This window comes from Pseudobutyrivibrio ruminis HUN009, assembly GCF_000703005.1.
GTDB classification, from domain to species: domain Bacteria; phylum Bacillota; class Clostridia; order Lachnospirales; family Lachnospiraceae; genus Pseudobutyrivibrio; species Pseudobutyrivibrio ruminis_A.
On the sequence record NZ_JNLH01000002.1, the window covers coordinates 1 to 102,538 of the forward strand.

The 102,538-nt window shown below is 35.3% G+C and carries 120 protein-coding genes; 72 read left to right on the top strand and 48 right to left on the bottom strand.

What is annotated here, in order from left to right:
• The 12 genes from BO15_RS0112295 to BO15_RS0112350 all read left to right on the top strand — a co-directional run.
• The coding region (locus BO15_RS0112295; protein ID WP_033154895.1) for a hypothetical protein at window positions 1–488 on the top strand (488 nt) is incomplete at its 5' end.
• Complete coding sequence (locus tag BO15_RS0112300; RefSeq protein WP_033154896.1) at window positions 470–1,732, top strand: DNA methyltransferase; 1,263 nt, start codon at window positions 470–472, stop codon at window positions 1,730–1,732. The genes BO15_RS0112295 and BO15_RS0112300, both read left to right, overlap by 19 nt.
• A gap of 11 nt (window positions 1,733–1,743) precedes the next feature.
• Window positions 1,744–2,493, top strand: coding sequence for a hypothetical protein (locus tag BO15_RS0112305; protein WP_033154897.1), 750 nt, complete (start codon window positions 1,744–1,746; stop codon window positions 2,491–2,493).
• Between the two features lie 11 nt (window positions 2,494–2,504).
• Window positions 2,505–3,539, top strand: a complete 1,035-nt coding sequence (locus BO15_RS0112310; protein ID WP_052169953.1) for an McrB family protein — start codon at window positions 2,505–2,507, stop codon at window positions 3,537–3,539.
• A gap of 4 nt (window positions 3,540–3,543) precedes the next feature.
• Window positions 3,544–4,947: an McrC family protein gene (locus tag BO15_RS0112315; RefSeq protein WP_033154898.1), complete on the top strand. Its 1,404-nt coding sequence runs from the start codon at window positions 3,544–3,546 to the stop codon at window positions 4,945–4,947.
• Entirely contained in the window at window positions 4,923–6,674 is a 1,752-nt protein-coding gene (locus BO15_RS0112320) for an AlwI family type II restriction endonuclease (protein ID WP_033154899.1), read from the top strand. The genes BO15_RS0112315 and BO15_RS0112320 overlap by 25 nt, the downstream gene beginning before the upstream one ends.
• A gap of 323 nt (window positions 6,675–6,997) precedes the next feature.
• On the top strand, window positions 6,998–7,690 hold the full coding sequence (locus tag BO15_RS0112325) for a hypothetical protein (protein ID WP_033154900.1): 693 nt from the start codon (window positions 6,998–7,000) through the stop codon (window positions 7,688–7,690).
• Window positions 7,687–8,406, top strand: a complete 720-nt coding sequence (locus BO15_RS13360) for a hypothetical protein (RefSeq protein ID WP_052169954.1) — start codon at window positions 7,687–7,689, stop codon at window positions 8,404–8,406. Before BO15_RS0112325 ends, BO15_RS13360 begins: the two co-directional genes overlap by 4 nt.
• Window positions 8,407–8,502: 96 nt before the next feature.
• The gene (locus BO15_RS0112335) at window positions 8,503–8,943 is read left to right on the top strand and encodes a GNAT family N-acetyltransferase (RefSeq protein WP_033154901.1); all 441 of its coding nucleotides are present in this window, start codon (window positions 8,503–8,505) and stop codon (window positions 8,941–8,943) included.
• 9 nt (window positions 8,944–8,952) lie between these two features.
• On the top strand, window positions 8,953–9,168 hold the full coding sequence (locus tag BO15_RS0112340) for a hypothetical protein (RefSeq protein ID WP_033154902.1): 216 nt from the start codon (window positions 8,953–8,955) through the stop codon (window positions 9,166–9,168).
• Between the two features lie 14 nt (window positions 9,169–9,182).
• Window positions 9,183–9,551 carry a zinc ribbon domain-containing protein gene (locus BO15_RS0112345; RefSeq protein WP_033154903.1) on the top strand — a complete coding sequence of 123 codons (369 nt, stop codon included), beginning with the start codon at window positions 9,183–9,185 and terminating at the stop codon, window positions 9,549–9,551.
• 1 nt (window position 9,552) lies between these two features.
• Window positions 9,553–10,038 carry a GNAT family N-acetyltransferase gene (locus tag BO15_RS0112350; protein ID WP_033154904.1) on the top strand — a complete coding sequence of 162 codons (486 nt, stop codon included), beginning with the start codon at window positions 9,553–9,555 and terminating at the stop codon, window positions 10,036–10,038.
• Between the two features lie 127 nt (window positions 10,039–10,165).
• On the opposite strand, the gene BO15_RS13365 is transcribed toward BO15_RS0112350, so the two are convergent.
• Window positions 10,166–10,975, bottom strand: a complete 810-nt coding sequence (locus BO15_RS13365; RefSeq protein WP_052169955.1) for a PIN domain-containing protein — start codon at window positions 10,973–10,975, stop codon at window positions 10,166–10,168.
• A 208-nt stretch (window positions 10,976–11,183) separates the two neighbouring features.
• Between BO15_RS13365 and BO15_RS0112360 the strand changes: the two genes are divergently transcribed.
• The 12 genes from BO15_RS0112360 to BO15_RS0112415 all read left to right on the top strand — a co-directional run bounded on the left by BO15_RS0112360 (window position 11,184) and on the right by BO15_RS0112415 (window position 19,908).
• On the top strand, window positions 11,184–11,486 hold the full coding sequence (locus BO15_RS0112360; protein ID WP_052169956.1) for a Dabb family protein: 303 nt from the start codon (window positions 11,184–11,186) through the stop codon (window positions 11,484–11,486).
• 26 nt (window positions 11,487–11,512) lie between these two features.
• Complete coding sequence (locus tag BO15_RS0112365; protein ID WP_033154905.1) at window positions 11,513–11,725, top strand: hypothetical protein; 213 nt, start codon at window positions 11,513–11,515, stop codon at window positions 11,723–11,725.
• A gap of 7 nt (window positions 11,726–11,732) precedes the next feature.
• Window positions 11,733–12,128 (top strand): DUF4186 domain-containing protein, encoded by a 396-nt coding sequence (locus BO15_RS0112370; protein ID WP_033154906.1) that lies wholly within the window; start codon window positions 11,733–11,735, stop codon window positions 12,126–12,128.
• On the top strand, window positions 12,097–12,372 hold the full coding sequence (locus BO15_RS0112375) for an HNH endonuclease (protein WP_052169957.1): 276 nt from the start codon (window positions 12,097–12,099) through the stop codon (window positions 12,370–12,372). Before BO15_RS0112370 ends, BO15_RS0112375 begins: the two co-directional genes overlap by 32 nt.
• Before the next feature lie 264 nt (window positions 12,373–12,636).
• The gene (locus BO15_RS0112380) at window positions 12,637–13,482 is read left to right on the top strand and encodes a hypothetical protein (protein WP_033154907.1); all 846 of its coding nucleotides are present in this window, start codon (window positions 12,637–12,639) and stop codon (window positions 13,480–13,482) included.
• An 11-nt stretch (window positions 13,483–13,493) separates the two neighbouring features.
• Window positions 13,494–14,015 (top strand): cold-shock protein, encoded by a 522-nt coding sequence (locus BO15_RS0112385; protein ID WP_033154908.1) that lies wholly within the window; start codon window positions 13,494–13,496, stop codon window positions 14,013–14,015.
• Window positions 14,016–14,052: 37 nt separating this feature from the next.
• The gene (locus tag BO15_RS13370) at window positions 14,053–15,360 is read left to right on the top strand and encodes an HNH endonuclease (RefSeq protein ID WP_052169958.1); all 1,308 of its coding nucleotides are present in this window, start codon (window positions 14,053–14,055) and stop codon (window positions 15,358–15,360) included.
• A gap of 99 nt (window positions 15,361–15,459) precedes the next feature.
• On the top strand, window positions 15,460–16,650 hold the full coding sequence (locus BO15_RS0112395; RefSeq protein WP_033154909.1) for an ATP-binding protein: 1,191 nt from the start codon (window positions 15,460–15,462) through the stop codon (window positions 16,648–16,650).
• A gap of 70 nt (window positions 16,651–16,720) precedes the next feature.
• A complete protein-coding gene (locus tag BO15_RS0112400) occupies window positions 16,721–17,332 on the top strand; it encodes a hypothetical protein (protein ID WP_033154910.1) in 612 nt (203 codons plus the stop codon).
• 65 nt (window positions 17,333–17,397) lie between these two features.
• Window positions 17,398–17,958 (top strand): flavodoxin family protein, encoded by a 561-nt coding sequence (locus tag BO15_RS0112405; RefSeq protein WP_033154911.1) that lies wholly within the window; start codon window positions 17,398–17,400, stop codon window positions 17,956–17,958.
• Window positions 17,951–18,475, top strand: a complete 525-nt coding sequence (locus tag BO15_RS13920; protein WP_033154912.1) for a VanZ family protein — start codon at window positions 17,951–17,953, stop codon at window positions 18,473–18,475. Before BO15_RS0112405 ends, BO15_RS13920 begins: the two co-directional genes overlap by 8 nt.
• A 401-nt stretch (window positions 18,476–18,876) precedes the next feature.
• Window positions 18,877–19,908 (top strand): tyrosine-type recombinase/integrase, encoded by a 1,032-nt coding sequence (locus BO15_RS0112415; protein ID WP_081828725.1) that lies wholly within the window; start codon window positions 18,877–18,879, stop codon window positions 19,906–19,908.
• A gap of 50 nt (window positions 19,909–19,958) precedes the next feature.
• On the opposite strand, the gene BO15_RS0112420 is transcribed toward BO15_RS0112415, so the two are convergent.
• The 9 genes from BO15_RS0112420 to BO15_RS0112460 form a co-directional block, all read right to left on the bottom strand.
• Window positions 19,959–20,969 carry a hypothetical protein gene (locus BO15_RS0112420; RefSeq protein WP_033154914.1) on the bottom strand — a complete coding sequence of 337 codons (1,011 nt, stop codon included), beginning with the start codon at window positions 20,967–20,969 and terminating at the stop codon, window positions 19,959–19,961.
• A gap of 15 nt (window positions 20,970–20,984) precedes the next feature.
• Entirely contained in the window at window positions 20,985–21,275 is a 291-nt protein-coding gene (locus BO15_RS0112425) for a hypothetical protein (protein WP_033154915.1), read from the bottom strand.
• Entirely contained in the window at window positions 21,272–21,949 is a 678-nt protein-coding gene (locus BO15_RS0112430) for a DUF6782 family putative metallopeptidase (RefSeq protein ID WP_033154916.1), read from the bottom strand. The genes BO15_RS0112425 and BO15_RS0112430 overlap by 4 nt, the downstream gene beginning before the upstream one ends.
• A 9-nt stretch (window positions 21,950–21,958) precedes the next feature.
• Entirely contained in the window at window positions 21,959–22,333 is a 375-nt protein-coding gene (locus BO15_RS0112435) for a DUF6985 domain-containing protein (protein WP_033154917.1), read from the bottom strand.
• On the bottom strand, window positions 22,326–23,036 hold the full coding sequence (locus BO15_RS0112440; RefSeq protein ID WP_033154918.1) for an HNH endonuclease: 711 nt from the start codon (window positions 23,034–23,036) through the stop codon (window positions 22,326–22,328). Before BO15_RS0112440 ends, BO15_RS0112435 begins: the two co-directional genes overlap by 8 nt.
• Complete coding sequence (locus tag BO15_RS0112445) at window positions 23,036–26,662, bottom strand: helicase HerA domain-containing protein (protein ID WP_033154919.1); 3,627 nt, start codon at window positions 26,660–26,662, stop codon at window positions 23,036–23,038. The genes BO15_RS0112440 and BO15_RS0112445 overlap by 1 nt, the downstream gene beginning before the upstream one ends.
• Before the next feature lie 20 nt (window positions 26,663–26,682).
• Window positions 26,683–29,253, bottom strand: a complete 2,571-nt coding sequence (locus BO15_RS13375; RefSeq protein ID WP_052169959.1) for a dynamin family protein — start codon at window positions 29,251–29,253, stop codon at window positions 26,683–26,685.
• The gene (locus tag BO15_RS0112455; RefSeq protein ID WP_033154920.1) at window positions 29,254–29,460 is read right to left on the bottom strand and encodes a transposase; all 207 of its coding nucleotides are present in this window, start codon (window positions 29,458–29,460) and stop codon (window positions 29,254–29,256) included.
• Window positions 29,461–29,591: 131 nt separating this feature from the next.
• A complete protein-coding gene (locus BO15_RS0112460) occupies window positions 29,592–29,807 on the bottom strand; it encodes a hypothetical protein (protein WP_033154921.1) in 216 nt (71 codons plus the stop codon).
• Between the two features lie 567 nt (window positions 29,808–30,374).
• Between BO15_RS0112460 and BO15_RS0112465 the strand changes: the two genes are divergently transcribed.
• The 5 genes from BO15_RS0112465 to BO15_RS0112485 are packed head-to-tail and all read left to right on the top strand — an operon-like array spanning window position 30,375 to window position 33,437.
• Window positions 30,375–31,790, top strand: a complete 1,416-nt coding sequence (locus BO15_RS0112465) for a hypothetical protein (protein WP_033154922.1) — start codon at window positions 30,375–30,377, stop codon at window positions 31,788–31,790.
• A gap of 38 nt (window positions 31,791–31,828) precedes the next feature.
• Entirely contained in the window at window positions 31,829–32,056 is a 228-nt protein-coding gene (locus BO15_RS0112470; protein ID WP_033154923.1) for a hypothetical protein, read from the top strand.
• Between the two features lie 10 nt (window positions 32,057–32,066).
• The gene (locus BO15_RS13380) at window positions 32,067–32,687 is read left to right on the top strand and encodes an SOS response-associated peptidase (RefSeq protein ID WP_052169960.1); all 621 of its coding nucleotides are present in this window, start codon (window positions 32,067–32,069) and stop codon (window positions 32,685–32,687) included.
• Between the two features lie 34 nt (window positions 32,688–32,721).
• The gene (locus BO15_RS13725; protein ID WP_033154924.1) at window positions 32,722–33,009 is read left to right on the top strand and encodes a hypothetical protein; all 288 of its coding nucleotides are present in this window, start codon (window positions 32,722–32,724) and stop codon (window positions 33,007–33,009) included.
• A gap of 20 nt (window positions 33,010–33,029) precedes the next feature.
• A complete protein-coding gene (locus BO15_RS0112485) occupies window positions 33,030–33,437 on the top strand; it encodes a hypothetical protein (RefSeq protein WP_033154925.1) in 408 nt (135 codons plus the stop codon).
• 55 nt (window positions 33,438–33,492) lie between these two features.
• Here BO15_RS0112485 and BO15_RS0112490 read toward each other — a convergent pair whose 3' ends face one another.
• The 16 genes from BO15_RS0112490 to BO15_RS0112565 form a co-directional block, all read right to left on the bottom strand.
• Window positions 33,493–33,822 carry a rhodanese-like domain-containing protein gene (locus BO15_RS0112490; protein WP_033154926.1) on the bottom strand — a complete coding sequence of 110 codons (330 nt, stop codon included), beginning with the start codon at window positions 33,820–33,822 and terminating at the stop codon, window positions 33,493–33,495.
• A 16-nt stretch (window positions 33,823–33,838) separates the two neighbouring features.
• Window positions 33,839–34,162, bottom strand: coding sequence for a thioredoxin family protein (locus tag BO15_RS0112495; protein ID WP_033154927.1), 324 nt, complete (start codon window positions 34,160–34,162; stop codon window positions 33,839–33,841).
• A 2-nt stretch (window positions 34,163–34,164) separates the two neighbouring features.
• The gene (locus BO15_RS0112500) at window positions 34,165–34,374 is read right to left on the bottom strand and encodes a hypothetical protein (protein ID WP_033154928.1); all 210 of its coding nucleotides are present in this window, start codon (window positions 34,372–34,374) and stop codon (window positions 34,165–34,167) included.
• Window positions 34,375–34,398: 24 nt separating this feature from the next.
• Window positions 34,399–34,989 (bottom strand): HD domain-containing protein, encoded by a 591-nt coding sequence (locus tag BO15_RS0112505; protein WP_033154929.1) that lies wholly within the window; start codon window positions 34,987–34,989, stop codon window positions 34,399–34,401.
• Between the two features lie 4 nt (window positions 34,990–34,993).
• On the bottom strand, window positions 34,994–35,992 hold the full coding sequence (locus tag BO15_RS0112510) for a helix-turn-helix transcriptional regulator (protein ID WP_033154930.1): 999 nt from the start codon (window positions 35,990–35,992) through the stop codon (window positions 34,994–34,996).
• 72 nt (window positions 35,993–36,064) lie between these two features.
• Window positions 36,065–36,844, bottom strand: coding sequence for a class I SAM-dependent methyltransferase (locus BO15_RS0112515; protein WP_033154931.1), 780 nt, complete (start codon window positions 36,842–36,844; stop codon window positions 36,065–36,067).
• Between the two features lie 52 nt (window positions 36,845–36,896).
• Window positions 36,897–37,493 carry an L-2-amino-thiazoline-4-carboxylic acid hydrolase gene (locus BO15_RS0112520; RefSeq protein ID WP_033154932.1) on the bottom strand — a complete coding sequence of 199 codons (597 nt, stop codon included), beginning with the start codon at window positions 37,491–37,493 and terminating at the stop codon, window positions 36,897–36,899.
• Between the two features lie 2 nt (window positions 37,494–37,495).
• Window positions 37,496–38,002, bottom strand: coding sequence for a hypothetical protein (locus tag BO15_RS0112525; RefSeq protein ID WP_033154933.1), 507 nt, complete (start codon window positions 38,000–38,002; stop codon window positions 37,496–37,498).
• Window positions 38,003–38,107: 105 nt separating this feature from the next.
• Window positions 38,108–39,082 (bottom strand): alpha/beta hydrolase, encoded by a 975-nt coding sequence (locus BO15_RS0112530; protein ID WP_167541234.1) that lies wholly within the window; start codon window positions 39,080–39,082, stop codon window positions 38,108–38,110.
• The gene (locus BO15_RS0112535; protein WP_033154934.1) at window positions 39,079–39,576 is read right to left on the bottom strand and encodes a hypothetical protein; all 498 of its coding nucleotides are present in this window, start codon (window positions 39,574–39,576) and stop codon (window positions 39,079–39,081) included. The genes BO15_RS0112530 and BO15_RS0112535 overlap by 4 nt, the downstream gene beginning before the upstream one ends.
• Before the next feature lie 3 nt (window positions 39,577–39,579).
• A complete protein-coding gene (locus tag BO15_RS0112540; protein WP_033154991.1) occupies window positions 39,580–40,344 on the bottom strand; it encodes an alpha/beta fold hydrolase in 765 nt (254 codons plus the stop codon).
• The gene (locus BO15_RS0112545) at window positions 40,331–41,359 is read right to left on the bottom strand and encodes a ketopantoate reductase family protein (RefSeq protein ID WP_081828729.1); all 1,029 of its coding nucleotides are present in this window, start codon (window positions 41,357–41,359) and stop codon (window positions 40,331–40,333) included. Before BO15_RS0112545 ends, BO15_RS0112540 begins: the two co-directional genes overlap by 14 nt.
• 1 nt (window position 41,360) lies before the next feature.
• Window positions 41,361–42,260: a methyltransferase family protein gene (locus BO15_RS13540; RefSeq protein ID WP_081828731.1), complete on the bottom strand. Its 900-nt coding sequence runs from the start codon at window positions 42,258–42,260 to the stop codon at window positions 41,361–41,363.
• Complete coding sequence (locus BO15_RS0112555; protein WP_026497934.1) at window positions 42,254–42,859, bottom strand: L-2-amino-thiazoline-4-carboxylic acid hydrolase; 606 nt, start codon at window positions 42,857–42,859, stop codon at window positions 42,254–42,256. The genes BO15_RS13540 and BO15_RS0112555 overlap by 7 nt, the downstream gene beginning before the upstream one ends.
• Window positions 42,860–42,875: 16 nt before the next feature.
• Window positions 42,876–43,517 carry an L-2-amino-thiazoline-4-carboxylic acid hydrolase gene (locus BO15_RS0112560; protein WP_330372048.1) on the bottom strand — a complete coding sequence of 214 codons (642 nt, stop codon included), beginning with the start codon at window positions 43,515–43,517 and terminating at the stop codon, window positions 42,876–42,878.
• A gap of 433 nt (window positions 43,518–43,950) precedes the next feature.
• A complete protein-coding gene (locus BO15_RS0112565; RefSeq protein ID WP_033154935.1) occupies window positions 43,951–44,784 on the bottom strand; it encodes a DUF5688 family protein in 834 nt (277 codons plus the stop codon).
• A 767-nt stretch (window positions 44,785–45,551) separates the two neighbouring features.
• On the opposite strand from BO15_RS0112565, the gene BO15_RS0112570 reads away from it, so the two are divergent.
• From BO15_RS0112570 to BO15_RS0112580, 3 genes are all read left to right on the top strand, one after another.
• The gene (locus BO15_RS0112570; RefSeq protein WP_033154936.1) at window positions 45,552–46,130 is read left to right on the top strand and encodes a hypothetical protein; all 579 of its coding nucleotides are present in this window, start codon (window positions 45,552–45,554) and stop codon (window positions 46,128–46,130) included.
• A gap of 182 nt (window positions 46,131–46,312) precedes the next feature.
• Window positions 46,313–46,654: a hypothetical protein gene (locus tag BO15_RS0112575; protein ID WP_033154937.1), complete on the top strand. Its 342-nt coding sequence runs from the start codon at window positions 46,313–46,315 to the stop codon at window positions 46,652–46,654.
• Between the two features lie 80 nt (window positions 46,655–46,734).
• Window positions 46,735–48,375, top strand: coding sequence for a hypothetical protein (locus BO15_RS0112580; RefSeq protein ID WP_033154938.1), 1,641 nt, complete (start codon window positions 46,735–46,737; stop codon window positions 48,373–48,375).
• A 64-nt stretch (window positions 48,376–48,439) separates the two neighbouring features.
• Here the strand turns inward: BO15_RS0112580 and BO15_RS0112585 are convergent, their stop codons facing one another.
• The 9 genes from BO15_RS0112585 to BO15_RS0112630 form a co-directional block, all read right to left on the bottom strand.
• Window positions 48,440–48,634, bottom strand: coding sequence for a hypothetical protein (locus tag BO15_RS0112585; RefSeq protein WP_033154939.1), 195 nt, complete (start codon window positions 48,632–48,634; stop codon window positions 48,440–48,442).
• A 27-nt stretch (window positions 48,635–48,661) separates the two neighbouring features.
• Complete coding sequence (locus tag BO15_RS13385) at window positions 48,662–49,462, bottom strand: GIY-YIG nuclease family protein (protein ID WP_052169962.1); 801 nt, start codon at window positions 49,460–49,462, stop codon at window positions 48,662–48,664.
• Window positions 49,462–50,232 (bottom strand): AAA family ATPase, encoded by a 771-nt coding sequence (locus BO15_RS0112600; RefSeq protein WP_330372049.1) that lies wholly within the window; start codon window positions 50,230–50,232, stop codon window positions 49,462–49,464. Before BO15_RS0112600 ends, BO15_RS13385 begins: the two co-directional genes overlap by 1 nt.
• Window positions 50,233–50,427: 195 nt before the next feature.
• On the bottom strand, window positions 50,428–50,739 hold the full coding sequence (locus tag BO15_RS0112605; RefSeq protein WP_033154941.1) for a hypothetical protein: 312 nt from the start codon (window positions 50,737–50,739) through the stop codon (window positions 50,428–50,430).
• A gap of 111 nt (window positions 50,740–50,850) precedes the next feature.
• The gene (locus BO15_RS0112610) at window positions 50,851–51,270 is read right to left on the bottom strand and encodes a DUF6508 domain-containing protein (RefSeq protein ID WP_033154942.1); all 420 of its coding nucleotides are present in this window, start codon (window positions 51,268–51,270) and stop codon (window positions 50,851–50,853) included.
• Window positions 51,271–51,276: 6 nt separating this feature from the next.
• Entirely contained in the window at window positions 51,277–52,227 is a 951-nt protein-coding gene (locus BO15_RS0112615) for an ADP-ribosylglycohydrolase family protein (protein ID WP_099047371.1), read from the bottom strand.
• Window positions 52,220–53,104, bottom strand: coding sequence for an ATP-grasp domain-containing protein (locus tag BO15_RS0112620; RefSeq protein ID WP_052169963.1), 885 nt, complete (start codon window positions 53,102–53,104; stop codon window positions 52,220–52,222). Before BO15_RS0112620 ends, BO15_RS0112615 begins: the two co-directional genes overlap by 8 nt.
• Window position 53,105: 1 nt before the next feature.
• Window positions 53,106–53,870 carry a hypothetical protein gene (locus BO15_RS13795; RefSeq protein WP_052169964.1) on the bottom strand — a complete coding sequence of 255 codons (765 nt, stop codon included), beginning with the start codon at window positions 53,868–53,870 and terminating at the stop codon, window positions 53,106–53,108.
• A gap of 14 nt (window positions 53,871–53,884) precedes the next feature.
• Window positions 53,885–54,262: a hypothetical protein gene (locus BO15_RS0112630; RefSeq protein ID WP_033154944.1), complete on the bottom strand. Its 378-nt coding sequence runs from the start codon at window positions 54,260–54,262 to the stop codon at window positions 53,885–53,887.
• A 160-nt stretch (window positions 54,263–54,422) separates the two neighbouring features.
• On the opposite strand from BO15_RS0112630, the gene BO15_RS0112635 reads away from it, so the two are divergent.
• A complete protein-coding gene (locus BO15_RS0112635; RefSeq protein WP_033154945.1) occupies window positions 54,423–54,905 on the top strand; it encodes a GNAT family N-acetyltransferase in 483 nt (160 codons plus the stop codon).
• Complete coding sequence (locus BO15_RS0112640; protein ID WP_033154946.1) at window positions 54,878–55,480, top strand: SGNH/GDSL hydrolase family protein; 603 nt, start codon at window positions 54,878–54,880, stop codon at window positions 55,478–55,480. The genes BO15_RS0112635 and BO15_RS0112640 overlap by 28 nt, the downstream gene beginning before the upstream one ends.
• Window positions 55,481–56,108: 628 nt before the next feature.
• On the opposite strand, the gene BO15_RS0112645 is transcribed toward BO15_RS0112640, so the two are convergent.
• Window positions 56,109–56,777 carry a helix-turn-helix domain-containing protein gene (locus tag BO15_RS0112645; protein WP_033154947.1) on the bottom strand — a complete coding sequence of 223 codons (669 nt, stop codon included), beginning with the start codon at window positions 56,775–56,777 and terminating at the stop codon, window positions 56,109–56,111.
• 206 nt (window positions 56,778–56,983) lie between these two features.
• Here BO15_RS0112645 and BO15_RS0112650 point away from each other — a divergent pair, with 206 nt between their 5' ends.
• On the top strand, window positions 56,984–57,406 hold the full coding sequence (locus tag BO15_RS0112650) for a hypothetical protein (RefSeq protein WP_033154948.1): 423 nt from the start codon (window positions 56,984–56,986) through the stop codon (window positions 57,404–57,406).
• Between the two features lie 29 nt (window positions 57,407–57,435).
• Here the strand turns inward: BO15_RS0112650 and BO15_RS0112655 are convergent, their stop codons facing one another.
• From BO15_RS0112655 to BO15_RS0112710, 12 genes are all read right to left on the bottom strand, one after another.
• The gene (locus tag BO15_RS0112655; protein WP_033154949.1) at window positions 57,436–58,530 is read right to left on the bottom strand and encodes a hypothetical protein; all 1,095 of its coding nucleotides are present in this window, start codon (window positions 58,528–58,530) and stop codon (window positions 57,436–57,438) included.
• Window positions 58,531–58,688: 158 nt separating this feature from the next.
• Window positions 58,689–59,072: a signal peptidase I gene (locus tag BO15_RS0112660; RefSeq protein ID WP_081828733.1), complete on the bottom strand. Its 384-nt coding sequence runs from the start codon at window positions 59,070–59,072 to the stop codon at window positions 58,689–58,691.
• Between the two features lie 5 nt (window positions 59,073–59,077).
• Window positions 59,078–61,942, bottom strand: a complete 2,865-nt coding sequence (locus BO15_RS0112665; RefSeq protein ID WP_033154951.1) for a C40 family peptidase — start codon at window positions 61,940–61,942, stop codon at window positions 59,078–59,080.
• A gap of 2 nt (window positions 61,943–61,944) precedes the next feature.
• Window positions 61,945–64,179 (bottom strand): hypothetical protein, encoded by a 2,235-nt coding sequence (locus BO15_RS0112670; RefSeq protein WP_033154952.1) that lies wholly within the window; start codon window positions 64,177–64,179, stop codon window positions 61,945–61,947.
• A 32-nt stretch (window positions 64,180–64,211) separates the two neighbouring features.
• Window positions 64,212–64,517 carry a single-stranded DNA-binding protein gene (locus BO15_RS0112675; protein WP_052169965.1) on the bottom strand — a complete coding sequence of 102 codons (306 nt, stop codon included), beginning with the start codon at window positions 64,515–64,517 and terminating at the stop codon, window positions 64,212–64,214.
• A gap of 124 nt (window positions 64,518–64,641) precedes the next feature.
• A complete protein-coding gene (locus tag BO15_RS0112680) occupies window positions 64,642–66,084 on the bottom strand; it encodes a replication initiation protein (RefSeq protein WP_033154953.1) in 1,443 nt (480 codons plus the stop codon).
• 247 nt (window positions 66,085–66,331) lie between these two features.
• Window positions 66,332–66,661 (bottom strand): hypothetical protein, encoded by a 330-nt coding sequence (locus BO15_RS0112685; RefSeq protein ID WP_033154954.1) that lies wholly within the window; start codon window positions 66,659–66,661, stop codon window positions 66,332–66,334.
• 163 nt (window positions 66,662–66,824) lie between these two features.
• The gene (locus BO15_RS0112690) at window positions 66,825–67,412 is read right to left on the bottom strand and encodes a hypothetical protein (RefSeq protein WP_033154955.1); all 588 of its coding nucleotides are present in this window, start codon (window positions 67,410–67,412) and stop codon (window positions 66,825–66,827) included.
• A 13-nt stretch (window positions 67,413–67,425) separates the two neighbouring features.
• Window positions 67,426–68,220, bottom strand: a complete 795-nt coding sequence (locus BO15_RS0112695; RefSeq protein WP_033154956.1) for a ParA family protein — start codon at window positions 68,218–68,220, stop codon at window positions 67,426–67,428.
• Window positions 68,221–68,944: 724 nt separating this feature from the next.
• Window positions 68,945–71,230: a relaxase/mobilization nuclease domain-containing protein gene (locus tag BO15_RS0112700; protein ID WP_033154957.1), complete on the bottom strand. Its 2,286-nt coding sequence runs from the start codon at window positions 71,228–71,230 to the stop codon at window positions 68,945–68,947.
• Window positions 71,231–71,232: 2 nt separating this feature from the next.
• Window positions 71,233–71,673 carry a hypothetical protein gene (locus BO15_RS0112705; protein WP_167541235.1) on the bottom strand — a complete coding sequence of 147 codons (441 nt, stop codon included), beginning with the start codon at window positions 71,671–71,673 and terminating at the stop codon, window positions 71,233–71,235.
• A 536-nt stretch (window positions 71,674–72,209) separates the two neighbouring features.
• Entirely contained in the window at window positions 72,210–72,686 is a 477-nt protein-coding gene (locus BO15_RS0112710) for a hypothetical protein (protein ID WP_033154959.1), read from the bottom strand.
• A gap of 163 nt (window positions 72,687–72,849) precedes the next feature.
• Between BO15_RS0112710 and BO15_RS0112715 the strand changes: the two genes are divergently transcribed.
• The 37 genes from BO15_RS0112715 to BO15_RS13730 all read left to right on the top strand — a co-directional run.
• The gene (locus tag BO15_RS0112715) at window positions 72,850–73,698 is read left to right on the top strand and encodes a toprim domain-containing protein (RefSeq protein ID WP_033154960.1); all 849 of its coding nucleotides are present in this window, start codon (window positions 72,850–72,852) and stop codon (window positions 73,696–73,698) included.
• 6 nt (window positions 73,699–73,704) lie between these two features.
• Window positions 73,705–74,187 carry a hypothetical protein gene (locus tag BO15_RS0112720; RefSeq protein ID WP_033154961.1) on the top strand — a complete coding sequence of 161 codons (483 nt, stop codon included), beginning with the start codon at window positions 73,705–73,707 and terminating at the stop codon, window positions 74,185–74,187.
• The gene (locus BO15_RS0112725; protein ID WP_033154962.1) at window positions 74,188–78,444 is read left to right on the top strand and encodes a BspA family leucine-rich repeat surface protein; all 4,257 of its coding nucleotides are present in this window, start codon (window positions 74,188–74,190) and stop codon (window positions 78,442–78,444) included.
• 40 nt (window positions 78,445–78,484) lie between these two features.
• On the top strand, window positions 78,485–78,973 hold the full coding sequence (locus tag BO15_RS0112730; protein WP_033154963.1) for a TM2 domain-containing protein: 489 nt from the start codon (window positions 78,485–78,487) through the stop codon (window positions 78,971–78,973).
• A gap of 13 nt (window positions 78,974–78,986) precedes the next feature.
• The gene (locus BO15_RS0112735) at window positions 78,987–80,744 is read left to right on the top strand and encodes a hypothetical protein (protein ID WP_033154964.1); all 1,758 of its coding nucleotides are present in this window, start codon (window positions 78,987–78,989) and stop codon (window positions 80,742–80,744) included.
• The gene (locus BO15_RS0112740; RefSeq protein ID WP_033154965.1) at window positions 80,707–81,987 is read left to right on the top strand and encodes a hypothetical protein; all 1,281 of its coding nucleotides are present in this window, start codon (window positions 80,707–80,709) and stop codon (window positions 81,985–81,987) included. Before BO15_RS0112735 ends, BO15_RS0112740 begins: the two co-directional genes overlap by 38 nt.
• Window positions 81,984–84,443 carry a VirD4-like conjugal transfer protein, CD1115 family gene (locus BO15_RS13395; RefSeq protein WP_052169966.1) on the top strand — a complete coding sequence of 820 codons (2,460 nt, stop codon included), beginning with the start codon at window positions 81,984–81,986 and terminating at the stop codon, window positions 84,441–84,443. Before BO15_RS0112740 ends, BO15_RS13395 begins: the two co-directional genes overlap by 4 nt.
• 8 nt (window positions 84,444–84,451) lie before the next feature.
• A complete protein-coding gene (locus tag BO15_RS0112750) occupies window positions 84,452–84,835 on the top strand; it encodes a hypothetical protein (protein WP_033154966.1) in 384 nt (127 codons plus the stop codon).
• A 132-nt stretch (window positions 84,836–84,967) separates the two neighbouring features.
• On the top strand, window positions 84,968–85,309 hold the full coding sequence (locus BO15_RS0112755; RefSeq protein ID WP_033154967.1) for an HTH domain-containing protein: 342 nt from the start codon (window positions 84,968–84,970) through the stop codon (window positions 85,307–85,309).
• Between the two features lie 46 nt (window positions 85,310–85,355).
• On the top strand, window positions 85,356–85,577 hold the full coding sequence (locus BO15_RS0112760) for a hypothetical protein (protein WP_033154968.1): 222 nt from the start codon (window positions 85,356–85,358) through the stop codon (window positions 85,575–85,577).
• A gap of 136 nt (window positions 85,578–85,713) precedes the next feature.
• Window positions 85,714–86,694 carry a ParM/StbA family protein gene (locus tag BO15_RS0112765; protein WP_033154969.1) on the top strand — a complete coding sequence of 327 codons (981 nt, stop codon included), beginning with the start codon at window positions 85,714–85,716 and terminating at the stop codon, window positions 86,692–86,694.
• A gap of 7 nt (window positions 86,695–86,701) precedes the next feature.
• Window positions 86,702–86,998 (top strand): hypothetical protein, encoded by a 297-nt coding sequence (locus BO15_RS0112770; RefSeq protein ID WP_033154970.1) that lies wholly within the window; start codon window positions 86,702–86,704, stop codon window positions 86,996–86,998.
• On the top strand, window positions 86,999–88,042 hold the full coding sequence (locus tag BO15_RS0112775; RefSeq protein ID WP_033154971.1) for a hypothetical protein: 1,044 nt from the start codon (window positions 86,999–87,001) through the stop codon (window positions 88,040–88,042).
• A 9-nt stretch (window positions 88,043–88,051) separates the two neighbouring features.
• Window positions 88,052–88,468: a PrgI family protein gene (locus tag BO15_RS0112780; protein ID WP_033154972.1), complete on the top strand. Its 417-nt coding sequence runs from the start codon at window positions 88,052–88,054 to the stop codon at window positions 88,466–88,468.
• Window positions 88,465–90,903: a VirB4-like conjugal transfer ATPase, CD1110 family gene (locus BO15_RS0112785; protein ID WP_033154973.1), complete on the top strand. Its 2,439-nt coding sequence runs from the start codon at window positions 88,465–88,467 to the stop codon at window positions 90,901–90,903. Before BO15_RS0112780 ends, BO15_RS0112785 begins: the two co-directional genes overlap by 4 nt.
• An 11-nt stretch (window positions 90,904–90,914) precedes the next feature.
• Complete coding sequence (locus tag BO15_RS0112790) at window positions 90,915–91,403, top strand: hypothetical protein (RefSeq protein WP_033154974.1); 489 nt, start codon at window positions 90,915–90,917, stop codon at window positions 91,401–91,403.
• Window positions 91,393–91,806 (top strand): hypothetical protein, encoded by a 414-nt coding sequence (locus BO15_RS0112795; protein WP_033154975.1) that lies wholly within the window; start codon window positions 91,393–91,395, stop codon window positions 91,804–91,806. The genes BO15_RS0112790 and BO15_RS0112795 overlap by 11 nt, the downstream gene beginning before the upstream one ends.
• On the top strand, window positions 91,787–92,716 hold the full coding sequence (locus tag BO15_RS0112800) for a hypothetical protein (protein WP_033154976.1): 930 nt from the start codon (window positions 91,787–91,789) through the stop codon (window positions 92,714–92,716). Before BO15_RS0112795 ends, BO15_RS0112800 begins: the two co-directional genes overlap by 20 nt.
• A 140-nt stretch (window positions 92,717–92,856) precedes the next feature.
• A complete protein-coding gene (locus BO15_RS0112805) occupies window positions 92,857–93,363 on the top strand; it encodes a hypothetical protein (protein ID WP_033154977.1) in 507 nt (168 codons plus the stop codon).
• A 2-nt stretch (window positions 93,364–93,365) separates the two neighbouring features.
• Entirely contained in the window at window positions 93,366–93,653 is a 288-nt protein-coding gene (locus BO15_RS0112810) for a hypothetical protein (protein ID WP_033154978.1), read from the top strand.
• A 104-nt stretch (window positions 93,654–93,757) separates the two neighbouring features.
• The gene (locus tag BO15_RS0112815) at window positions 93,758–95,011 is read left to right on the top strand and encodes an EAL domain-containing protein (protein WP_052169967.1); all 1,254 of its coding nucleotides are present in this window, start codon (window positions 93,758–93,760) and stop codon (window positions 95,009–95,011) included.
• Between the two features lie 344 nt (window positions 95,012–95,355).
• Window positions 95,356–95,496, top strand: a complete 141-nt coding sequence (locus BO15_RS13665) for a hypothetical protein (protein ID WP_157752348.1) — start codon at window positions 95,356–95,358, stop codon at window positions 95,494–95,496.
• Complete coding sequence (locus BO15_RS0112820) at window positions 95,489–96,466, top strand: hypothetical protein (protein WP_033154979.1); 978 nt, start codon at window positions 95,489–95,491, stop codon at window positions 96,464–96,466. The genes BO15_RS13665 and BO15_RS0112820 overlap by 8 nt, the downstream gene beginning before the upstream one ends.
• A gap of 1 nt (window position 96,467) precedes the next feature.
• The gene (locus BO15_RS0112825) at window positions 96,468–96,704 is read left to right on the top strand and encodes a hypothetical protein (protein ID WP_033154980.1); all 237 of its coding nucleotides are present in this window, start codon (window positions 96,468–96,470) and stop codon (window positions 96,702–96,704) included.
• Between the two features lie 92 nt (window positions 96,705–96,796).
• Window positions 96,797–97,063 carry a DUF4177 domain-containing protein gene (locus BO15_RS0112830; protein ID WP_052169968.1) on the top strand — a complete coding sequence of 89 codons (267 nt, stop codon included), beginning with the start codon at window positions 96,797–96,799 and terminating at the stop codon, window positions 97,061–97,063.
• A 150-nt stretch (window positions 97,064–97,213) separates the two neighbouring features.
• On the top strand, window positions 97,214–97,336 hold the full coding sequence (locus BO15_RS13870) for a hypothetical protein (RefSeq protein WP_278244722.1): 123 nt from the start codon (window positions 97,214–97,216) through the stop codon (window positions 97,334–97,336).
• Window positions 97,336–97,542, top strand: a complete 207-nt coding sequence (locus BO15_RS13885) for an exonuclease subunit SbcD (RefSeq protein ID WP_330372051.1) — start codon at window positions 97,336–97,338, stop codon at window positions 97,540–97,542. The genes BO15_RS13870 and BO15_RS13885 overlap by 1 nt, the downstream gene beginning before the upstream one ends.
• Window positions 97,526–98,158 carry a metallophosphoesterase family protein gene (locus tag BO15_RS13890; RefSeq protein WP_330372052.1) on the top strand — a complete coding sequence of 211 codons (633 nt, stop codon included), beginning with the start codon at window positions 97,526–97,528 and terminating at the stop codon, window positions 98,156–98,158. The genes BO15_RS13885 and BO15_RS13890 overlap by 17 nt, the downstream gene beginning before the upstream one ends.
• On the top strand, window positions 98,133–98,468 hold the full coding sequence (locus BO15_RS13895) for an exonuclease SbcCD subunit D C-terminal domain-containing protein (protein ID WP_330372053.1): 336 nt from the start codon (window positions 98,133–98,135) through the stop codon (window positions 98,466–98,468). Before BO15_RS13890 ends, BO15_RS13895 begins: the two co-directional genes overlap by 26 nt.
• 1 nt (window position 98,469) lies before the next feature.
• Entirely contained in the window at window positions 98,470–99,051 is a 582-nt protein-coding gene (locus BO15_RS13400) for an AAA family ATPase (RefSeq protein WP_052169969.1), read from the top strand.
• Window position 99,052: 1 nt separating this feature from the next.
• On the top strand, window positions 99,053–99,502 hold the full coding sequence (locus BO15_RS13405) for a hypothetical protein (protein WP_052169970.1): 450 nt from the start codon (window positions 99,053–99,055) through the stop codon (window positions 99,500–99,502).
• Window positions 99,503–99,812: 310 nt separating this feature from the next.
• Window positions 99,813–100,061 carry a hypothetical protein gene (locus BO15_RS13410; protein WP_052169971.1) on the top strand — a complete coding sequence of 83 codons (249 nt, stop codon included), beginning with the start codon at window positions 99,813–99,815 and terminating at the stop codon, window positions 100,059–100,061.
• 212 nt (window positions 100,062–100,273) lie between these two features.
• A complete protein-coding gene (locus BO15_RS13850; protein WP_052169972.1) occupies window positions 100,274–100,678 on the top strand; it encodes a hypothetical protein in 405 nt (134 codons plus the stop codon).
• Window positions 100,679–100,850: 172 nt separating this feature from the next.
• Window positions 100,851–101,240, top strand: coding sequence for an SbcC/MukB-like Walker B domain-containing protein (locus BO15_RS13855; protein WP_242843774.1), 390 nt, complete (start codon window positions 100,851–100,853; stop codon window positions 101,238–101,240).
• Window positions 101,241–101,526: 286 nt separating this feature from the next.
• The gene (locus BO15_RS0112850) at window positions 101,527–101,727 is read left to right on the top strand and encodes a hypothetical protein (protein ID WP_033154981.1); all 201 of its coding nucleotides are present in this window, start codon (window positions 101,527–101,529) and stop codon (window positions 101,725–101,727) included.
• Between the two features lies 1 nt (window position 101,728).
• Window positions 101,729–101,974 (top strand): hypothetical protein, encoded by a 246-nt coding sequence (locus BO15_RS13425; protein WP_052169974.1) that lies wholly within the window; start codon window positions 101,729–101,731, stop codon window positions 101,972–101,974.
• 290 nt (window positions 101,975–102,264) lie between these two features.
• Window positions 102,265–102,538 (top strand): hypothetical protein (locus tag BO15_RS13730; protein ID WP_207641096.1); only part of this gene is annotated, 274 nt, incomplete at its 3' end.

Sequence of the window (102,538 nt, forward strand, 5' to 3'; positions counted from 1 at the left end):
ATACAGAGATATATAAATTGGAATTGTGGTTTGGTGATTTTGTTGAAAGTTACGATGATCTAAAATTATTAAGACAAAAATCATTAAAATCACATTTAAACTTTAAATACAAAGATAATTTTGAGTCAAAAAAGAATTTAGACTTGTTAGATAATGTGATGGAAAGAGTTCAAAAAACTGAATTATGGGATAAGAGAATACCCAAAATGCTGAACGGTTATTTCGAAGATATGTTTAATATTATCGATAATTGTTATAACACTCTAAAATCTGGAGGTTTTTGTGCAATCGTGGTTGGTAATTCAGCATATGGTGGGGAGATTATTCCCACAGACTTGATATTGGCAGAATACGCCAAATCGATTGGTTTCAAAGTAGATAAAATTGAGGTTGATAGATATATCATTACTAGCTCTCAACAATACGAGAAAACAAAGAAAAACGGAAAATACTTAAGGGAGAGTGTTGTATGTCTAATAAAAAAATAACTGTAAAAGAATTACCTATAGATGTGATTGACGATTCGATATATGTGATTGATCAGCAAAATCCAAACTCATATACCCATAATTTTTTTAAATATCCTTGCAAATTTATACCTGAAATTCCTCGGTGGGCTATAAAGAGTTACATCACAAATCCAGATACTTCTAAAATATTGGATCCTTTTGCAGGAAGTGGAACAACTTTACTAGAGTCATCATTAGCTGGAGTTCCAGCTATGGGAACAGAAATAGATGAGGTTGCCAAACTTATTATTAAAGTAAAAACTAGTAAGCTGTCGAATGAGCAAATTGCAATCGCACGAAGTGAAACAACTAGAATAATAGACGTATTGGAAAATCACGCATATAAACAGGATGAAGTGGTGAAACCGAAGATAAATAATCTCGAACATTGGTTTAGAGAAGATATTTTAAATGATCTTGGATATGTTTGTTTTTCAATTAATAAACTTAATGATGAGAATGTTAGGGATTTTCTTTTGATATGTATGGCAAGTATAGTAAAAAAAGTTTCGAATGCAGATGATATTTCACCTAAACCATATGTTTCGAATAAAATTATAAAAAATCCACCCGAAGTTAATAAGATGTTCTCTGATACTGTAGACAAATATCTTGAATGCATGGAAGAATTAGGAAGAGAAATACTTGCACCGGTAGAGGTGAGCGGTTCTGCTACAAATATTCTTGCTGATGATAATACATTTGATTTAGCGATTACCTCTCCACCTTACATCAACGCATTTGATTATGTTAGAACATTAAGACTGGAAAACCTTTGGTTGAATACAGCGTCTGAAGATGAGTTGAGAGAGAAGAAAAAAAAATATTTTGGAACAGAGAGTTTTCGAGTAAAAGAGGAAATTAAAAATCTTGACATTCTAAGTGATTCGAAATTGCTTGCGGAATACTATGAGAAAATTTTTCCACTTGATGAAAGACGTGCATTAGTGGTAAAAAAGTTTTTTGAAGACATGAAAACAAACTTGGTTGAAGTTTATCGAACATTAAAACCAGGTGCACGATATGTAATTGTAATAGGAAATAGTACAATTAGAAAAGTAAATATTGAAAGCTGGAAGGTGTTAAAAGATATAGCAATTGGAGTTGGTTATGAATATTGTACGCACATTAGTTACGAGATACAGAACCATTACATTCGAATTCCTAGGGGAAATCAAGGTGGGAAAATAGCAATAGATCATATATTGGTTTTAAAAAAATAAGGAGGAGTGACATGTATCTACGTGGATGGAAGTATGAAGGAAGAAAAATAGCAGACAAACTTCACGAGCAAATATTAGGGATTGTTGAAATTTTAAATGATCCACAAAAGGTAGGCGACAAAACTTGGCCAGCCTTGCAGAAATACATATCTGATGAGTTAGGAATTGCAACTGGGCAGGTGCGTACCATTAAACGAATGATGGAGGAATTTGATATTGTAAAAAAGGGTTCTTTAAATGCAAATGAAGTTCCCACTGCAGAAAGTATTTATACTGAAAATGGAAAAACACTATTAGAATTAATTGCTACTGAAAAATTAATGAGAGAGAATCCTACCAAAGATAATGTCGAGCTCATGCAAGAAATAAGGTCTATTTATCAGTTGTACTATCAAAAAGTACTTTTGGCATATTCCTATAACGATGAAGGTCAGATTTTACACCCACTTAAAGCAACATTGAAAATGATAAATAGATATAGATACTTAAACTATTGGGAATGGTACTTATTAAATACCATTGTGCATAACGATGATAATGAACAAGAAGAGCAAGAATTTGATCGATTTTTAAACGATTACAGAACTGGGAATATCCGCTTTAAAGATTCTGATATTATTGAAAATCAACTATCACACTCATATGTTTTAGGAAATTTCGAATATGCGGGGTTGATTTGCATAGATGGAAAAAAAACAGATTTAAAAGCTACTATTAATGAAAAATCAAGAGATATAGTTAACGAAATCCTAAAAGGATAGAAAGGCTTTTCATGAGTAATAATGTTTCAGTAAAAATAGATTCAGAAATTGATTCCCGCCTAAAAAGAATTATGCAACAACGAAATATTCATAATGAGACTACAGATAAGGCAGATGACAATACCAAAATCGAAAAAGAAGAGCTTTTTATAAAAAGAAATCCTCGAAAAAATAAAATACATCCAATAAATCAAATAATATATGGAGCCCCTGGAACAGGGAAAACATATTCAACAGTCGAGTATGCAGTTGCAATTATAGAAAATCGTCAAATAAATAATAATCCACTGACTCCAGATGAGCGAAAAGAACTTATAGAAAAATATGAATTCTATATGAATCGTGGTCAAATTACTTTTACAACATTTCATCAAAGCTATGGTTATGAGGAATTTATTCAGGGAATTAGACCTATTCCTGCTGGCGATACGATAAATTTTGGTGTTGTAGACGGCGTTTTCAAAAAAATATCAGATGTTGCCATTGGCGATATGAATAATAATTACGTAATTATTATTGATGAAATAAATCGAGGCAATATATCAAAAATATTCGGAGAACTTATTACGCTTATTGAAGAGGATAAGAGATGGGGGGAACTTAACCAAATGTCGGTTACTCTTCCAATGGGGCAAAACTTTGCGGTTCCCAACAATCTATATATAATAGGAACAATGAACTCTGCTGATAAGTCAATCTCGCTAATTGATGCTGCTTTACGAAGAAGATTTGAATTTGTTGAGATGGCACCTAATCCAGCCTTTGTAAGTGATGAAAAACTAAGAAATGTATTAAAATCACTAAATGAATATCTTCGAAAAGAACAAAGGAGTACAGATTTACTCATAGGACACTCTTATTTCATAGGGAAGACGATAATTGAAATAGAGCCTATCATGAATAGGTGTGTTATACCATTATTGTACGAATATTTCTATGATGACGAGTCTAAAATAAAAAAAGCACTCGAGTGTATTAAAGGAACTGGATATGAGATTGATGATTCTTCAGCTGGAAGAATAAAGGTAAAAAAAGAGGAAGGTTGAGTAAATGGTAAATGGATTTGAATATACAAAAATAAAATCCAAAAAATTACCAAGTACATGGCAGAAAGAAGGTGTACTAGGTGAACTAGAGCACTTTCTTCAAGAAAACTGGGAACAGCGCTCAATCTTTTATTCGGATTATCAAATCACAAGTAGACAACAGTTTATTGATTTTGATAGAAAAGATGGCATTAAGTTACAAAACTATGTCGGGACGATAATTTTTAAAGGTGAGCAATTAAATATTTTCCCTAAAATATTTAAAGAAGATGAGGACGATTATGATACAGATGATCTTGAACTTAATGATTTAATAGGTAACTTAGTATATTGGCTCGAATATTGTGACCGATTGAATTTTCCTTTTGTGTCTATGAAGGGGCAATTGGACAATTCGGAAAATTTGATGGAGTTATTTATTACAATATATGTGAATTATGTTAGGACTGCAATAGATAAACAGAGGTATTTTCAATATGAAAATACAACTGAAACAGGTTCTTTTGTGAAAGGAAAAATTAACTTTATAGATTATGCGACAAAAAAATATCCTTCTGGGAATCGTGGAGCGTTAGAATATACATATTCAAATTTTGTATTTGATAATTTGATGAATAGGATAATTAAATGTACTTGTATTTTTTTGCTTAATATATCTAATCAAACAGCCAATAAAAACACAATACGTAATATACTAATAAAACTTGGTGAGGTTGAAACTGTAAATTGTTCGCCATATGACTGCGATAAAATACACCTTAGCGCTATGAATTCAAACTACAGAATAATTCTTAGTATGAGTAAAATGTTTTTATTGAATAAAGTCAATTCATATAATATTGGAAATACAGATGCTTTTTGTTTTCTTTTCCCAGCTGAAATACTATTTGAAGGTTTTATCGGAGGATTTATTCGAGACACATTTAGTGATATAGCAAAGGTAAAAACACAAGCAAGTGATCAGTATCTCGCAGATCTTTTGGTCGATGGAGAAGTAATCGGTAATGCGTTTTTGTTAAAAGAAGATATTTTGGTTGAAGTTGGGGAAAAAACATTCGTTTTAGATACCAAGTATAAAGAAATTGATCGTTTTCACAAAGTTAAAGATAATAAAAAGTTAAAGATTAGTGATAATGATATGAAACAAATGGCGATTTATGCAGCTAAAAGGAACGCAGAGAAACTTTTCCTCATATACCCCCTACACAAAAATGAAGACCTAGAAGAAGTAAAGGTAAGTTATAACATTCATTTGCAGGAACAAGGACTTCTGGAAACAATACCTCTTGAAATTATTAAAGTACCATTTGCATATAGTGAAAGCAAAGAAAAAACACGTTTATTACTAAAACAAATACTATTAAACGCTATGGAGGGACAAAAATGGGCAGAACAACCGGCGAACTAGATAATTGGATAGTACCAAAGAGATGCAACGTATATCAGACGTTGGCTTTCATAGCAGTATTAGACAAGTACCCAGCATGTTTAAATTTTTCAACATCAAACCAATCGACAGTTGCAACAAAAATGAGGGTAGACTTTGGTGCATCAAAATCTTCAACAATGCAGCCACAAGCGGCTAGAACAACAAAAGCTCTTGCTCAATACATGGGGTTTATAACAGAAAACAACAATAGACTTGAAATAACAGAAATTGGTTATGCTTTTCTAAATAATCATCGTGCTGATTTAATCAATAAAGGATATACCCTCAAGAAACCTAATCCTGTTGTTCCTTTGATAGAAAATGCTGATGAATGGAAATCACAGATGATAAAACTTCAGTTGACTAATCCAAGTCAACCAAAATGTGAAAATGTTTCGATTTATCCATTTAGATACATACTTAAACTATTAAATAAGTTGCAATATATTGATGTAGAAGAGATGGCTTTATTCGTTCTGACATCTAAAAGTGACAAGAATTTTTCTAAGACAGTAAATATGATTACTAATTTTCGCACAAAAAAATATGTATTAAGAAATAAACAAGTTGAAAAATTTAAGTCAACAAAGTTTGGCAATATAGCACTCGAGAAGGCTCCTTCAGCAGCCTATTTTATGGCTCTTTGTGAAGCTACTGGCTTAATTGAAAGAAAACGAACATGTATTCCCAATCCAGGAGCAACCAGTAAAAAAACAGCTATTTATATAAAATCGGGCAAGCAAACTGAAGTGAATGGTATTTTGACAACGTATGGCAGTTTAAAGCCATTAGTTTTTAATCACGATGAACGAAAGACATGGGATTATTATTTCTGCCAAGACGGAATTAATTATCCTATTGAGATTGAAATTAGAAATCAAACCTCCGCAAATCTAATTGTTAAAATTGAGAATACGACAAAATGTGATGCAAATAATCAAGAATTCTCTATTTCTAGCCATAAAAAAGGTGCAATTTATGCATTTCCGTCGGACAACTATATAGCACATATTTATGACATGACAGATGTTAACCCTGCTTCTAGTATCCCATTTACCAGTAGTACAGCCTCAATTAATATAACTTCAAAGATGCTTTCAAAGGGAGCAATACTTTCTAAAAAAGAAATTATTTCTGAAATTAAAGATTTGACAAATAATTCAGGATTAACAACAAAAATACAAAAGCAACTAGATATGTATACTCTACTAACAGGAAAAACTATCTCAGATATAAGAATGTATCGAGGAGCATACTTAGAGTACTATTATAGTCTTTTATTTGAACATTTAAAAAAGAAAAAGATAATAGATGATTATCAAGCAAGTTTAACATTAATCAAGCCATATAACCTACCACACCCTGCTGCGTCTAAACCAGATTTTGTTTTAACGCTCGGAAAAACTAAAGTTGTTCTAGAAGTGACGTTGATGAAACCGACAGCAACAAAAGTTTCCAAGAATATGAAAATGGAAATTGAAGGCGCGGTGAATCACATGCAAAAACAAAAAATTGAAGATTTGTCCAAAGGAATGGAATCAAAAGGAATTTTTGCACCAGGTGCTGTTAACAAAGTGGTAACAGATGAATTAAAAAAATGGGCAACTGCATATAAGGTTACAGAGTATAAAACAATAAATCTTAATGATTTGATTAATTTATTTGAAGAAGAAAATAGAGTCAAACTTGAAAATTTCTTAAAATAGCAGATTAAGTAATATAAAATTAAAGTACAGCACTAGATACTAACATTTCATTACAATAATAATTATAAAAACAACCATTGAAATTTTGTTTTTTGCCATAGTATAAGCTAATATCAAAACGGGATAGACGTTCCTATACATGGTGCTACATCTATCCAATATTTCTAAAACCAAGCTCCAGGGCTTTACACTTCTCCCTGGGGCTATTTTTCTATCATCCAGTCGTAAAAACTGATAAAATTACAATAAACGATGACTTGAAAGTGAGCCACTCTTATTTTTAATTTTGTTGATTCTCCCTGTAAAGGGAAAGAGGTGTATTTATGGGATTTTATCTTTCAGAAGATGAAGCTAAGATTAGTAGAACAATAACAAATATTACAAACGAGTTACCTGATACAGTTGCAGACTTTGTTAATTATATGGAGTTCGAGAACCATAAGAAACTAAGCTATGTTTATGAATGTGTACGCAATATAAGACTTTTCTATCAGGTATTAGCAGATGAATTAGGTATTGAAAATATTAAAGAAATAGGACTAGTTTATATGTCGAACTTAAGGTCTGAACTATTAGACAAATATGTGTCTTCACCTAGTACGCCCAAAAGAATGATTGCACCACCAGTAAGTCCTAATTCAACGACACGATCTAGTAGAAAAATTAGCCTTTGGTTCTATTATGATTATTTGGTTTTTAAGCGTTTAGTAGAAAAGAATCCAGTTTATGACTGGAAAAAAATGAATAAACCAAAGAAGCCAAAGAAGATTTCTTCACCAGACAAAGTCAAATTTACTGGTGACGCAAAGACAAAAACAACTATAGATGGTAAATACAGCATAATAAAAGAACGTAATTCAAATAGAGAAGAGAGTATGTTTGTATATCATATAAGAGATGAAGAAAAAGGTTCTTATTTTACAGATGAAAATGGTGAGATTCTTTCTATCATCCCTTATATGGAAGCAAGAGAATTTGTAAAGAATCTCTATAGTAGGAACACTAAAAATAAATGAGAACATTTAAATACAAAGACTATGACATAACGGTTCATACTGAACCTAAATATAATCCAAATTCTATGGATAATCTACCATATGATAAGGTTATTCCTATAGAGGTACCATTTGATGATTTTAACACTTGCTTTTCGCTAAATATAGAAAAGGATGGTGAATCCACTTCAGTTCTTATCATTGCCCCTCACTATATTAGTGTAGAATCATGTGTTCTTCCTCATGAAAAAGGCCTGTTTATGCTTCTTGATAATTTCGTATGTTTATTTGATGTAGAAGCCATGGAAATTGTTAAGAAAGTTGATTTAGAACCATACGGAACCACCGAGAGACCATATATCTATGGAGAAGATTACATTATTCATGGCGAAATGAATATTTACAGAGTTTCAAAGAATCTTGAAATCAAATGGCAATATTCAGGTAGAGATATTTGGGAAAGATATCATGGTCCTGAGCCAGCTTTTGAAATGAAAAAAGATAGGATATGTCTATATGACTTCATGGATAACTACTATGAACTAGATTACGATGGAAACTTGTTATTTGAAAAAGAAAACCCATATCAAGTAAATCCCTATATTGGAAAGGAAGCAAACAATGAACAAAAAAGACCAGATGACAGTAAAAAACTTCGTGAGTACAGGAATGGAACTAGAAACCCTCTACGCTTGCTTTCCAGATTTTTCAAGGGAAGAAATAGCAGAAATCTATAATAATTATAAAGATAATCAATCATCAGGAAATACCTCACCTATAAACATAAGTGTCAATTGTTCGTAGTACAATTACATTAAAGATAGAGCAGACGCATGAAATTACTAGTTAAACACTTCAACGAACTCACAACAACTGAATTATATGAAATTCTAAAAACTAGAGCTGAAATCTTTGTCGTAGAGCAAGACTGTCCGTATCAAGACCTAGACGATAAAGATCAAGATGCAATTCATATCTTCTGTTGGAATGATAATAATCGAGTGGCAGCTTGCTTCAGAGTCTTTTGGAAAGATGAAAATGAAGGCGTCGCTCAAATTGGAAGAGTAGTGACATTACAGCATGGTACTGGACTTGGCGGTAAATTACTTCATGCTGGAGTAGAACTTGCTATAAATAAGTTCAAAGCAAAGAAGATATATCTTGAAGCCCAGGAATATGCTAAAGGCTATTATGCTAGAGAGGGTTTTGAGGTTGTTTCAGAGCCATTCCTAGAGGATGGAATCCCTCACGTAAAGATGGAAAAGATTATCTAGAGGTATACTATGTTTTTCAAGAAAAAGATTGAAAAGAAAGCATATGATAAAACCACAAAGAAACCTATTATTAAAGCTAGCATATGCACAGGTGAGCAGGTGGCTGGATTTAGGGATATTGCCACAGGCGCCTTTGAGGAAATAATGCTTATTAAAAGCCAAGATGATTTGACTGAGTTTAAAGCAATGTATGACATCACAGAAGAAATAGAAAAGATTTACTAAAGGAAGAATGATTTATGTTTTTTATTATGGGAATAACTGATGGCCGCAAAGACTTTGACTATAGTCAGACCGTCATATGCGATAATTGTGGAAAATATGGAAGATATCAGGTTTTTATGCTCTATACAGTTCTATCTCTTTTCTTTATCCCAACTTTTAAATGGAATAAAAGATATTTTGTTCAGATGAGCTGCTGTGGCAGTATATACGAACTTAATCCTGAAATAGGTAAGCGAATAGCTTCAGGAGAAGACCTACAAATCAAGCCTCAAGATCTCACTAAAGTAGGCAATGGTAGAGGCTTCTTCAAACACTGCAATAACTGTGGTTATGAGACATCAGAAGACTTTGATTTTTGCCCTAAGTGTGGAATGAGGTTTTAAAATGCATTACAGATTACTCGAACCAAATGATAACTCGATACTAGCTGAAATAATCAGAGATAATCTTAAAAGTCATAACCTGGATATTCCTGGGACAGTATACTTTGACAATAACCTAAATCATCTCAGTGATTTTTATCTGGCATCTCCCCAAAGAGCATACTTTATTGTGCTTGATGATGATAACAACATTATTGGTGGAATAGGATTGGCAGAACTTGATTTTATGGATGATACGGCCGAGCTACAAAAGCTTTATCTAACCGACGCTGCTAAAGGCCAGGGATTATCTTATAAACTTATAGAATTAGTAGAAGAAACTGCTATAAATAAAGGCTATAAGCGGATGTATCTTGAGACTCATACAAATTTAAAGACTGCGATTCATGTATATGAAAAATGTGGATATAAGCTAATTGAACGGCCTAAAGAAGTCGTTCATAGCTCAATGAATAGATTCTATCTAAAAGAATTATCTAAAGAGTAGAATTCATTTACTTTTCACATACTTTCCACTACACAAACGCAATGGAAGACTAATATAACATCATCGCAAGAGCGATAGAAACTTTTTCATATATCACCCCAAAAGGCTGCCGATAAGGCAGCCCATTTTATTTCTTAGCATTTTCGAAGATCTTTGATGTAGCCTTATAAACTACACTAGTCTTATCATTACCAAGTGATTTTTGAAGTTTATTATTGTAAGCAGATGCATTCTCGCAAGATGCAAATGCATCATACACTTTCTTATAGTCTGGAGCACTTAACTCAGCACCTTTAAGTGCAGCTCTGATTTCAGCTTTTTGCTTATCAGTAACAGTAGGTCGAGTAGTAGTTCTAGGCTTCTTTGGCTGAGGTTTTGTTACTACCTTTTGTCTTACGGTTCTTGTGGTCGTTCTTCCAGAATTACCAGCCCGTCTTGTGTAAGTTCTTCTAGGTCTAGTCTTTGGCTGCTCTTCAGATATTTCTTCAACCACTTTTTCTTTTATTACAATGGATTCCTGACGCTTTATTGAGTATCCCTTTTCAGTCCAAAAATCCACCACGGCATCAAATCCAGAATCTCTACTGATAACGAATATTGCATCATAAGAATTCTGTCCCAACTTATATCCAAGATATGTTGTTAGTTGGAAATCCAAATAATTCTTTGCCGTCTTTTCGGCTTTTACATGCTCTATGTTTGCCGAAGAGCTAGTTATAGCTATAAGCGATTCATAGGCCACAGATTTTACCTTTGAACCATAAAATATTACAACAATATCATTACCAGATAATTGATCAACACCAACCAGACCAGCATCTGAAACATTCTCATAATCAACAAGATATAATCTCTTATTGACTTTTGATTCAACAGTGGTAGTGCTTATATCTGATGCCTTATTTTCATTTTTAACATCCTTATTAAATAATCCCATATTAACCTCACGTATTTCTATAGTTAACAGACCTATTGTATCATAGGTTTGTGTAAATTTTTTTTGTATAATCTCATCGCTATACCAATTTTTTTAATCCACATCTGTTATAGGTAATATTTGTAGGCTGGTATACAAGGTGGAACAAAACCCACGTAAGTGATAAACTAATAGCCATTAGAGATAGAAATTGGAGAGAATTATTTAAATGATAAAACAAGTAGTTATCTGGAAGTTACAGGACAAGTGCTTTGGCCCAAACTTAGGGGCTATTAAGGCAAACATTAAGACAAAGCTTGAAGAATTGAATGGTAATATTCCAGGACTTGAGAGTATAGTAGTTTGCACGGATTGCCTCAGCTCATCAAATGGAGATGTCACTGTAGAAGCATTATTTGAGAGCGAAGATGCATTTAAAAATTATCAAAAACATGAGCTCCGTCTTGCAGCCACAAAGGATGCTATTGTACCTTTCGTGGATACAACAACTCATGTAGAGTTTGAACTATAAAATCATTTTCAAAAGGGGGTTTTGAAATGGATGTTAAGGATATTATTACTAAGGTAGCAGGCAACAAGGATCTTTTAGACAAGCTTAAATCTGCAGATGTTAATCAGGCCAAAGACCTATTAAACAAGGCCGGTGTTAAGGTTGACGAGGCAGATGTTAAGAAGGTTAAAGATGCTTTAGCCGACGGAAAAATTGATATGAAAGATATCAAGGATATTGCAGGAGGCCTTTTTAAATAAAAATTATATGACAAGAGAAGAATGGTTTGCTCAGCTGTTTACACGGCTGGGCAATTCTAAATTTAGGACAAGTTTTAAATTAAAGCAAAAAGATATAGACTATATACATGAGAAAGGGCTAGATACTATAAGAGCTCACGCTGCAGATTTCATTGCTAAAAGAGAAGCTCCTGCTGTTATCCCTAATGATGGCAAGCAAACTCCTACAAAGGGCCATCCTGTATTCGTTGCTCAGCATGCTACAGCTACCTGCTGTAGAAAGTGCATTAGGAAATGGCATAAAATCCAGCCTGGCAAAGAACTAAGCCAAATTCAACAGGACTATCTAGTAGATGTAATCATGACTTGGATTGAAAAGGAGCTTGAACGCTATGGGGAGACGAAAGAAGAAAAAGAATCTTAAATCTGAAGTTTGGAGCAAATCCAATGGCCTATGTGCTAAATGTGGTAAAGCAGTTTCTACTGATAAGCAGACTATAGATCATTTCATTCCTAAATATCATGGTGGAACTGATGATTTTAGAAATCTTATCCCACTCTGCAAGGCCTGTAACAGAGCCAAAGGCTCTAGACTTATGACAGTAAAAGAGTGCTGCAAATATTTAGACAAAGAATTTATTGATGATCTTAGTAAATATTCAAAATAATGGGAGGTTATATGGAAACCTGGTTTTACGTAGTGGAGAGTATTGAGGGCGATTATGCCAATTTAAAGAGAACTGATATTGACTCAAATGAATATATAATAAATTGTTTGTTGATAGTATAAGGCAGAGGCATAAAAAGCCTCTGTTCTTTATTTTATAATAAGAATTGGTAAAAGATGGTAAGACATGGATGGTCTTTATTTGTTTGGTATGTTTGGTAAAATACAATCATAAGCTATAGCTAACAGAAAAGAGGTAACATTCATGGCAAAGAAAGAATATCAAATTAACAACACAACATATACATTTTCTAAAGAAAAGTTCCAGAATATCGCTCAGCATAGTATGAATGAAAAGCGAAAAGCTGGCAACAAATGTAAGACTATTGATTTTTATTCTGATTTAGCAGAAGGAATCGGTGTGTCTTCAGAAACAGTAAGAAAATGGTATACATTGGGTTCTAGTACTTCTCCTGTAGATTTAGCTATGGTTAATGCAATAGCTGATTATTTTCATTTGGATGATGTTACCAAACTCTTAGAAAAGAAAAAGGAGATTTTAAATATGGGAACAGCTATTGAAATGAATACAGATAGAGAACTAGTAAAAAATACTTTTACTGCCCTTATCGATTTTGTTGATTGGATGGTAAATGATATTGAAGTTGAAGATGGTGGAATGACAATATCGTGTCATTTCGATGAGAGGTTTAATAAATTACTGGAAATTCATACATTAATTGATAAAGCTGCTTTAGATGCAAAAGAAGAGACCGTAAAAAAATTACACGATATTGTTCTGGCTTATACTGAAAATGTAATGACATCCAATGTTTCATCAAAATGGGATTTGTTCTGTAGCGATCATTATTATGATGCTAGAAGCATACTGGATAATGGAATAAATTATGAATCAGCTTCAGAAGAAGAACGTAAAGATGATTATGGTTTAGATGATTATATTAAAAGTATTTATCCATTTATATACGATGATGATGAAGATTATTTAGAGATACCTTTTACATATCAGTTCTTTTATAAGAGAGAATTTGCTATTAGTTTGACTAATATTTTTAGGAATGATTTTCCTGAGTATTTTCTTTATGAGTAAGGAGACCAGCTATGAACAGCGCTGAGAATTATAAATACGGAAGAATAGTAGATAACAACCATATGAAAGGTTTTGGGTTTCTCGTTTCTGATGATGGAGAAGAATTGTTCTTTTCTTCCTATTCAGAAAATGTTAGATATAGGCATTCGCCATTTAGAGTTGGTTCAATAGTGTCTTTTGAAATTGGATCTTATAATGGCAAAAGAGTAGCTGTTAACGTTAAATTAATAGAACGTTATCCGGAAGGAAAAGAGATATTGCTGCCTAATGGTGAATCAGTGCGCTTAAAAAGACTTCGTAAATTTGGAATTTCATATGGTAAACACAATATGGATTCATTAGGTTTATCTGAAGATGAACTCAGGGAACATGGCTATTCATTAAAAGATCTGGATTATTTGTATTTTAATACAACACAAGGAGAATATCGTTTTTTCAATAAAGATAGTAAGCTAGTTGGTGATGGTAATTATGACATTTATACTATCTATAATGATTTGAAAGATAAGTATTATAAGTTGAATAAGGCATAGGCTGTTTTGGGTCTTATTTTATAGGAAAGGGATTACTATGAGAATTGATGAAATAATAAGTAAGTCAAATTTATATACGACACAAATGCCAGCTGGAGCTGTAACTGAAAAGGTTTTAGATGCTTCAAAACATCAGTGCTTTAAAGGGCATGATGGGGTATTAAATGATTGTTTTAATGCAAATATTAAAAAGTATGGTCATCAAAATGGGCTATGGGAATTTGATGAATATTCAAACTGGGGGGTTTGGTTTCCAAAATTCTTGGTTAATAAGGATGGACAGCCAGTACATGCTGAGAGAGGAAGTTGGATAAATACAATAAGCTCAGATAAAACATTTATTACCGAGCAAAAAGAACCATCAGCAGGAGAGAGTGATTATTTATCAGAGGATGGTTTTTCACAGGATTTTATCCGTCTAGTATTTGGTTATTTTAAAGAAGAAGATAGCTATGTGTTTCTTGGAGCATATGTTGGTAATAATGGATTATCGAGAGAATACCAACATGTTTTTACTAGGATAGCATCAAAAGTAGAAATCAATAAATTTGCTGATTCAGTCTATGAAATTAAACTACTCGATGAAGATCGTTCTGATTTAGAAGTAAGTAGTTTTATTGTTCCTGATAATGCAAAACGTGGAGTAATTGGAGACTGGCTTATAAAAAATGATAATTTTGCTATTGCAAAACTAAGTCCTGAAATAAATGACAATCTATACTTATCAATACCAAAAGAAATAGGGTGGTTCTTTGGTGCAGACGAAGAGGATGTATCTGGCATTTATCTCTTCCTTGGAAATAAGCATTTTTATACGAGTATTTCTTTTGAAAATGATGAATATAGACTTTTATTAAATCCTTCGCATTTAAACCTTTTATCTAATGGTGAAGATTTAGATGATACTTCACTTTTGAGTTTTGAAAGAAAAGGTACTGATAAGTTCTCTATTGAATTATTAGCAAGTAACAAACCTATTTCAAAAGCTGAAAAACAGGGTAAAGATATTAATGCTTTAAAAGAAAGTGCTGAAAAACATTCCTCAGAGACACCAGTTACCAAGGAAACTTTAAGTAAGCAGACTTACAGAAATGGTAGTATTGCAGATTATGCAAAAGCTAAAGCAGATGGTATTTGTCAATTATGTGGGAATCCAGCTCCGTTTAATGATGCTAACGGAAAACCATATCTAGAATCTCATCACATTATTTGGCTCTCGCAAGGTGGTGCAGACTCGATTGAAAACACAGTTGCATTATGTCCTAATTGTCATAGAAAAATGCATATACTTAATAATCAAGAAGACGTTAAGTTATTACTCGATAAAGCAAAAACTCACACGTGAATCTATTTTCAAAAAAGAAAAATATTGTAAGTTTTGAAAGTGGGTGATACAATGTTTTCAAAAGTGAAAAGAGATTGAAGTTTTGAAAGTGGAATTTATATGAAGATTATTGAAAGAAAAAATTATTTGAATAGACTCATTCGATTAAAGGATACTCCTGATATAAAGATAATAACAGGATTGAGACGTTCTGGAAAGTCTGAGTTGGTGCGAGCATATATGGAACTGATACGCACAAACGAAGATACAAATATAATATACGTTGATTTTGCAGATTTAAAATTCGATGATTTAAAAACATATAAGGAACTCTATAATTTTTGCGAAGGACAATACATTGATGGTAAAACAAATGTCATTGTTGTAGATGAAGTTCAAATGTGTGAAAAATTTGAGCTTGCTATCAATAGTTTATATAACAGCCGAAAATATGATATCTATATTACAGGTTCCAATGCATTTTTGCTAAGCTCAGATTTATCGACGTTATTTACGGGGAGATTTATAGAAATTCCTGTTTATCCATTTAGTTTTGCTGAATATTGTGAGTACTATGGATATGATTCTAATACAGCAAATGTATTGGATTCATATGTTATGAGTGGTGGTTTATCTGGGGCATATGTGTACAGCGAAAAAGAGGATCAGGCATCATATATAAAGGATGTTTACACTACAATTATAAAACGTGATCTTGTAGACAAGTATGGTATTAAGGAAGAGGCGCTTTTGGATTCTTTAACAGATTATATGATGGATAATATTTCCAATCTGACATCTGCAAGTAAGATTAGTAATGTTTTTAAGCAAAATAAGGTTGAGACGAATCATATAACAATAGGAAATTATATGAAGTATCTCTGCAGTGCATTTATGTTCTATAAAGTAAAACGATACGACATTCGTGGAAAAAAGTATTTAGAAACGTCAGATAAATACTATCTTAGCGATTTAGGATTTAGATATGCATTGCTTGGAACAAGAAATATGGATTATGGACGAGCATATGAAAATATAGTTGCATTAGAATTACTCAGGAGGGGTTACGAGATTTATGTTGGCAAGTTGTATCAGAAGGAGATAGATTTTGTAGCTATGAAACAAAATGAGAAGCTGTATATCCAAGTATCAGATAATATTTCTGATTCAGATACATTGGAAAGAGAGCTGTCTCCACTAAGAGCGATAAAAGATGCATATCCTAAGATTTTGATAGCGAATACAAAGCATGATGACTATGACATAGAAGGAATAAAAGTACTAGATTTAACTAATTGGTTAATGAGATAAATCGACGTTTGTATGGACAGTTGTCTTTTTTAACTTCGATGGGACATTTTTAGGAATGGTATGTCTGAATATGTTATTATTCAAAGAAAACGATGAGCAAAAATTAAAAAGAATCTCAAAAAACGCCGGTAATGTTGTGCAAATGTTCAACGCCTATTTCAAAACACCTAAGGGAATAGACGCTACTATGGAGCTTGTATTTGCGGCAGCAATGGCCGGACACGCCTGTCATCGCTCGGTTATTGCACAACATGGAAAAATTGCTGAAGTGACGACTAAAGATGGTAGAAAATTTTATTTTGGAGACGATCTTAACAAATACCTTTTGGAAAATAAATTTAGCGTTGTGTCATTTTGTACGGCTGTGACAGATTATCCAAAGGATAAAGTGATAGAAATTGTTACGTCTTTTGCGAATCACTTTACTGATGAAAACTATACTGTGTGTGGAAATAATCCCAAGTCTTTATACGAGCAAGTTGAGTCATGTTGGGAAAGCATATATAATAATATGACTGCAAAATATTGCAAAGATTCTTCAGAATGGCCTATTCTTTTTGGGGTAGTTTTGCAGAATATTTTGATGATGTCTTTAAAGGCGGGAGCTCCAAAAGATGAAGCAACAAGAATTGCTATTGAATGCGCAGTGGCTGTGTCAAAAATGGATAAAGAATCCTTTTGATTTGATGTTCCCTGTGGACGAGGGTAGTGGTCCCATTAAACAAATCGAATATATAGGGAGGAGCAATGAACGCACTTGTTATCAATTGTAGTCCTGTTCGGACAGGCGCAACTGCAGAAATAGTTCGGCTAGTATCGGACCAGTTATCTGTAAAGTACAGTGTAAAAAGTATTTGTATCGATGACTATGCGTTTGCTTTTTGCAGAGGCTGTCGTTCGTGTCACGATACGGCAAAGTGTGTCATGAATGATGCGGCAGTCATTGAAGACATCATGCATGAGTATGATGATGCGGATGTGATTGTCTCTGTGTCACCGTCTTATTGGGCGGATGTACCGGGGCAGTTCAAGGCATTTATTGATCGATGCACGCCATGGTGTAATACCCATGAACCGCATGCAACAATTAAGTCTGGAAAGAAGGGCTATGCGATAGCGCTAAGAACCGGACCAAACATGCCGGAATGCGAGAGAATCATTAGCAGTATTGAACACTTCTATGGGCATCTGGAGATAGAGTGCGTTGGTCATTTGGGACTCACATCCATCGAATACAAAGAGGATGTAGATCCAAGGAAACAGGAGATTGTCGATTTTTGTAGCAAGATAGTAGGAAATAATGATTGAGATTACGTACTTACAACTCTTTTTACTAATAACGATTATATGGATTATCACTCGTTTAGTTGTAGCTGCTAAAACAAAAGCATTTTCGATTAAACGAGAACTCCAACTGTTATTGGTTTACGTTTGCATCGTTGTTATATTTCGATTTGTGTATTTTGGATTTCATCTTGAGAATGGAAAGATACCAACGTTAAAGATAGGCTTTGGAGATGATATCCATGATATGATCAGTATCATTCCATTCTACTTCCTTGTAGATCGATATGATGGCTGGAAGATGAATGTCATCGGTAATATCACGATGTTCATACCGGTTGGAATCGTGTGGCCGATTTGTTTTAAGCAACTCGATACGATTCGAAAAACTATATTCGCTGGTGCGGGCTTTACACTGTTCATCGAGTTGACTCAACTTGTTTGCATTGGACGACATACTGATATCGATGACTTAATTTTGAACACAATCGGTGTAGTACTTGGCGCGTGTATTGTGTTCTTGATTCGGAGGCACAAATGAAAGAAGTGTTGAGAGAATTTGACTAGTAAATTGGGCTTTGTTGGATAGTTTAGCTACATTAGGAGGGACATCAATGGAACAGAAAATAATATTGGAAACAGACCGTTTGTTTCTTAGGGAAATGAATAAGGATGATTTTGATGCATTATATAAGGAGCTAGTTTAGCTCCTTTATTTATGCATATTATTTCCAGAACTAAATGTAACAGTAATGTATGTTTTGCTTTTACCTCTATAATGTTGCATTAACTTCAAGAAATTTGCATTTACATTAAAAATTTATGAAAAATTTACGTTTATTGTATATTTTGTATATATTTTCGTGCTTGTTTGTACTTCTCGGAAAAAGAGATATTTAACCGATAGATATATATTCATCTTCCTCGTCAATTCCTCTACTCATGAGTAACGAATATCGCAACGAACAAGACATTAGAAATAACACAAAGATAAATGAGCTCTTAAATGGAATGCCGGAGTTCTTAGAGGATTTTCATACCCACTTGGATTCAAGAAATCGTTCTACAAACACAATCCTCGGGTATATGTATGAGATAAATGTATTCCTAAGATTCATGGCAGTAGCTCTAAAAAAAGAAAATGTCAAAGATATCCAGGTTACTGATTTGGATAAAATCAGAATGACCCAGATTGAAAAATACATTGCTGAATCTGAGGATGGGATCAAGCTTAGTGAAACTGCACGCCGCAGAAAGCTTTCTGTGCTTAAGACCATGTATAAGTATTACCTGGCTATTGGTGCAATCAAAAATAATCCAACACTTCTTGTGGAAGGACCAAAACTTCATGAAAGAGACGTGGTAAAGCTCAGCGATTCAGAGGTTTCTGCCTTATTAAATTGTATACAAAATCAGGATAAAATTTCAGAACATGCCAAGGCTTACAATAAACGCATGGTTGATAGAGATATGGCCATCATCATGGTGTTGCTTGGCACTGGTATGCGTGTTTCAGAGCTTGTTGGACTTAATCTTTCAGATATTGATACTACCGAAGAGCACAAAGTATATTTCAGTATTATCAGAAAAGGTGGAGATTATGATAAGGTACGTGTAATCACTCCTGTATATAATGCCGTGGCTGATTACATAGAGTTTTCCCGCCCACTACTACTCTCTTCGACTAATGAGAATGCCCTGTTTATTTCAACCCAGGGCAAAAGAATATCCGTAAATGCGGTACAAAAAATGCTTAAGAAATATTGTAAGGCTGCCGGCCTTTCTGATAAATACTCTCCTCACAAGATGAGAGCTACTTTTGCTACCAAAGTCTACGCAGAAACAAAGGACATCTATGCAATCAAAGATGCCCTTCATCATAGCAATATTGATACTTCCAAGCATTATATTTCAGACAAGGAAGCTAGAATTGATGCCGCAGCGGAGGCGGCTAGTACATTCTTTAACCTTTAGATAATGTACTAATCTAATAAGTTAATATATAAAATAATCTCTATATGTTACTATCTCATTTGGTGTATATAATAATCTTCGCAGCTTGAATAAATATTTTCCATATAAGAAATAGATTTTTTTATTTTTTTTATATCTTTCTTTAACATAGAATCATCTATATTCATTTCGCAATAGTTTTTTAATTCAGAAATCTTCTCTTGGTATAATCCTAGTATCTTACTAGCTGCTTTCTTATCATAATCAACACCCATATAGATACAGATAAAAGCAGTATAAAATTTTACACTGTCATGAAGTATAAATTGTGGAGAGGAAATAAGAGCTTTGCCGAGCTTATCTCCTGCTGTAAATCCTAGTATACTACCTCCTCCTACAATAACAGCTGTGCCTCCAGCCATACCAGCACCACCTGTTGCTAATGCTCCACCACCTAATAATGCTAAGCAAGCATTAGTTAATGCCGCACCATACAAACCTGCAAAATGAGATCCAACTAAAGCTACGGCAATTGGCCCAGCAAAAGAAAAGCATAGCGCGCCCACTACAGTAGCAAGGGCAATTGCCGGCAATAATTTACCAACTAATCTTTTTTCACCCGCTATCTCTTTTATTGCATAAGAATATGTATCTGTAATACTATCGATATATGACTCATTTATTATGCTTTCAGCGGCTACAAATTTTTTAAGAATATCTAGATGATTTTTAAATCTAAGTGATTTATATTTCTTGATATTCTCATCTATTGGTGAATAAGCACTAAATAATGTAGCTTCCAGCAATACGAGATAATACCATGTCAGTCGATTGTTGTTTTCTTTTTCAAATTTTACTTGTTCATGAATATCATAGAGACCATATAGTGATACTATAGAATTATCTAGGGAATTCAAATAAGCTATTATTCCTTTTTCCCACTCATTTAGCCATTCTCTTTTTAGTTTTTTTTGATTTTGTCCTGAATCATTTATATCAACTTCAACAAGATACTTATCAATAGAAAACAGTATTTTCGTTTGATTTACTGATAATCCAAATAAATCTAAGTCAATACTCATATGTATATCTCCATTTTATAGTATAACGCAGCCATCATTAATTAATTTCTTTGCATTTAAAGGATTATTTCTCAAATCTATGAGCATCATAAAAGCCCCCTCACCTGCAACATTGGGAGAAATTTTAGCAATTTTCGATGCGGTATATCCTTCAACTATTACCTGATCAATATATTTTTTAGTTGATATCCATTCTTCAAATTCTTTGCATATATCAGGATGCTTTTCTAATCTTTTCATTTTCTGCTCAATGAGAAATGGCTTTACATGTGCTTTTTCATAATATTCTTTTACTATTTCACTCATGTCATCATCGCCCCTTCCCTATTAAATAAATTAGAAAATGCTCTAGCCTCTGCTTCGACGAACTGGCAAGCATAATCTGTATATAAAATACACTCCCCATCATCGTTAAACATCGGTGATATGTAATTAGCTAGATTTATTCTATATAGAAAATCCTCATAATTCTGTGGTGATTCAGCCCGTAGGTGCTGATATGCATGTCTTAGTTCATGCGCAGTAGTCTTTACCAACTGCTGCGGATCATCCAACAGACATTCATTTAAACCAAGAACATTAAAACTGTCATAATAAACACCTCTGTTTCCAGGATCATCCTCATAGTATAGAACTTCCGGGATATCCTCCAGGCCTAACTTTTCTGATATAGTATCAACCAGTTCATTTACAAGGTTAATTTTCTCATCTGTAGTAAACTCATTCCAAGTATCAAGTTCAAAATTATCAAGAAGCTCATTCATATCGGTAATATCAAAATCATCGAACGTGAACTCATCTTCATAATAATCAAGAATATCTATTATTGATATGTCTTTGGGTTCATAAAACATTTCATCCCAAAAAGTCTTAGCGTCTTCTACAGATATTCCAGAATCAAACCTAGGAATTTCTTTGTTAAGTACATCACTTTTATTCAGTTCTGATGTATTACTGCTTATCTCACCGAATTTAAACATACCATCACCTTACAAAACAATATCCTGTGCACCTATTTTCTTGAACTTTTCATTTTCAAAAACGACAGCCAATCCATGCTCTTCGTCAAACTTGAAATTGCAAATAAGCCCTACCACTCTATTCTTTGCTTTAGGAACTACGATTGCCTTTGGGATAACATATTTAAAGATATTATCAACCTTATCAATTCCATTTTCCTTAAGTCCGTTAGCCAAAATATATTTTTCAACCTCATTCTGAGCAGTACCTATCATATCTGTATTAGCCTCGAATTTTGCAACAGCTTCTTTTTGCACATCTGTAGGCTCTTTGCCTTTAAAAGTCTTAACAGACATTGGAAGATCAAAATTTCTACCCCAAATATTTAGCTTTATTTTACTCATCAAACTCACCTCCAGCATTAACAGCATCTCTCGCTTTGCACTCTGCGACTCCACCTGAATGCGTACAATAATTATGTATTTCATATGGCACTAAATCCATTGTCTTCGTATCACATCTTTCGTGCCATGTAAAATGGTGTTCTAGATTATTTCGATAATCATAGACATCTTCAGCTGTCCAATCTGTTCTACCATCCCTATTTTGTTCATTCCACAACTGAGCAGCTTTTTCGTCCGCCTTAGAAAAGTTACCTAATTGTTCATCACCATTTGCATCAATATAATCCCAACGATGTTCATCCATGTCTTCAATTTGAACAGTTGCTTCTGAACATTTTGAAAAGTCTGGCTCAAGATTTTTGTATTCAATACCATCGAGCTTATACTCTGCTAATTTATCTTTACATTCCTTACCAACATCATCCGAAGGAACAAACTTTGATTCCCCCCTTTGACCTTCCCATTGTCCTTTCGTCTCACTCACAGGAACACAACTAAGTCTGTCTTCATAGGATTTATACTTTCCCCCAAATTCTCCGGCATCAGAGGTTTCTTGGTTGTCAAGGTCTTTTAACTCATTGTCCCAGAAGCTTCTTGCATCTTCAACTGTCATACCATTATCAGGCTGTATATTTCTAAAATTCTCTGGGACTTTTGATGTAAGCTCGTTAATAGGAACATCTGACGACTTTATTTCATGCATTAAAATACCCCTCCTTCGTTCTTATACATCTCTGTGAATTTACAGAACACACTGCCATATGCAGAATCTCTTAAGCTCTGCTCATAAAGAATCAACCCAAGTGCAATATCAATTTGTTTCTTAGAATACTCTTTTGGTGTAGGATTAAGATTCTCAACGACCTTTCTTGACCATTCCACAATATCATTGCACTGCTTAGCTTCAAGAATTGCTTCCTCTGCAGACATGAAGTCAAATATCAGCTTGCGAAGTTTCTCCAAAGCATCCTCGCCTTCATCAGTAAGATAATCCATGAAGTCACGCTTTACATGGGTCTCCAACTTGGATCTGATAATTCTACTCTTCAAAGCACGGAGGTCTGCCTTGTTGCCTTTTCTGCAAAGTTCCTTGTCCATGATGCAATCCAGCAAAGATTTTTCAATATGTTCTCTGCTTGGAACTACGTCATCATCGCTAGGAATGTATTTGTAAGGTTCTTCAGGAACATTGAATAGATCTACCTTACAAAGTACCGGTTGGATCCATTCGTTCTGATATACTGCAGCCACGCCACATGGAAGCTTAGCAATCTCTGTGATCTGGTCCTCATTAAGATTAGCTGCTCTACCAACCAGTTCTCTATCTGCCTGATCCGGCAATCTGAGAATAATCTTTGTGTTGGTATTTCTGATTACAGACATATCCATAAGTCCAGGTGCCTGATCTGCGATAATAAAACCTTCGCCATAAGTTCTCATCTCTGCGATAGCATTTGAAAGCATTTCTACACTCTTGCCTAGAAGGTTATTCCCCTCTGCGGATTGATCTGAAGATGTCCTTCTCAGAAGATTATGAGCTTCTTCAAGAACTGTAAGGTGCTTAAGCTCAGAGTTCATACTATCTGCATTAGACAAGCGATATTCCTGAAGCTTCAGAACCATCATTCCCATTATCAAAGACTTTGTTTCACTTGAGCCTACACGGCTAAGGTCAACAATCACATTCTCATCAAACAGCTTGCTATCAGCGATTTCATCAGCAACAAAAATCATTCCGTTAATACCGTTGCAGAGTGATTCAAGTCTGGTAAGAAGTGATCCTTTATATGCGCCCTTGTTCTCTGCATCATATTCGCTGCTATCAATCTTTTCTTTTACGTTTCTGGCAACGTCCTCAAATGAAGGATATAAATCCTCTCCATATTTGTTTGTGGATTTAACTAGATCCCAACCGCTATCAACATAAGACTGCTCTATTGCACTCTTTAATACAGCCGGCATAGCTGCATACATAGGCCAGCAAACATTAAAGATTTCTACGAGTCTGTCTAAGTGCTCAAGCACATGTATATTCTTAGGAAAGCTGAACGGATTGATTCTAAGCAATGGACTAATCAACGGATTAGTTCCATATACTGAAACATCCTTTCTTCCTCCAAAGACGTTTTTATATTCACCCTTTGCAGGTTCTACTACTAAGAAATTAACACCTTTCTTGCGAGCCTTCTCCAGCATATGATAAACAGTGTTACTCTTACCGGAACCAGTCGAACCGGTGATAAATGTATGCGAAGCCAGAGATTTCTTTGAAAGACTTACAGTATTCTTTTCAGGATGATTCATATGGAAGATGCTTCCAAGCTTAATCTCATCCTCTTTAGAATCCTGCTCATCATATGTAATGACATTTCTACCAAACTCCACGCACTCAATAACCGGCAATCCTGCAATTGACTTCTGAGGGAAGTTTAGAGAATAAGCAAGCTCTTTACCTGAAAGGCATGTTGTGGCTGTAACAATCGGAGGATATACGATAAACTCAGTTTCCTCATCAACTTCTACCTGTACAACACCATCCTCTACTTTACCTACTACTGCAGGGTTCAATCCGAATACTGGATGACGAAGCATCTTAATATAGTTGCTGATTTCCTTTGCCTGGCCTGCTTCATCTTCAACGTTTCCGCGCCATGTATTAATCGCAGACTTTGACATATAAGACTCTTCACCAAGAGTTAATGCCAAATATGAATGTGCTACGTTGCTTGCAACATTAGCATCTTCGCTGAGGACATAGGCAGCAAAGTCCCACATGCCAAGAGCTGTGCTCTGCTCATATCTCTTCATCTGCTCTGTCAAAAGTTCAAGGGCATGCTCTACATTATAATTTGTAAAACTCTGCGTAATGCCTTCGTTCTTTCCCAGCATTGCTGTTGTGGTAGATGATCTGGCAAAATTAGCTCCAATATTGCCACCTAAATTAACTGCTTTAGATACACCAGAAGTTTTAGCCATAGCTGTTGTAACTGCTTTTCCTAATGTATTTGCAACAGCAGTTCCAGTCGTCTTCCCTATTGTTTGTCCTACAGTATTAGTCAACCCTTTCGTAATAGTGTCCTGAGCTGTTTTTCCCAGTGCTTGAGCATTACTAGTGTTCCAACCATGACTATAACTTGTCCCAACTGTTTCACTTAGTCCACCTCCAGCAGTAACTGTTGCTCCCGCTGGTAAGATTCCACCACCTGCAGTTGCACTTGCAGAGGCAAATTGCGATGCTGTTATTGATCCATTTGTTCCTTTACTTTCTTGAGTCCCCTCTGTATGAGTAGTTGTAGTATTTGTACCGTCAGAGTGAGCTGAACTAGAATTTTCAGCGGTAGATGTAGTCTTTGACGAACTATCACTATTTGATTCTGTATTAGTAGATGATTCATTTTCTGTTGTACTATCAGTATCTGTTACAGCACTATTAGTACCATTTTGGATGCCTGCACTTGCTCCAACATTAACGCCAACAGTTGCTGATGAACTAAAGCTCTCATTTTCTGTACGTTGGAAACTCGTCTGCCATGAAGCATAAGGCTTTAGTCCTGAATAAAACTCTCCAAGCTTAAGCTTTCTATCCTCCACATCCAAAATTGGTGTTGCAAGAAGAATTATTGTATATTCTTTCTTGTTGGAATCCGGAATAATACCATCAATAAGCTTCTCTATGGTCTGACTAATAAACTTCTCAGATTTTTCTGTAGGAATATTGGATGCCATTGATACAGAATAATTCTTGTCATCTCTGAAACACGGAAGGACTCCTGCCCCATCTTCATCAGCCCATTCAGCACCAGGGAAATTGCCTCTAATTGCTTCCACAATCTGGTCTTTGTAATTATCAACCTCTGTACTACTTGTTGCGTTTTTACTATTAACAACAGCAAGGTATACATTGGTCTTACTTTGTTTACGATCAAACACTAATGCAATATTACAATCCTCATTAGAAAGCACTGCATATACATTTACAAGCTTTTCCAGATTATTTTCCTTCTTATCAGTAACCCACTTTGTGATATTGATGTATCTGATATTATGACCGTCATCAAAACTTTTTCCATACTCAGCTTCATTTTGAAGTGGTAAATACAGATCTTTTATTTGTGGCAAGTATGCATTAAATATCTCAACACTACTTGCTGCCATTAATCGCTCTGTCTGTTCTCTGGCAGTCGGATCATTTGGATTTGGCATCTCTAACAGATACTTTTCACGTAGTAATTGGACATTCTCCACTTGTGCTGGACTCAGTGCTGATAATCCCGCAACCTTATCGCCGGCTTTTCCTCCAATTTTCTTAACTACATTCTTAATACCCATTTACCTTCCCTCACTTTCAACTACACGTTTTTCCAAGTCATTAAGTCGTTTATATAATCAAGTGATGATTTTATTGTTTGTTGATTATTCTCTAACTCAGCTATGCTTTCTGACTCAATTCTTATAATCTCAGCAATGCTCTTTAACTCTGGATTTAGCTCTGTTAGATTTTCCTCTATAGCACTCAATAAACGCTCTTCCCAAATCTTAAATCTCTCGAAATAATTACTGTTCATTTCTTGAGACATATTAGCAACAATTTTCTTAATACGATCATTATAGCTAGCGGCTAATCTATTAGTGTTAAGCTTCTCTGAATCACTTAATCTTAAGCCAAACAATGCCCCTTTCAAGAATTTTTTCTTAACAAATACGCTTTCAGCATCATCTTTAAAATCGACAGGATCATAGTTCTTAATCATGTCAGTTATTTCTTCCCTCTGTGAATCAGACAATGCATCTGACTGAGCTATTTCACTAATGATAGCTGCTTTAAACTCGTGCTCTTTCTCTCCCCAATAGTTATTTAAATGATAATCCAAATTTTCTTGCGCATTATCAAGATTGACTGTGTAGCAGTTGATAACATATTTCATAATTTCATCAGAAGTTTGTTTATCAAGCTCTTTTTCAGTCTCATCCATTTGGGTCTTTGATTCCTGGATTTCCTTCAAATCTTTTGTGGCATCATCAACCATTTTTTTTGCATTTTCCAAAAAGTTCTTGTTGAAAAGCCCCTGACTACTTTCTTTCAAGTGTTCCCAGAACTTATCCTTAGATTCCTTATAGGCATCTTCTTTTTTATCAAAGCTATTCTCTGAAAAATGCTGACTACGTTTTTGTGCATCCATTCTTGCAAGAACTTCTGCATCAAATGAATATATCAATTTAGATTCGGCATAGCTCCTTATTTCATCTTTTGAATTGAATTCATATTCATCCTGCATATTCTTAGAAGACTTTGCTATTGCTTCCTTGAGCTCAAGTGTCTTTGAATCCAACTCTTGTGTACTCTTATCACGAGCCATCTTTAGAGCATTTGTCTTGGCATCAATACGAGCATTCGTCTTTTCTATTACAGTACTCAAAAAAGCACGTACCATTTGGCATTTGTTATATGCTGAATGCTTGCTACCAAAATTCTCTATTTCTTTCTCAACACAGTACAACCCACTATTTGCATATATTAACTTATCGCTAGCTGCTTCTGAATACTCAATTGCATTCTGCTTTATCTGCTCAGGCATGATGTTATACTTATAAAGTGTCATATAATCTTCATCTTCAGGATCGTTATACATTTCCTGCTGAGCTCTAAAGGTCTTTCTGTAAAATTTGTCAATCAATTGACCATTATTCTTACCACCCAATCCCATGATTGATGATACAAAGAAAATTCCACTAGCATACATCTTTTCTACTGCTTTATATTCAAGTATTTCTTTTATATGCTCATCTGAAAAACCGCCTTCTTCAAGATCTGAGCCATCTGCCTTATTTAAGACAATCATTGTAAATCTCTTATCTAAAGCCTCTATAGCTAAAACCTTATCGCAAAGACTGGCATTATCCTCACTATCGATGGACTCATATTGTGTAACCCAAATCGGAATACCATTTGAAAAACCATCCATTGCCTCTGCTAATACCTTTGAATGATCTGCATTCGAATTAGAATTTGAACCTGGTGTATCAAAAATGACAAAGCTATTGGACGACTCTCCCAACACACCTGTTCTTGCATATGGAACATCTAGTGTTATGACATTCCCTATTTCTATCTCGTCTCTATCCTTCTTCTCATAGCTATTAATAAGGTCTAGAGCTATTCTGACTATTGTATATAAATTTTTCTCCTCGGATTCATCTATTTCTTTCTGAATGCTTACTAACAAGTCATTTTCTGGGTTTCCTTTAAGCACACGATAATCTGAACCCTCAACAGATAATTCTATCCTCTCATCATGAAATTCAAATGATATCTGCGCCCAATCCGGTTGTGTTGACCTACGAATTTCATATATTTTTGCTGTAACTGGGTCACCACCACTAGGAAGAATTTCTGCACCAATAAGTGCATTTATAAACGTCGATTTACCAGCACTATAATTGCCAAATACACAAATAGGAATAACATCATCTAAAGCCTGTGAAACCTTGTTAAGCCCTTTAATTACTGATTCATCATCCTTTACAATACTTTCGATAATAGGATTAACCTTCTCAAAGATTTCCTTAATATCTCCTTTGATAAATCTAGCATTCTCAAGGATTGTATTTTCTCTAATGAGATCAATTTTGTCTTTAACATCTGGACGTTCACAAATAGTAGCAACTTCAGCAAATTCATCCTGAGTTCCTTCAAAATGAAGTTCTACCTTTTCTCTACCCTTAATGTAATATTCTTTGATGATGATATTTATAATCTCCTTAATCTTGAAAGGCAAAAAAGAGCGTTCTGAGTCTGTTTCTCTTAACCTACTCTTCTCATCAATTTGTTTTACATCAACCCACTGATTTGTCGCTTCATCAAAACTAAGATAGGCTATTTCTCTAGTATATGGATTGCTCTTTATTTTTACTTTATTCATTTAATCATCCTCCAATGCTTTATTTTTAATAAATTCCCCTGTTTTTATGCGTTTATCTTTCGGCTTTATGCAATCAATGGGAATAGCCCATGCTCTTCCGAATTTTATAGCTCCTTCTACTCTTCCTTCTTCACATAAGAAACGAACTCTTCTTTCACTGAGTCCCCATTTTTCTGCAATTTCTTTTAATGTTGTATAATTATCCATCTAAACACCTCGCTATATAAAAACAAAAGTGCATACCATAAATAATTATAATCCCCTTGCGGAATGATATCTATACATTCAAAGATTATTCATAAAATATAAAAATCTATTATAAACAACATACCCAATTTCTATAATATTGATGCGAGCCCTACTATTGCCAATACTATCAATATTATTACGCCAAGCCCAGCGAGAACTTCTTCGGCTACTGCTCCGATTATTATAATTGGAACCAAAATTATTCCGCCAGCCAAAAGCAGTAATCCCCATGATATTCGTACAATCTCAACAACCACCTTAATGGCAACCCAACCTAACACAACACATAACAAAACTGTTAACATAGGCAGCCTCCTTCTATATGATAATCCATAAGTTACAATCAGAAGTCATCCCTCTTTAGTGTCAGATTTACTTCTTTTCTGATTATAAAATATCACTTTCTATTGGCGGTTTATCGGACAGCAAAGAACCCACAATTTATGAGCCTTATCCTATATCCTTTAATTTGATTTAGCTAATAGGGCGATTTTATTCATAGACAATTAATATTATGTTTGTATATAAAGCGTAAATATTATCGAACACTCCAAGCCCTGATTTTACTGCTCCTGTCTTCACAAAGTTCCATTTTTTATTAACATATATATGTTTTTAGCGTTCCGATTTTTATTAATATTTTTCATCTGGCTAAAAAAAGTTCCACTTTTTCGTTTTACAAGTTCCAAACTTTCAAAAATTGGTACTTGATTTGGGAACCAGTTTAGAACCAGTTTATTGCCTCTAATCATATTTTATAATTTGTTCGATTTACAAGAATGCTTGTTCGGGTGTATCATCTCTTTGTAAAAACAAACATATTTTCGGGAATGTATGTTTGTGTGTTAATAAAGGAGGTAAGGCAACTGGATATGTCTAAGCATTTACTAATCCCCAAGTGCTACATAGCTATAGATATGAAGTCATTCTATGCATCTGTAGAATGTGTTGCCAGAGGTCTTGATCCACTTAAAGCTAATCTTCTAGTTGCTGATGAAAGTAGAACCGACCAAACCATCTGCCTGGCAGTCTCTCCTGCCCTAAAAGCAATTGGTGTTCCAAGCAGACCTAGACTATTTGAAGCTAAGCAAGCCATAGAAAAATACGAAAGAATCCACCATACTAAGATTCTTTATATTACTGCTGTTCCTCGTATGCTTGAATATGAGAAAGTATCAGCCAAGATTTACGGTATTTTTCTAAAATATGTAGCCCAAGAAGACATCCATGTTTACAGCATCGATGAGAGTTTCATTGATTGCACACCATACTTGCATCTATATGAACCCGCATCTATAAAAACTGGCCAAAGCCCGGCTCACATCATGGCTATGACAATGATTAGAGATGTTCTCAAGCAAACTGGCATTACAGCCACAGTTGGCATTGGAACTAATCTATATCTTGCAAAAGTAGCCATGGATATCGTAGCTAAAAAAGCTCCTGCAGATAAAGACGGTGTACGTATTGCATCTCTTACAGAAGATTCATATAAGACGTTACTATGGCCGCATAGACCACTTACAGACTTTTGGCAAATAGGAAACGGAAAAGCTCGTCGGTTGGAAAAAAATATGATGTACACAATGGGCGATGTTGCTGAACGCTCTCAGTTAGATGAGGAGTGGTTTTATAAAACTTTTGGCATTGATGCAGAGATACTAATAGATCATGCCTGGGGAATCGAGCCTGTTACAATGCATGATATTAAAAACTACAAATCAGATAACCACTCTCTTTCTAACGGACAAGTGCTGCCTAGACCATATAAGTACGAAGAAGCATGTATTGTCCTAAAAGAGATGATTGATATCCTATGTTGTGACATGTACAAAAAGAATCTAGTATCATCAAAATTTACCTGGTGGGTAAGCTACGACTACAAAAGCCTTGAATACTGCCCTCACTACGATGGACCACTAGCTATAGATTGGTATGGTAGACTCCATCCAGCACATTCTAATGGCACAGTAAACCTTCGTAATGCGACAAACACTTCTAAGCTTGTAATCGAAGCAATCATGAATGATGTAATAAAGAAAACTGACCATAGAATACTATTCCGCAGACTTGGCATATGTGCTTGTAATGTTCAAAATGACGGTGGCTATTTTCAAATGGATTTATTCACCGACTATGAAGCGCTTAACAAAGAGCAGCTCATTCATTCTGCACTGTTAGAGGTAAGGACTAGGTATGGAGCAAATGCAATATTAAAAGGCATTAACCTTCTAGAAGGTGCTACCACAAGAGAACGAAATGTTCAAATCGGAGGACATAAAAAATAATTTAATAACCTATATTTTATGAGAATGGATGAAATGATATGATTACAGATAGATACAAAAAAGTGTATGAAATAGGCAAACCAAAGCACTCTCCTTTTGATGATTTTTCAATCAAACATCCGGCTATGGATTTATCCAGACGTGCCAAAATATTCAGCCCTTTTGATGCACTTAAAGGATTTAACGAAGAAATCGCAAGTACAGAGCAATCTTTTGAAGCCAATTACTCTGATTTAGAGCATGTACCTGCAGAGGAATATCCATAGGAGATTCACTATGTGTACTAGATATGCACTTGATATAACTCAACCTGAATTGAAAGAAATCATAGATATTGCAAGAAGCTCACGTCTCACCACTAAGTTTGTAGACACTCATGCAAGACCACTTGTCACTGATGGCGAAGTCCGCCCCACAGATATAGTCCCAGTAATCGCTCCTAATTCTAAAGGAGAAAAATGTGTATTTCCAATGCAATGGGGATTCACTGCCCGGGATAATAAGAGATCATTGTTCAATGCCAGACTTGAAACTGCTAGTGAAAAGCCTACATTTAAGGATGCATTTCAATCTCATAGATGCATTATCCCAGCTGCTTATTACTATGAATGGGAACACTTTAAAAGTCCTGACGGTAAGGTAAAAACTGGTGATAAATATGCCATTCAGCCAGCTGGTTGCACTGTAACCTGGCTCTGTGGCCTATATCGTATTGAAGAAGGTTATCCTGTTTTTGTGATTCTAACTAAAGATCCAACTACAGAGCTAGCTAAGATACATGATAGAATGCCTCTTATGCTTCCTAAGGAAAAGATAAATGAGTGGATTAACCCTTCTTCTAACCCAGTAGATTTGATACAATTTGCTTTATCAGACATGATTACAGAAAAAGTCTAAAATACTAAGATAGGAATATCGTTTTACTATATTTATGGGAAAGTTAATAGAACAGTTAGATGTCATTGCTCAATTTAAGCACAGTGGAGAAATCATTCCCTTGCGTCTTCAAATGTTAAATTCAGCAGGACAGCCCGAATCTTATACAATCAAAGGATACCGAAAGGTAACTAATACAGGTACTTACACTAGTGTAGATAACTTTTTTGTAACTCATAGCACCATCGTATTCGAATGCCAAATTGCTGTAGATAATGAAATAGCTTTAGTGCGTTTATATTTTCAACCTGAAGGTCATCTTTGGTTCATGGGGATAGATTAATAATAGAAGGTATAAAATAAATGAAACTATTTAGTGGTATTATAATTTTTCTTGGAATAGCAAGTGTGTTTGCTCTATTGAGACATATTTATTATATAAAAAAATGTACAATTAAAGTATCTGCTGTAGTTGAAGCAATTGAAGCTTCTCATGCTGGCTATTACAAACCACCACTATTTTACCCAATCTATCGATACAAAGTTGAGCATTGGTGGTATACTGCTCGTTCTCAGGTTGAAATCCCTTTTTGGTACAAAAAACCTAAACTCAAAATTGGCGACACAGCATATATTTGGGTATGCCCTTCTAATCATAAAGTCTGTATTCCAGAAGAATACAGGAACAATAAAAGTGGTCCTAATGATTTGTGGTTTAGTATTATTGGAACATCACTATGTATATTAGCAGTTGCATTTAAACTCTATTAATAAGGCAGCTGTTAACCAACAGCTGTCCAGACTCCATATTATAGATGTCCCAAAATTAGTTACTTCCTATTACTGTTTCTCCTTTGTATGATGCAATTCCTCCAATGCTTTTAGCATTTGTATAACCCATCTTTTCCATGGCACTTACTGCAGAAGCACTTCTAGAACCTCGAAGGCAATATACATAAACAGGCGTGTCTTTGTCTTTAATGATATCAGCTACCTTTTCTATATTCTCAACTGGCACATTTTTACTTCCTGGAATGTGTCCACCTGAATATTCTTCCTTAGAACGCACATCAAGAAGCACTGCGTTTTCTATAGACTTCATGGCTTCTACTTCGGCATTAATATCTACATGTTTGAAAAGATTAAATAATCCCATATTCCACCTCTCAATCCTACGACATTAGCTCAATCAACCGTTCTAACTTTGCAAAGATTTCATCTAAACTAAAATATCCAGATTCACGAATAGCCACTTGTCCTTCTACATATACAACAACTGTAGGAAATGACAAAACATCATTTTGTGCCGCAAGTTCTGGTTGCTCATCAATAGATATATGTCTTGCTTCAATCTGCTCATGATTAGATAACCAAGCTTCTATGCGTTGCCGTATGGCTACACATGGTGTGCACGACTTGGAACTAAATTGAAACAATACTATTGAGTGTTTACAGACTAATTCTTGTATAGTCTCTCCTGCTTTAATATCAATCATACTTACTTTTCTCTACTCTTTATACCATCATAGATTTTCTGCTCTATCTCATCATTAGACAAAGAGTAATACTCAAATTCACTAAAAGCTATAACAACATCCCCAAGCTCTGTTTCAGCAATGACACAGTCTTTTCCTTCAAAGAAAATCTTATATGTCTTTCCAGCTAAAAGCTTTGTGAATTGTCTTTCCTCTAGAAATTCTCTTTCCATAGTAAAATCCCCCTACTATTCCCGTTATTTACTAGGTTTGTAGTTATTTTTATCAACCACAATATAGATATCTTCACCCATCTTCTGCTCAAAATAATCTTTTAGCGCCAAATTAGTATCCCATTTTTCAGGATCATAGTAACCGTATCTTCTTTTAACATCAGACATTCTATCTATGATATCCATAACACCTTCAGCACCACCAATGGAATCACAAAGCTGAATTAACTTATCATATTCATCAAGTTCTATCTTGGCTAATTCTGTTTTTATTAATTCGGTCTCTTCAGCCGTTGTATCAAAGTTGCCAACATAACCATCAATGCTTTTACCATTGAATGAATGTGTAAGACATACTCTGGCTGGTTCGTCATAGCCTAATGACATCATATAAGAATATCCATCAGAAACATGCCCAAGATGACGTTTTCCAAATCTTCTCCCTATGTCATGTAACAAACCTACTACATATGCTTTTTCCGCATCAAGCCCACTTTTAGCAGCAATACATTCAGCACAATGAGCAACAGTTCTGCTGTGATCACCCCATGGCCCTGGGTTCATCTTTTCTGCTTCTTCAAGAAGTCTCATTGCCTCATTTCTAGTTGGATACATATATCTATTCTCCGCAATAATACTTTAACTGTTCTTCTATCTGTTTCTTATAATCAGCAACTACATCTTCAGGACTTGTAATCTTAACGTCAGCACCAAGTCCAAAGACCCATCCAAAAAACTGCTGAGAAACCGCCACATCAACCGCAACAAAACTTCTTCCATTCTCTGCAGGTCTTATAGTCACATCTTTACCGAATCTATCAATGAAGATACTTACCTTATCATCAGGAAATTCGATATGTACTCTTCTCTTGTCTCCATGGAACATAGAGAAGTTTTCTACAACATACTCGCCCATATCAAAGTTCTTAAATAGCTCTTTGCCTTCTCGAAGATCATCAGTTATGCCAATCTTAAGCATCTTATCCACTCTGTAATGCTTAATCTTTCCAGCCTCGCTATCATAGGCAACTAAGTAGTAGTTCTCATCTTCCATTGCAAGGAACCAAGGACTCACCTTGTAGAATGCTCCATCCTTCTTAGGCACTAGTTCCTTATTAGTATTCCATACACAATACTGGAACTTGATTTGCTTATTCTGCTCTATAGCTGTATGAATTCCATCTACAGTATAGTAGATAGACTCATTCATATTTTTAATACGATCGTTTACATATACTTGGCGCTGCAACTGCTTAGCCTGGTACTCACTGACAAAAGTCTTCATCTTTTTGATTAGCTGAGCAGACTTATTCTTAGTGATGAACTTCGATGACTGAATAGCTTCTATCAAAAGCTTAACCTCAGCAAGCTCAAACTCTCTGCTTCCCACATGATAAAAGGTTTCTCTGCCTATCTGCTCTTTGATGACTTCAATTCCAAGCTTGTCATTCATAACTGCAAAGTCATCATAAAGACTCTTTCTTTCTGCAGTAATTCCTTCTTCTTCAAGTTCATGCATTATTTGTTGTAGTGTAAGGCTGTGCTCATCATCAGTCTTTTCCTGCATGATTTTACAAAGATAACTCAGCTTTAATTTTTGATTTGACCCTTTTGGCATAAAAATACCCTCCTGCATATACTCAACTAATTTGAGTATACCACAGAAGGGTAATTTGTTGGACAATATTACTTACCATTCAAACACAGCAAGTCGATTGTTGATATTCTTACCGACGATAGCAAATATTTTTCCACGTATTGAGTATTTCTTCATTTCTTCGTTATAACTTGTCTCTGAAATAAGGCGCATTCTTGGTTCAAGCTCTAAATACTCGAGTCCTGATTTCGTTCCCCAACCAAATGTGGCATTAGTATGTTTCACAGCATCATGATGACTTCCATTCTTTTCAAGGAATGGTGAATGAAGCTCAGCTAAAAGATATCCTTGCTCAAAGCTATCACAAAGCATATTAAGACATGTCTTTACCTGGTCTTTTGAAAAATATTCAAGTACTCCCTCCATAACTACAATATTCATATCATGCTTTGGAAGTTGCTTTGTCCATTCTCCCTCAAGAGCACTTCCCTCAAGCATTGTACATCTATCCCTGTCTGAGTACACTTTGCGTCTCTTCTCTATCTGATCAGGAAGATCTACATCAAACCATGTAATACTACCATTGTCGACCTGAGAAAACTTATCATCAAATCCGCATCCAAGATTAATACAAAGAGCATCAGGATAATTTTCAATAAGTCTTTTTAACTCGTTTTTATAAAGTATAGTCCTTGCAACTACACCTTCATGTGATAAGAACGGGTCATATTTACTGACATCAACTCCAAGTGCATCAATTATCTCTTTTGCCTTTAGGTCGACAATTCTGGCATTTGCCCTAGCTGTCTCACTTGCTTTTATAGCAAGCGGAATAAGTGCTGTTTCCTGTACATCTCCAAAAGTAAGCTCCATTGTTCTCTCCTCCATTTCAATACTAAAGACAACATATTATTCTCATATATTTTTAAAAGGACTTTTTAAGTCTATAGTCGCAACAATCATCACCTTCTGCGACTGATTTAGTCCTCTTGTAATCAACTCCTCTAAATCCATTCATATATTCCTTATCCATGCAACAAATCATCTGAATAGCGTTCGGTGTGCCCAGTTCAAGAGCCTTATCATAGAGTGGGCAACTGACTACATCCATGAAGCATTTGTCTTCAGTAACTAAAAGATTCTCTATTTCATATCCATCGCTCAGTTTTGCAGCAATTCTATCCATCCTCTTCCACATGAGTGAAGGAATGCCCGGAAAAGCAGTAATCTTGCTAAAGATACCTTGTAGTCTGCGTCCCATCTTTGTTCCCAAGCCTCTTGTAACAGCCAAAGCTTCTCCGGGATAGAAATACTCAACTGAACGATACAGTGCTACTGCTGGAAAGACATATGACACACTCGCCTTATCTGCGGATGGTTCAGCAATCCTCAACCCTAAAAACTCATTCTCGGCATAGTTCCAAATATCTTTCGCCCTTGCCGTTCCATATTTTTCTACCAGTTCTGGATAAAAGCGCTTAAACACGAAGGATTTTTTCAGTGTATTACCCATATCTTTCATACTCACCTCATCAAACTTATGAACAGTCCTACAAGAGCTGCAGGAATCAGTGCAAACAACAGCCCCGGGAATATAGCCCCTTTTAAATGGAACCACTTCTGATGGTAAGCCTTGTCCATGTGCTCTGTTCCTTCCAGCCTGAACATTTTCATATTTGCAAATAGCACCCAGTCCAGAAAGAGTGTGTCATAGGCTCCAATCCATACCATGAGTCCAAAAGCGATCGCGAATCCCTGCCAAAATGTAACTGCACCGGCAAGCTTCGCGCATATGGTAAGAATAACTGTAAACATGATTATTCCACAGGACTTCGCCAGTACTACCTTTTTTGATTTATATGAAACATCCACTCTTTCATGTGTTTTGAAGTATTCTTCTTGAATATCAGGCGGGTAATTATGGATACATGCCGGACTGTACATTTTTTCCCCATGAAAAGACACAAAAAGAATTGTTGTAAATAATACTGCAAATACTATCGCTTCAATTACCAATACATACCAAACCATGTTACCTGCTTCCCTCCCTCATAATACGATCATCATAATCCCTGCCAGTCACAGCACGTTCCCGGCAGTAACATAAGTGTCTTTCCCGACATGTTTCCCATCTCTTCAAATTGCATTTTTCATACTCCCCTGTTTTGTAGTATTTCTGATTAAATCCACCATCTTATCCCAGCCTTCCTTGGCCTCTTTCACTATTGGGAATGCCGGATAGCAGTGGAACATGCCTTCGCCTACGATCATCTCATAATCCACTCCATATTTTTGCATGACTTTTTCGAAAGATGGAGCGCAGGCATACAACGTTTCTTCGGAGCCATAAACAAAAGTCACTTGCGGACAATTGGTAAAATCGGCCTTTTGAAGCCATATCATGTATTCAGGAACTGACAAATCGCCATGTCTCATGATATCCACAGCGGTTCTCATATAGCTTGCCGGAATTGCCACATCTTTTTTATCCAGTTCAAGCATTCTCTGCCACTCTTCGTCCGTTTCAACACAGGTTCCGGGCGAAATTGCGAGTATATATCCCGGCATTGGGGTGTCATCATGTCCATCATTGATGTATGGGACTATTCCAAGCGCAAGATTCCCGCCTGATGATGTGCCTAAAACTGAGATGTTCTCCGCATCATAATCCCTTAGCATCTCTTTATATGTCTCGTGGATCATGGCGTATGCTTTTGTCAGAGGATAATCGGTACAAAGTGGATAATATGGCACATACACATCTACGCCTGTTTCCCTGGCAAAGCGCAGTGCTTTCTTGACAGCGTCAGGTCTTGGCGCCATTACCATTCCACCGCCAATGATAAAAAGATTTGCATGAACTGCCTTAGCTTTGTGCTTCATTCTGATCACTGTGAAACCCATTACTTGGATCTTATCTATATCAAAATCAGAATCTTTCAGTTCAGGAATATAGTTTTTGGCATTTGTTTTTTTCTTCTCAGCAACAATTTCTGCGGCAGATTTTCCCTCCCACATCTTTTTGAGTCCTGCAGCTTTTACTACCCGTTTAAGAATTTCGTATTTAACGCTCATTACTTCGTTCCCCACATAAAAAATCTTATTTTTCAAAACAATGTACATATCCAGGCTGCAAGTGCTGATGCAGCCGGGAATATCACAAGAAGCTTCAGCAGCTGGCTCTTGATGTTATATCCATACTTTCTGTTCTTAAAAACGCTTTCAACTTCCGGAAAATAGAACTGAAAAAACTGGAATTTCATGAGCAGGAAGTAGTCAAAGCAGATCATGTCATAAAGCTTGTAAACAGTGAATATAAAGACAAATCTGAAAAAGAACTGTCCAAACGTGTAACCACTCCTGAAACCGTCCCAGATTGAGATAAAGCCTACCCCCAGTATCATCAGAAAACTAAATATCATTAAAGTCCATCCGATTGTCCTGGCGCCGTAGAACAATTCTTTTTCCCTCGGCAAAATAGCCTCCTGCGCTTCTTTCGGTGCTGAAGAAAAGAACTTCTTATCCTGAATAAATGCTACGGCAGAAAACATCATCAGTGTTATCGCCACGCAAAATATTATTGTCAAAAATATAGTTAGAATCATCTCTTATCCCCCCTGCCTTATGACCTTCTCAATCTCCCTCACAAACTTTTCCGGCTTAAATGGAGCCAGCCCTCCGTGGCCTGTGTCCTTGATCTTTCTAAATACTGTATGTGGAAAGATCTTTTTTATATATTCCACATCCCACTTTCTATCTTTTACCTCTTTTTCTGCGACCCAATATTCTATGTATTTACAGTCAGTACGGATATACTTCGGCATGGAATAATTGTTGCAGGATTCAAATGTCCTCCAGATTGTTTTAGCGCTAATCATCTTGAGGACCTTTGCTGCGTACTGCACATCTTCCTCTGACAGTTCATCAGTAGAAAAAGCTTTTTCCAACAGCTTTGCTCCACCAAGTTTTCCTGTGTATATCAACCAAAAATCCTTTATTGCTATCAATCTTGTAACGATCCAAGGAAGCTGATATGGAGTAATACCACCATCGATTACTGCACTCTGTATTATCACTTTGTTGCCTACAAGCATCCTGACTACAATGCTTCCACCCATGGAGCAGCCGTAAAGACACGTCACATTGCTCAGTCCGTTCAGGTTCAGCCATTCTTCCAATTCTGCTGAGATCTCTTCAACACTTGTGAAATCGCTCTTGTTGTCAGGGTCATACCCCGGAAGTGCAGGAATTATCAGATGGTATTTCTTTTCCAAAAGCGGAATCACATACTCGAAGTAATCCCACATAACCACGGACGGATGTAGCAACACTATGACCTTATCATTATCTTTTCCAAATTCATGTATCGTCATTTTTCCTATCATTCCTACATTCCACGTACATTAAAGGTATTGTTGAAGGTAACTGATTTGAGTAAACTGCTGTGAATCCATTATTCCTAAGGAATTTCAGATATCCGTTAGTATCCCTCTCAAGGTCTGTCCACTGCTTTGGAATATCGCCGTATTGCCCGATGTATGCCTTGAAATCCCTGTTGAGCGCACTCATCTCATCGACTGCATTCATCGCATGGTCTGAAGTGCAGAGTTTTCCAAGCTTCGTTGCGAAAATGAATTGATAGAACGGAAGGTATTTCTTTTTGAACTTTGGATTCCTAAAGTCTTTGTCGGAATCAGGCATAATTTCATGCCCATTGTCTTCCAGTACTGTATAAGCCGCAACAGTTGCGTCCATGATCCTGTTGACATAGACTTTGTCGCGCCTAAGCTTTTTTATATCACCATTTGTATAATAACAGGCAAAAGCTATTGGTATTACTGATGCTGCATGGCATATGAGCCAGTCTGTCATATTTGATTCATAGACTACTTTGAAGTTTGTTCCGGAGAATACATTTCTTATAAAATTCTCCTGCGAGGAAGTCCCCTTAGTATTTCCAACTGTTATCTTATTCAGTGACACTGATCTGATATAGTCTTTTTCCCTATGCCCTGCAGACATTGCAAATGCAAACAGCACAGTTTTTTCTGATAGTGCGGATGTAAGCTCGTCTGTCTTAAGATTGTTGCCGACAAATACAATGTTCCTGGAGGCATTATCTTTAAGAGGTTGAACAACACTATCTATCTGGGTATATCTGACCACCACGAATATAACGTCGTATCTATCATCCGATCTCAACCCATTAATCACAGGTATCTTCACATTGGTCTTTCTGCCGAAATAATGATGAATACTAAGCCCATTTCTTTTTATCTCTTCATACCATTTTCCACGTGCAAGAAGTGTGACATCTTTTCCCTGCCTGTACAAGTTGCTTGCAAGATTTCCACCCAACACTCCTGCTCCATAAACAAGTATTCTCATATCATTCCTCTCTTTTAAAGGTCACAAAGATGAGCCCTGCAAACAGAGCACATAATACTGCTCCTGTCAGCATCCATAGGGATAATCCATAATCAGTATTTGAAAGGATTCCATATATTGAAATAGGTATTCCAACTAGTCCGCCCAGCGACAATGCTCCAAAGCCCCTGTGCAGCCTTGCCGCTGTAAGGATGCGGTTAAGCCCTGCCGCCCTCTCACTAATAAGTTCCAACACGCCAATCATCATGAAAATTGCTACTATGACAGAAAGTACGGCATACATATTCGCCTCTTGCCTCAAACATTTCACTGTACAAACGATCCATATTATCCAGCCTGCATTCCCCGGCAAATCATATATCATCCACTTAGCAGTGGATATCTCCGTTCTATATATCCCAATGCCAGGTTTCCACGGGATGCATCTGTTTACGTTTTTCTTATACTCAGCGTACTCCTCACCATATAAATCCAAAAGCCACTTCTCTTCCGTTTTTATAAGTGCAACTGTCATAATAATCCAGTCAACTATCGGAAAAAGTAGCAGCCATGCATTATGCCACATAAGGGTAATCCCAGATAGCGCAAACCACCAGCCGCTGTACATCGGGTTCCGTACCCATGAATAAATGCCATTGGTCTGAAGCCTGTTCTCTGTTATAGAATCATCCATATCTGACCGGACAGCTCCTATATACCATACACCGATTCCCATTATTATGAGTAATGTACCAACCACTCGGAAAATAAGTATCCATGAATCATACAGAATTCCTATCTTAAGCACATAGCCAAACAAGATAATTCCTATTACATTGACCATAGCAATTCCATAAACAATATATGGCCCGACTCCAAAGAGAGGGAGTTTCTGCCCTTCTTTCATGTAGTTCTTTAACATTTTCTGATCACCTCATCATGACATGCAGGCCCATCTGATAAATCCGAATGTCTGATAAACTCTACATGCCGTGTAAGTCCCGAATAGGCTCTTGTATCTGTATTACAGAATATTTTACAAAGCGGTCTTATCCCATAGGTTTCAAACATTTCGACATACATACACTTTGAAATTCTATATTCTACCTTGTCTCTGGTGACATTGAAATAATCATAGGTTATGCTGCCATCAGTCATTCGTTTTTCATGGTCGCCGATATTCCACTTTCTGGCAATATCAAAACTGTTCGGAAGTGCGTTGATTATTGCAATTATCACATTGAAAAATGTCCTTCTTGCCTCAAAACCAGCGTTTATATAATCCATGATATCTGTGTCAGAAAAGCCAAATTGCTTTAGTTCCAGACACATTGCAATTACCGCATATACATGAAGCGTACTTGTTGATGGATAAACATTGTGTTTCCTAAAATCATCAGAGGCATACATCTTAGAAAGTCGGACAGCGTATGCTTCAACTCTGTCATCGACATTATTAAGTCCAGTTTTTTCAATGGCCTTTCGATATATCTTTTTATAGGCTTTTATCTTTCTGTCCATCCCTTATCCTCCAACTTTACTGAGGATTCGCTATCTTATCCGGCACAATCCAGTAGTCGCAGATAGAACCGCCTGTGGCCAAGGTATAATCTCTGTGTAACACCCCATGTTTTGCCTCTGTCGTATAGTGGTCTATCTCACAACAGACAGGAAGTATTTCCAAGAATCCGTTCTTTCTAGCAAAATCATTTAATGGGCAACGCGTGAAATGATAATAGATTCCATCCTTGTGCTTGTTTTCAAAATTGAAATCCCAGGTCTTGTCTTTATATTCTGGATGTTCATCAGCCCATTCCTGCATCTTATGCATCCTTTCATCACCCTTTTTTAGAGTTATTGGATCATTTAAATCTATTGAACTCAAGAACTTACTAACTGGAGGGGTCGTCATGAAATCTTTAATTACTTTTCTATATCCCTCATAATCTATAGCCCCATCAGCAGCTTTCCATATGGCAAGAAAAACAAAGCACATATAAATGTTTCCTGCCATTGGATTGTCGTAGCCTATATCCTCACATTTTTCAAGCATATCTTTATAGATAGGCTTAGCACCCTTTAGAGCTTTTCTGGTTACTTCTTTACCAAATTGATTATTGAGATGCTTGCGTAACAATAGCGAAAAAATCATATAGTACTTTCCCGTGTACTTCATCATATCCTCGTCCCTCCCCTTACAACAAATTAACCTATTGCTTCAATAAATCTCTCTGGCTGAAATGGAGCCAAACTGGCATGACCGTCTATCTAAGAGCTGCAAAATATTCCTGCCTTTCCTAAATAGAATAATATCACAACGGGTTAGATATTACTAACTGCATTTTGAATAACTTAAAATCTTTTGATATCCTGGGGAAAGGGGGTTCGGGGGAAGGGCAAGGCTCGGACATCCCCCGAGCGCACAACCTCCAACTCACCAAAACACAAAAAGACCAGCCGAAGCCAGTCTAATTGCTTTATCTATTTTAAAGGAAGGGTTACTGAGCAGATTAATGAATTCTGCTCAGTAATTCTGTTCCTCAGAACAGCATTTTTATTTCATAAAAATACTGCCATTTACGATTCTCGAAAAACTGATGTTTTTCAAGAATCTATGCAACTTTGGAAAGTCCTGTGGCATCATACTTGTAAACCGAATCAGTAAGCTTATCGCAAGGTGCAACCTCTGTAGCATTTACAGTCTTAACAAGCTCTAAAAGCTCAATAGCCGATGGGCCAAATTCGTCCTTCAATACGAGAATTTCATGTACGCTCGATGGAAGAATAAAGAAATCACCCTCAAGCTTTTCTCTAAGCTTCCCTAAGAATTCAGAGCATAAAACTCCTGCACCATGAATCATATTTTCAGATGTAACCACATAAATTTCAGGTAATCCAAAATCTAAAGGTGCTTCCTCTCCCATCATCATAGCTAAAGCTTCCTCTAGTGTCTTTGTATCAAAATCCATATCGTGACTTACTACATTGAATAAATCTTCCTCTGTAAGGCCAACCTTTGTAAGCACTCCATCCCTAATAAGGAAAGAACCTTGGCCACCATCAATCTCACCAACTTCGACTCTGTATACAATAGCCATATCTAAATAATCTCTGTAAACAACACCTGGCTCTAAAATCACATTCCCTGCAGAAACCATCTGAGCCTTAACATGACCTAAAATATAGTCTTTATCTAAGATGTTCTCCATATTTATAGAAGGAACCTCTCTTGAAATAACCTCTAAAGCATACTTCATAACCTCTTCAAAGCTTGATAGCTCTCCTACATAAATAGTAGGACAAACCATCCTCTCTTCATCTATCTTCTTAATAACAAGACCTGTCTTAACCTCATTGTTCTTGTTAACTTTAGTCTTTTCCACAAAATACCCCTTATCCTTAAGCTCTCCATTAACCTTCTCAATTAATCCCTTTGTAACTCTCATTTCTAAAATCTCCTTTAAAATAAATATCTTTCCTTGGACAAACCAAACTCCTTAAGGTATTGGCATAAAAGCCAAACACATAAAGAAAAACAATGAACAAAATGAAATCCATAAATGGTCACTAAACTTCATAATCACACCTACCTTCCTATCAAATTCAAAACCTAAATCAGCCCCAACCTAAAGCCTTGAAACCAACTTCAAATCTTTGAAAATCCTATTTTTCTTCCGGCACCGAAGCCGGGAATTTGGAGCCCTATTTAGATTTAGCTTTTAGTTTTCCTATAAATCCTTTCTTTCAATATTTTTTCTTCCGTATACCTCGCGGTTTATTCGTTTGCCCGGAGACAAAAAAGGACATAGACCGGCTGCTATCAAGGGTTCGAAGAACTTGTCTTGCCCTTGATAGTAGCCGGTCTATGTCCTAACTTTTTGTTGGAGTGGCAAATGAAGAAACCGCAGGGGAAGGGAAAATGTAGAAAGGTTTATGAAAACTGAAAGATAAATCCCCCATCGGCGTAGCCGATTATAATCCTTCCTTGTAGCGAAGCGATTGGTCTGTGGAGATGGGCAGACCTGGGTCTGGAAGACCCTGCTAGGAATGGTACAAGTATCCATTTTCCGTTTCATATACTCTAGCCCCAAAATCACTAATACCCCAATTTCTTTTCAAGATATGCCTTATTAACGTTATAGAATTTTAATATTCTTGACACCGTACGGTATTTATAATATTATCTTACAGTTGCAATTTAGAAAGGTAATATATGAAAAAGCAATTAACTTTGGTATTAGCACTTAGCACTATGCTTAGTGTAGCTCTCACAGGCTGTGGTTCATCAAAGAATGATAATGGAACCTCAGCTGCTAGCACAAACAATAGTACAGAAGAAACATCATCTTCTTCTGTAGATACAAGTAGCTTTACAGACTTTACTGTAGAAGGTGCTGAACATAAGGTAACCTTCAAGTATGATAATGAGGCATATGAATTAGAAGAAGCTACTTTAGAAATGCTTGATTCAGTAAATAAATGCTATGTTGCAGATAAGCTTGGCTCTGTAACAGTATCAATGTCACATTATAATGGTCAGGATATGACAGCAGAAGATGCTGAAAAGAGAATGACAAGTAATGAAAACATGATGAATTCAATTCATGATTATACTTGTGAAGCATATTCTAACAGCGGATTTGATGGATATGTGGAGACCTATTATAACAATACAACCAATTCAGCTAATCGCTATTATGTATTAACAGATGGAGACTTCTATATGTACGTAGAAGTAAGCTACCTACTCTCTGACCCATTTGATTTAGAATTTTCCGTAGAAACAATGTAACATCCCCCCATTGCAACACCGCCCCTGATAAAACAGGGGTTTTTTTAGTATCCTAAAAAAATACCAAAAAATACATTAAAAATCAGGGATTATTTTTTATTCCAGCCATTATTTAAAAAAACAGGTTTACAAAATAAAGATTTATTTCTTTTTACCTGTTAGAGAAAAAGGAGGAAATAAAAATGACCCTAAAATACTTATCAAACAACAAACTTCAGAAAATTACCAACACACTTTCAAAGGAGGCCTTTGACAACCCATATCCCTACCCAATCATCTTCGTAGACCCAAAAGAGGTTAATACAGCTCGCTTCTATCCTTGTGTAGATATCCCAGGAGGGCATGAAGACGAATGCTTCATCGAAGTGTCAAAGAAACTTCGAAAAGCATCTCCTCAGACCTTCATACGTTGCCTACTATCTTGCCTGAAAGAGTACAACGACTGGTGGTATGGCTATGAAGTTCGTTGTGCCCTCACTCAAGAAGATATAAATAATCTAATAAAGACCTTAGATGAACCCTAATCAAATATAAATGTAGATAAAAGCTATTTTCTCTTATGGTAGAATAACTATATATCTTATATGCATAAGGAGAACCCTCTATGAAATTACCATATGACGCGTTTGAAAATAATTCCATCATGCAACAAGCTGGAGATCTAATTGCTAAGAAATATGCATCTCTTATTGTTGAGGATCAATATAACCGTGAAAACGGCATTATTATCGAACCTGATACAACGGGTGTAGACTTCTACTTTCTGCAGGATTTTATGACTGATGAAATGTATGTAGATTTTCCTGTAATTGAACAAGATTTCATGGCTCATTGTGGTAGCAGATTAAAAGAATTTGATGATGTTTGTTGGTATGACCAGACATATATAGGTATCTCAAGACCTGTAGATGTCATGTATAGCAACGTCCTTAGATTAATATTCAATGGTGCTAAATTAGGAGACTCTTATTGCCTAGAATTAATCAAATCTTTGTATAAGACATATTACAAAAAAGAATATCGTACGTTTAAAAAATTCGATGTCTTCGCACCGGAAGATATTCTATGTATTACAGAGGACGACGAAATCTCTATGAATAGAGATTATGCTATAGCCCGTGTCATGTGCATGGCACTCTTCTTCAATAAAAAACTAAGTGATGATTGCGCCTTATGGTATAAGATTTTTGACATGAAAAGGGAAGAATTCTATAAGCTTGTAGACCTTGCCATTAATAGAATTGATGTTAAGGAAGAAACAATGGAAGAAGCTGCAAGGCAGATTGATGAATGGAATGAGAAATCTCTTAAAGACGAATCTACTATACAAACCTATAAGGATATTATTGAGTTTTCAAATGCATGTTTTCATATTGCAGGGTACCAAGATGACTATGATAAAACCTGCATGACTATGTTCCAAGGTGGTAGGCTTCATTTAATCATTACACTTTCAATCTTAAAGACATTACATCCTAAGCGTAAATATACTTTTGAAGAAGTACAGGTATGTACTCGTATCCGTGACTTAATAGTAGCACTAACTGATACCGCTCATGATTTCGACTATGAGACCAGCTACTTGTTAGGCACCGATTTAGATGAAGCAGACTTAAAAGAGGTAGTCTTTAAACCATTAACAAATATAGCTGAAAATAAGTCTACTAAACCAAAGGAATTAGTTAATACAGCTCCTGTGTCTTGTGGTAATGCTTCAAATGAAGACTATCTAAAGGAAATTGCAGAGCTACGAAATAAGTTAAATAAAGCCGAACAAGATATCCAATACCTTCGTAGTAACAATAAAAAAGCAAAAACCGAAGCTGCTACTTTTGAATCTTTAAAGAATCAGTTGGAAGCAGAGCACGAGGAATTAATCCATCTTAGAAACTACGTTTACAATCTTACTGACGAGACTGTCCCAGAATCTAATACAAACGTAGAGCAACTGAAAAAAGCCATCGAAGACAAAAACATCCTTATCATCGGAGGCCATCCAAACTGGCACAATAAGCTTAAAACCTTATTCCCTAACTGGAGCTTCATAGGCGTAGAGAAGTTCGCTTCACTAAACCCTGCAACAGCCGATGGCAGGGATAAAGTATACTTCTTCAGTAACTTTATCGGTCACTCAGAATACTACCGCTTCACTTCATATATGCAGAAGCACGACATCAACTATGGCTACTTGAAGGACACCAACACTGACAGTAATATCAAGCAAATATTCGAAGAGCTTAAGTAAACAATAAAGGCGGAGCAAGAGCTCCGCCAAAAAATGGAGTCCACAATGTGGGCTCCATTCTCAACTAACATATTAAATTGAATATAGTAACAACCAATGCTACCGGAGGAATCATGATTAGCAACATGCTCGATAAACAACTACCATTAGGCTTATTACCACCACTTCCACCACCTTTATCTTCCTCGTCTTCTTCTAGAATAATCTCTGTAAGAAGTATATCATCCATACCAATGTTACCATCGTTATTCCAATCCATACATACCTCCGATAAGTTCTCTACCTACTAATTATCCTTAACGTTATATTTGGTATTTATTGAGCGTAATAATTCAAGCTCAACCTCTTTAAATTTTTCAGTCTGATAGAAATACAGCTTAATCTCTTTGTTTTGCTTTGCGCATTCTAAAACTACTTTATTCATCTTGCAGTTAGTAGTCTGTCCACCTTCAAAACAATTCCTAGCTGATATGACACCATATCCTGTATTGAAGCGATTTCTTAGATTCGCAGTTTCACCAATATAGATAATCTCATCGTCTACTATCCATAAATATACACCCGGTACCTCATCGGCAGAAATCTTAAACTTACAGAATGTGCCTCCACCATAGCCATGCAATTTTAGATTATGCATATTCTGATATCTTGACTGTGGAGCATCTTCGATTACTAGTCCATTGGAATCACGCTCTACATCAATAATCTGCAGAAACATAAAGTCGTAACCGGCAACATTAATTGTTTCCTGTGCTGAAGGTGCTTTGGATAAAATTATTTTCTTGCTAACATCACTTTTGGGAGAAGGTTTCCGATTTGTAGTATGAGATAGTATTTCTCCAGTAGATACCTTCCTAAATTCAATTTGCTTTCTAATTAAATCCTTTTTGGAAACAACATAACCCGCATCTATCCATGAAAAAGCATGAGAATGCGAATTGTTTCCACTAGACCAAAATGCCCCATGATTATATGCAGAATTAGGAAGTGAAAAACCTAAAATCCCTTCTATTTTCTCAAATGAAAGTGATATTACTGACTTATTGCAGCATCGCAAATAGTCTCCTAAAGGATCATACTTACTCATTACAGCTGTTCTCCTATAGCTTCAAACTCTTCTCTTCTATCCATAAAAAATTTATAGTATTCTTGTACATTTTTTAGTAGATGCCAGTCATTTGGCCCAGCTGGATTCTTATCCAAGTCATAAACTAAAGCATCTCGTATAGACAGTATAAATGGTGAGTGTGTTGCAATTATAAACTGACATCGAAATCCTCTAACTGACTGCTCTAAGAAATTTACCAATTCCAACTGCATTTCTGGAGATAAGCTATTCTCTGGCTCATCTAGAATATAAATACCATTCTCTTTTATCTTTCTAGTAAAGTATCTAAAAGCTGATTCTCCATTTGAATACTCTCTGACATTGTCTATTAACGTTTTTCTTATATATTGAGACTGAGTCTTTGATTTAGCTGCATTGTGTTTTCTCAACTCCTCGATATCATCGATAGATTTAAGCTGATATGAGCTATACTTATAATCCATGTATTCTTCAAATCGATCTTCCCGTTTATTATCAATACCCTCATTCAATCTTCTGATATCAAGCATATAGTCAAAGATATCATCAGAAGTAATTATCACCTTCTCGTCCATTTGAGCATTGGCATAATCTAAGTCGCAGCGCTCTAGATAGTCCTCATAGAAATTAGAACGATTATAAGGAGCCATTCTCGCGGCACCAATCTTTTCCGCAATTATATTTAGCATAGTAGTCTTTCCTGAACCATTACCACCATACAAAATAGTTATGTCCTTAAATCTAATTTCTTCTATCCCTTTTTGTGGCAATAGCTGAAAAGGGTAGAAGCTATCGTAACAGGTTCTTTTTATTGAATTTAAAAACATTTCCTCAGCTAGACCTGAGGCAAAATAAAAGTTTTTCAAGTATACCATTCGTTTAGTTCCTCATCATATTATGTCTAGTCTCACAGAATATGTGATATACATGTTGTTCAATTCATAATCCTACAAATTCAAATTGTCCTAGTCGGTATTCTCTTCTGTAAGCTTATCTATTATTCGTTTTATAATTTCCGAAGATATATCATCTACTCTGTAACAATTACCAAATTCCTTACTGTTATAAATGTAATTATTTCTGATATACAACCCCAAAGAAAAGTGATATTCAACTGGCCTCGGATTCTTAATCATATATTCCTTAGACTCCTGGCTCAATTCCCCAATAATTTGATTTGCCACTTTATCAACGTTCTTATCTAGGTCCTTCCAATTAGTCCCATACATTGATACATACACCATTTCTTTTATTTGTTTTGTTAAATCAGTATCCATATTTTTCTCCAGTATAGTAAGTGCGTATTGTGATTTAGGATATAAAATGCCTATAAAACTCGATTTTGCAGTGTTTTATGCTCTTTGTTCTTTCTAATATTTTTTTATTTATTAAGACTTATCATCTATTTCTTTCAATCGCTCTAACCACTTTATGACTGTTCCATCTTTTAATGCAGCGAGCAAAGTACCCTCACAGAATCTCTCTCCACGTAGTAGGCCTGTAAACATGGCCATTACTCCCTGTCCATCCATGTTTGAAACATCAGCCTCTATTAAAACGTTATATTTCCATTCAAGTCCTCTGTCCTCTAATAATTGATTATAATTCTTCAATTCAAAATCAGGATTATCATCAGTAAACTTTATAATGGCCTCAATCAATTGATGTACAACATTAGTATGTCTAGGAAAAGGCATCTGCTTTGGATCTTCATTTGTCCCAGCATGGGTATTATCAAAAATCCACTCCCCATATGAATCTGTTCTTAAAGGCTCTAATAAAGCTATTAACTCACTATATTTCCCCATAATTACCTATACCAATCCTTCTATCCATTCTTTCTTTGGAATAACATCAAGCCATTCACAAGGAATATCATCCATGCCATAGCATGCCCCTGCCAAGCCGCCAGCTACAGCCCCAACAGTATCAGTGTCATCTCCTAAATTTACTGCTTTTAAAACACACTCTGCATAGGAATTGGTATTAAGGAAGCACCATATAGCTGCCTCTAAAGTATCAACAACATATCCGCTACTTTTAATCTCATTTTCTGAAAGCTGCATGAATGAATCTATATCCCATATTCTTTCAAAGGATTTAATCTCTTCCTTAATAAGCTCATCAGATTCTTTTTCTTCAAGATACTGTCTTGTCCAATCAAGGCTCTGTTTAACTTCATCTAGCTTATCCATATCGCTGAGTAAAATGTCTGCAACTAGTTTACTATAGATAAGACATGCCAGCTTACTGCGTGGATGTGCATGTGTTAGGGCTGACATATTGTAAATGTACTCCACATCATTTACGTTCTCCCACGCAAGACTTTCTTTATGATGTAAAGCTGTAGGCATCGCTCTCATCAAGGAACCATTACCGTTATCCCACTCAGTAATACCACCGCTCAAAAGTGGTTCTGCGCCTTTACCATACCTAATCAAGGCTCTTGCAGTAGCCACACCATTATCAAAGTTCTCACCATAAGGTGTATATTCTCCGTACATAAGCCAATTAGTAAATTTATCCATTAACTTACTATAGTCTGGCTCAGTATCCCCTGCTTCTTTGTACCATTCCAATGTTGCTATTGTCATACTTGAATCATCTGACCAGGTACCTGCTGGCTGATTATGTGTACCATAAGCCCGCATACCAGTAACTGGATCTGCTTTTCTTTCCTCTCGACTCGTAAATTCCACCGGTACCCCTAAAGCATCTCCAACTATAACACCCATTATTGCGGAATGATCATTTCCTTTAGTCATATTTCTCACCCATCCTTTTTTTATTAAAAGCCTCATACAACTTTTTGTAGTAATCCGTATAATCCTGGTTATCCGATAAGCCTGAAACGGATCCATCCCCAGCCTCTATGATTCGCCAACTTCCGTCTTCAAGCTCCGCATAATCAACAGTGTAATAGCAGCTATTCAGGTTAGCATACTTCTCTACAAGTTCTTGAGGCGGCATTTTAGAATCTATACCCTGCCCTGAATTTCTACTAATAGTTAAAGGCTTATTGTTTACATAGAAAACCCTATACTCATTTGTATTACCATCTTCTCGTCTGAATGAAAGATATTCCTTAATACAAATTCCACCTGTAAGTAAGTCACCTCTATATTTGTAGAATACTTCCATCCATGAGTCGAATTCGTCTTGCTTCAAGACTTTGGCATCAAAATATCTCGGAAACTCTGTTCCTTTCACAGACTTAACGTAATCTTTTACCATGAATCTATCAAAAGATTCTTTTAAGTGTTCCACGCTGATTCTCTCATGTAGTTTGAAGATTTCCATCTTTGCCGTATCTTCCTTAACATACTCATATACATTTGGAAAGATATGCATAAGTTCATATTCTTTTGGAGATGTGGCAAGCTCAATGTTATTGTCTTCGAGTTTCTTATAAAACGATTCATATTCTTCTGGTTTCATCATCCAGCCGCGATAAACTACTTTAGTCATTTCAGCAGGAATTTTATTAAGAACAAGCTTTCCCTGGTTAAACCATTTTTCATACCCAAATATAATTACATCAAAGAGACCTGTTGCTATAACTGCATCATACTCTGCTTGTAAATCCTCATCTACTTTCTGAGTATTAAAAAAGCTGGATGGGAATAGTATTGTTTTAATCATCTTATCTTTCCTCCGCTTCTGTATCGTAGAATACTAATATTGTGCCTTCCTCACACAAATCTAATGCTTCATTAAAATCCTCTATATTTAAATAGCTGTATGTCATTGCAATACCATCTTCATACTCTCCATCTGTATGCTTGGCAACATCCACTTCGTCAAAGGTGTTTTCCCATAGCTGAGCTTTCGCACCAAAGAAATGAAAATTTCTTACTCCAGAATCAATATATTTTTCAGCAAATGCTTTTATATAGTTCTTATCCTCTATCTGATTTACTTTGAAGAATACATCAACATCAGGTCTAAGGCATTCTGGTATGTCATCTTGTGGTGCTATTAGCTTTTCAATCTGCCTTTGGAAAAACTTCTGCGATTTGGAGTAAACCATATTTTCATTTGATATTTCATAATTATCTACGTCGCATCTATTCAGAATAATGGTCTCTTCAATTGGATCACCCATGGTCCAGTAATAGTGCCCATCCAGCTCGTAGTATGTATGCTCTTTACCTGCAAACTTACACTTAAATCCATAATCTCTGATGAATTCCACAAACCATACAAATTCTGCTTTGCCCTCTTCGTCAAGCTCGTTCTTTACGTAATATTCATGTGGAGCAAAGTCTGCATAGGTCTTAGCAAATGTCCAAGGATATTTCGATACAAACTGGCGAATCCTATCATTATCATCTTTAAGCAAAACCTCTAACATCTCTTTAGAGAAATATCCCTTTGGTTCAACATAGGTAAAATCTTTCTGATTCATACATTCCTCCATGATTAAAAATGCAAATTAACAAACTCCCATATTTTCCCTGTTAAGTTTTCTTTTTCATTACCTGTCCAACCCCAGAATATTTCCTCATGGTAATCACTATAGATAAACCTAACCTTACGCTCGCAATCATCAACTGTATATCCGCACTCAGTGGCATTTCTAACAAACTCATATAATTCAGAGAAAAATGCCTTCATCTCTGGTTCTTCGACCTCTACTTTATATGGACTAACATGTTTTTTACTTCCATTAAGAGTTCTATATCCTTTAATCCCCTCTAACGATAGTTCAACATTGTCAGACCTCATACATTTACAATCAGGGAAACTGTATAGGCGTTTAGTCATAATTATCTTTTGAATATTATTAATTGATTTCATATTGTTACCCCCTCGTATCTTTCAAAGACAATTTAGGCTCCTCTTCTGATTATAAGTGTACTCGACATCATTCCAATAAAATGGACACCTCAGAAACCTTGAAAATACAAGAAATAATAGATATTCTCTATGTATAAAACTAAGAAACAAGAGGTAAACTATGCAAATCAGAACTGCTACTATAGATGATCTAGCTGCAATAGCAGCTGTAGAATCAGAATGCTTTCCACCTACAGAAGCTGCTACAGCTGAAGAATTTAAAGAACGCTTAGAACATTATGCTAATCACTTCTGGCTCATGTTTGATAATGATAAGCTTATAGCTTTTGTTGATGGTTTCTGCACAGATATTCCAAATCTCACCGACGTCATGTATGCCAAAGCGGAGATGCATAACGAAGACGGTATATGGCAGATGATATTTGGTGTTAATACTCTTCCATCATATAGAAACCATGGTTATGCTGGAGAACTAATACAAGCAGCAATAGCAGATGCTAAAAGTCACGAAAGATCTGGACTAGTTCTTACCTGTAAAGATAAGCTAATTACTTACTATTCAAAGTTTGGTTTTATAAATGAAGGTATAAGTGAATCCGTGCATGGTAATGTCACTTGGTATCAAATGAGGTTAACCCTATAAGAAAACTAATTCTATTTGGTGATTCAAATACATACGGATATGATCCAAGGGATTTCCTTGGTGGTAGATATTCTGAGAATGAACGTTGGGCTACTATTGTTCACAACACCCTAGCAGACCGCTTTGATGTCATCGAAGAAGGAATGAACGGTCGCCATCTCCCCTCTGTAGAGTATGGCTACTTCACAAACCTTCTATCAGACCTTTCAGAAAATGATATCTTTGTTATGATGCTTGGTACCAATGACATCCTGCTAACCTACAATCCCAACGTAGAGCTAGCTGTGACAAAGCTTGATAGAATCTTAAGCTATGTCAAAAAAAACTGTAAAGCTCAGTTCATCCTAATAGCTCCACCTTACATCAAAGTAATGGAACCAGAAATGCAACGTTACCATAATTGTTGCATAGAGATGAACCAGCGCTCCCTTGAACTAGCAAAACAATATGACATCCCTGCCATCAATGCCAGCGAGTGGAATATTAAAATGGGTTCTGATGGAGTTCATTTCTCTATTGAGGGACATAAAAGATTTGCTGAATGCTTTATAAAAAGCCTGGAAAATTTCTTGTAAGATTATGTTGATGTTCGATTGTTTTTAACATCCTCTTTTGATAGACTTAATTCCGGTGCTACCATTTTCGGGTAGGCGGCTGGTCTTCAACTAGAGGACTGTGACCTCTATTTAGAATAATCTGTCTTTGAGCAGAAATATCTATGGAGGAAAACATTGATGTTAACATTGGAGCAATTTGTAGCTATTACTGGATTATTATTTACAGCATTTGGAATCGGCTACAAAGTTGGCCGAGATAGCAATGCAAAGAAATAGCCGTCCTGCAGCCTGGAAAACTTAGGACGGCTTAAAACGTTTTAATTAATCTAGGCCACCGTCTATCGGTAGTGCCTTTTCTTAACTCATATTATAAAGACTATGTGCTTATTTGTAAATAACTATTGAACTTTTCTGTGGTCTACGTGACATTTCATAAGGTAGTGAATAGACCACAATTTCACATCTGCAACATCCATTTTTCACAGATATTTCTCCACTTTTAGTAACACTAATTGAATTTGAAGTGGCAAATATTTACAGCTTAATCGTTATTTTATGACTATCATTTGATTTCATACCAGAAATGAACCAACCACAAGATATAACCTAAAAAAAGGTATGTCACATAGTAATGACACACCTAAAACTATTCTTCTATAGTTATTAATCCCAATGTTAGCGATAAGATATTTGCCATAGTATTATTAATGTTATCAATCAACTGTAAAAACTTCTCATGGCTAATAATCCCTGTCCTCTTGCCATTATGAATTACTTCATGAAAAAGAAAAAGCTTACCCTTCCCCATATGATTTCTCTCATAATCCAAAAATAAAGATAATGGAGCCGTCTCTTTGCAGGTATACACTTGATATTCCTTTACACTAGTCAATTCATTAAGATTTGTTGTACTTTCTATTTCCCTACACTTATTTCCATTGTTCGCATCAGATAATATATACCTAATTCTGTCACTTTCTGTAGTCTCATTTTTTGTCCAGATAAGATATGGTAAAAAACTCAAATTCAAATTCTCAATGCTGGTAACCAAATCAACAACTATCTTATATTTTGTATGAAGGATGTGATATTCTTGCTCTTCCTTGGTCTTGAAATCACTATGCCCCAATAAATATTCCGGCGTTACCTCCAAGTACTCACATAATGGTATTATTACATCCTCTGGTAGCTTAGCCTGATAGTTAAGCATCCTGTTAACATGCTTAGGATGATACTGTATTATTTCCCCTATCATTCCATCTGTAATATTTCTTTCTCTCTTAAGTTCCTTAATTCTCCTTACAGCCTCTTTCAACTTTTTTCCCTCCAAAATGTTACCATGGGTAGTTGTTTTATCTATCAACTCCAGTTATTTCAACGCAAAAACTAGATTCTTGCGGTTCAGTTTCTAAGCAGCAGGCTGTATAATATACCCTATTGGTGAATAAAGTGTGATAAATGTTCAAACTTTTTGTTAATTGCGGTATTTTGTAACGTTTTTATTTATCAACGGAGGAGTATATGAATAAGTTAACCGCTGTACATGCCTATAAAAGGCAATTTAATCATCTCTTGGTGCAGGAGCTTAAATTGCACCTTCCAAATCAATTAATCTCACTTAGAGTTGAGGAGACTGAGGATGAAACATTAATCTTCGCTCAGTTCGGAGACAGTGATGATCTGGCGCTTTTTCCTATAAGCCAAGATATGACTGTTTTTATTGAACTAGCAACCAATGCCCCTGTAGAAGTGGTAACAGACTGGTTCAATAATTGTACCATGAGCTTAGCTAATGCTATAACTATAGCCTATGATGAGTTCATGACTAACTTAAATCTATCTACATCTATAAACACACTCATTGAAATGGTCAATGAAATGAAGCACAACATCCCAGATAAAAATGTAAAATTCGTACACCTAGAAAAAGAACTTCTGAGATAGAAGTTCTTTTATATCGTACGGTATATAGTTTAGGCAAAAAAAATTTTGCGCCCCGTTTTAGCGTAAGCATATTCCTCAAGAATCTGCTTTACCTCTCGGGTATTGACGGTTTTACCTTGCTTTTGGCAAAAGGTTCTAAGGCTGCGACGTGAAATCTTTCTAATTTTACCAGTAGCTGTAGTATGACACTCATCCACATGCTTAATGAGAGCTTTAATTAGTTCATTGATTTCTTCTTCTGTAAACCTTAGATTCTTCGCAATCTGCTGACATACATTTTCTTCTTCAGGACAAAACTGCTCAACAGATATGTTTGCTGTCTCATCTTCGAGGGTTTTATTTATAAATCCCTCGTTACTGTCGAAGCTAACACTATTTGAGAGCATATAGAAAACGTCAAGTTCACTTTTCCTCGCAGATGATATTTGTCTTATTTCTTCAGTAGTAAGCGTTGTTTTGCCATCCATATCGCAATTAGCCTCAAGTGTTTTCTTGATTCTTTCCATACGTTTCTTAGTTGCTGCAGGACAGCTTATAATAGCGTTCTTACCTAGTACCTCATTATAAAGGAAATGCATTAGGCTATTATATACATATGGATAATTCAGCCCACCATAAGTGTATTTGTCTAATGGATAAGTAGAGCAAATTCTATATAGCTCAATTATTAGCTCATTATATAAATCATTTTGATCTACATACCTATAACCGGAAAAGTTGATTTTATAAACAAAGGAAGATACCTTATGTCCCATTAGTAGGAACATATAAGTAAAGATGTTGTTAACACCAGCCTGGCAAGCCTCTATTATTACTCTTTCTTCATCAGCGTTAGCATGAATTAAATTGTAATAATCTGTCTCAAGCCACTTTGCTCCTGAGCTGATATTATTTAAAGCATCCATGAGAGAACCATCCCCCTGTGCTGCAACATTAATAATTCTATTTTTTAGTAATACGAAAGTATCTTCATCCATCCATTGGAGTTGGCAGAAAGGTACTAGATAGCTTCTTTCATATTTAATTGCTATGTGATCTACTAACTTTCTCTCCTGCTCACTTAACTGGACCTTTGGAGTTGTAAGTTTTAATACTTCTTTAATAGAGTTTTCCTTTGCATTCATATATCCATCCTTTCGCGTTTAACTACACCGTACGATATTTATGCGTTATAAAAAATATATATCGTACGGAATTGGAACTTGAATATAATATCATCCTATTCCGTACGATAATAGTGGCAAATTTCATTATATTTTACGCTTTATATCGTACGATATTGTCAATATATAACAATTTTGTACTTAATACGCTCTTTTTGGATGGGATTTATATCAATATTTTGGTTATTATCACCCTTAAATATATAGGTGCCATCTTCATTCTTAGCATATACTCGATGTATTATTGTCTCTTTAATTACGTCTGTGTTTTCTGAATAAAGCTCATATGCTGCTATGTCACCCACTTGCAATTCATCAGTTCCGACCTGTTTAGCTAAAACGAACTGATATGTATTTATACAAGGCTCCATACTATCAGACATAATAAGGAATGGCTTATATCCCAGTAGCAAGAATTCTCCGCATGTAGCCTTGTAATAAATAACACTCACAAACAAACCTATAGCAAGGAGCATCATCAGCTTTTCTATTTTCGCTTTCATATCATTTATGGAATCGTATAATAATGATCAAATCCACAGGTGCTTAAAACAACATTGTTCCTAGGCATTCCTGTACAATGAATCCATAGAGCTGAACCATTGTCATCATATCCATAGAAGATTCCTATATGTCCTCCTGCTCCATTTTTATAAAATACGCCAATATCCCCAGGTTGTAGCTCCTTTGCAGATATAGCATTTAACCCATAGCCATCTTCATCTATAAATTTAGATGTTGTACTAGTTGGTACTAAACCTGAAACTACGGAGTTGTAGCAATACTGCACAAATCCATAGCAATCTACTCCAGCTAAAGTTCTTCCCTTTTCATCAGGTGCAACAGTTTCACCAACCTTTCCGCCTGCTGATGTTGCAAAAGGATATACTCCAAATTCAGTGGCTTTACCACCCCAGTAATAAGGAACCTTTCCCACAAGTGAGATTGCATTGCTTACAATTTCTCTTCTGGTATCATCAACATTTATGTTAGCAAGCATAGATGCTATTTCTTCAGATGAGTAGGTAGCCTCAGCAATAAAGCCATAACCTCCCATCGGATCTATACCATAAGCGTCATACCAATCTGAATCATAAAGACTATTGCACCAATCTATTTCGTCTTGCTCCCATGAACTCAGCTTTTCAAAAATAGCACCGGTCATATAGTCATCATCAAAAGCATCCTGCATGAAATATGTATCAAGATGTATTTCTACGTCTCTATGGCCGTAACACACATCAACGCTGTGACCATCACAATAGTATTCAATCTCTTCATAGTCATATAGTTCTGGCAAATGAGTCTCATCATTAATCCTAATTCCAGTTTTTTTGACTGTCCTACTTTTACATCCCTCTGATGTAGCTGGTGCAATACTGCTATATATATGCCCACCTTCAGAAGAAATACGATTCATATAGTCATATGCACTACTATCATTACAGCTATAGCTATACTCCTCACAACCATCAGCACAACAATAAATATCTGTCTCTATTAAGTTGTCTTCTGTTAACTCAGGGTTCAAATAATTCCAGTAGTTATCAATTATGTCATCAAGACTATCGCTCTTCTCCCACTCGCCGTCTTCACCAACATAAGCAAGTATAATTGCATCTTTAATGTTGTTGGTTCCGTCAGCCATTAGATGTCCAGAACTGTCTTTGTAATAAATCTTATAGCCCTTTGTCCAGGTAACATTTCCATCTGGGTCAGTCTCTGGATGACCATACCTATCTATAGTCTGGTCTGCAGCAACTAGTGTAGTCTTAGGTATTCCTTCACCTCGTTCCCTAGCTGCAGCCTTTCGTTCATCCAGCAACCCTTGTAGGTATACAACCTTGTCATAAACTGATGTATCTTCTGGTCCAAGAATAGTGGTCGACGTTAAATGGCTATTATTCTCCATTGCCTGTGTAATCGAGAACAATAAGGAAATAAGCATATATACAGCCATTATGATTAGCGAAATGGCAAGTAATACATATTTCAACTTTTCTATTATTGAAAAGAACTTGCCGATTCCATCTCTAAGTACCCTAATAGGTGCCATTCCATAATCAACAACCGTAAATGTAACCTTACCGGCCTTCTTGGCTCCTTTTCCTACCTTTTTAGCGGTAATTGCAGCTTTCTTGGCAGCTTTTGACTGAGCAATCTTTTTAGCTTGTTTCGCAGCCTTCTTTTGTGCTTCTTTTATAGCTTTAACACTTTGCTTGTGTTCAAACTTTGCTTTAACAATCTTCTTGGCAGCTTTAACAGTGTATTTCACCTGTCCTTTAACTGCCTTTTTCACAGCAGTTCCAGCCTTTAGTGTTGAATTAATCAACGCACTCTTCCCTTTGTGAAGTGCAATTCCAAAGCTTCTTCTATAAAGCAAATTGTATTTCACGCAAAGTCGGTCTAAGGCAGTTCCAAATTTTATAGATACTTTTAAACCAACTCTGACAGGCATAGCTACTACTCCGCACCTATGCTTACCAATTAAAACTCTATATCCAACATAGGTTACCTTGCCGGTATTAAGAAGCTTCTCAACGCCCAATTTGGCATTATCATCCGCCTCTCCAGACTTTCTTCTAAACTTATATATTGCATACTTCATATCTCTGTTTAGAAGATGTGATGCAAGTCTATTTCGCCTTCTAAAATTATTAAGTCTGTCTTGCATCCTAATAGCATGTCTACCAGTTTCAGTAACACCATTCTTATCAGCCTTCTTTAGGAACTTCTTAATAGATCTAGAAGATTTCTTGTTCCAGTCTGAGACATTCCTAATAGCATCATCTTTTGAGCGCATTGTATATAGCTTTAAAAGCTTTACTGATTCCTTCTTATTAAGGAAAAAGAAATCCGATGAATATAGGTGCTTTTCATACTTTGTTCCTTTTACAAAACTCTTTAGCTCATCCCTATAAAGAAACATCCCCTGATAATACTCTTTATTCTTAGTGATGATATGTCTATCTTTTCTAGAAAATCCCAGCTCTTTCAACTTACCCTTTAATTCCTTATTACTCATCGTGGTAAGACTCTCTACTGTAAAAGCTCTACTATTTATTGCTTTATCAAGCCTAGCACCTGCTTTTCCCTGGTCAGTTAAATGCTTTTTATAATCACTTGCTGCAGCTTTAGACGCACAAACTGTAACTACCTCTTTTAGTGGAATAGTAATTTTTCTTATTTCAGCTGATCCTTTTGAAAAGTTTGAATCGCTCTGCTGGACTGTCACATCATATGCTTGTTTTAAAGTGTGCTTATATTTATCAAGATGAATACCATTAAATGATTCTATAAACTCATGAAGCTCCTGCTTATCAGCTACTTCATTTTCATTATTTAATTGAATGCTTTTTTCCATCTGTTCCATAGCTAATTAAAAATACTAAAGAATGGTTCATCACTATTCTCAAAATGATCATTGAATGCGATATTCAGAGATGGACTTATTATGATACCTTCTTTAGGCTCCCTATCGGTAATATATGGCACCAATATTTTTGGTATATTCAATTTTTCAACAAAATACTTTCGTTCTATAGGTCCTACTGATAAAATCTTGAATAATGAAATCTTCTTCAACAGGTATTCAAGTTCAATTACTGCATCATCATCTGTTACAACCTTTACTGATTCTTCTAAAACCATTGTTACAGGCACTTTAAGCCGTTTGCAACGGTCTAAGATAGATATTAAATAATCTGATGTAGTTTCTGATTTAAGGAATTCATCCACTGCATCCAAAAACACGCATAAGTTCTTGCAGTTTTTCTTCAATTTAATAGATTGACTCCACAAATAATCCAATGTTGTCAAATATTCTGCAAAATTCTCTATTTCGACAATGTTGACTCTTGATTCATCTAGTGATGGAGGAGTTGAATTTACAATATAATCTCCAATTGCCCTTCTAAAAAGCTCACATCGTTTTGGATTCATATCAAGATAATCAAGTGCCATGTTGTAATCATGCATCTCATTAATAAGACCAACATCTGTTTCAACTTTCTTGTAATACTCTTTGAGCTCTTCCTTCATTAGCCTTCGCTTATAAAATCCATCTTTCGCAGTAACAAATGCTTCCAAGAAAATACCCCGTGCCTTTTTATAGTCAATATCTAGACCATAATCTTCATCTCTGGAAAATAGATCTGCTGTCACAGCTCTAAAAATCTTACTATCAAAGGTCTCCGTAAGTTTTTTGTATTTTTCCGATTTATTAGTCACTATAACAACAGTTGCATCTGTAGACATAAGGGTGTTAACTACTTCCCTTTTAAGTGAATAGTTTTTAGCATATTCTGATCCACCAGTAATCAAGGCTATCTGATTTTTCGATCTGTCAATAAAAACCATATTGTCATTAATTGCATTAAGTCCTTCAAGCATTGGTTTAGTAGATTTAGAGCCATTGATATTTATTGGAAGAATCCTACTAATTCTAGAAATGTTAAATACCCTCGATACATCAATCTTTGTTTCTGCTAAAGGTAAAACTGATTGAAAAGCCTTATCCTGCATATAATCACAAGTCTTAATCTGGCAAGAATACTTTGAGGCAGACAGCTTTAACATCTTTGTATCTCTTTCAAGTTCCTCTAATGACTCCGCATAAAGACCTATAATGAATGATACTTGAATTACTGGCTCTTCTTTTGCAGCACTGTCTCTTAAGATATCAATAGCATTTCTAGTAAAACTGTCGGATTCACATTCATCTATAATGTTTTCTACTTTTTGTACTCTCTTCTGTTTTCTATCTTCAATTGTTCTTCTTACAGGAATCTCCTGTATTTCCGTGTTTTCTTTGATTACTCTTTTTGCTGCGTTATAACCAATCATTGAATCTAATGGTTGATAACCTATAGATAAAATGCTGTTGTTACTTACAGATAACAAATCATTAAGTATTGTATCTGTGTTCTCACTTGGAATATTATTAATAAGAAACATCCTCACAAAATGTCTTCCAAGTCCTAAATAATTACGATTTCTCTTGTCATACGACGAGGCTGCAATTAGTTCCTTAGTAGTAATCTGCTTGAATTTCGATATATCCAATGTTGAATCAATATCTGGATTATAGATATCATGCATAAGCTCTAATCTTTCAATCAAAGACATTGGATAAACTTTAAACCCTGGAATGATTTCAACTTGTCTAGCTATTATGCCCATAAGCTCTTCAAATATCTCAATGGCTTCTAAATGATTATCTGCTCTTACTTTGACTGTAAGTACCACATCAGATTTATAGTTGTTATGGCCAACATCTATGTTTTTAGCTAATACATTATTGTATTTTGCTATTACTTCATTTACTTTCCTGTCATCTGTTTCCTCAATCTGTATTTCCTGCAAATATTCATCCTTATCAATGACAGCATTTCGAATAACAAATTGAAATGACGTATCTTTTAATCCCACGTATAATTCAGAAATAGACAAATATATAAGTTCCAGATCAATAGTAGAATCCGTCTTTTTCTCATTTAATATCCTATATGATTTACTATATGTTCCTTCGCTACTACTTATAATCCCGCTATCTTCAAAACATTTTTCATATGGAATCATACTTACATTTATATTTTTTCTTTTTCTCATCTTTTCACCTAAACATTGGAGGCGCCTATGCATTAAGCCTTTTCGCAAAAATCGATTCTATCTACAATAAATGAAATCTCGTACTTCTTCTCTCCATCCTTTTCATATGTGTTATTTCTAACACTACCTGATACTAAAACGAGCTTACCCTTGCCATCTGACAAATACTCATCTACGACTTTCTTTGTATTACCAAAGCATGTCATATTAAAAAAGTCTGTCTCAGGCTCAGCATCCCCTCTTTTATCTTGCTTTACAGCAAGAGGGAATCTTGTATATTTCTCTGCAATTGTTGGATCACCAGCAAGGCGTCCTAATAATCTAAATTCGTTTAACATCTATTACCTCACTTTCCTTCTGCGCCTCCTAAATATAAAATGGCCCAAAAATTAAGAAATGGTACACTTGCATAAAAAAAAGACTCTAGCACAATGGCTAGAGCCTCGAAAAATCAACAACTATTTAATGTTTTAGTAACTGTCTTTCTAATTCATCCATGTCATAATCTCGCTGGCTGAACTTATTGAATTTGTTTTTACTCTTTTCAGTCTTCTCAGGTTTAGGGTTTGCTCCTTGTGCTATCATTGCACAAATATAACCTATCCTATCCTCAATTTTATCAAGTTCCTTATTCTCAACACGGGACTTGAAAGCTATAAGAATCTGCATGAGATATTGAATATCTTTGTTTTCTCTCTTAGCACAAGCAAAAACTCTGTCTATCTCCTCAGGAGTGAAGGTGATTCCCAGCATCGCAGCTGTTTGACCTATCTGTTCCTTAAGTGGATCCATTTCTTTTTCTTCGATTTCAATAATCTCTTTTGCGGTAGATTCAATATAGTTCTTTTCTGATATATTAAATCTATATCCTAAAACCTTGCTTCTTTCTCTTACTACCTCATATTCAAAAGTAAAATCACATTCCGCTACTTCATTGATACTTTCGTAAGCAGGTTTCAGAACTCTTTCCTCTATCATATTGTATTTATATGACTCTGGGATAGAGAACTGATGCTTAAACTCATCAAGAGCTATTTCAAAGATACCAGGTGTTGCATTTGGATACTCTTTATATCTCTTTCTATTTTCGAGGAACCAGTATAACGCTATTGTATATTTTCCTCTTAGCTGAGTTGTAACCTCAATTGAGCCATACGCTCCATGTACTAATCCGGAACATAAAGCCAAGTCCTTAAAAAAGTCTGTTGGTCTAAACTCAATAAATGCTACTTCATTTTTCTTATCCTTCTTGTGATATCTTAAAATATCAAACCAAGGGACAACAATATCATCTTTACCGTCTTCACCAAGATCTTCAAACTTTAAATGTCTATCGACTAGCTTTGAGGTACCTCTTCTAAATACATCATAAAGATACTTTTCATTATTATATTTAGAAAGCTTGGTAAATGATGAAGGCTCAATCCTATATGTCTCATTATCTGGAAATGAAGACATTGTACCTAAGATAGCATCAAATACGATGTTCTCATCTGTAGTAAACTCCATCTTACAATGCATGATTAACGCATCTGTTCTATAAGCAATACCAGCTCCACCCTTTTTAAGTGGATGCTTATTATTCTGGAGTGCTAATAGTTTAAGGAGTGTTTCATGAGAATTTTTTGTAAATGTTGCAACTAGATTATCAAGAGATATTGCATTCTTTATAAATTCTTTAATTTTTGTCTCATCTTCAGAAACTACAGCTACACCTTTTTCATCTACAACGTCAGCTTTTATCTCGTCTCTGTCGTAAATATTTCCTTTATTAGTGTGTGACAGCTGATGTTCAGTTTGGCCTAACCCTGAACCTAATGGATATTCATCTTCATCAACGAATGATTGGGTTTTAGGGTTATAAACTCTGTAATTCCCATCATTATCTTGTACTCTGTATGACATTATTCTCACCCTACATAGTTATTTATTACTTATATTATATTACCCTTAGTTTTGTTCCATAGCAACATTTATTTTAAAAGTTCCCTCTTAGTCTTAATTTTGTTCCCTTTAGCAATATTAAGTGATATCTTATAGCTAAAATTCTTTAATTATAGTGAATTTGGGCTATATGGGAACATTTGACGTAAATGTTTTTTCAGTCTTATTTTTGTTTCCTTTTAAACTCTTCTTTGCATTTTTATCGTTTCTAAAGTCTATAAATACAACATTTATCTATTTTATATTTACTGTATTTTCTAGTCGTAATTTTGTTTCTTGGGAACATTTTTACGACATGTTCCTTTAGTCTTATTTTTGTTCCTTTTTTAGGTAAAATCAGTGTTACAACTTTCCACAAATGCGATAAAATCAACATTATTTCAACGAATTTTCGAGGAATATTGGAGTCGTAATTTTGTTCCCTGGAAACATTTATTGCATTTGTTTTAGTACTCTTAATTTTGTTCCTTTTTGTCTTATTTTTGTTTCTTTCTGGCTCTTTATTGTTCCCTTTTGGCTTAAATTTGTTTCCAATCATTCTTAATTTTGTTTCCAAAAATCTTCAAAAATCCTTTATTTTCAATGTTTAGAGCTTATCTACTATACTATCTATACTAATCTTTACTTTTTTATACATATCTATCTCAGCAGACAGAGAACAAAAAAAAGACCCAGTAAACTTAATTACTAGGTCATATAGATTAATTCCATCCTGGTGTTTGTAATCTTTCTTTGCGAACAAGATAAGCTACATATGGAGCAACTCCACTGAATGAATGCATGGCAGCTTGTCTAATTAAAGATGCTTTTGTTTCTTCTGTAACAGGAAGATTTCCAGGTTTTGATGATTCCATAAACTTAATTTCTTTATGAAGGTCATCAGTTCTGTTTATTGTTTCTTTCATGTCCTTCTCAACCAATAAATCAAGATATTGCCATTTAGCTTTACCTTTGAGTGTTGCTTGAGCATTAAAGAATTCCTGATCAAGAGCTTCAAAATATTTTACTGTGATATTTGTTGTCCCTTCGTTTTTACTTGTCTTCTTTTCTTTTTTTGTTTCAGATACTGTTTTTTTCTTTGTTGGCTCTTTCTTTGGTGCTTCTGTTTTTACTGGTGGTTCTTGCTGTTCAACTTTAGGCTCTACAGCAGGCTTTTCCTCTGTTTTTTTTGGTGTTTCAATAATAGTTGATTCATCACTCAACACCGTTTTTGTAGGAGGCAAAGCTTCTCTCTTAGGTAAAGTTCTTTTTGAATTTTGTGCTTTTAATAATAAATCTGCTTTACTCACTTATTTATCCTCCTTACTTTAATTCCAAAATATAATCTGCTAAGTCATAATATGCTCTAGATACGTTTGAACTCTTATGAGCCATTGTATTAGGTACTTTAAAGGTCTGAGCCTCTGCAATTGCTATTGCATCAGGTATTGTGAAGATTCGTGGTTCAACTGACCTGTTTTCCTTGTAAATAGCAGCTTCTTCTGCCATATCGTTAATAGCAAGGTCTGAAAGAGAAACTTTCTTTACTCTGCTTACAATGAATCCATATACATCACCAGTAACTAATTTGTTTCTTGATTTTTGTAATTGTGAAATCTCTGCTACCGCATTTTTTGCTTGTTGTCTGTCGTTTTCAGCCATCAATGTTGTGATGAAGAAGTAGTCAGATGCAATATATGACATTTTCTGTAAAAGGTCTTTCTGAGGGCCATGATCGATGAAAATGTAGTCGTATCCGTTTTCTTCAAGCATTTCACAGATATCTTTAAGCAAATACTGGTCATCCTCTTTGTTGAATGTTACCTGAGGATTTGCAAGTCTTTCATCTCCTGAGATTAAATCAAAGCATTCGACGTCAAGAATAGCGTCATCTACTGAGCAATCACCAGTTAGAACATCATATATTGTCTTAATTCCCAGATTCTGTCTTTCTTCTGGTTCATAGTAAGCACCGACATACTTTGTTAATCCAGTTGTCTGGTCAATGTCTATTACTAATACTTTCTTACCAAGTATCTTAAGAGCGGCAGCTGTCTCAACTGTGTTTGTTGTTTTTGCAGCTCCACCTTTTGATGTGGTCATACAAATTACTTTCATTTTTATTCTCCGTTTCTGTAATTATTATAAACTATCATATTTATATAAGAAATAATTATTTTATAAATTATATAAATTCCATAATTTCTATATTCTATACAACTTATCCTTTTAATCTAATTCTTATTAATATTATAAACAATCAATATTATCTAAACTATATTAATAAGCTAAATCATATAAACCTTAATAATTATCATATCTGTAATTAATATAATAATAGTCTAAAACATAAAAATAATCAATACTATATAACTATGAATAATAATAAATAATATCCTAACTATGAAATAAAGACAAATAAGATAAACAACAAATAATGTATAAGAAATAAAAATAAGATAGATAAGATAATCAATGTAAACAATATAATATATCTAATTAATATAATAAAGAGGAATTATAAAAGAAATAAAATAAAGAAAAACAAGATAATAAACATAAATTATATAAAAAACATAAAAAAATTACGAAATATCAATTTTAAGATTAAAAATGGCGATAACCTATAAATTATCGAGAATAAACACAAAATGGCTTATAGGGGCAAAATTCGAGCTTACAGCCTATGATTTAAGGCTCGGAAGACTGAATCATGAAAGAGCAAGACCCAAAAAGCTATTTTTGACAAGAATTTAAGAAAATTATCTCTTAATAAGTATATTTTAATATTTTTGAGATAAAAAATAAAGACCAGGAGAAATACTCGCTGGCCTTCCATATACTAAAAATCAAAATCAATTTCTTTGTCCTTTTGATCAAATATTTTTTGTTTATCGATATTTTTGTTTGCCATATCAGAATCAATTTTGGATTTTTCATACTCAATAAATTGACTTCTAAGTTCGTGTGAACCATAAACATAATGAACATCCTGAGTGAAATTTAGTATTTGTTTTAAATGAATTAAATCTTTATATTGCTTACTAAGGTTAGTTTGATTATGTTTCAATGAATTATATTTATCATCAATATCAACAAAGTGTTTAATGTATGTTTCTACTTCATCCACAGATAGACCAATTTTATGAAGTCGTATGACGGCATCTCGATAGGCAATAAGAGATTTTTGTATTTCAGGAGAAAGTTTATTTATTGATTCATTAAAAGCAACATCATGATTAATAGTGGTTGGTCTTTCAATAAATTTTGGTTTATTACCTTGTGAGCAGGCCCAACTATAAAAAAGGTTACATTGTTTTGAAGACATGTCTTTGGGATTAATTGGTGGAACAAGGCCAGTCTGCTTACATATATCAATACATTTTTGAATATCATTAGGGCTAGGTAAGACTGGATCATGAATACTATTTAAAGTAGGAATAGGACCTAAACAGTTTTGTATATTAATAACATCTGCTAATGTCAGTTCTTTAAAATCCAATTTAGCAATATCGACTCCAGCATTAACGAGTAGCTCCTTACATTCTTTGATTTGCCTTGAGTTAGCAGGAAAAGGAAATCTCTTTCTTAAATATGAGTACTGATTCTCATAGGCCATATTATGATTAAAAGAATCCTTCGTACATAAGGAAGATGGTATATCTCCCCCATACTTAAAATAATTAGAGATATTGTAATAATCTACTGTAGAAAGATTACTATATCCCTTTTTAGCATTTGATAATCTGTAATCAGGATGTTTATTCATCAGTATATGAAGATTTCTCTTCTGCGCAGATGATAAAGGGGATATCTTAGCATTATTTTCCTGCTGATCGATGTAATTAAAATCTGGTAAGAAAAGATTATTAAGCAAATCCTGTGAGCCACCATTATCTAATACAGACTGCTTTAGCAACTGGACAGCAGAGGAGTAGTCTGCAATAGTGGAAAAGTATCCTCTAATACAATCTAAGTCTTTTATCTGTTTCTTTACAATCGATAAAGAAGTACCTACGGAAGTGAGTTTGTCATTTACTTCTCGAATTGAATCAACAGAATACAACTGTTTTATATTGTTAGCCCAGTAAAGTTCAGATTTCTTAAAATCAAGATTGTATGCCTTTAGTCGATGCTTGGAGTGCTCAGATGAAATATAGTTGGCCATTAAGCAAACTGTGTTGTATGTTCCACGTAGTAAGTTTTCTATATCATTTAATTCACGTCCATCCCACGAATAACCTTGTTCCAAATAATCGAAATGAATATAGGAATGATTAAACTGACGAAGGTTAGAGTCTGTAAATTCTCTGTATAAAGTTGATTCCTTTATTTTCTTTGAATGGTCCAGATTGAACCATACCAAATCACCGTTAGCCTTTTCTTTTGCCAGATGGTAACCGAAACGACCCATGAGACTGATGTATTCTGTTTTATCTGATGCTGAAGCAGAGCTTATAAGCATAGATTCAAATAAGTCAGCTTTCCATGAAGTATTCTTGCGCTGAGCTGCCCACTCTCCATATGTCATAGAATCTTTTGACTTTTCTAGCTGTTTACGGGGAGCATCAAACTCGATTGGTATACCGTATTCTTGTTGAATTTCATCTGAAAGTTTTCTAATAGCCATTAAGAAACTTTTCTCAAGGATAATTTTCTTTTCAATGTTCGGTATATATGAATTGATAATTATATGATTATGGATATGAGATTTATTCATATGGGTATCTACTACACCCATATAACCATTTCTTTCCAGTAGCTCAATACCGATTTTGTGCGCGACAATAGGAGAAATATTTGTCTCACTAAAAGATTGAATTAGGTGTATAGCTATTACAGGTTCTTGCCTTTTCCCTAACCCTCTCTTTGATGAAGGATAAGTATCACGTACTGCTTTAAACTCTTCATTTGCAGACTCAGGTGAACATTTAACGCCTGTAACAAGTAAAGATTTTTCTTCGTTAAGTGGATTAACAAAGGATGTTTTACTCTCATTTTTAGCATAAGTAAAAAGATTTGAAAGCGCTTCGTTACTAAGTGATGTTTTTTCGATATCGGCCCCATAATCTAAAAGACTTGATAAGTGTTCACCATGAACAGCAATTGTTTTACAAATCGCAGTCATAGTTATTGCTCCACTGAAAGAAGTTCATAATCCTTAATGAGAAAATTAGAAAGCTTTCTTAGTTCGTTAAGCCTTGATTTCCTGAGACTATGTCTATTCTTCTTAAAATGTTCTGTTAATTGAATAAGATGTGTATTTGCTTCTTTTATCTCTGTTAAGAAAGAATCGATAACATCTGGTTCAATAACATTTATGCTCTTCAAATTGTTTAAGTACATGTAGATGGATGTATAAAGTGGCTCGATGATAGAATAAACAAAAGTATAATCATCATCATTAACTTCTATATTTAATACGTGCTCACCTTGAAGAGCTCTTCTGGCAACAAATCTGGATAGAGGTTCATTCTTAGCCATATGCTCTATAGCTTTAAATTCATTATCTGTAAAGTAAGCCTTAACACATTTTTGCTTAGAACCGATTTCATAGTTCAATTTATGCATAGGTATATAAATTGTAGGTTTCCTATCGTCAGATGCTAAAGAGAGCAATAAACCTTTAACATACTCTGTAGGCTTTTTATTTTGCGACCTTGCTAAATCAGTAACTAAAGCCTTTTCTTGTTGGTTTAAAGATATACACAAATTGTAATTATTCATTCTTAACCTCATTTCATTTAATTCAATTATTGATAGTGCGCAGCCTTTGAGAATTAACAATTCTCAAGGGTTTGGGCTTGCCCAACGTATCATGAAAATGAAATTTTCATGGAAAATGGGACATTTTCCTATGCTTGCAAGGAACAAACGGACCCCCAATTTTGATAGGCTAGCCTATATATAAAATGGCCCAAAAATCTAGAAATGGTACACATGAGATTAAATTTTCCAATAATTGGCATTAATGGAGCGTTAATTGAAGTTAATGGAAAAAATAAAACCAGGAGAAAGAATAAGATTTTCCAATAATATGGAATAACGTAACGTTAAAAAGAAATAATGGAAAAAAGCTCCTGGTTCCGAATGGAACCAAGAGCTTGCTAGATACAATCTGAACAAATTAGAGCAGATCCATCTTTATTTAAGGTGAGTTGATCAATAGATTCAAACCCCTTGTTACATTTTGAACATGTAAGACCGTTGGCTTTTACTAAAGCCTTTTTAATATGATACTCTTCGAAACATTTATCTTTGAGCTCGTTGGCAACATAGTATTCTACTGCGTTTTTGATAAAGCCATTCACAGAGCTCTTCTTATCTAAAGAATCAATTACATCTGTAAGAGTGTTGTACCAATCACGTGGTACGTCAAACGGAACTCTTTTATATGTTTCCTTATAATATCGCTCATGCATAGAGGAGAAATATTCCTTATGGCGCTGGTAATACTCTGGATCATAAGTACCTTTACCCTGAGAATATTCCCTTCGATTTATATTATCTGAATCATATTTTTTTCTAACGACTTCTATATTTGGGTCATATGTGACTCTGGAAGTCTCTTTTTTTGCTGCCATATAAACGCCTTTCTATTGATAAGTCGATTATTGCAAACACACGAAAAATAAGCAATTCGCAAATTGCACAAATATCGTACGATAATTATTTTAATAATTTTTTCGTTCAAGTGTACCACTTTTCGAAAAGTGGGCCATTTTATATTTAGGAGCGGAGGTGAAGATGTACACACAAGAACAAATACAACAAGTCGTAAATATTGATCTGTACGACTATGCATTAAAAAATCTTGATGCTGTTAAAGAAGGTAATTGGGCAAGACTAAAAAGTAATAAGTCAGTCTGCTTCAAAAGAGGTTCTAACAGATATATAGATTTTGCAATGCAAGGTAAAGGTAGTTCAGGCAATTTGATTGATCTACTCACTACATATTATGGAGAAACATTTAAAAGCGTAATGGAATCACAAGTAGGCGCTGATATCTCTATGTATAAAAGAAGTGAAATTGATTATGTGTCAGTATTCGAGCTGCCAGAGAAAGATGAATCATTCAAAGAGACAATGGCATATCTAACAATCACGAGAGGAATACCAAGACAGGTAATAGCTAGATTAATGAAGAAAGAGCTAATTTACCAAGCATGTGTAGTCCGAGGGAAGAGGAGATATAAGAACTGTGTCTTTGTTAATGATAAACAATCCTACTATGAAATTCATGGAACATATTCCTTTGGGAAGAGCTTCCACGGTAATGGAAGAAAAGCTATTGATGAGTATTGGAGCTTTAGTACAGGAGTAGAGCTTGAAACAGTATTTATATGTGAATCAGCTATAGATGCAATAAGTTTAGCAACAATCAAACAGATGGATACAGAGAATGCCCTATATGTATCAATTGGAGGAGTCGCAAATTATAAATCCATAGAAAGACTAATTGAGAGGTATGGAGATAAATGCGTACTTGCCGTTGATAACGACAATGCAGGTCAGGATTGTAGAGATAGGTTTGGAATGTTGAGAAATATTGTTTCAAAGCATAAGGATTGGAATGAAGACTTAATGAAAGGTTAGGTGTATATGAAAAAGAGTTTTGGAAAAATATCTTTCGTAGTAATTTTGGTAAACCTCCTTATTTTTAGTGTGTATGTTGCAAACCAAAATAAAGAAAACGAAAAACAGGTAGTGGATGAGACTGTAGTTTATGCTACTGAAACTCAGACAGAAGATGAACCTGTAATTTCATATTCATTGGTTGATGACGCTAAAGAGTATGAAAATGGCGAGGGATACAAGATATATCGTGATGATGATGTGCCTGATGAAGATGTTGAAAAGCTCCTTAGTAGGCTTCTTAGATTAAGAAATGTAGATGGTGTAGAAAAGTTCTGCAAAGCAGTGACCTGGTACATAACAACAGATGAATCTGTAACATCAATGTTTGCAGTAGATCAGCCATCAGCAACATTCATGATTTACGATGGGCCAGAATATGAAATCTATCTAGAGCAGATATCCATGATAGTCCAAGCATCAGTTAGAGATTCAGGAAAGGAGATGTAAATGAAACAGAAGTTATTGTCGTTAGTATCTTGCGTACTTATATCATGCAATATATTTACAACTATAAGTTATGCAGAAGAATTGACAGAGACTCCAGTTGAGGTGACAGAAGAAATATCAGATGAAGTAGTTTTTGAGGATATTCAAGAAACTACAGATGAAGAAGTTGAATATATAGAGAATCAGGACGAAGAAATCGTTAATTCTATTGAAAATGAAATTTTAATAGAAGAGAATGTTGACTCGAATTCTGAGGAAGAAGTATCAACTGAAGAAGTGAACGTAGAAGAGATTGTTACAGAAGAAGCCGAAGAATCCCAAGAAAGCTTTACAGTATCTTTTATTGATTCAGTCGAAGATAAAGAGTTCGCTTCTTACACAGTAAATGAAGGTGAATCAATTGAAGAATTACCAGAGGCACCTTCTCATGAAGGATATGAATTTGTTGAATACATAGGAAATTATTCAAATGTCATTTCAGATGAGGAAGTTATTGCTGAATATAAGTCAACTGAAGATAATCAAAAGCTTGTATATCAGGAACTTTCGGCGGATGTTGCAGGTTATACAATTTTAATAAGAGGAAATATGCCTGATGATACAGAACTTGTAGCAGAAAAAATAGAAAATACAGAGCCAGAAAAAACTATAGAAGATGAGTTAGATGTTACTTTTGAAGCTCAGGTCTCATTTGATATAAAGCTTATGTCAGGAAATGAACAATATCAGCCAACAGACTATAGCGAAGAGGTTTCGGTTTCTATTAAAGGCGTAGATACATCAGAGCAACTGAATGTTTATAGAATTACAGATGATGGTACTGTTACAGATATGTCTGCTAGTAATATTGGAGAAGCAGTCGAATTTGAAACAAACCACTTTACCACATATACAGTTGGAACAACTGATTACGAATCAATGTCTACAGGAACATTTCTGGGATTAAAGTATGAATACTATGATACTGATGGAGATGGAAAGGAAGACTTAATTGTAGTTACGGGAGAGCAGAAAGCACCATATTCAGTAAGATATAAAGATGATATTGAATGCGATGCATATTTAAAGAAATATATTAACCACCCTGTATACAATTATCAGGGTGGAAAAAATAGACTAATATTCTGTGACCTTAATGATGGAATAGTTGTAGTACCCTGGAAGAAAAGTACAATCACAAAGTGTCATTTTAATAATGTAAAGCTTAAAAATGCATACGAACTATTTAAAAATTGTGACAACCTACAAGAAATTGTTTTCGACAGTGTAGATACATCAGAGTGTTTTGATATGGGTGAGTTATTTAGCGGTTGTAATAATTTATCAAAGCTAGTGATAACGGAAACTCTTGATACTGGTAATGTCAAAAATATGGATAGTATGTTTTCTCATTGTTGGTCATTAAAGACACTGGATGGTGAACATAATTTTAATAGTACAACTGGGCTATTTTCAGATACTTCAAAGGTAGAGTCATTTGAGAACATGTTTTATTATTCTGTCGACCTAGAATCAATTGACTTATCAAACATTGACTGTTCATCTGCTAAAACGATGGCTCATATGTTTGACCTTAGCGGTAATGGAGGATTTGGCCATGAATCAAAATTAAAAACGCTAAAACTGCCAAATAATCTTAAACTGGCGCCAGATGTTACTAGCATGTTTGCTTACAATGCTTCTTTAGAAGGAGGCTTTAATACATCTGATTGGGATACATCTAGAGTAACTACAATGGATTATTTGTTCTACAACTGTTTTAAGCTAAAAGAATTAAATGTAGCAAATTGGGATATGTCGTCTGTTACAACTATTAGTCATATGCTGGATTGCTGCAAGAGTTTACAGGTTTTAGATGTGTCTAATTGGGATGTTTCTAATGTAACAGACATGGAAGCTGCATTATCCTTCCTTCTTGAGGTGACAGATTTAGATGTATCTAAATGGGATACATCTAGTTGTGAAAACATGGATAGTCTCTTCTGGGGTGATGAGAAAGTCAAAGCTTTAGATGTGTCGAATTGGAATGTATCCAAGGTTAAGAATATGGCACAGCTTTTTACAAGCTGTAATAGTATTGAATATTTAAATCTGAGCAAATGGGATGTATCAAATGTAGAGGATTTTGGATGCGGTAGATCAACTAAAATGCTTCAGTACTGCGATAAACTTAAGATTATTGACATGTTTAGAACTGATGTAGTTAAAGAAACTGCAGGAATACCTGAGTTGCCAATGTTGGATTATGGTTATCATTCAGTACATGGTCCTGCATATATGTACATTGATGACAACAAAGATGGAAAAGCTGATTCTTCATATAAAAAAGTTTATGCATTTATGAAGGATAGTGTTTCACATAGATATATTTCTGTCACACCTGAGATAGAGAAAAATACATTAGAAGACTTCAATAATAATTATACAATTATAAATTTGATTGAGCCTTCCGATGATGTTGATGCATATGAGTATTTTGATGAAGAATATGGAAAAGTAATACGTCATGACAGATATTTAGTAAAAGATTTTGAAATCTTAAAAGAAGAATGTTTGGATGAAAATGATCCATTAAACAAAACAGGTCGAGCATATGTATACACAATAAAGATGGATAACGATGTATTAAAAGTAATATCAGGTGATTACTCAGAAAAACCAGGACCTGACGGAACCTATGGAACGGATGATGACTTTAGTTACTGGGGCATAGAGCCGGCAAATTATTTAATGTATCAACCACTAAATCCGATTTCTCAGCTAAAAAAGGATGAATATTATGAGTGGTTTAAAGACTTTGTTATCTATTCAACGGGAGAGAAGATAACTTTATCACGAGACGAATGGGATTTTAATGTTGCGGAAGGCAATGAAATGATGTACGTCGCTTATACCTTTAGATTAGCTAAATTCAAATTGGTGCTAAAGGATGAGAATGGAAAAGTTCTGTATTCTGATTACGTAACTTATGGTGAGCCACTTGAGGATATTCTAAGCACGTATGGAAAGAAATGGCTTGATGCAGAAGGAAAAGAATATATCCCAGGAACGATGCCAATAACAGGTATGACTCTTACAAGAGTACATACACATACTCCAGGCGCTAGTAAGATTGAGAATAATGTAAATCCTACACATTCAAAGGATGGACATTATGATTCTGTTATTTATTGTGAAGGATGTAGTGAAGAGCTTTCAAGAGAGACAATCACTGTTCCGGCTACAAATCATCAAGCAGCAGCGCCTGTAGAAGAGAATAGAGTAGAGCCTACTTGTACAGAGGCCGGTCACTATGATTCAGTAGTATATTGCAAAGATGATGGAGATGAACTTTCAAGAACTACAGTAGAGCTAGAGCCAACTGGACATGTGGCAGCTCCAACTGTTAAAGAGAATATTGTTGATGCAACAGAGGATGCAGAAGGTTCTTATGAGGCGGTTGTTTATTGTAAGCATTGTCATACTGAACTTTCAAGAGAGACAAAGTCTATTGCTAAGCTTGAAGTACATGTTCCAACTCCAAGTGAACCAACTAATCCAGTAGATCCTACAGTTCATGAAGAGCCTAGCAACAAACCAGAAGATAATTCTCCTGTAAATCCATCCACTAATGAGCCTTCTACTCCAAATATCATTCCAGAGAATGTAATTGAGGAGTTGGAAGAAGTTGAGGTAGAGGAAAAACCTGTAATTTCAATCTCATCAAATAGTTCAGATAATCATTTTATTAGAACAGAAGATGATGATTTAGAGTTTAAGACGGTCGAAATTATCGCTATGTCAGATGATGTAGAAATTGAAAATAATGAACCAGCAGAAAGAATTGCGGCTATAACACCTAAAGATGAGCCAAAAGACATAGCTGAGGTTATTAAGGCTGTTGTAGTAACTGTAACAGCTGCAGGAACAACAGGTGGAATCTTCTTTATAATTATTTGGTTTAGAAGACGTAAAGTAAAGGGAAAGATACTTTCAAAAGATGGTATTGATTATTCTGGATGTCTTGTGACACTTGAAGGAAAAGATAAGCTTCGTACAAGAACAAATAAAAATGGTGAGTTTACTTTTAGAAATCTTAAAAAGGATACTTACATCCTTACAGTATTCAACGAAGGTAAAGAAATATTATTCTCGTGTGAGCTTTTATTATCAAATAAGGATACTGCTAATAATGTACCAAATGTATTGGAGAATAATACCCTTTCATACCAGTATGGTGTGGCTGGAGAAACCTATATGTTGGACATTTTTGCTTAATTTATGGGGCAAGCTTGGCTTGCCCTTATTGGAGATATAAATGATAGACAAATATAGATATAACGAAGATGGCTCTATAGATATTCGTAGGAAAATCACTACAAAGATAGGACCATTCCAGACATTTTATGAAATAGGAGAGGCCTACTTTCCATGTATGACTGCAGACGGAGATAGTTTTTTCACTATTGCATTATCGACTGGCTTATTAGGTGGGCATAAATTTTATACAGGAAATTACTTACAAGGAATCCTTTATGCGCTGACATTTGGGCTTCTTGGCGTAGGTTATTTATTAGATTTAATAATGATACTCACAGGAAGCTATAGTTATCTGTCTTCAAGTATCACTAGAGATGGAGCTACTAAGGTTAGAACATATTCAATGCCACTTGAAAATAAGAAGAAGGCATTGCTATGTACGCTTGTTGCGGTAGCTGGATGTCTTCTTGTAGTCAAATTTATGTATTGGCCGCTTGTAGTTGCTTTAAGTGAGACTCTTTCTAATATAGAGCTTTCGTTGTATTAGAAAGGAATCACGTATGAATACAGCACAAGATATATATAACCTGGAAAGGTTTATAGAAATTCTTTCAAGAATATTTGCAGTACCCTATCAGATTATTGAAGCAAACATTGCCAGATACTATAAAGCATATAAAGAAGAAAGAGGCATTGATGCATTAAATGAATGGGTTGATAAGGGTGGTGACTTATCGCACGTAGAAATCTTTTCTGAGCATATAGATGATTTGGAAGCTGTTTTTAAGATGAACCATGTTCCATATGTGACTATGAATACAATATTGGGAAATGAATCCCCTATAGCGACCATAGTATTTAAGGATAAGGATAAAGACATAGTTGAGGATATTGTAAAAGGCTATAGATCCTTTCTTTCTGAGAATACTAGGGAGCTTGATATATACAGTTTCAAAGCACTTATGGAAAATTCTGAGATTGCTGCAGCATCCAATCTGACTATTGGTGAGATATACGCCTTTAGAAAAGCTATGCGAGGAGAAGAGTTCATGTTCTGCGTAGGTAAGGACACCAAGCATGAAGGTAGATATCAGATATTTGCTGATGATAAAGAAGGTCTTGCAAAGGTTTTGGCAGGCATATCTTATGATTTCAATCTAAATAATGGAGCATATAGAGATGAGGTTGATAGGTACTCAGCCCAATATAGTAAGCTTAGTAGTCTTATGAAGACAAAGAGCTTTTATATTGTTGACGGCTCGGACCCATGCAACTTTACCCACGTAACAAAAGATAGCTTCTCAACCCATAACCTTGTAATTAATAATGAACGACAGCCAGATGGTGAAATCATAGATGTTGTATCTGACCCAGCTGCTAGGATTGTAAAGAATGCTAAGCCCAAGGATGTACTCAAAATAGCCATGACATACAAGAAACCAATGCTCATGGCAGAGGAAGCGTTTGATTTGGTGAAGGGATATTCCAGAAACGGTATGGCAAAAGAAGCAGATGATTTTATTGTTAACCTTCACAACATGCAATATCGCTTTGAAAATCAAAAAGCAAACATTATAAAGTTTCCTCAGAAAAAGAACCTTATTGAACGAGAGGAGATAGTTGGATATGTAAATATCCCTCAGAACTACTTAAAGGAGCTAACGGACAAATATCCACAGATATATATGCATTATGATGGTTCCATTGCCTTAAAGAAGGAAGACAAGCATCTTGTAGATGACTTCTTTAGAGACAAGCTCATGGGCCTGGATAAGTTAAAGAGATTATCCTTTGGAATGTACATAAATGGTAGAAGTGGCAAGCAGCTGATGGATTTATCGGGAAAGTCCGAGAATGTCTATTACATTGTTATACCAAAAGACCCAAGTACGGTTCTTCGAATTGATAATAAAGCAGCTATGCTCTTAGAAGATGGAGTAGAAATAGCTAAGGTTCTAAATACCTCAGATGGTTATGAGAGATTCGTAGATGACTTTATGTGGAGGGCAGGCAATCCTATAGGTTTCACTGAACAGGAAATGCTCTCACCTGGCAGAGATCAACTGATTGAGGATATATCACATGGAGAAATAGACAATCTTGCGGTGCAGCATTTGATAGAAAAGGAAGAGCGTGAACGCACGGAGTTCATCGATATGATGCAGCGTGGTGAAAAGGGCGTGTCTAAAGAACATGAAAAAGCAAGAGATAACTACCTAAAGATGTCACTAACAGCAAAGGTTCTTGATAATCAGATATTTAAGGAGATGCAGAAGAAACATGTTTCAAAAGAAGTTGATATCGACATTGATATCTAAAGCCACCGGATTTTGGGTGGCAGTACTAGTGTCTCTTCTTTATTTTGCACCTTTAACTGCCACCGCAACAGAGTATGTTGAGGGTGATGAGGTTACGGCTCTAATGAGCTATGACACCTCTAAAACAGATGAGACACCAAACCAGATAGAGGGCGTTTGCCAGATCCCAGAGGGATTTGGTTTGAATGCTTATATAGAAATAGCTGACAGTGAAGGGATGCATTACTTCATATGTGTTTCTCAGGAGAATGGATATGCAGATAGAGTTTATGTAAAAAATGGTACGTATAGCTTTGTTTCTGCAGGAGTATTTGGAGATAACACAGGAAAGTATTCCTTTGACTTGGTTCAGGGTGGAGAAGATTTTATCCTGGACGGGCAGGAAAATTCATTTTCTTGTATCAAAGTAAAAATTTCAAACTATGACGAGATAAAAAATCAGATTGATGCAAACAAGGGCGAGGAAAAGCCAAAGGCCTTAGAGTATCAAAAGACAGGTATTTCTGGAGTAACTATTGATTCTACAGGAAAGCTTTTCTATGAAACCAATGCTAATTCGGAAAAAGGAAGCATTGAAATATATGGTAATGCAATAGAAGACTACAAGGTATATGTAGAAATCATAGAAAAAGGAGTTGTTGGTGAAGCAAAGTTTAAGCTGTCTTTAGATGGAGGAAGTACTTTCATCGGAGACGATACTACAGCAGAGGAGTTTGATCTAGGGTCTTATGGAATAACAATAGGATTTACGACTGAAGTAGACACAGATGAGCTGCAGGTAGGAGATACGTTTACAGCAACTATTCCAGCAACAAACTATGTTTCACAGTTAAATCCACTTGAAAGCAACGTGGTTGTAGCTGGTGCTTCCTCAGAAGATTACCAATTGCTAATAGACATTTTGTCATCGGAGACCCTTGGAAAGGCTAAGTTTTCCATGTCTCTTGATAGTGGAAAGACCATTTCTGTAACAGATACTATTCCTGAAAACGGCGTTTATCAGTATAAAGACTTAACCATATATTTTTATACGACAGATGTATTTGTAAAGGGAGACCAATATATGTCTTCTGTAGAAAGCCATCAAGAAAAGTCTTCTTATGCTGGAATTATTATTTTAGGAGCTATAGTACTGGGTGCTTTTATAGCATTTTTGGTTTTCCTACTGATGCATTCTGAAAAGAAATCTGATTATGTAATTCAGGTCTGGAATGAAAAGCAGGTAAGCGAGGCATATAGATGAAAACTGTACGACCTCATATTTCAGAGAAGCAAAGGCTTAACAACTTCCTTACAAACTGCGTGGTTGTTACTATATCAAGCATTTACTTTGGCTTGCGCCTAGGGAATGTAGCTTATCATATGCCAACCGAAGAAAGGGACTTATTCAATGTAGTAATTACTTTCTCAGGAGGAGCGTATGCGAAATGGTATGCACTGTTTCCTGCTAATCCTACATATGTGGGATTAGGCCTTCTTGCAGCATTTGTTATGTGTGCAATTCTATTCAATGAATATATGAGAGTAAAAGACACAGTAGAAGATGCTCATGGTGATTCGTATTTTGAAGAAGATTACCATCAGTACAACAAGGAGTTTGTTTGTGATCCAGCTCTTATAAAAGATAAAGGATTAAAGAAGGATGTGAAACCTCTAAAAAAGTCAAAGATTAGATGGTTACAGCGCTTGTTTATCAAAGCAGCCTTGCTTAAGCGAAGATTTAGAAAACCTAGCACAAAAAAGCCTGGATTCATAAGAAATGAAGAAGGAAAGCTGGTCTGTGAAGGCATAACAAAGGATAAGCATAAGAAGCTTGTTGAGTATTGTAAGGACTATGCTCAGATATATACCAACGATATTTATTTATCTTTGAATGGTAACTGGTGCCAGAGAAATTCCAATGCCATAGTCTTTGGTGCTTCTGGTACAGGAAAAAGTAGATATTTTTTAAAACCTAATATTCTCCAAGCCAATACATCAATAGTTATTACAGATCCATCCTCAGATGTTATGCAATCTACAGGATACTTTCTGGAGAAAAAGGCAGGATATAAAGTTAAATGTTTCAACATTGATGACATGACAAAGTCCTTAAGGTTTAATCCTCTTTATTACATAAGGGATACCAAGGACATAGCAATCATTGTTAACTGTTTCCTTGAAAATGTAGATGGAGACAAAAAGAAGAGTTCTTCGGGAGACGGAGATTTCTGGTTAAAAGCTTCAACTGCTTTGCTATGTGCCTGTATAGGGTACACGGTAGAAGTCTGTCCTATAGAAAGTCGAAATTTCTCTAATGTTCTAGATATCATTAGACTTGATGGACGTTCTGAGAATGATGATAACACTAGTGAGACAGCATTTGATGAGTTGTTTATAAGACTTGGAGAGGCAAACCCTGCTTCTTACGCATATCAGCAGTACAAGATTTTTAGACAAGCACCTGCTAAGACCAGACTTAACATTTTAATTTCGACTTCAGTAAATCTATCACAGATGGATATTCCTGAGGTAAGAAACCTGACTTATAAGGATGAGATGGAGCTAGACCGTCTTTCGGAAGAAAAAATGGCAATATTCCTTTGTATTCCACAGGCTGATACTACTTATTGTTGGCTTACAGCTATGTTTTATAGCATTCTCTTTAAGAGATTGTATTCAAAGGGTGAGCAGCGAATGAGAGATGAAGGATTAAATGATCCGCAGCTTAAGGTGCCGGTCAGATTCTTTATTGATGAATGTAGAAATATTGGAAAGATACCTAATCTATCCATATATTTGGCCACTTGTCGAAAGTATAGGATTTCAATAGTACCTATATTCCAAAACTACTCTCAGGTAGAAGAGGTTTATGGTGAAAAGGGAGCAAATTCTATTATTTCAAACTGCGATGCCTTCTTATTCCTTGGAGGGTCAGATGAGGCTACCTTAAAAATTATCACAAGTCACCTTGGAAAGGAGACTGTTAAGACTTTGTCTATGAATTCAGCACTTCTTTTTGCAAGAGGTCAGAATTCAACCAGTAAGCAGCTTTCAGCCAAGGAACTTATGACTAGAGTACAGGTAGAAACCATGTCTAATAATGAGTGTCTGTTATTTATCAGAGCTCTTCGTCCATTTAGGACAAAGAAGTTTGTACTTGAAAATCATAAGAACTACAAGTTCTTAGCAGAAGGTAGTCAGGGCGAGATTTACATTAATCAGACTGAATCAAACTATGAGGATGAGGAGATTGAAGGCTTAAGAATTAAAGCAGTAGGGGAGGATGGCTATATAGCTCCTACTGTTGTAGATAGTGCAAGACGAAGAAATCTCATTATTGAAAATCGTAAGAAAGCCAAGCTCATCAGAGAAAACATTGATAGGCTTAATCAGATAATTGCAGCTTCTTCAAGTGAAAAGGAAAAGCGAGCTGCACGTATAGGTATATCAATGGAATTAAATAAGCTGAAGGCTTTTGCAAGAATAGACACCGAGCTTGATTTTAGTCCAAAGGATTTTGGATTTGCAGATTCACTTGAACTGTCTGATGAGACGAAAACAGAGGATACAGACATAGGTGATAACTATAAAGTAAAGACATCAGATGAAATCGTTGAAAACGTTGTTACAGCAACTCCGATAGATTCATTTGCTGATCCAGATATTTTATATGATTTAGATTTAGTTGTAGAGGACAACGAATTAGAAGAAAGGTAAAGAAAATTATGTATAAGAATGTAGTTAATAGTGTAAAGAACTTAGTAGTTGAGCAGAAGATGAAGCCAGCTATCGCAGCTGCCATGTGCTTAACATCAACAATTATGACAACTGTTTCTCCTGCAATGTGCGAAATTAATGGAAATAGTTCCATGCAGAACTTTTTAAAGTTACTGTTTTCACTTTTGATATTTGTAGGAATAGTTTTGATCATTGCAGGTGCAGTTTCACTTATCAGAGTAGTTATGTCAGTAGCATCAGGTGAAACTGCTCAGCCTGGTACAATTGGACGAGGCGCAGGACTTTTGGTAGGAGGAATCGTCCTTTGTGCTGCAAAAGCATTAGTTAAGGCTATTATTGGCCAAGACCCAACAACGATGACTTTCATGTAAAAAACACAATTTTATACCACGATTTAAAGGCATTCACTTAAGGTGAGTGCTTTTTTTAATGCGTAAACGACCATGTACAAGATGGTCGTTTAAATGTGATATTTTACGTAGAAATTGAAAGGAAAGGAAGCCATGAAAAAGGGAGAAAGACTTCTAAAAGAGATAGCATATTTCAAATCCCTAAATAGTTCAATTAGTGCCACAGAAGTTGGAGAGTACTTCGGGGTAGCAAAGAATACTATTCAGGATGATATTGACAGGCTTAAGTATCATGGCTGTATTTTCGAAGCCACTGATGGTAGAAGCGGTGGTTATATTTTGAAGTCAGCGCCTTCAGTTGAGCGATTAGCTGTTGGATGGGACAAAGAATTATTGCTTAAACAAATGATAGAAGAAGCAAAAGGGGAGAACAAAGACTTACTTCGAGAAATGACAGAAGAATTAGCAATTAAAACACTGGAAAAAGATAAGTAATCTGCCCTGTTTGCCGGGCAGATTTTTTAATTGGGGAGGAAGCGGTATGATCAAATTGCAAAAGGCTAGAGAACTAGCCCAATCTAGAAAAGTACTTCTTGATACAGCAAAGGAATATGACTTTGCTTATGTATTCTCATATTCGAAAGGATTTAATCTAACACTGAGTGAGGAAATTGTAGTATTTAAGGAATCGGGAGAAGTTTATTCTAGAAATCAGGTTAAGGATGAAGATCTCGGAAATATAATTACAACAATATCATTTTAAATATAAAGTACAAAGGAGCTCTAATCATTGTGATTAGGGCTCTTTTTTAGACTAATTAAAAAGTTTGGGGAACTTTCTTCTTTAGAAGACCAAAATTCAAAAAGTGGGCCATTTTATATTTAGGAGGAAAGAAGAAATGGAAAATATCATATTCGGAATTGACCATGGTAATGGAAATATGAAAACGGTCAGACAAAGCTTCCCTTGTGGATTCAAGATGCAGGAGACAAAACCATCCCACTTGTTCTCAAAAGACATTATTGAATATCAAGGCAAGTTCTATAGCTTAACAACTAATAAGTTTGCATATCAGACAGATAAGACCGCAGATGAAAAGGCACTTATTCTTACACTTTTCGCTATGGCTAAAGAATGGGAGGCAAGACTTAAGGAAAAGATGGAAGACTATGACTTCAAAAAGAATTATTCAGGTCTGAATGGAAAAGAAATAGTCTTAGCGCTTGGCTTGCCACCAGCTCATTTTGAAAAGCAGCATGTTCAGTTCAAGAAGTATTTTGAAGACAATCTAAGAAATGGGATCAACTTCAAATATAACGATAAGCAGATCATGGCTTATCTGAAGGACGTGATTGTGCTTCCCCAGGATTATGCAGGAGCAACAATCCTTATGGGTGATGTGATTAAAGACAATAACACTGTTTACTGTATTGATATTGGTGATGGAACAGTAGATATGGTAGGTCTTACTGATGGAATGCCAGAGAAGGATACAATGCTTAGCAGAGAGATGGGCATGTCAAAGCTTAGAGGCCAGATTATTGATGATGTAATCAATGATTACGGAGTAACTCTTGATACAAAGACTGTTGATGGCTATCTGACAGAAAAGAGATTACCACTTCCAGAGGATATTAAAGAGCAGGTTCAAAACCGTATTGAAAGAACAACATCTGAGTTTACTACAGAGCTCATTAATCAGCTTCATACAAAGGTGGCAGATTTTAGAGTTTATCCATCAATCTTTTTAGGTGGTGGTTCAATGGTGCTTAAGGAATATATCGAGAAATCAAAGATGTTTGGAATAACATATTTCATAGACGATATTTCTGCAAATGCCATTGGATACGAGAAGATTGCTGAAGCTTTGATTAAGTAGGTGAAAAATGGCTAGGTTTTATTTTGAAGTTGAGGATGAGGAAGTAATTGAGTTTGTTAAGGCACTAAAAAGAAAGAGAAGTGCAGTTATAACTCAGCTTATTTATCAACTTATGGATGAAAGCGATGAGTACCTTCCTTCGTGGCTTTTGATGGAGACAGGATGCACCAAGAAGGTTGGCCGGAAGAAAGATACTAAAAAGATAACCACCTACAGTAGTAAACAACCAGAAAAGAAGGAGGAAGAGCCAAAGAAAGACAATGCTTCTGTAGCACTTGCTGGTCTTTCAGGCTTTGGATTTTAAATGATAAGAATTAGTAAATATAAGATATTGGCATTTATATTTTTTGCACTTACATCCTTCTTATGTATTTCTATTGCCTTTGCTATTCCAGATCCATTTACTGAAAAGCACATCATGAGTGGACTTATCAGTGACTGGATTGATGACATGTTCTTAGGACAGACCGTAGGAGATATAAAAAATCTTTTGTATATAGACTTTAACACTATTAAAGACGGAACTGTAACCATAGCAGGAAATGTAGGAAAGACAGGAACTACCTCTGGAGGAATGACAATAAATATGTCTGTGATCCCTAGTCTTTATAAGGTATTTCAGGACTTGGGAATCATGGTAATGATTATGTACTTTGGAGCAGGCATTCTTGAAGAGCTCTCCTTCAATCAGATGTATGTAGAGAAGCTTATTAAGAAGTTTGTGTTTCTTGTTGTAGGAATTGTACTTATAAGCCAGTCCTTAGAGCTTGTGTATGGAATAGCAAATATAGGCTCAGCCGTAGTTTTGAAGGCTTATAACATAGCAAATGCTACAGGATACAACATGCCAGCACTTGATGATGTAAGAGCAGAGATATGGTCAGATATATATACAGTTAATCCTGATTCAAGCGCCATAAAGCGATTACTTCAAAATATGAACGACCTTGGAGTTCAGATAGGCTATGTAACGCAGATGTTTATTCCTTGGGTTATCAATAAACTTTGCTGGGTTCTTCTGCAGGTAGTCTGTTGGTCAAGATTTATAGAGCTTACTCTTATGGCAGTAGTAAGTCCTATAGCTTTATCTGATATAGCAAAGGCTGATGTGAATACATCAAATACAGCAAGGGCAATTAAAAATGTAATAGCACTATCAATGTCAGGTTCAATAATACTTCTTGCAGTAATCATCGGATCAAGTATTCAGGCATCAATATTTGCTGAAGCAGTAACATCTAATAATTTTGGCTCACTTTGTTGGGAACAGGTAATTGTTGGAATAGTCCAGGTTGGTGTGTGCTTTAGAGCTAACGACATAACAAAGACTGCTTTAGGAATAGCGTAGGAGGATGAAATGCTAAGTGTAGATATTGAGAAGGAAATTAAACAGGAAAATAAGATTCTTTTAGGCTTAAGCATGAGGAAGTTCATTTGTGTAGGCATTAGCTTATTGTTTGCCATATTGTTTGCGCTGCTGTTTTCAATGAACTTCTACGTAAGCATCATTCCATCAATGGTAGTTGGAGCCATAGCATTTGCTTTTGGCTGGATTAAATTTGATGGAGTTCCAATGGAAGAGTTCTTATTTAAGAAGATTAATGAGGCATTTTATGGAACTAAGAAAAGAAAGTATAGAACCAAGAATGCATACATTACTCTTCTAAATGGTGAGTACGCAAGAAGAAAGCAGATTGATTTATCAAATAAGCAAGTAAAGAAGAGCCTAAAGAAACAGAAGAAAAAAAAGATTAAAGAGAAATACATAAGATGAATATAAATATATCAACCACACAAAAAACTATAAGAATCCGTGGTGTCTACGAAAAATATGGTCTAGTCGAAACCTCTAAGAATCGTTATGTAAAGATTTACAGGCTTGGAGATAACAATTATCTAACAGCCATGGAAGAAGAGCAGGTCCAGATTTATGAAGGATATAGAAAGGTTTTAAATTCCTTTGGCTCAAATGTTGATTTTGCAATCACTATCTTCAATCGAGCCATTAATGAAAGTGAAGTCTCAGAGGATGTTTTGATTAAAGAAGCTGGAGATGAATGGGATTATCTGAGAAAGCAGATGAATACTATCATTTTAGATCGAATCAAAGAGGGGAAGAACGGAATAGTAAAGGATAAGTACCTATCCGTTTCCGTGGAATCTAAGACTGTTAAGAAAGCCTATGATGAGTTCTCCCGTATAAGTAACGACTTGAATAAATCCTTTGAAAAGATTGGCTCATTTGCAGTTCCATTGACACTTCCAGAGGAAATAGAAATCCTTTATGACATCTTTAATGATGATGATACATATTTAGTTCAGTCTCAAAAGATTGTAGATGATAAGGGACAGCTAAAGGAAGAAAAGAGCTTTGATTTTGAAAATATGCGCTCCCAGGGGCTTACCATAAATGACCTTTTAGCTCCATCATCATTTTCATTTGAGGCAAAGTTTATGACTCTTGGAAATAAGTTTGCAAGAACGCTTAGAGTTACCCAGTTACCAAGTAGACTGTCAGATGAGTTTCTTACAAATGTAACTGATATGAATTTCAGCTTACTTACAACCATAAATATTCATCCAATCTCAACAAAACAGGCGGATGCTTTGGTTGCAAAGAATCTGTCTTTCATTAGGGATGAGAAAAAGAGAGCTTTGCAGGCAGGTCAAAAGGCTGGAATCTATGATGATTCGTATGTGGATCCAAAGATTCTTGATAGAGAAGCTGAAGCTTTGGCTTTAAGAGAGGCCATGCACACAAGAGATGAACATCTCTTTGAAACAAGTATTACAGTAACAATCTTTGCTGAAAATAAAGAGCAGCTTGATGAATATACAGAGACAATCATTACCGAGTATAAGAAAGCTGCGGCAACAATAAATGTAATGATAAATCAGCAGGAAGAAGGATTTAACTCAACCTTACCTCTTTGCAACACCCAAATCAGAGATAGAAGAACCCTTACAACAAGCTCGTCAGCTATCTTCATTCCATTCTCGACACTTGAATTAAATGATAAGTCTGGAATCAATTATAGCTGCAACCTTATTTCAAAGAATCTCATTGTCTATGACAGAATGAGCTCCAACAACTTTAATGGATTTGTACTTGGTAGCCCGGGTTCAGGAAAGTCATTCATAAGTAAGGTTGAGATGCTTTCAGTATTCTTAAAGACCAATGCAGACATCATTGTTATTGACCCTGAGGATGAGTACACGGCCCTTGCAACCATGTTAGGTGGAGAAGTGATTAAGATTATGCCTGATGGTAAGAGCCATATCAATCCGCTGGAGATTGTAAACAGTTATGAACTTGAAGATGAAACAAATCCGGTTAATGCCAAGGCAGACTTTATTCTTAAGGTAATGGAATGTATCTTGTCGTCACCATTTGGAATTGATTCTATTCAGCAGACTATCATCGATGAGTGTGTTCAGGAGTTGTTTGAACCATTTGTTGTAAACGGAAGATTAAGAGATATTCCAGAAGATGATATGCCTACCTTGACTAACCTGCAGTACTTACTTGCACAGCGTCGGGAGCCAGAGGCAAGAAGTCTTGCTATGGCACTAAAGCTTTATACAGGAAAGGGTTCCTTAAATACTTTTGGTTTTAAAACCAACGTAAAAACGAGAAGTCGCTTTGTTGTATATCAGATCAGGGATATTGGTGACAGACTAAAATCACTTGCTATGCTTACAATCCTAGACCATATCTGGAACAGGATTGTAACTAATAGAAAAGTTGGAAAGAATACCTGGTTCTTTGTAGATGAGATTTACCTTCTGTTCCAGAATGAGTATTCTGCAACTTTTTTAAATACTCTCTTTAGACGAGCAAGAAAGTACGGAGGAGTACCTACCGGTATCACCCAAAATGTTTCCAGCTTGCTTGAAAGTCCAACTGCCAGAGATATGCTCCAAAACTGTTGCTATCTGGCAATTCTTAGTCAGTCAGGGCCTGATAGGGACAGACTTAGAGAGATATTAAACCTATCTGATACACAGATTTCGTATATAACAAATGCTCCAAGAGGTCAGGGGCTTTTATATACAGGCTCTAACCTTGTTCCATTTTATTCAAGATTTCCAAAGGGTAATGACATATATAAGGCACTTACATCTGATCTTAAGGAAATCAAGGCTTTTGAGGAAATGGAAAAGAGACAAGAGGTTAGAGCAAAGAAAGAATTGAAAAGCATTATTTAAAGAGGTAATCAATGGATAAATTTATAGATTATGTTGAGGATTCAAAGATCTTTACAGAGTTCTTTGCAAAACTGCCAACTCCACTGAATAACGTATATTTTCTTATCTTAGTTGCAGGGATAGTAGTAGTGATGCTGCTTTCGAATTTTATAGATATGATTTTTGTCCATATAAGGCATAAGCAGATTATGAAGAAGGCTAGTGAAGCAAAGCCTGTAGAAGGTAACCAGGTTAATGAGAATGTTTTAGGCTTTATGGCTGCAATGCAGTATGCCTTTATGTCTAAGCAAAAAAGAGATGAGGACATCATAACTATCGATGAAAGACCAGCTAATTTCATAGAACAAAAGGAGTCATACTTCGAGGCAACTATGAGAGAGCAGAGAATGAAGGATATGAAAAGGAAACAACTCGACGAGCAAAAAGAGGCAGCACGCATTAAGGCAGAAGCAGCTTTACATGAGCTGTCGAAGGAAGAGGAATTATTAAATGAAAGATAAAACACTAGAAGAAAAAACCAGACAGATAAAGGAATTAATCGCTGAGAGAATGGTTGGTTCCATCAGATTCTTGTTTGAATGTTTCATAGATACAGAAGCTGTAGATGTAGTTGTATCCAGAGAGGGTACAGAGGTTGTAACTGAGGTGGCAACACAAAAGTATGCTATGGAACCAGCCAGCGATCTTAGAGAGTTGCTAAAGAGACATGCAACACTTTCTAACATTGAAAAGAAGGAGTATGGCGACAGAGAGGCAATGAAGCTCGTATTTACAATACTTTTAAACCTTTATGCTGGTGGTCATATTAAGGATGAGGCATTTCGTCAGAAGGAAATGCTAAATGTGATTAAAAAGAAGCTTAAGAATTATAAGGTGGTAGATTATGCTTACGCAGCCTCGTAAAGCATTAGAAATACTGGACGAATCAAGTATTGATAGATACATAGATATTGTGGTGAATAATCCAAACCTTGGACCATATAATCATGCTTATCTATTTAATCAGGGGAATATCAATAAATTTCTGCTTCCTGAAAATAGTATCCACGAGCTTGGTAAAAAGGTTAGGGGAGTAGAGGGTGAAATCTATCTGCCTGTTTTCAAAGATAATCTAACCTTTGCAAGAGCAAAGGTAAAAGAGGTAAAGCCAATAAAAAGAACTGATGTAGGAAATAACTATCTTACGAGGTACCGTGATGTTTTTGGCTGTTCTCCTAAAACTACAAAGTTTATAGGATTTGGTCGCTTAGGCCATTTCAGTAAGGATGAGGGAGAAGCCTATATATCAAAGGAGGCTTATGAAAATCAGTTTAGTGAAAAGGGAATGCTAAATAAGGCAGTTCTAGAGATACTTGCAGAATTGTTTGCAGATGCAGAGGATGCTAAAAATCCAGAGTATAATAAGCTCCTTTTATACTTAGCCCTTTCAAGTAGGGGCTTTTCTAGCTCAAAACCAAATCTAAATATGGCAGAGCTCAAGGAATACTTGGATGAGACTAAACTAATGAACTTATCTCTTATAGTGAAGAACTGTCTGTATTTGGTGGAAGGCATTGAACTTGATTTTGAGGAAGTAATGATTCTTAGAGCTTTAATGAAAGAAGATAGGGCTGAGACTATTAGCATTTTGGAGAAATTAGAAGAAGAGTGCGATGTTAAGCCTATGATAAAACAGCTAAGATATAAGCTTTTGTCAACAGATGAAGCCACTTATGCAGACTTATATATGCTTAAAGCCACAAAAAAGCTGCAGCTACATAAGGGATTTAAAGGATTTTTCAATACAAAGAAATACTTTGAATTAAAGGACTAACGCCACATAAATACGCACGTGCGGAGTAGTGCGCATAAAAAACATAAATTATATAAACTCCATAAATAAAATAAATTTTCAATCAAGTGTACCATTTCTCAGAAAATGGGCCATTTTATATAGTGGAAAGGAGTTACACATTGAACGAGATTGAATTTTTAGATGAAGTCAAAGGCTTGGACGAAAATGGAAAGTCTAAAGCTCAGGTTGTAGTAGGCATTATGGATGTACTAAAGAATGAAATGATAGATACAGTGACATCCTTCTACGGAGTATTAGATGTAGCTATTGTCCCAGATTATAACTCAGCCTTTGAACTTACATTTAGTGATAGTGGAGATTATGAGTATGTCCAGCTGACAGGATTGTTAGATGAATATTTTAACCTTGTATCAGCGGCGAATTCTGGTGAAGAAATTCCACCACTGCTCACACTAACAATTATGCCTGCGGGAGATATAGAAAACTATCTTACTGTAGTAGGTGCTATGTATTCTTATAAGTCAAAAAGACCTTATGAAGTGCCAAGCGGTATTCATTTTGTAGCACCAACCGAAAACCTAGAGTTTTTTGGATTAGATGAAGAAACAGTTAACACTCTTCTTGATGAATTAGATGAGGAAGAGTTTTTAGAAGAAATGAGGTAAAAATGGAAAAGAAAACAGAGACAATGTCAAAGAAGATGACTGGTATTGTAGCTTATATCACATGGATTGGCTGGATTATTGCATATATTTCAGGAGATACTGAAGGTGCCAAGTTTCATCTTAATCAGGCACTAGTTATTCATTTGATTGGACTTGTAGGATTTATTCCAGTAGTAGGTCGTTATTTGTGGATCTTTGCTACAATCCTTTGGTTTATTGGCTTCACCTACGCGTCAAGAGAAGAAGAAAAGCCAGTTCCAATCGTTGGAAGTATCGAGATATTAAAGTAGTAACAATTAGTTGAGTTGTAACAACAATTTGTTGACATAGCCAAATCGTGACAGTATAATCTGATATTGGTTTTTATGCGTTTTATATAACTTTAGAGGGAAAAATGAAAGGAAAATTAATTAACAAAATAGTTGCAGCCATGGAAACAGGAGAGCTGCAAGCATATTATCAGCCGCAGTATAACCCAAGAAAAGGAGTCATCGGTGGAGCCGAAGCACTTGTTCGATGGGTAAAGGCAGATGGCACAGTAATACCACCAGCAGAGTTTATTCCTGAGCTTGAAGAAAAAGGCCAGGTAAGTATTGTTGACTGGTATATAACAGAAGAAGCTTGTAAAACAATACAAAAGCTAGGCGATAAAGCTGTAAAGATAAGCGTAAACTTCGGAAGAGAACACGCTAAGGATGAACACTTTGTAGATAAGCTTGATAAGATGGTAGAAGCGTATCATATTGATAAGAGCTTGCTTGGGGTAGAGATTACAGAATCTGATGTAGTAGCTGAAAAAGAAGATGTTATCGCCTGGGTACAAAGAGTAGAAGCAGCTGGATATACAGTATCCATTGATGACTTCGGCTCAGGTATGTCGTCCCTTTCATTTGTAAAAGATGTTCCTGCAAAAGTATTAAAGATAGATAAGTCCTTCTTGGAGGATAACTGCCAGTCAGAAAAAGGAAGAATCACTCTAGAATCCGTTTTCTATATGGCGCACCGCCTTCGCCTTACAACAGTAGTAGAAGGTGTAGAAACAAAAGAGCAACTTGATTTCATAAACACCTGCGATTGTGATTATATCCAGGGATACCTGTTCTCAAAGCCTGTACCACATGATGAGTTTTTTAACATGTGTACTAATGAAGCTCCTGTAGATGTAGACTTCATTGATCCATTTGCATCTCAGACAGCTTTTGGTCAGGTAAGATCACTTATAGATGCTGTTTATACTAAGTTTCATATGGTGATCTTTGTAAATTTAACAAGAGATAGCTACCATGTAATGAAAAGAGAAACATTAATGAATACACTTCTTCCTGAAACAGGAAGCTATACTGATGGATATAAGTATGCCAGAAGTATGTGTAAAGAAGAGGACTTTGAAACCTTAGATAAAGCCTTTACAAGAGAAAACCTTATTAAGGCTTTTAAGAGAGGGGAAAAGTCAGTTGTAAGAATAGTAGCTCAGCGTACAGAAGATGGAGAGTATCATAAGGTAGCCTTTGAAGATTACTTTATGAATAATCTAGATAGTGATGATGTATTTATGGTTTCCTTTATTCACTATGTAGACTTTAGTGATGATACGTATGTAGGAAATGTAAGATTTGGGTATAGCCAAAATCCAAAGGCTAGCCAATAATCCAATCCAACAGTTCCTGGAGGAGGTAAAACAAGAGAAGACCTCCTGCTAGAATGAATAAAGCGATAACTAATCTATATATAAGAAAGAACAACAGCCCCTGTTATCGGCACCCGATAACAAGCAGGAAGTCTAGGCCTGTCAAGAGACCGTGGAATAAACCAATGGATTTATGCCGCGAAAGCTCTTGATGGGCCTTTTTTATTGCTAAAAAACCAGTAAATTCAAGGCTTTTGAGGTGTCCAATAAACCGCGTTACGATATGATATTCTTATACTAGTATAAAATCATGAGCTATTTCTCTGGGTTATTTATTTAAAAGAAGTAGAAAAAGGAGTCAAAATATGGATGGTTTATTTGGAATTGATTGGGATTTAAATGGTGAAGTAGATATTACTGATGATATAATCACTTTAAATTTGTTAGAAAAAGATGACAACGAAGAAAAGAAAATAAGTAATAAAGGAGCAATATTTAATGAGTAGTGAAGTAAAGGTTAGAGTCAGAGATTCTGTATTGGATATAGATGAAGGCATTGCTGAGACAATAGTTGTTCTTAATGAAAAAGGATATATTACAACGTGTTGTTGTGAAGGACATAAGCGATTTTGTGAGGGTTATGCACAACCTAAGAGAAGACAAGAGTATGGTCAGTATAGTCCGATATGGATAACATTTCAAGATGGTTATTTACCACCATATTCACCTAATATATATCCTTTTTCAGATGATTCTGATGGGTGGAGAAATGGTCACGCTAGAGAGTTTATGGGATTAAGAAAAGTTTTTAAACATTCTGAAGCTATTCCTGAATTATTTGTAAGCTTTGAAACTCCAAAAAGAGAGAGACAGAACTTTAGTGATGGTGATGTGGATAAGGAACATAAAAGAGCTTTAGAGTTAGTTCTTGAGTGGGCCAAAGGACTCCCACGATTAGAGGAATATGATGCTAGTTTCCCAGTTGAAGATGAAATGAAAGAAATTGTGGAAACACTTAATGCGAAAGGATATAGCGTTCGAAGAAGCATGGCTAGACCTCTTGAAATATATTTTAAAGAAGGGTGTGCACCAATTGAAACACCGAGAATCAATGGGCTTAAAAATTATTCACGTGGAACTAAAGGAATAATATATGCCTATGATAAGCTATGGATTAATGCAGATGTACACGATGAAATCCTAATGTGGGCGCAAAATCTTCCAGAGAAATATTTGACAATGAAAGATGTAGATAAGGTCCTTCGCAAAAAAAGATATTCTGTACTCACAGGAGATGAAGCTGGGAAATATATTGTATTCTTAGATGGATATCATTCTGAACTAGGTCTAGAAAATATACATCATGTATGGGAGGAATTCGACGATAAGAATTATACTTTATATGTTTCAGAAGATATTGATGCAATAATGAAATGGGCAGAAGGACTACCTGAGTTCTGCCAGGAAGAGGAATAATATGGAATTAAGAGAAGAATTAGAAAAACTTGTACCGCTGGTAATTGAATTTGAAAAAGAAGAAACAAGTACTGGGGAAATAAATCGAAAAAAGAATGCTTGGTTTAAACCTTTAGTAAAATTAGCTGCACAATATGGATACGGGCCATCAGGGTTAATTGAGTGTTCACCAGATTATAGACGAATAACAGCACTCACGGTGGGTGATGTTAGAGTAGAAATACCATGTGATAATTAATCTTCTTTTAGGTGTCCATTTTATAGATAGTAAGAAGAGTAGAATTAAAATCAGAAATAAGCAGCTATAAGTCAATAAGGAGGGAAATTACTATGGCTGGATTTGGATTTGACGCAGGAGCACTTAAGGCAGCAGGACAGACGGGGGATATGTATGTAGTAGTTCAGGTTGTTCTTACTGAGAAATTTATAGGAACAGGTTCTGGAGTATCGAGTTTGACTAACCTTCAGAGAACTATTAATGATCAGGCTGCTAAGGGCTATAGACTTCATACTATCTCAACTACATCTTCAGGTTCAAAAGGCTTCATGGGAGGCGATAAGATTCAAGCGACTATGGTGTTTGAGAAGGTAGTATAAAAGGAGAAGATGTATGAGGAGAATCATTTTCTGGTTACAAAAGAAAAAGAGGATAGCCAAAAGGTCATGTGGACAGTGCTGCATGTACTGTCCTTATTATGATGAGTGTAGATGCGATGGTGATTTTTAGGTTGAAATGGAGGATTAATAATGTTTGGAATTGATTGGGATATGGATGGTGATATAGACGAATTCGATGATATAATTTCTATAGATTTGTTAGGTATTATTAATAATGATAAAAATGGTACATCTGAGGAGGAGAACAAATAATGAAATTATTTCATATCTCAGATCTTCATTTAGGAAAGAAGGTTAACGAATTTTCTATGATTGAAGATCAAAAATACATTCTTAAATTAATCTTGACTTATGTAAATGAAGAAAAGCCAGATGGTATCCTTATCGCTGGAGATGTATATGATAGATCTATTCCTTCTGAAGAAGCAATGAAATTATGGGATGAGTTTTTTAATTAGTCTTGCAGAAAAGAAGATTCCGGTATTTGCTATTAGCGGTAATCATGATTCTGCTATTAGATTTGCTGATCATGGTGAACTTGTTGAGGCTACAGGGATACATCTTTCACCTGTTTATGAAGGAAAAGCAAAATGTTATCAGCTTAATGACAAAAAGAATACTGTTAATATATATCTTTTACCTTTTATTAAACCTTCAACTGTTAGAAACTATTTTCCGGATGAAGAAATATTAGATTATACAGATGCTTGTAGAGTGGCTATTAGTCACATGGAAATTAATAAGGAAGAAATAAATGTTCTTGTCGCTCATCAAATGATAATAGGGTCGGAAAGATGTGATTCAGAGGAAGTATCTGTTGGTGGACTTGATGCTGTAGATGTTTCTGTTTTTGATGATTTTGATTATGTAGCCTTAGGGCATCTCCATGGTAAGCAAAAAATAAAGAGAGATACAGTTAGATATAGTGGAACACCTATAAAATATTCATTTTCAGAGAAAGATCATGAAAAAATCTATAACTGTTGTGGATATAAACGGGAAATCGAAGGTAAATATTTCAGAAATCCCATTAACTCCTTTACACGATATGAGAGAAATCAAAGGAACATATGATGAACTCTCTTTAAAGAAGAATTATGAGAATACGGATACAGATGATTATATTCATGCAATCTTAACTGATGAAAATGACGTTTTAGATGCTATAGCAAAGCTTCGAATAATATATCCGAATTTGATGAAGCTAAGTTACGACAATAAGCGTACGCAGACCCAACAGACTGTTTCAGATGCTGAGGATATTGACAATAAGACACCTTTAGAATTATTTGAAGAATTCTTTGAACTGCAAAATAACCAATCAATGACAGATGAACAAAGAAAATTTGTTCAAGATCAAATAGAGAGTATCTGGGAGGTATAATATGAGACCATTAAAACTAAGAATATCTGCTTTTGGTCCATATGCAGGATATACAGAAGTAAATATGGAGGATTTAGGAAAACAAGGATTATACCTGATAACAGGAGATACAGGTGCGGGTAAAACAACGCTTTTTGATGCGATTTGCTATGCATTATTTGGGGAAGCAAGTGGTCAAAATAGGACTGTCGACATGTTTAGATCAAAATATGCAGCGCCTGATACACCTACGGAAGTTGAACTTGTCTTTTCGCATAAGGGTGAAATATATACCGTTAAGCGTAATCCAGCTTACGAGCGACTTGCTAAAAAGGGAGGTGGTACAACAAAACAAATTGCGGAAGCCGAACTACATATGCCTGATGGTCGCGTAATAACAAAAGTGAAAGAGGTAACTGCAACTGTCGAAAGTATTCTTGGCGTAAATAGAGAGCAGTTTTCTCAGATTTCAATGCTTGCACAAGGTGATTTTTTAAAATTACTCTTAGCTACAACGGAAGAAAGAATTAAGATTTTTAGAGATATTTTTAAGACAGAAAACTATCTTATATTGCAAAAAAAACTTAGATTCAAAGCAGCATGATTTGCTTAAATCAGTTATTGCTGGAAGAACTAAGGTAGGCGCGTATATAAAGGGAATTCAAGTTGATAAAGACGATGTTCTCTCTATTGAAGTTGAAAAGGCTGTTTCAGATAGGATGACAACAGAGGAAGTTATTCTATTACTAGATAAACTTATAGAACAAGATGGAGAATTAAATACCAAATTGGAAAATGATCTTAAAGTGATTAGTGATAAACTACAGGAAGTTTCTACTAGAATAGGAGTGGCACAAACTGTAAAGACTGCACGGGAAGCATTGGAAAGTACAAAAGATAAACTAAAAGTCGAGGAGCCTAAAGTAAAGGATTTAGAGGGGAAACTCAAATTAGCAAAGAAGGATTTGTCAAAAAGAAAGAAATTAGACGATACGGCTAGCAAAATAGATGCTGAATTGCCTAATTATGATATAGCTATAAATAAAACAGAATGATATAGATAATACGAAAGAGCAAAATAAGCAATTTAGAGAGGAACTAGAAGAAAAAAAGAAAGATAGAGCAAAAAAGGAATCTCAGTTAAAGAAGGATAAGGACGAGCAATCTTCGTTTACAGATACCAGCGTACGTATTCAAAAAATATCGAGTAATATAGAGAAACTTAAAGAGAAAGCTGATATTCTTGATGAACTCTCAAATGAACTAGAAGCTTTTTTTGTTTCTAAGGAAGAATTAGAAGATTTTCAGAATCAATATAAGGAAGATGATAAAAAATTTACAGAATTAAATCGTCTTTATGAGGAAATGGATCGTCATTACAGAGCTGGACAAGCTGGTCTCCTCGCTAAACAGTTAGTAGAAGGTGAAAGATGTCCAGTATGTGGTTCTACCTCCCATCCTCAACCTGCAATGCTTTCTGACAAAGTTCCTACAGATAAACAATTGAAAGATGCAAAAAAGAAGGCTGATGATGCACGAAAGATCCGCGATAATTCTGCAAATGATATAAGCGGAAAGATTAAAGGGCTTGAGGCTGTTGAAAAAGAAACTTAATAAAAAATGCAAAAAGCATTTAAAGACAGAGAGTTTAATTGACGCTAACCAGGAAATAGAATCTATTATTTCCGATAATAACGCAAAGAAATTATCTGAGGAGAAAAAACTAAAAAAATGAGAATGCAAAGATTAAGAGGAAGGAAGAATTAGATAAATTAATACCACAATTAGAGACTGAGATATCTGAATTAGGCCAAGAAATTGAGCATTTGAACGGGATAGTATCTTCTGGAGAAGCAAAAGTTAAAGAGAATGAGAAAGAGCTTAATTCTCTAAAGAAGAGTCTTAAATTTGAAAGTAAAAAAGCAGCTATAAAAGAAAGAAAGTCTTTAATGGATCAGTCTAGTATTATTCAAAAGGCTTTTGATGATTTGAGTAAAGACTTATCTTCCCAGAAGGAGATTGTGGCTGGTATAAAGGCTGCTATTGCTGAAAATGAGAGTACAATTAAGTCCACAAAGGCAACGGACCTGCAAGCAGAACTAGAAAAACAAGCAGAGTTAAAGGAATCGCAAGCCGACTGTTATAACAAAAAAGAAATTGTTGCAGGTCGTCTCGAAAATAATGAAAGAGCAAGGAAAAACATTAAAAATGAGGCAAGTAAGCATTGCTGAGATTGAACAGAAATTACAGTGGGTGAGAGCACTTTCCGAAACCGCTAATGGACAATTATCAGGTAAAGATAAAGTCAAATTGGAAACTTATATACAAACGACATATTTTGACAGGATAATTAACCGAGCAAATCTTCGATTATTAACTATGTCGGGAGGGCAGTATGAGCTCATGAGAATGAAAGAAGCTGCTAATGCAAAAAGCCAAAGTGGGTTAGATTTAGGTGTAAAGGATCATTATAACGGAAGTGAGAGAAGTGTTAAAACGCTTTCTGGAGGAGAGTCTTTTATGGCATCATTATCTTTAGCACTAGGGCTTTCCGATGAAGTGCAATCTTCTGCTGGCGGTATTCAGATTGATACTATGTTTGTTGATGAGGGATTTGGTTCACTTGATCCCGAGGCTTTAGATATGGCATATAAGGCGCTTGCTGGATTAACAGAAGGTAATAGACTTGTTGGAATCATATCGCATGTGGCAGACTTGAAGGAGCGCATTGATAAGCAGGTTGTTGTTACCAAGGAGAAGACTGGAGGAAGCTTTATAGAAGTTGTAGTTTGATTATTTCTATAAAGTTTAAAGCGGCTTTTCAGATAATAAAGGCCGCTTTTTTGGTGCAATTTATAATCATCAATTTTTCATCCAAGAGAACTATCAATGATAAATAATTGTAATGTTTGTGGAACATGAGATTCGAATATATTCTACTAACGAAAAATCGTGAAAGAAGAGTTATATATTCATTTCTGGTACATAGGCCATATCACAATTGACATACGGCGCAAAAACGACTAAAATATATTTGTATCATTATTAGTTTTTCTGGAGAAAAAAATTATGGAATATTATGACAGTAAAAGAGGCTGCAGAATTATGGGGCATATCCATAAAGACGTGCGCAGGTATTGGTGTGAATCAGATAGAATTACTGGCGCAAAGAAGTTTGGTAATGTGTGGGCCAATACCTAAAAATGCAGAGAGACCTAAAGATGGTAGACTAAAATCCGGGAAATATGTTTCTTGGAGAAATAAGAAAGAGGAAAAGTAGAATGTTTAGAAATATTGAGAATAATTATAATGTGGTATATCCGGAGAATGAGAAATGCCACATATCAAAGTCTACTAAACTACTCTGCAGAAGGAATGAAATCCTTTTCAAAGATGGTATCCGATACAAAGAAGGCTTTTCTGTTCAGTTTGTTGAGAAAATTGTTGAGGAATATCAGACAGATGATAAAGATATAGATACTAGACCCATTTTCTGGAAGTGGAACCACAATATTGGCTGCAAATAGATTTAGGTTATTCAGGAATTGGATTTGAAGTAAATCCCTTCTCATTCTTTTTGATGAGAGTAAAAATTCAAGGCTATACAGATGAAGAAAAAGAAAGATTTTCGAAATATTACAGGACTTATTCTTAATGAATTACAAAATGACTATTTAGAGGGATTATTCACTTCCTGCATTATCGATAAGTAAGAAAGTTTTTCAGGCAGAAGCAGAAAAGTATATGATGTCATGTAAAAGGTAAAATTAATAAACTGAAACATGATAAAGTATGGGATTTACTCTTCCTCGGTTGGTTGGCTTGTATAGAAGAATTATCTGATTATAGAAAGGCAGGAAACGGATTAAAGAAAAGAAAAACAGTTAAGCCAATAATCGTTGGAAAAAAGGAAGTAATAGAAAAACTAAAGGAGCAATATCTGCATATGGAGGAAGATTTACAAGATATTGTTAATACTGGAATGAAAAATTGCTTATTCAACATGTCTAGTTTAGATTTTTCAACCATTGTCAATACGGAAAGTGTAGATGGAATCATTTTTTCACCTCCTTATGCTAATTGTTTTGATT

Coding starts and splice junctions, on each gene's coding strand:
- BO15_RS0112545 (WP_081828729.1), bottom strand. CDS start 41,359: ATGAGAATACTTGTTTATGGAGCAGGAGTGTTGGGTGGAAATCTTGCA.
- BO15_RS0112565 (WP_033154935.1), bottom strand. CDS start 44,784: ATGAGAGTTACAAAGGGATTAATTGAGAAGGTTAATGGAGAGCTTAAG.
- BO15_RS0112850 (WP_033154981.1), top strand. CDS start 101,527: ATGACAGTAAAAGAGGCTGCAGAATTATGGGGCATATCCATAAAGACG.
- BO15_RS0112520 (WP_033154932.1), bottom strand. CDS start 37,493: ATGAAAGATATGGGTAATACACTGAAAAAATCCTTCGTGTTTAAGCGC.
- BO15_RS13375 (WP_052169959.1), bottom strand. CDS start 29,253: ATGAATAAAGTAAAAATAAAGAGCAATCCATATACTAGAGAAATAGCC.
- BO15_RS0112310 (WP_052169953.1), top strand. CDS start 2,505: ATGAGTAATAATGTTTCAGTAAAAATAGATTCAGAAATTGATTCCCGC.
- BO15_RS13385 (WP_052169962.1), bottom strand. CDS start 49,462: ATGAGTAAGTATGATCCTTTAGGAGACTATTTGCGATGCTGCAATAAG.
- BO15_RS0112515 (WP_033154931.1), bottom strand. CDS start 36,844: ATGGAGCTTACTTTTGGAGATGTACAGGAAACAGCACTTATTCCGCTT.
- BO15_RS0112455 (WP_033154920.1), bottom strand. CDS start 29,460: ATGGATAATTATACAACATTAAAAGAAATTGCAGAAAAATGGGGACTC.
- BO15_RS0112735 (WP_033154964.1), top strand. CDS start 78,987: ATGAATACAGCACAAGATATATATAACCTGGAAAGGTTTATAGAAATT.
- BO15_RS0112800 (WP_033154976.1), top strand. CDS start 91,787: ATGCTTACGCAGCCTCGTAAAGCATTAGAAATACTGGACGAATCAAGT.
- BO15_RS0112340 (WP_033154902.1), top strand. CDS start 8,953: ATGTTTTTCAAGAAAAAGATTGAAAAGAAAGCATATGATAAAACCACA.
- BO15_RS0112670 (WP_033154952.1), bottom strand. CDS start 64,179: ATGAGAAAAAGAAAAAATATAAATGTAAGTATGATTCCATATGAAAAA.
- BO15_RS0112465 (WP_033154922.1), top strand. CDS start 30,375: ATGTCTAAGCATTTACTAATCCCCAAGTGCTACATAGCTATAGATATG.
- BO15_RS0112320 (WP_033154899.1), top strand. CDS start 4,923: ATGGGCAGAACAACCGGCGAACTAGATAATTGGATAGTACCAAAGAGA.
- BO15_RS0112795 (WP_033154975.1), top strand. CDS start 91,393: ATGAAAGATAAAACACTAGAAGAAAAAACCAGACAGATAAAGGAATTA.
- BO15_RS0112365 (WP_033154905.1), top strand. CDS start 11,513: ATGGATGTTAAGGATATTATTACTAAGGTAGCAGGCAACAAGGATCTT.
- BO15_RS13890 (WP_330372052.1), top strand. CDS start 97,526: ATGAGTTTTTTAATTAGTCTTGCAGAAAAGAAGATTCCGGTATTTGCT.
- BO15_RS0112730 (WP_033154963.1), top strand. CDS start 78,485: ATGATAGACAAATATAGATATAACGAAGATGGCTCTATAGATATTCGT.
- BO15_RS0112725 (WP_033154962.1), top strand. CDS start 74,188: ATGAAACAGAAGTTATTGTCGTTAGTATCTTGCGTACTTATATCATGC.
- BO15_RS0112420 (WP_033154914.1), bottom strand. CDS start 20,969: ATGAGTATTGACTTAGATTTATTTGGATTATCAGTAAATCAAACGAAA.
- BO15_RS0112580 (WP_033154938.1), top strand. CDS start 46,735: ATGAAATTACCATATGACGCGTTTGAAAATAATTCCATCATGCAACAA.
- BO15_RS0112810 (WP_033154978.1), top strand. CDS start 93,366: ATGGAAAAGAAAACAGAGACAATGTCAAAGAAGATGACTGGTATTGTA.
- BO15_RS0112540 (WP_033154991.1), bottom strand. CDS start 40,344: ATGACGATACATGAATTTGGAAAAGATAATGATAAGGTCATAGTGTTG.
- BO15_RS0112385 (WP_033154908.1), top strand. CDS start 13,494: ATGAACAGCGCTGAGAATTATAAATACGGAAGAATAGTAGATAACAAC.
- BO15_RS0112615 (WP_099047371.1), bottom strand. CDS start 52,227: ATGACTAAAGGAAATGATCATTCCGCAATAATGGGTGTTATAGTTGGA.
- BO15_RS0112610 (WP_033154942.1), bottom strand. CDS start 51,270: ATGGGGAAATATAGTGAGTTAATAGCTTTATTAGAGCCTTTAAGAACA.
- BO15_RS0112460 (WP_033154921.1), bottom strand. CDS start 29,807: ATGTTAACAGTTTTGTTATGTGTTGTGTTAGGTTGGGTTGCCATTAAG.
- BO15_RS0112770 (WP_033154970.1), top strand. CDS start 86,702: ATGGCTAGGTTTTATTTTGAAGTTGAGGATGAGGAAGTAATTGAGTTT.
- BO15_RS13855 (WP_242843774.1), top strand. CDS start 100,851: ATGAGAATGAAAGAAGCTGCTAATGCAAAAAGCCAAAGTGGGTTAGAT.
- BO15_RS0112585 (WP_033154939.1), bottom strand. CDS start 48,634: ATGGATTGGAATAACGATGGTAACATTGGTATGGATGATATACTTCTT.
- BO15_RS0112345 (WP_033154903.1), top strand. CDS start 9,183: ATGTTTTTTATTATGGGAATAACTGATGGCCGCAAAGACTTTGACTAT.
- BO15_RS13725 (WP_033154924.1), top strand. CDS start 32,722: ATGGGAAAGTTAATAGAACAGTTAGATGTCATTGCTCAATTTAAGCAC.
- BO15_RS0112380 (WP_033154907.1), top strand. CDS start 12,637: ATGGCAAAGAAAGAATATCAAATTAACAACACAACATATACATTTTCT.
- BO15_RS0112825 (WP_033154980.1), top strand. CDS start 96,468: ATGGAATTAAGAGAAGAATTAGAAAAACTTGTACCGCTGGTAATTGAA.
- BO15_RS0112490 (WP_033154926.1), bottom strand. CDS start 33,822: ATGGGATTATTTAATCTTTTCAAACATGTAGATATTAATGCCGAAGTA.
- BO15_RS0112300 (WP_033154896.1), top strand. CDS start 470: ATGTCTAATAAAAAAATAACTGTAAAAGAATTACCTATAGATGTGATT.
- BO15_RS0112500 (WP_033154928.1), bottom strand. CDS start 34,374: ATGGAAAGAGAATTTCTAGAGGAAAGACAATTCACAAAGCTTTTAGCT.
- BO15_RS13410 (WP_052169971.1), top strand. CDS start 99,813: ATGGATCGTCATTACAGAGCTGGACAAGCTGGTCTCCTCGCTAAACAG.
- BO15_RS0112435 (WP_033154917.1), bottom strand. CDS start 22,333: ATGAGTAAAATAAAGCTAAATATTTGGGGTAGAAATTTTGATCTTCCA.
- BO15_RS0112820 (WP_033154979.1), top strand. CDS start 95,489: ATGAGTAGTGAAGTAAAGGTTAGAGTCAGAGATTCTGTATTGGATATA.
- BO15_RS0112400 (WP_033154910.1), top strand. CDS start 16,721: ATGTTATTATTCAAAGAAAACGATGAGCAAAAATTAAAAAGAATCTCA.
- BO15_RS0112350 (WP_033154904.1), top strand. CDS start 9,553: ATGCATTACAGATTACTCGAACCAAATGATAACTCGATACTAGCTGAA.
- BO15_RS0112720 (WP_033154961.1), top strand. CDS start 73,705: ATGAAAAAGAGTTTTGGAAAAATATCTTTCGTAGTAATTTTGGTAAAC.
- BO15_RS0112665 (WP_033154951.1), bottom strand. CDS start 61,942: ATGGAACAGATGGAAAAAAGCATTCAATTAAATAATGAAAATGAAGTA.
- BO15_RS0112830 (WP_052169968.1), top strand. CDS start 96,797: ATGGCTGGATTTGGATTTGACGCAGGAGCACTTAAGGCAGCAGGACAG.
- BO15_RS0112765 (WP_033154969.1), top strand. CDS start 85,714: ATGGAAAATATCATATTCGGAATTGACCATGGTAATGGAAATATGAAA.
- BO15_RS0112750 (WP_033154966.1), top strand. CDS start 84,452: ATGTATAAGAATGTAGTTAATAGTGTAAAGAACTTAGTAGTTGAGCAG.
- BO15_RS0112685 (WP_033154954.1), bottom strand. CDS start 66,661: ATGATTGGAAACAAATTTAAGCCAAAAGGGAACAATAAAGAGCCAGAA.
- BO15_RS0112525 (WP_033154933.1), bottom strand. CDS start 38,002: ATGGTTTGGTATGTATTGGTAATTGAAGCGATAGTATTTGCAGTATTA.
- BO15_RS0112440 (WP_033154918.1), bottom strand. CDS start 23,036: ATGCATGAAATAAAGTCGTCAGATGTTCCTATTAACGAGCTTACATCA.
- BO15_RS0112570 (WP_033154936.1), top strand. CDS start 45,552: ATGAAAAAGCAATTAACTTTGGTATTAGCACTTAGCACTATGCTTAGT.
- BO15_RS0112495 (WP_033154927.1), bottom strand. CDS start 34,162: ATGATTGATATTAAAGCAGGAGAGACTATACAAGAATTAGTCTGTAAA.
- BO15_RS0112785 (WP_033154973.1), top strand. CDS start 88,465: ATGAATATAAATATATCAACCACACAAAAAACTATAAGAATCCGTGGT.
- BO15_RS0112630 (WP_033154944.1), bottom strand. CDS start 54,262: ATGAAATCAATTAATAATATTCAAAAGATAATTATGACTAAACGCCTA.
- BO15_RS0112775 (WP_033154971.1), top strand. CDS start 86,999: ATGATAAGAATTAGTAAATATAAGATATTGGCATTTATATTTTTTGCA.
- BO15_RS0112415 (WP_081828725.1), top strand. CDS start 18,877: ATGAGTAACGAATATCGCAACGAACAAGACATTAGAAATAACACAAAG.
- BO15_RS13795 (WP_052169964.1), bottom strand. CDS start 53,870: ATGAATCAGAAAGATTTTACCTATGTTGAACCAAAGGGATATTTCTCT.
- BO15_RS0112555 (WP_026497934.1), bottom strand. CDS start 42,859: ATGGACAGAAAGATAAAAGCCTATAAAAAGATATATCGAAAGGCCATT.
- BO15_RS0112485 (WP_033154925.1), top strand. CDS start 33,030: ATGAAACTATTTAGTGGTATTATAATTTTTCTTGGAATAGCAAGTGTG.
- BO15_RS13360 (WP_052169954.1), top strand. CDS start 7,687: ATGAGAACATTTAAATACAAAGACTATGACATAACGGTTCATACTGAA.
- BO15_RS0112635 (WP_033154945.1), top strand. CDS start 54,423: ATGCAAATCAGAACTGCTACTATAGATGATCTAGCTGCAATAGCAGCT.
- BO15_RS0112305 (WP_033154897.1), top strand. CDS start 1,744: ATGTATCTACGTGGATGGAAGTATGAAGGAAGAAAAATAGCAGACAAA.
- BO15_RS0112405 (WP_033154911.1), top strand. CDS start 17,398: ATGAACGCACTTGTTATCAATTGTAGTCCTGTTCGGACAGGCGCAACT.
- BO15_RS0112675 (WP_052169965.1), bottom strand. CDS start 64,517: ATGTTAAACGAATTTAGATTATTAGGACGCCTTGCTGGTGATCCAACA.
- BO15_RS0112375 (WP_052169957.1), top strand. CDS start 12,097: ATGGGGAGACGAAAGAAGAAAAAGAATCTTAAATCTGAAGTTTGGAGC.
- BO15_RS0112655 (WP_033154949.1), bottom strand. CDS start 58,530: ATGAATGCAAAGGAAAACTCTATTAAAGAAGTATTAAAACTTACAACT.
- BO15_RS0112395 (WP_033154909.1), top strand. CDS start 15,460: ATGAAGATTATTGAAAGAAAAAATTATTTGAATAGACTCATTCGATTA.
- BO15_RS13885 (WP_330372051.1), top strand. CDS start 97,336: ATGAAATTATTTCATATCTCAGATCTTCATTTAGGAAAGAAGGTTAAC.
- BO15_RS0112510 (WP_033154930.1), bottom strand. CDS start 35,992: ATGCCAAAAGGGTCAAATCAAAAATTAAAGCTGAGTTATCTTTGTAAA.
- BO15_RS0112815 (WP_052169967.1), top strand. CDS start 93,758: ATGAAAGGAAAATTAATTAACAAAATAGTTGCAGCCATGGAAACAGGA.
- BO15_RS0112780 (WP_033154972.1), top strand. CDS start 88,052: ATGCTAAGTGTAGATATTGAGAAGGAAATTAAACAGGAAAATAAGATT.
- BO15_RS0112535 (WP_033154934.1), bottom strand. CDS start 39,576: ATGATTCTAACTATATTTTTGACAATAATATTTTGCGTGGCGATAACA.
- BO15_RS0112660 (WP_081828733.1), bottom strand. CDS start 59,072: ATGAAAGCGAAAATAGAAAAGCTGATGATGCTCCTTGCTATAGGTTTG.
- BO15_RS13395 (WP_052169966.1), top strand. CDS start 81,984: ATGAAAACTGTACGACCTCATATTTCAGAGAAGCAAAGGCTTAACAAC.
- BO15_RS0112695 (WP_033154956.1), bottom strand. CDS start 68,220: ATGAAAGTAATTTGTATGACCACATCAAAAGGTGGAGCTGCAAAAACA.
- BO15_RS0112335 (WP_033154901.1), top strand. CDS start 8,503: ATGAAATTACTAGTTAAACACTTCAACGAACTCACAACAACTGAATTA.
- BO15_RS0112505 (WP_033154929.1), bottom strand. CDS start 34,989: ATGTATCCAACTAGAAATGAGGCAATGAGACTTCTTGAAGAAGCAGAA.
- BO15_RS0112560 (WP_330372048.1), bottom strand. CDS start 43,517: ATGATGAAGTACACGGGAAAGTACTATATGATTTTTTCGCTATTGTTA.
- BO15_RS0112620 (WP_052169963.1), bottom strand. CDS start 53,104: ATGATTAAAACAATACTATTCCCATCCAGCTTTTTTAATACTCAGAAA.
- BO15_RS0112470 (WP_033154923.1), top strand. CDS start 31,829: ATGATTACAGATAGATACAAAAAAGTGTATGAAATAGGCAAACCAAAG.
- BO15_RS13365 (WP_052169955.1), bottom strand. CDS start 10,975: ATGGGATTATTTAATAAGGATGTTAAAAATGAAAATAAGGCATCAGAT.
- BO15_RS0112790 (WP_033154974.1), top strand. CDS start 90,915: ATGGATAAATTTATAGATTATGTTGAGGATTCAAAGATCTTTACAGAG.
- BO15_RS13540 (WP_081828731.1), bottom strand. CDS start 42,260: ATGTTAAAGAACTACATGAAAGAAGGGCAGAAACTCCCTCTCTTTGGA.
- BO15_RS0112650 (WP_033154948.1), top strand. CDS start 56,984: ATGAATAAGTTAACCGCTGTACATGCCTATAAAAGGCAATTTAATCAT.
- BO15_RS0112680 (WP_033154953.1), bottom strand. CDS start 66,084: ATGTCATACAGAGTACAAGATAATGATGGGAATTACAGAGTTTATAAC.
- BO15_RS0112755 (WP_033154967.1), top strand. CDS start 84,968: ATGAAAAAGGGAGAAAGACTTCTAAAAGAGATAGCATATTTCAAATCC.
- BO15_RS13870 (WP_278244722.1), top strand. CDS start 97,214: ATGTTTGGAATTGATTGGGATATGGATGGTGATATAGACGAATTCGAT.
- BO15_RS0112575 (WP_033154937.1), top strand. CDS start 46,313: ATGACCCTAAAATACTTATCAAACAACAAACTTCAGAAAATTACCAAC.
- BO15_RS0112445 (WP_033154919.1), bottom strand. CDS start 26,662: ATGGGTATTAAGAATGTAGTTAAGAAAATTGGAGGAAAAGCCGGCGAT.
- BO15_RS0112315 (WP_033154898.1), top strand. CDS start 3,544: ATGGTAAATGGATTTGAATATACAAAAATAAAATCCAAAAAATTACCA.
- BO15_RS13370 (WP_052169958.1), top strand. CDS start 14,053: ATGAGAATTGATGAAATAATAAGTAAGTCAAATTTATATACGACACAA.
- BO15_RS0112605 (WP_033154941.1), bottom strand. CDS start 50,739: ATGGATACTGATTTAACAAAACAAATAAAAGAAATGGTGTATGTATCA.
- BO15_RS0112710 (WP_033154959.1), bottom strand. CDS start 72,686: ATGGCAGCAAAAAAAGAGACTTCCAGAGTCACATATGACCCAAATATA.
- BO15_RS13665 (WP_157752348.1), top strand. CDS start 95,356: ATGGATGGTTTATTTGGAATTGATTGGGATTTAAATGGTGAAGTAGAT.
- BO15_RS0112760 (WP_033154968.1), top strand. CDS start 85,356: ATGATCAAATTGCAAAAGGCTAGAGAACTAGCCCAATCTAGAAAAGTA.
- BO15_RS13920 (WP_033154912.1), top strand. CDS start 17,951: ATGATTGAGATTACGTACTTACAACTCTTTTTACTAATAACGATTATA.
- BO15_RS0112370 (WP_033154906.1), top strand. CDS start 11,733: ATGACAAGAGAAGAATGGTTTGCTCAGCTGTTTACACGGCTGGGCAAT.
- BO15_RS13400 (WP_052169969.1), top strand. CDS start 98,470: ATGAGACCATTAAAACTAAGAATATCTGCTTTTGGTCCATATGCAGGA.
- BO15_RS0112705 (WP_167541235.1), bottom strand. CDS start 71,673: ATGCATAAATTGAACTATGAAATCGGTTCTAAGCAAAAATGTGTTAAG.
- BO15_RS13895 (WP_330372053.1), top strand. CDS start 98,133: ATGAGAGAAATCAAAGGAACATATGATGAACTCTCTTTAAAGAAGAAT.
- BO15_RS0112740 (WP_033154965.1), top strand. CDS start 80,707: ATGTTTCAAAAGAAGTTGATATCGACATTGATATCTAAAGCCACCGGA.
- BO15_RS0112430 (WP_033154916.1), bottom strand. CDS start 21,949: ATGTTTAAATTCGGTGAGATAAGCAGTAATACATCAGAACTGAATAAA.
- BO15_RS13380 (WP_052169960.1), top strand. CDS start 32,067: ATGTGTACTAGATATGCACTTGATATAACTCAACCTGAATTGAAAGAA.
- BO15_RS0112360 (WP_052169956.1), top strand. CDS start 11,184: ATGATAAAACAAGTAGTTATCTGGAAGTTACAGGACAAGTGCTTTGGC.
- BO15_RS0112325 (WP_033154900.1), top strand. CDS start 6,998: ATGGGATTTTATCTTTCAGAAGATGAAGCTAAGATTAGTAGAACAATA.
- BO15_RS0112700 (WP_033154957.1), bottom strand. CDS start 71,230: ATGACTGCGATTTGTAAAACAATTGCTGTTCATGGTGAACACTTATCA.
- BO15_RS0112715 (WP_033154960.1), top strand. CDS start 72,850: ATGTACACACAAGAACAAATACAACAAGTCGTAAATATTGATCTGTAC.
- BO15_RS13425 (WP_052169974.1), top strand. CDS start 101,729: ATGTTTAGAAATATTGAGAATAATTATAATGTGGTATATCCGGAGAAT.
- BO15_RS0112425 (WP_033154915.1), bottom strand. CDS start 21,275: ATGAGTGAAATAGTAAAAGAATATTATGAAAAAGCACATGTAAAGCCA.